Consider the following 115,343-nt stretch of genomic DNA (forward strand, 5'->3'; position numbering starts at 1 on the left):
GTCACATTCACTGATCGCCATATTCGCTGTGTACGTTCCGTGCATACCTGCCATACCGAGGAACAATTCATGATTTCCAGCAATACTGCCGAGACCTAGCAGTGTATTCGTCACAGGAATCTTTTTCGTTTCAACGAGTTCTTTTAACTCTTCCATCGCCTGGCCATGTAACACACCGGCACCTGCTAAGATTAGCGGCTTTTTTGCATTGGCAAGTGCCTCTGCGGCTTTCTGTATTTGTAAATAGTTAGGACTTGTCGTCGGCTGATAGCCCGGCAAGTTCACTTCCGCGTAGCGTTCTTCTTCTGTCACAAAAATTTCTGTCGCAATATTTTTAGGAACATCGACGAGTACGGGGCCACGACGTCCGGTTGAAGCGATATGGAATGCTTCTTTAATGATGCGCGGTAGGTCTGCAACATCCTGGACTTGATAGTTATGCTTTGTAATCGGTGTAGTAATACCGATGATATCCGCTTCCTGGAAAGCATCCGTTCCGATGACTGTCGTTGCCACTTGCCCTGTGAAAACGACTAGCGGTAATGAATCCATCATCGCATCCGTTATACCTGTCACAAGATTCGTTGCCCCTGGACCAGATGTTGCAATGACAACACCAGGTTTCCCCGAAACACGTGCATACCCTTCCGCCGCATGGATCGCTCCTTGTTCATGACGTGCAAGTACATGTGGAATCGGATCCTTATACAACGCATCATAGATCGGTAAGACCGCCCCTCCTGGGTAACCGAACACGACTTCGACTCCTTGGTCCTTTAACCCTTGGATAAGAACGGCAGAACCGTCCATCTTCAGGTTACTTTCTTGCTTTTCCATCGGCTCTGGTGTTTGCTCCATAACTGCCTGCTTCGTTTGAACTTCCGCACTCATTTGCTGACTCCTCCTGACTATTCTAATTATCCGTTTATACAAAAAAGAAAAGCCTTTTCTCCCCACACAAAGAAATCCGATCTTCGTGTAAGGGATGAAAAAGCTTTTCATGGTACCACCCTTGTTTACGGCTTGCGCCGCCTCGTGAATGAGCATTCAATTCACTGCACATACGTGCAATCAATTAAATGTCCATTCTTTGCTAACGGGCTACAACAATCATATGCCCGGGACTGCCTACTCGGTTTCCCTTTCAGCAATCCCCTCCGGAGTGATATCGTGGATAGTTGCAATGCCGGCTTTCAGCGCTACCGGCTCTCTGTAAATGCAAGGATCTATCCCCTTTTGCCCCATCATCGGTTTATTATATTTTCATCACGCCGCCAGTGCTTGCCGACGTAACGAGTTTTGAGTATCTGGCTAAATAGCCTTTTTTAATTTTTGGTTCGAATGGTTGTAATTTCGATCTACGCGCTGCCAACTCTTCTTCAGAAACAAGTAATTCGATTGTCCGATTTGTCAAATTGATGTCGATAATATCTCCATCTTCTACCAATGCAATCGGACCACCTTCAGCCGCTTCAGGTGAAATGTGACCTATGGAAATACCACGGGATGCACCTGAGAACCTGCCATCTGTAATCAAAGCCACTTTTGTTCCTAAACCTCTGCCTTGAATAGCTGACGTCGGAGCGAGCATTTCCGGCATTCCCGGACCACCTTTTGGACCTTCATAACGGATGACAACGACGTGGCCTTCTTTGACAGTTCCATTATCAATATTCTCCTGTGCCGCTTCCTGTGATTCAAAAACAATTGCTTTACCTTTGAATTGTTTGATTGACGGATCGACTGCACCGACTTTAATGACGCCGCCTTCAGGAGCAATATTTCCGAATAAAACGGATAACCCTCCAACAGGACTGTACGGATTGTCTTTCGTACGAATGACTTCTTTGTTCGTAATATGATAATCTTGTACGTCTTCACCGATCGTTTTCCCTGTAATTGTTAAGCGATCCGGATGAATCGCACCTGGTATCTTTGTTAATTCATTAATAATCGAACTGACGCCACCTGCTTTGAAAATGTCATCCATCGAAATATCCGACGCCGGCATAATCTTCGCCAAATAAGGAACGCGCTCAGCGACGATATTAATATCTTGTACGCTATAGTCAATTTCAGCTTCATGCGCAATTGCTAATGTATGGAGGACAGTGTTAGTGGAACCACCCATTGCCATATCAAGTGCAAATGCATCATCGATCGCTTCTTTTGTTACGATGTCACGAGGTTTAACGTCTTCTTTGATCATACGAATTAAGTGTTTTGCAGCATCTTTAATGAGTTTGTGGCGCTCATCAGATGTGGCGACGATCGTACCATTTCCAGGTAGGGCCAATCCGAGCATTTCCATCAAACAGTTCATCGAGTTCGCAGTGAACATCCCTGAACATGATCCACATGTCGGACACGCGTTATTCTCGATATCGAGTAGTTCTTCAGCTGACATCTTGCCTGACTTGAAAGCGCCGACCCCTTCAAATACCGAAGTGAGTGAAAGTTGCTTTCCTGATGAAGAAACGCCGGCTTCCATCGGTCCGCCTGATACGAATACGGAAGGGACATTCGTCCTCACCGCCGCCATGAGCATCCCTGGTGTGATCTTGTCACAGTTCGGAATGTAAAACACGCCGTCGAACCAGTGGGCATTGATGACCGTTTCTGCAGAATCAGCAATAAGTTCGCGGCTCGGTAAGGAGTATCGCATACCGATATGCCCCATCGCGATTCCATCATCCACACCGATCGTGTTGAATTCAAATGGAACTCCGCCTGCTTCCCAAATTGCTTCTTTTACAATTTCAGCAAATACATTTAAATGTCTATGGCCTGGAATAATATCAATATACGAATTGCAGACACCGATGAAGGGCTTTTCCAGATCCTTCGTCTTAATACCGGTTGCATATAGTAAACTTCTGTGCGGTGCCCGATCGACACCTTTTTTAATCATGTCACTTCTCATCTGCAATCTCTCCTAATCAACTTATCCATCAGCTTTTAAACTGCTAGAAATATGTGAATCAACTCACATATCGAAATAGATTGTTGCTATCATATATCGTATAACGACCATAGTCAACCGCCTATTTCAAATTATCGCCCAATTTGGAATAGAAGATAATAATGTATCCGCTTACAAGTGCGATATATTGCATATTCAAAAGAAAAAGAAATAAAAAAATTATTTTTTATCGTTTTACGTTCTATTTGATTTTGACGCTCTTTCATTCGTTAAATTTGTCAATCCGCCATCCCGTCTTTTTCAGATAGATGTATTTGACAGTAATTTTTTCAGCTGTCCTCGTATCTCCGATTGGAACCGTAATTTCAAATACCATATAATCGTTTTTCACTTTCAACTCTTTTGCCGTAGCCATTTCCCATTGGAGCTGTGAGCTTATTTCTACTTCCGGTTGTGCAAGCTTGCCTTTATGTTTCAAGATTCCATGTTCTTTCATAAACCGTTTCGCTTTCTTTTTTGTAATGAATTTCTGCATTTCTGTTTTCAACTTCTTTTTTGAATCTAAATGAGCCGCCATGTAGCGGTATTCCATACCTTTATGAGTAAACGATACGTATTCACCTTCCTTATACAAGCCGCCTGCCATAATCACATTACTCGTTTCTGCCCATGCACTAGCGAGCTCCACAGCATTTTTCGGCGACAGCGCAACATAACCCGCGGGTGGGCTGCTGCATGCTGTTAGTAGAAGCAGGATTGAAAGCAACCACCCAATTGCCAGTTTTCTCCTCATCGATGAACCTCCTCATATAGCTCATACTTAAGCGTATGAATCGCCAAGAGTTCACATACACACTAGCGTATCGAAACGTAAACCGTTCGTAACGAAACGTAGGCGGCGTATCGAAACGTAACTCGCTCGTATCGAAACATAGACGCGGCGTATCGAAACGTAACTCGCTCGCATCGAAACGTAGACGCGGGGTATCGAAACGTAAACCGCTCGTAACGAAACGTAGGCGGCGTATCGAAACGTAAACCGCTCGTAACGAAACATAGACGCGGCGTATCGAAACGTAACTCGCTCGTAACGAAACGTAAGCGGCGTAACGAAACGTAACTCGCTCGCATCGAAACATAGACGCAGCGTATCGAAACGTAAACCGCTCGTATCGAAACGTAGACGACGTATCGAAACGTAAACCGTTCGCATCGAAACGTAGATGCGGCGTATCGAAACGTAACTCGCTCGCATCGAAACGTAGGCGGCGTATCGAAACGTAACTCGTTCGCATCGAAACGTAGATGCGGCGTATCGAAACATAAACCGTTCGTAACGAAACGTAGACGACGTATCGAAACGTAACTCGCTCGCATCGAAACATAGACGCGGCGTATCGAAACGTAACTCGTTCGTAACGAAACGTAGACGTTACAACACACCATCTTGTCAGTACTTGTCGAAAGTTGATTGACAATTGGTCTTTCAAAGAAGATCTATAGGAATATACACGTCTTCATGGAGAAACTTTCGACAAAGTTTGCATAATCCGCAACTGTGGATAACCTTGTCCACGTTGTCCACACCACCCTGTGGGCTTTATGACGCTTACAAACAAGTTAACCACATCTTATCCACGCTTATCTGTGGATAAAAGAACGGTTGTTCTATATACTATTATTTGATATTGTAAATATACAGAAATTAATACTTTATGCAGCCTAACGAGACTGTATGACAAGGAGGTGTAGAAATTGACTAGAATATCGGACGATTTGTTAATTGATTCTTATAGCAAAGCAGTGGAAATGAAGCTTTGTCCGAAATTCATCACATTATTAGAACAAGAAATCAGACTTCGTTCGTTGAAGTTAGCTTGCGAACTCCCCAACGACGTCAAAAAGAGCCCATCCACATTTTAATGGACAAGCCCTTTGAGACTATCTATTTTACTGTCACATTTAGATAAATGCCTGTTTTCACTTGTCGTCCTTTAGTATCCACCCAACGAGGATGGATGATCAGCATGTACGAGCGTCCCGCTACGAGAGGTTTCTCTGGAATCAGCTCAACAGTTTTGCTGTCTTTCACAACGACTTTCACAGGAATTCTCTGGCCACCAAGCTCCACGAGTTCAATTGCAGAATGGTCGATAGTAGAGAAGTCCATTGCTTTCGTCATCTGGACAGTAAATGTCTTCGTTGTTTTCACATTTTCCAAACTGGAGAGATGTGCATACCCCTTCACTTTCAACATGAGGTGGTCAAAATGAGCTGTTGTCAGTTCTTCACCTACGTTCGTCACCACGTCCGGATAAATACCGACTCCGTTTACAGCGATGCCTTTCGGCGAATAAAACCGTGCTGTCGTCAATTTCAATACGCTTCCGTCAGAAAATGCATACATCGTCTGCATTGTGCCCTTGCCGTACGTGTTTTGACCGTAAACCGTTGCTGCTCCTACTTCTTTCAAATTGACAGCCAACATTTCAGAAGCGCTTGCGCTAAATTCATTGACGAGTAATGACACTGGACCTTCGATTTGCTCCTTCTGGTTCACGGCAGGATAGATTGAAGGCTCTTTGTTTTTCTCTCGCAATTGAAATGCTTCTTTCACGTCCGGAAAAAAACCAGAAACTTCCTGAGCAGCGGTAATATAGCCGCCGCCGTTGTTACGGATGTCAAAAATATAACTATCCGCCTTCCCCAACTTACTTATGGCACGCGCAAGCTCTTTACTTGAATCCCCCGCAAAGCTGTTCAGTCGGATATAACCGATATTTCCGCCAAGCATTTCATATTCCACAGTCGGTAAATGAATTTCTGCACGCCGGATCGTTTTCGTCAGCTTGATGATTCGCCCTTCTTTCATTCGCTCAATAGCCAACACAACTTCCGTATTTTCTTCCCCGCTTATTAAAGGGATTGCAGCTTGGATAGATTTGCCTTTCAAAGAGACACCATCCGCATGTGTCAACAAATCACCAGCAACAATTCCAGCAGATGAAGCCGGTCCATCTTTAATGACTGATAACACTTTGACACCATTCAAATCTTCTTCCAATACAACACCAATACCGACAATCCGCTGTTCAATGCCGTTCATGAATGCTTCATACTCTGCTTTTGTCATGTATACAGAATGTACATCGAGGCCTTTCATAATCTCTTTGGACGTCCCCTTACTCAAGACGGATTCTGGCACTTCATCCACATAGTGCTTCTGCACAAGTTGACGGATCTCATCGAGCGGTTCTGTCGCTGCGGAAACAGTGAACGGCATTATGACTATCAATATGGCAGCTAACAGCAACAATGGTCGCAATGTTTTTCTAATCAAATCAAGATCCTCATTTCAAATTCGCTTTTCTATCAGTATACTTCTTTTCCTATAATTCTGTCAGTAGTAGCTTGGAAATAAAAAACAGAACATCTCCGATCACGACGATCAAAGATGTTCTGAATGACTAACATATCACTTCACTTGAGCAGTCTGTTGCTGCTCTTTACGATTTTGCGCATAATTCAATGCGAACATTGCAGCGACGACAATTATACCGGCTACATCTGTAATTGTTTCAGGGATGATCATCATAAGTGCACCTGCTGCAAGGACAATACGCCATAGTGGATTTAAATTCGTTTTAAAGTACCCTTCTATCGCGGCACTTAAAGCAATGATTCCAATGATTGCGGTTATCGTGATCATTGCAATATCAATCGTTGATGCTACAGGGAATTCACGTGCGTTCATTGCAACTCCTGTCGTATCAATCATGAGCATTGCAGGATTATAGACGAACATATAAGGAATGAGGAATCCAGCGGCTGATAGTTTCAGCGCTGTGAATCCGGTCTTCATCGGATCTCCTCCGGAAATTCCTGCCCCGGCAAATGCAGCAAGCGCTACTGGTGGCGTAATATTCGCGAAAATACCGAAGTAGAATACGAACATATGCGCAACGAGAATTGGAATGTCAAACGCAGCTAACGCAGGCGCCGCCATCGTAGCTGTAATAATATAAGCAGGAATCGATGGAAGTCCCATGCCAAGAACCATTGAAGCAATCATCGTAAAGAACAACGTCAGGAACAATGAACCCGCTCCAAGACTTGCAATGGAAGAAGTCATGACGTTCCCAAAGCTTGTCAAACTGACAACACCAATAATAATTCCGACAACTGCACACGCAACCATTACAGAAAGTGACTGGCGAGCACCGCTATCTAAAGCACCTAAAATATCTTTGAACGACATTCTAGTCGTCTTTCTAAGCATTGCTACAACGACTGTTGCAACGATTGTGTAAAATGCCGCATGACCGATCGGTACGTTGCGGTACAACAAGAAAATCAGATAGACGATTGGAATTAAAAGATGTCCTCGTTCCATCATAACTTCTTTCACTTTCGGCAGATCCGGTTTCGGAATGCCCTTCAAGTTGTCTTTACCTGCGCGGAAATGCACTTGCATTATAACCGCTAGGAAATAAAGGACAGCAGGTATTAATGCCGCCAAAGCAATTGTTCCGTATTTTACACCTGTCGTCTCCGCCATGATGAATGCACTTGCACCCATGATTGGCGGGAGAATTTGACCACCGACGGAAGCACTTGCTTCAACTGCTCCGGCAAAGTTCTTGGAATAACCGACACGTTTCATCATTGGAATTGTAAAAGCACCTGTTCCAACAACGTTCGCAACTGCAGCTCCGTTAATGCTTCCCATGAATCCACTGGAAATGACTGCTACTTTTGCAGGTCCGCCTTGCTTATGACCCGCAATTGCAAGCGCCAAATCATTGAAGAACTGACCCATTCCTGATTTCGCTAAAAACGCGCCAAATAGAATGAATAAGAAGATGAACGAGACGGACGCTCCAATCGCTGTCGAATATAGCCCTTCCGTCTTCAAGTACATCTGGCCGAAAATATCGCCTAAGTCATATTTACGTGTCGCCATAAGATTCGGTACCCAGCTCATATGACTGAAGAATGGGTAAGACAGAAACGCCAATGCCAAAATCGGAAGAATCCATCCTGTTACACGACGTGCAGCTTCTAAAATGAGCGCAACTGTTAAAATGGCCATTATAATGTCCATCGTATTCGGAATTCCGCCACGTGTCGTAACGATTGCCGTGTATTCCTTAATGAGATACCCGGCTGTCATTAGCCCTAAAATGAACAACAGCCAATCGTAAATCGCAACTCGGCTACGATCTTGTCTACTGTACGTAGGATAGATAAGGAAGATGAGTGAAATACCAATTGCTACGTGAACTGCTCGTTGCTGAAGCGCAGGCATTGGGTAAAATGTGATGTATAGATGAAAGAGGGAGTAAAGGATCGCAATAGCGGATACAAAGAAGGCCACTCTCTTTCCCGAAAATTTTCGTACTTTCGATTCGGTGTCAAACTTCTCGAGCAACTCAGCTTGCTGTTCTTCTGTAAGCGTCTCTGTATGTTCAATAGTTTCTTTATTATTCTCAAGCTTAGTCAATTTTTTCACCTCTTAATAAATTCCATAAGGATACTTGTTCAACACGAATGAAAACGGTGTCATAATCATCAACAAGTTCGTATAAAGCGATTTGTTTTTTTTCCGTGTACAAAGTGGTTTGAACATTATCAGATACAGCAAGTGCTAATTCTTCCATCGGTTCATTTACAATCATATGTACAAAACCATCAGTCGATTTAATCACTTTTGCGTCTGAAGGAACTCCAGCCCCAAATGTCTTGAACTTCGTACTCGTTAATAGTAATCCAGCGTCTTTCTTCTCGAATGATTCAAACCATGGCTCTTTCTCAACAGAGTGAATCCAACCGATGTCAAAAGCGTCTTCTTTCAAATAAAAACTACCATCCGGATAGTCTACTAGAATGGTAGGAATTCTTATAAAAAATAGAGAAAGCAGGAGCATGATGACCATGCCCCCACTTAGGTAAATCTTACTTCTGCTCATCGTAATACTTTTGAGCTCCAGGATGAACAGGCGCTACCATCCCTTTTTGTGCACCTTCAAGCGTAATGTCTGTTGCAGCTTGGTGAGAGTTTCCAAGATCCCCTAAGCTATCAAAGAACTTCTTCGTTAACTTGTACACATCATCTTCGCTTAAGTCACTGCTTACAACTAGCGCGTTCATGATCGCTGCTGTTGGCACGTCTTCAGCATTGCCATAAGTGTCTGCAGGTATATCCATGGCAACGAAGTACGGCTGCTCTTTAGAAATTTCTACAACTTTATCGTGATCGACTGCAACAATAGCAAGATCGATACTAGCTGCAAGTTCCATAACTGATGAGTTCGGAAGACCACTTGTAAGGAAAGCTGCGTCGATACTGCCGGATTTAAGACCGTCAGCCGCTTCAGCATACCCTAGATAATCCACTTTAAGATCATCATATGTAATTCCAAAACCTGATAGCAAGTTACGTGCGTTCACTTCAACACCAGAGTTCTGGTCGCCAACTGCTACGCGCTTACCTTTTAAATCTTCAATCGTTTTAATGCCCGATCCGACAGTCGTTACGATTTGAACGTAGTTCGGATAAAGAGCAGCAATTTGTTGCACTTTGTCAGTCGCTTCAGTGAAGTTGCCAGTACCTTCGACAGCTTCCGTCAACACGTCACTCATAACAAAAGCCATTTCAACTTTACCTTCTTTAATCAGGTTGATGTTCTCGACAGAAGCACCAGTTGACTGTGGCTTAGAGTTCACACCGAACTCCTTGGAATATTCGTTTGCCAGCGTTGTTCCGATAATGTTATATGGGCCAGATGATCCACCCGTCGCAATCGTTACAATTTTCGTTTCAAGGCCATCAGCGTCTTTATTACCGTCTGCACTGCCTTCGTCTTTCTTCGAATCTCCACAAGCTCCTAAAATCGCAGCACTCATTAAAGCGCTTGCAAAAACTAGTCCATACTTTCTAAGTTTCATATAAATCATCCTTCCTACAAGTGTCTAATAACGTGTTCAATCTTACAGTATTTGATTTTTGAAAGCAAGCTGATTTTTCTATCACTTTAAATGCAAACTAACGTCTAACAACAAGGAGTATTCTACCGATATAGTAAATAGACATAAAACGCATTTTTTGGAGGTGCCACGTTGTTAAAAAAGTACATAGTTCGATTAGCTCTTTTTCTACTGTTAATTTCTGCATTTTTACCGGGACAGACCGTGGAGGCAAGCGCACCTATAAAAGGGACGTTTGTTGGAGTCTCTTATGATGAAGTGCAAGTGGATAAAAATACGATTGAGAAAAGATTGAAAGACATTACAATCGAGAACTCGCAAGGAAGGACCATCACGTTAAACATTGACAACTATGCAAAGCTTTCCGTCGATGGACGCATTGTTAAGATCGATGGGTTCAAGCTGGGCATGGAAGTGGAAGCAGACGTCAATCTTCGTCGTGTGAGAGCTTTACGTGGAATATCCCATGATGTATCGCCTGGCACGATAAATGAACGGGAGAAAACCGTTTATGGATATGTGACTCAACTTGATCGTGGCGGTAAATTCCTGACAATTAAGATGGATGACGGTAAAGACAAGACATCGTTCATTACAAACGAAACAACATTCTTTAAAGGAAAGACCTATCGCGATTCGAGCATCATCTATGAAGGCGACCGGGTGAAACTTTCATATTCACAATACAATACGAATCGCATTGATAGCGTAGAGGTTATCGAACAAGGCGTCAAAGTGGAAGGTTTGTTCAAAGGAACGATTCTCCGTATCGACCAGTCCAACCATAAGCTTTCACTGAAAGATGAGAAAGTCTTTGAAAACTGGCATTGGCGCGCGAACACGTTTAACAGCACAAGCAGCTATACGTATTCAACGAAAACACCAATCTACGTCGGAAATGAAAAAATCTCGCCTGATCGGTTACGGTATTACGCTGGGAATGAAGTACATTTCGTCACTGTGAAGAAATTCGGTGTAAATACAATCGAAAAAATGGTCATTCAAAAAGAGAATGAACGAACATTCAATGAAGAGATGGCTTCTGTGAATACGAAGCGTAAGGAAGTCAATTTGCGTTCTGCAGGTACTTTCACTTACCATGACGGCACGATTTTAATCCGCAATGGCCGATTGGTGGAACCCGCTAGTCTTCAAGCAGCAGGAACAGCATTCATTCTTACAGACGGTTTGACGAAGAGCCGTTATGCGAATGTCATTCATATTGCAAATGACGGTTTCCGCAGTCCGAATCTTGACGGTTATGAAATCTACTTCGGCAAAATCAGTTCAGTCGGTACCTATGGATTGACGCTAGCTGACAGTTCTGAGCTCATTGACGGCAATTGGACGTACTCACCATCTAATTCGTACGCGTTTAGTAATGATACGATTGCTGTTGAAGATCGATATAATTATGTGTTGGATATCATTCCTCAACGGGATCTAAAACTGTACAAATATATGAATCGCTACGGCTATTTCTATATAAAAGACGGTCATATTGTCGCTATGCATTTATTGGATGGAACAAAAAGTTCCCACAATTATAAAGCCGCCGACCTCGTCTCCGTCGGTCGCCTTGCTACTGTCGATCCTTCATTCCCTGCACTAATCAGTGTTGAGAATGTTAGCCGCTGGTCGGGTGGATCTTGGAATGAAGCGGGCAAAATCCATCGGATGGATATCGAACAAGCGACGATTATCCGCCATGGCAAAGTTATTTCAGCCAAAGAACTTAAACCGAATGACAGACTGTATATTGTGCATGAATCCTCTGTCAAAGGCCGTTTCCTATTTGTCGATTAACTATAAGAAGAATCAAGCGGTAATCATACTACCGCTTGATTCTTTATAAAAAAGGATGGATTTAAACAATTATGATCAATTTCTTCAAAACAAGCGTATACAAGCACCTCAGTCTCCTAGGTATTCTATTCATTTCCCTACTACTTATAGCTCCTAAAGCAGAGGCAAAGCCCCCTGATTATAACGGCGGTGTTTCTAATGAATATACATATGAAGAATATTTCTTTTTAGCAGAGAGACCAATTCTGTTTAAAGGGAAAGCCACTATTTCAGAAAAAGAAAGCAAGGGTCAATTGACGTCTACGTACCGATTCACATTGGCAAGTGAAGGTGGAGACAAACTGACGAGAAGTGTGTCTTATATAGCAGATCTTGATAATCATCAAGATAAAAGCCAAACAACTTCAAATGCGGTTGTCAAGAGTTTCTCTGAAAAAGTGACACTTACTGACAAATCCACTTATACTTTGGACGATTACCAGTTCACGCACGGTACTGTCATTGATAACCTCCCTGCCTCAGATTACTATTCGGGAAATGCGCTTGGCAGAAAAATTTACAAAGTGAAATATGGTAGTTCTAAAGAAGAAAAACTACTAACCGTTCATTTTACAGTTCGAAATATGGGCTATGAAAACTTCTGGGGTGCTACTGAAACACAACTCATTGATTACGAAATCGTTTATCCTAAAGGTCCATACGGTAATTCTCATTCAGGATTTGTTACAAGCAGAACGTCTGACAGTAAAAGTCGTATTCTTCAATACGAACCGCATGACCCTTCCCTTTCAAGTTTCACAGGTGGACATGCAGTTATAAGTGAATCAAATATGATCAGCGAATACAAATACAACTTACCATCTCCTGCCGGTGCAGGAACTGTCAATTTGAATAAGAAGAATACGCCAAAAATTGAACGCCTTATCGTGCCTAAGTTCCGTGATTTGAATAGACATTGGGCGAAAGATCATATTGAAAAATTATATTCGTTAGGTGTTTTCGATGAATCCACACAGTTCTTCTCACCAAATACACCGATGAAACGTTATCAGTATACAGTTGGTATTTTAAAAGCGGTCGATATCCGTGTATTAGAAGATCCAAAGAAGAAAAAAGTTGTTAAGAAAGCCATTTTCAAAGACTTGAATGTGAAAGAGAAAGACTATGCGTATATTGAAAGTGCAGTGGAAAAAGGCATTATTACAGGAGTTACACCAGATATCTTCAATCCTGACGGTCCAATTACACGCGTACAAGCCGTTGCGATTTTAGTCCGTGCTCTCGGAATGGAAGGTCGTGCACCAAGCCCTGGATTCCGCACTCAATTTGTAGATGATCACAAGATTTCAGATTGGGCGAAAGACAGCGTTTATGTAGCTACTGAACTCGGTCTTGTGTCAGGTGACGAGTTCAACAGGTTTAATCCACAACAGCCGTTGACTCGTGCGCATGCTGCCGCACTGACAAGCCGGTTCCTAGAATTCCTGGAAAACGATTTAAAAAACAATTATAGAGATGACATCCTCTTCTTTGATTAAGAAAGGCGTGAAACGCAATGAAATCAACAAGTAAGTTTCTAAGCATGGTAGTGATGTTAGTTGTGTTACTAATTTCTTCATCAGCGTCGCCAGTTAATGCTGCTCGGCAGTTTAAAGATGTAAAGCCTGGACATTGGGCTTTTGAATCCGTGAACTGGGCATATGATCAAGGCTTGACGAAAGGCTATCCGGACGGCACATTTGCACCGGACAAGCCGATTACAGAAGCACAACTCGTGACGATGCTCGTCCGATTGGATTGCTCTTCACCTGACTCTTTCCCAAGTGAACCTGGACAGCATAAAGCTTCCGGAAACTACTGGTACTTGTCAGGGAAGAATATTCCGCTAGATGGACAAAACCGTACTTTTGCAAAAGATTGGCCTGTTAAACGGTCAACTGCCGCTCAAATCATCGCAGCGTATAACGGCTATGATTTAGATAAAAAGCAAGCTGTCCAATATTTGTATACGGAAGATTTAGCGACTGGACGTGCTGGCAAGAACACTTGGAAAGATTTCAGTCCTGATGATTCATTGACACGTGCGGAAGCTGTGGACTTGCTTCGCAAAGTATCGATGAATGGATCATGCGATATTGTCGGATTGAAAAAACGTGCATCTGGAAAAGACAATGGCACGTTCCCATTACCTTCAAGCTTTGATGACGATGGAACTGTGCACTTCCCGACGAATAATAAACCGTCGAAGCCACCTGTCGTTATTAACCCAGGGGCATCTAATGAAGTGGATATTGATAAAAGCGAATTGATTGCCAACGGAAACGATTCCACGTACGTCACGGTTTCATTCAAAGACTGCAATGGCAATACGATTCCCTATGATCGGTCACTGGCAGTACGAGTGACTTCCAGTGCTGGAGCGACGCTTGCAGGTGATACTGAAAAGTACGATTATGACTGGTCTAATAACCACTCGCGGCCATATAAAACATCAATAATGACTGGAACAGATGGACCCGATGCAACAGTCAAAGTGACAGCACCACTATCAAAAACATATTTGAAAGATACACTTACATTTGAACTGATACAGGGCAATGGCTCAAGCTATATAAACTGTGCTAATCAGATTGTCACTGTGAATTTGGATTACGTGCCGAAAGCGGAAGTTCGCCTCGAGATTGTTCCCGAACGCTATACACAAAACGGAACACTAATAGAGCGTGAAAAAGTTGTGACGACTATCGTTTTGCCTGGCGGAGAAGTTGTACGCAATTTCAGAGGTCATGTGAATCTTCGTTCAACTTCTGGTATTCAACTAACAACCTATTCCCCGTCCTTTGTATCCGGGGCAGCGACAGCGTATGTAATCCCTAACGAATCGCCCGAACCGATACGTGGCGAAATCATTGCAGAAGTCGTTCCATACAATTCGTTTTATCCTGTGGAGTTGACGGGAGTCATTAACGAAACGCATAGTGTGGATATTACGCACGATGGTTTCTTGAGCATAGATGCAATTTGTTCGAATGAAATTCCTGAGATGGCGTTTATTATTGATGCATCGGGGAGTATGATGCATAATGATCCTAAAAGTTTCAGAATTACTAAAACACAGGGACTCATTAACAATTTACAGGCGGAAAGAAATATTGCCATTAAATTCAATTCTTCTTCACAACATCTTATAACGGATCAATGGTTTGTTGTCCCTCCTCATCTAACAAGGATTGGACAATCCGGGGGGACTAATATAGGTGCAGGCATGAACAGTGCATTCGATAGAATGAGTAGTTCAGGTAGCAAAGTAGCTATTCTTTTAACCGATGGTAATTCAAGTGAATCGTCCATTCAATCGGCATTAGATAAAGCTGTAAAAGGTGGAATCGTTGTATACACAATCGGTCTCGGAAAAGAAAGGAACTTAAACAGTCCTCTTCTTAAAAAGATCGCAAAAGATACCGGCGGCACCTACTATCACATTACAGACAGTATCGACCTTGGTCTTGTCTATCAATCAATTATTAAAGAAATCACTTGTGGCGTGCCGGCTTTGACTTGTTCATCAGCGAGTATGTTGTTTGAGAATCCATCCGTCACGTTCGGAACTCCTAGAGTCGTCATGGAGACAGATCTACGCGAAGGTTGCGGACAAATTGCGAAAGTAGTCGTGCGTTTTAACTCTAGTAAAGGTAATATAGATTATGAACTAGTCCACCGCGGACATAATAATTATCGTTTCATCATCGACAAAGATGAAATCGCAAATTATCATTTATACACGTCAGCACAATTTATCGCATACGACAGAAGTAATAATCAAGTCGGAGCGATAAAAACGGTACCTATTAAGTAAAATAAAACAGAAAAACCTTTGAGGATGCATTTGTTCTCCTCAAAGGTTTTACGATGTCATCCAGTTAAATGCATAAAAGGGGAAATTGATTTGAAAAGGCTTTTCATCAGTATGTTACTACTAGTTTTACTATTCTCTCCGATACCAATGTCTACTGAAGCAGCAAGCCTCCCTACCGTAAAAATTACACAAGCGACGCCGGTTTTCTTTAATTCCGATAAAGTCGCCGTATTTTCCAAAGGGGCAACGGCTTCCATTACAAAAGAATCCGGGAAATTTTATCACACAGTGATTGCTGGCGAAGACGTGAAGTTTTCCAAGCAGCGTGCTAAGACAATTAAAAATAGCTTTGGATCTTTCAAAGGGGCCTATCCTGTTAAAGCGAAAACGAAAGGGCATGTCAAAATCTACAGCGCACCAAATGGTAAAGGAAAAGAAATAGGTCATATACAACCGGATCTAACAATCCATATGCAACGTGAGCAAAAGGGCTTTTATCCGATTAACTTCGGTGGCAAAACTGCGTACATTCAAAAAAAAGATATTGCTGTCGATCCAGGCATTCCCGTTCTCATGTACCATGACCTCGTCCAAACGAAAGTCGGTGATAATGTCTCTGTCCTAGAAGTAAACAAGTTCGCTGAGCAGATGGCTTATTTGAAAAAGAATGGCTGGACGACGATTAGCCCTCGTCAAATGGAGCTATGGCTTAAAGGCAAAATCAAGTTACCGAAAAAATCAGTATTAATTACGTTTGATGACGGATACGATTCAACAATTGATCTCGCTTATCCTATTTTGAAGAAACATGGTTTGCAAGCGACTTCCTTCCTTATTACAAGCAGGATTGATCGTCCAGGAATGGTTTCCGCAGAAAACATTGCAGAAACTGCCGATGTGTTCTCTTACCAAAATCACACGCATGCCTACCATATGTTTAACAGCATGACGGGGCTAAGCTATTTGCAGTCTGAATCGCGTTTTTCAATTGCTGCAGATTTAGAGGAAGCAAATGATCATATCGAACAAATTATCGGAGGCGGTCACAAAGTAACTGCACTTGCCTATCCGTATGGAAAGTATGGCCCCCAGACATTGTTGGCGTTGCACGATACGGATATCTCTATCGCATTCACGATTAATGAAGGCAATGTACATCAAGGAGATAACTTACTCGACTTGAACCGACAACGTGTTCATTCGGATATGACATTGAAAGACTTTGCCAATAAATTGAACGGTATGTAAGTAAGAAGCCCGATTTCGCGTGTCAATCGCGAATGCGGGCTTCTTTCATTCATCGTGCAACATTTGCGTGCGTCCGTAATGTCTGCTTCAACACTTTACCAGATGCGTTTCGCGGCAATTCATCCATGTATTCAATTTCCACCGGCACTTTGAATTTCGCTAGTTGCTTTGCACAGTAATTTAGGATTTCACTTTCGCTAACACTCTTCCCATCTTTCATGACGACGTACGCTTTCGGCACTTCACCAAGCACTTCATGCGGTATACCTAGAACTGCAGCTTCAAGCACTTCAGGAATTTGATAAAGCACTTCTTCCACTTCAACCGGATACACATTTTCACCACCACGGATGATCATGTCCTTTTTCCGATCGACGATATATAACAGACCATCTGCATCGAGCCTCCCTAAATCCCCCGAGTAAAGCCATCCATTACGAATCGCTCTCCTCGTTTCATCCTCATCTTTCAAATAGCCTTTCATTACTTGGGGACCGCTCATAACGATTTCACCTACTTGGCCAGTCGGCAACGACTCACCGAATTCATCCACGACAAGAATTTCCGTCCTAGGTAATGCTTCCCCGACAGAACCGATTTTTTCGAGCGCCAAATGATCTTTTAATGTTGTAGCTGCAGGAGTGTTTTCCGTCTGGCCATACAGATTCTGCACTTTCACATTCGGAAAGGCTTCTTTCAGTTTCTTCACCATTTCATATGGCATCGGTGCCGCACCATAGCAGAATAGACGCAACGAAGACAGATCATGCTCGTGTATATCGGGCATATTCAAGAGTATTGTATACATGGCAGGTACGCCGAAAAACATTGTAGGGGATGTATTTTGTAATAAAGCCACTGTCCCTTTCGGTGAAAATGCCTCTTCAATAATGACAGTGCCACCTTTATGCATAACGGGATTCATAAAGACGTGACAAGCTGCGCAATGGAATAGAGGTGTTGAAATAAGCATGCGGTCTTCGTCTGTGATACTCATCGACTCCGACCATATTTCTGCAGTAGCCATTAGATTAAAATGTGTTAGCATAACCCCTTTTGGCTTCCCGGTGGTTCCGGATGTATACATAACGACCGCGGTATCATTGGAATCCATTTTGACGGGTTGGAATGAGATCGCGGAATCTTGTAATATGTTATTGATTAAATAGTCCATCGACAGTTTCTCGGCGAAAGAATGTTTTGATTCAGAGATGACTTCACTTAACTTATTGTCATAGATGACCGCCTTCGCCTCCGAGTGGTTGAATATATATTCCACTTCGGGTGGTGCCAACTTCGTGTTGACAGGCATGACGGTGAACCCGCCAAGTTGAATACCGAAATAACAGACAAGGAATAGATCCGAATTCAAACTGTATAAAGCAATGATGTCCCCTTTTTCATACCCTTTAGCCTGAAAATGGCCAGCAACTTTTTGTGCCTTGTTGTAGAATTCTCCGTACGTCCATTCACGACCATTATACGAAGTGAACACTTTCTCCGGATTAGTTTCTGCATGTACTTTCAACTGCTCTGTTAAATTCAACGCATTCTCTCCTTCATTCATAGATTCCTATACTAATCATATCAACAGATATTTCAGATTACAATATTTATAATAAAAATTCTGTTATATGATATTAAATAAACAATGGAATTCTGTTGAAACAATCCGCTATGATCTTTCGTATCATTAATGAGAGAGTTATTCATTCAATAGAAAAGAGGGTTTATTCATGAATAAAAAAATTGCAACAGGTCTGTTTGCGCTTGCCTTGCTAGTAGGCGGATGTTCTGAAAAGACGACGGAAGAAGATATAACTGCAGAAAAGCCAATTGAAACACCGGAAGTAGAAGAAACGGATAGTACACAAGTTGAATACGCTGATTGGGAAGGTGATTATGTTTTCATTGACGATGAAATCGAAGGGACTTTGACGATTTCTGAGCAACAGGAAGCTGATTTCGACATTTCGCTTAGCGCAGTGAAGATAGATTGGGAGAATACATTGCTTGCTGAAGAAAAGTTTGAAGGAAAAGGTTCTGCTGACGATGATCAAGCAGAGATTTCGGTCACAGATAAGGATTGTTCCGCTGAGTTAAGTTTAAAAGACGCTGAACTGACTGTCGATATGAAAGGCGCAGAGTGCGATAAAAACCTTGATTTATCCGGACTATACAAAAAGGTTCCTACTGAGAAACCGGAACTGTTCAGTATGAAAGACGGAAAGATTCATTTGAACGGTTTGACGTTATCGGATACACCGGCTACGACAAAAACATTCTGGGGAAATCCTGATCCCGACAAATCCACTGCTGACGACATCCACTTGCAAGATGAAACAGTACACACATACGCAGATGACGGTATGCAAATCACTTACTATCAACTTAAATTATATGCAATGACTGTTGCTGCAGACAAAGAAAAGCTTGCTGAAATCGCGAAAGCATTCCCTGGGACGCACTATAAAGATGTTAACTCGGATAGCGAGCTGTTCCATATGGAGGACAACGGACACTTGCTCATATACCGAAATGAGGTCATTGGAGGCGATAGATCGGAGTTTTTACTCATACCCGCGGACGAGAATTTCACTTATGCAGTCGATAGTGGAATTTATGTGCCGGTTACAAAGTAAACAAGAAAGGACTATTCTTATTCAAGAAAAAGCAATCATACATAATCAGCGATTGGAAGGTTATTCCCCTAGCTGTTTATGCATGATTGCCTTCAGTCTTGCTTAAGCTCTTCGATTCGTTCCCCAGAGAGTGAAAAAGGGGTTGCAATGAAGATCGAGAATCCACCTAACAAAAATAAAAATACACTGAGCCCATCGTTAGGATGGGCTGGTGTAAAACGCAGCGCTGTCATGATGACGATACCGATGATGATAATAACGGCTAGCGCTTTTGGCCATTTGACGAGTTGCCCCTTCTTCTTTGGGTTCACAAACACAGAGGCAATTCGCTCCTTCCATAAATGGCTAAACAGAAATAAAAGTATCGCGATAGTCAGCATTGGCAAAAAAGCAAATGTGCCAAACGTTATTTTCACAAAAGGCATCATCATAAAAAACGAAAGTCCCGTGAGCATCCAATACAATTGGATCGAATTATATCGCCTCGGTTCATGTTTGCTGTAGCGCTTCCATAATAGGATAAGGCGGACAATAATGAGAACTTCAACTGTTAAATTGATGGGCAGCCAAAATAAAAAACGTCCTTCTGGTACGGCGCTAGCTCCTAGCAAGGATAGAAGATGTAAAAAAAATATAAAGACGATTAGATTATCTGCTTTCACTTGTTGGTCGATGTTTTGCTTTGAAGTCACATGGTAACCTCCCCTTTAAGAGAAATCTTCTTCTTCATTTCTTATTATCTAAATTTACGAAAACGAAAACAAAGATGAAAATCATTGCAATCGTTGTATCTCCTTTACCGTTAAATACTTTACTTTTGCAAATACCCTTTCCTTCGAGCGGGATTTATATGCTACAGATTATTCGGCACTGACAATTCCCTTCAAATAAATCAAAGATGGACCATAACCTATCTGAGGAATCTCTTTAGTCATTGACTCCATATAGGTTTGATTACTGTCAGTTATCGATTCAAATGTAACATCAGCCTTCACTTCCACTCTATAATCAGGCAATACTAATGTTACAGTACTCTGTTCAACATTTCCGCCATTTTTTTCAATCACATCGCGCACAGTAGCTGTAAATGTTGTGCCGATCCCATCGACTTGTATTGATATAAACTCATTCAACATACTATACTTACTCATTCTTTCGGGTAATATCTCATTCAAAGCATGAATATACGCACTGTTTTTTAATTCACCCGCTTGTATATTCTCATCTGTTTTTTCATCAATAAGCTGACTGATCGATTTACCGTCATCTTCTTCTCTTTGTTCCTCAGAATCTTCATGACCATCAAATTCAGCAATACCGAGTTGAGTAGCTTTCACCAATACAGAAGTACCCGCTAACGCAGCTTGCTGTGTCGCTGTGGCGGCTTGTTGTTTAACAACATACACCTTTCCTAGATTCACAATGATGACGACGATGACAATGGAAACGAGCATGATCCACAAACTATAGACCATGCCACTTCCCTTTTCATTTGTAAGTGCCTTCAATTTAGCATCACCTTACCTGCCACCTTTGAACTGATTGGTACGGACATTGTGGACTTCCACTTTTCGGGGATGAAAACAAGGGGATGTTGCGCTGTGATGTTCAATTCAAATAATCCATTTCCAGCTGAAGGTACAGAGACTGCTACATCATTGATTAAGCTACTGCTACCGATCGATTCATTTACAGCATCAACCGCATCATTATAATTACCAGACAATGCGTATACTTGTGCACCATCATTTGCTGCTGATTTTAAACTTAGAACCGCATACCCTGATGCAACAACTTGCCATAACAATAAAAAGAATAAAAAGTAAAAAGGAAGGACCCCCAAAAATTCAATACTCATAGACCCCTTTTCGTTCCGAATCAATTTGAACTTTTTCAGCGTAACCATTCCTTTCCTTCATTTCATTCGATTTATTTTATATTGCAAATACCAAATATGAAAAAGGATCAGCCAGACACGGTTGAAATCTAAATCTGCATCATTCTTTTCCATCGCTTCCGCCACACGAAAAACCGAGAAATATGTAATGCCAAGCCCGATGAATGTAATGATGATATTAATTGTATCAAAGAAGTCAATTCCCATCTCCGTTAGGAAAGCTCCGCCAAGTACAAAATAGAAGGCAAGGAATGCATAAATTACAAAAAGAAATTTCAGCCATCCAAAACTGATGGACGTTTTCCCAAGACGGTCTATCGAATTCCTTCTTGATATGAACCAATACGGTACATACACACCTAAGGTAACGTTCGTCAGCAAAACTGCAAGAGCGGTATTCGTTTTTTTAAATATCAATTCGCCCATTTTTCTTCCGCCTCTTCTTTCATGTTTAGAAGTTTTTCAGATATTGCAAATACTACGAAAGGAAAAACGACTATTGAAAATACTAGTCTTGCCACGAGGAATGCGACATAATTCATTTCCAAAAAGGAAGTAAGATATAGTACACCAAACCATAATAATGTTGTAAAGCATATCCAAAAAATGATTTGTATCCAAACTTGCATAAAATTATTTATGTAGAATTCAATGGAAGTTTTGACCCAATCACGTAATGTATTTTCGCTTTGATACGTAAAAGGCAATATGAATAGTAATGGTGCAATCACAAAGCCTGGAATGTAAAATATGAAAATGCCACCATAAATCAAAATAGAAATCAGTGTGCCCACCGCTAAAATTGGTCCGATTGACCAAATAAAGCCTTTCACCATTTCTTTAAATTCCATTTCCTCATCTACACTTACTCGTTTATATAATAAAAATAATGGATGAACAAAAATGACAAATAGCATCATATTCAACAATACATTGACGAGGCTTTCTCTTCCACCCCAATCGACTGACAACAAGGTTAAACTATAGTTGGAGAAAATCAGCCAGACAGGAACCATTATAACAATGCCGTACGCGATGATTTTCAGTAACTGTTCATTGTAATAAAAAGCTGCTTCTCTCAACTGTGAGCCCTCCTTGCTTCTAACTTCCTAAAAATATACACACCTACTATCGCTATCATGGTTGCAGTTACAAAACTGAAGAGCGCAATATCCGGTTCAAATAGCATTGGCAGTCCATAAAAGAATTGAGAGAATAAAATATTAAAAACGACCAACGCACATGCCAACATGTAAGCAGAGAAGTACGGAAAAAGGAACGACCTACTCAAATACCCTAATAATCCATAGGTGAAAATCATGACTATCGTAGAATGCAACAAAAAATTCGGGATGGCAAGAACCATGAGGAAGCTAAACCCAATCATTGCAAACATGACAATTCCAAGGACTTGTATATATTTCATTTTTCCAAATACCCCTCCTTTACATGGGACTTATAGGCAAGTGAGCTAAATAGGAACATAAGCCAACAACCAAACAGATAAATAATTGTAGAAAAATATGGCATCATTGTTGTTGTTCCAAAATAATCGAATAACACTCTAGTAGCCGAGATATTTCCTCCGACACCAAGAATCGCAAGTAAAAAAGGGATTACATAAAAAGGGAAGGCGATCCACTTCACTTTATCCGAATCAGGGAAGACGATTGGAATTTCCGTTCGCTGATCGATCCTTGCAAGGAAGTACATGCTGACGAATATGCCGATTAACAGTAATTGAATTCCCATATGCTCCTTGACTACTTTGAGCAAAGGAAAAGCGAAAAAGAAGACGAAAGCGTACATTTGAAACGTGAGTGTCAATATGTACGCTTTCTCTCGATTGTTAGGAAATCTGATTGATAATAGTATGGGCATCGTTAGCAATATTGCAAAGATCACTATAATCCAAAGAAGTGAAGTACTACTATATTCCGGGATAAACACTACCATTATTGCCGCGAGTAGTGGAAGAAAATATCCTATGATCATTGCCTTAAACGGACTTGCCATTTCCTATGACCCCCAACCGAACTTCTTAAACATACTCTTTCCGAGATTCACGGCACCGTCATATAGCTTTTTGGCTCCTGTTTCTATTGCACCGGTAATCTTTTTTCCTACACTCGTTTGTGTGAGTAATCCAAATGCAATTCCAGCACCGACTCCCACCACAGTACCTAAGCCAGGGACAACACTTCCAAACATTGCCCCCGTAGCAGCTGCTGTTCCTATTGCGGCGGCAGCACTGACAGCTGTAGTAGCTGCTCCTACAACGACATCAGTTGTAATACCTGCTGCCAAAGAGGTGCCTGTCTTACCTTGACCAATATTGCTAGAGACACTTAAAACAACATTTACAATCCCATTGCCTTTCATAATTGTCTTCAATTTAAAAAAATCTTTATTTGGTACCCAGTTGTTCTTTAGATAGGACTTCACATCTTTTCCAATCTTTTTTGGAGATGAGATTTCCTTCATGAAACCACTTATATGTTTCTTCTTGATTTGTTTACCGTCTCTCGGTTTATACTCGCCATTGCTATTTCCAATAATGACATCTCTTCTGTTGTCAAAAGAATTGAGATAGTTCGAGTAACGTTTATTTACCCATTTGCTAAAACGGTTGTCGCCTTTTAAAATCGTAGCTTTTCCGTGCACACTGTACAGATTTCTATTACCTTTTGCCGTCTTCATATCTGTAATCTTGAATCCGGCATACATGGATAATCCGCCATCTAATGCTGTGAAAAACCTTTTTTGATTCGTATTTAACGTTTTGGCTTGCTCTCCTAAACTTTTTTCCCCATCATCTGAAGGGGCATTTTCAATGGTAGGACCTCCTCCAGTTGCATTTCCTGAAGTTCCATTACCGGAATCTGTCGAACTGCCATTTGGACCATTGCCATCGGTTGAACCGTCGCCACCTGTTGAGCCTTCGCCCCCGGTCGGACCGTTACCGCCTGTTGAGCCATTGCCGCCGGTCGGACCGTTACCGCCTGTTGAGCCATTGCCGCCGGTCGGACCGTTACCACCCGTTGAGCCATTGCCGCCGGTCGGACCGTTGCCACCGGTGGAGCCATTGCCGCCTGGACCATTACCGCCAGTAATAGCTTGTCCACCCGTTATCGCTGCATTCTCTTTAAGAAACTCACCATACTCGGTTCCATTTAACGTGCTTGGTATTAAAAAGAGCCCATTATTGACTGCATATACAGGAACAATGATTGTTCCTGAAACGGGAGGAAAATTTCCTTCATAAGATGAACCGTAAGTAAATACCTCACCTGGCGTCATGAATTCACCTGAAAACGGTTGTCCGCCAGTAATCGGTTCGCCTCCGGTGATCGGATCTGTCACTTTGATTGGTTGTCCAGGTGTCAACCAGCCCGCCATTGCTATACTAGGCAATATTGTCCAGGATAAAATGATTGACAGCATGAAGATAGCGAATGTTTTTCTCATTTGTCTACTCTTCAATTTCTTGCTCCTTTCTTAGTCAGGAGTGTTTTTTAAATACTTTTCCTCTAACGCTTCAATTGCTTCTGTAAATTCCAGTTCATTCGCTTCACGTAAATTACGTTTTAGTTCCTCGTATTCATCTAGTATCCATTTATGGTAGTCGATGTGCCTGTCAGACAAATAATCGTAACTCTCTTTCGACATCTTTTCTTTCTTTTGGAACAAATACTGCAGAACAAATCCGACTTGTTGCCTTTCATCTACTAACTTTCCGAATTCATGCACATCATAACTGAAGATGTCGAGCTTATTATCCAAGCGTTTACTATTTAGACTAGCTTCCTTATTCTCTTTCCACTCAGTCCACTTTTTAGCAAGTTCATTCGCCTGATTCAATTCATCTTGCAAAGTCTTTGAATCCTGGACATTTTGGTATGTCCCTTCAACTGCTTTCGCTACTTCTTTCAACTGTTTTTGTCCTTCATTATCCACATTAAAACCAATAACATTGATGATTGGAGTAATATCCGACTCATAAAGGTCTTTTGCAGCTGCAACTGGATCATCATCACAAGTGGAGATACCGTCACTCACTAAGTAAACGATGTTCGTATTTGTAGCGCCGTCAAATGAAGCGAGATCTTCTTTTGCATCCCTAATTGCAAGTTCTGTCGGCGTCCATCCAGCAGGTTGAACTTGATCGAGAGACTTGTTGAAAGCAACTTTGTCATAAGCTTGAATCGGATAGATCAATTCACTGGAAGCGCAAGACATTTCCCTGTCTGCCGAACTCCCGCTACCCTTATGGCCATAAGTGCGTAAACCGACATTGGCATCATCAGGTAACGCGTCCATAAAGTTACGTATCGCTTCCTTTGCAGCCTCCATTTGGGTCTGACCACCAATATCGACTGCCATACTACCTGACCCATCTAGCAGGACAAGAACATTCATTTTTTCTTTGAATTGCATACGTGGATTCTCAATATCCGGATTTCCCATACTTTGAAACTTCATTTTTGCGATCAAATTCTCTGGACCAAGAAAGCTTTGCTGAAAAACAGCAAGCAGTTCATTATAGTAATGATCCAATTGGGTTTCCGTCGGCTCACCTGAAATATCAGGTAAATTCGCAGTCAACTCATCGATTTTAACCTGATCGTCTTTGTCAGAAATAGACAAACGCTCTGTGAATCCCGATGAAAGTTCTGCTAGTTCAGAAAGTGTCTTCGGAAGAGGATCGACGATGATCTCATCCTGCTCGTCATCCGGATTTTCCTCCAATTCCGATTCGCTTTCATCATCTTCCTTTGATGGTTCACTTGAAGAAACATCTTCATTCGGTTCAGTTTTTTCAACCGTTTCTTTATCGTCTGAGCAAGCTGCTAACATCGCAATCAGTACTAATAATAAAAACGTGAATAAAATCTTTTTCATGAGGACATCCCTTCCGCCTTAAATTAACCGACCATTCCACTGATTTTATCAATGATATTTTTCACTAAATCGCCAATTGAACCTTTTTGATCACTTAATGCAGTGGAAATGATTCCAAGCACCAAAATGAGTAAAGCAGCTATCCCAAGCCATTCAAGAGATTGCGCACCTCTTTCGTTCTTTACTGGAAACATCATTTTCGTCCAAGCTACCATTAATTTTTCTTTCATTCTGAATCTCTCCTCTGTTTTTTATATTTTAATTAAATAAATCAAAAATTCCTTTGTTCTCGTTGAATATATTAATAATCATCAAGCCTCCGATTAGGACGAGAGCAGAAGGTAAAATCAGGAAAGTTGTTACTAACGTCACTTTAGGTGAAGCTTTCGCAGCCTTTTCCTTAATGAGCTCTTTCTTTAACTTCCTCATCTCTTCGGCTTGTTGTTTAAACGTATCAGCAATTGGGACCCCTAGGCGTTCGCCTTGGATGAGTGACTTGATAAGCAATTGAAATTCTTTACTGTCATTTCGCTCAAGCAATGACTTATAAGCTTCTGCCCGTGGGACACCGACGCTCAGTTCTTGAATGAATCGACCAAATTCTTCTTTCACAGGGCCTTCAAAGTAATGGACAATATCTCTTAATGCTTGGTCCATCGCAACTCCTGCCTGGAGCGTGACGCTCATCGTATCCAGGAAGTCTGGCAACTGATAGGAAATTTCCTCTTGTCGCTTTTTCGCTTTCCCTTTCAACCAGAACACCGTTCCTACAAAACCGGCAACTGGTAATACGATGAGCATGAACTGTGAAAACGGAAATTGAAGGATGAAGAGAATACCGCCAAGGAAAAAACCGGCGACTAACATAAACATCTTCAAACCTTGGAATCTGGCAACCGTCAAACCATATGGATGACCAGCTTGCGTCAAATACATTTTCACTTCATCGTTTTCGCTAAAAAAGTTAATCCGTTGCCCTAAGTCGGTAAAATCATCCGCAAACTTGAAGATTTTCTCCAGACTTTTCTCTTTACGTGTTTTCTTTTTCTCAATCCAATGTTCATTGAAAACAGATTCATTGATTTCTTCTTGCAAACTTCTTTTTTCATTCAAATACACATAAAAAGACCGTAAAGAAATACCTATCGTCAATATGACTAGTACGATACATAAAGCAATGACACCATCCACACACTCACACCCTGATATTCGTAATTTTTCGTACGATGACAAAAGTTAACGTTGTCCCACATAAGAAAAATGCCAATAAAATCAACCCGACACCGCTAAATAATGGATCTAGGAATCCGTCAATAATGTTGTTCATCATGAGCACTAGAAAAATAGGAATGAGCGGAATAAGGGTGGATACATATTTTTGTTCAGCAGTCATCGTTTTCACTTCCTGCTTGAGCAACTTCCGTTCATCAAGTGTTTGGCTCATTTCATCCAACACAGCCGATAAATTCCCTCCGGCCTTTTTCTGAATAAGAAGGGTCGCCGTAAATAGTTGGAATTCCTTATGATCCACTCTTTTTTCCATAGCTCGGATGACAGTGGAGAATTCGATTCCTAATGACAACTCATGCGCCAGTCTTTTGAACTCACTTTTCGCCGGCTCATTAATTTCTTGTGTGATGAGTTGAATTCCCTGATTTAGCGTCATACCTGATCTAGTAGAATTTGCGAGCACTCTACAAATTTCCGGAAGTTGATCTATCAACATTTGCTTTTTCTTGTTTTTCCGTAGAATGAACAGAAGTCTTCTGGATCCTTCAATTAGTAATAGTCCGACTAGGAGCGCTGGAAGCAATGTCAGTTGGAAGAAGTTCACCAATCCGAAAACTATGCCCATATAGGCGACAATCATCGCTCCTAAAAATTCTGATGGAGTGAAAGAGATATTGGCATTCGATAACTTCGGTTCCATTTCCTTTGCTGTCTGTGTCTCGTCGAATTTGGTACCAATAACGACGATAATACTTTTTCGCTTTTCCCCATCTAAATAGAAATTTTGGACGTCTTTACGCCATTCTTTTTTTCTTTTCCGGTAATCCAATTGAAAATACAAGGCTATTAGAAATATAAATACGGCTAGCGCTGCTACAACTGCTTCTTTCATGCATGTACACCTTCATTCTTACGAAAGCTGTGTTCATCCATTTTGACACCAAAAGTGCGTAATTGTTCGAGACACGCAGGAACTTCTCCAGTCGGTGTAAAATGACCGACTACCGTTCCATCCTCAAGCATCTCTGTCCTTTTGAATTTGAAAATCTCAACAATCCGATGGGTGCCGTCATCACTTTTCTGGACTTCTGAAATTGAGATGATTTTCCTTGTTCCATCTGTTAATCGTGTTGCTTGTATGATAATATCAAGGGCTCCTGCTATATACTCACGTATAACACTTGAAGGTAAATCCATTCCAGCCATGATGACCATCGACTCAACACGACGCATAGCGTCTGCTGGTGAGTTGGCGTGGACTGTCGTCAAAGATCCTTCATGCCCCGTATTCATCGCCTGAAGCATATCGAATGCTTCCCCACTTCGGACTTCACCGACAATGATACGATCCGGACGCATACGAAGCGCGTTCCGTACGAGATTTCGAATTGTTACTTCTCCCCTGCCTTCGACGTTGGCGGGGCGGGCTTCCATACCTACCACATTGGGCCGATCTAAGCGCAATTCGGCAGAGTCTTCAATTGTGATGACACGTTCACCATGCGGGATTGAAGTCGCGACAACATTCAACAATGTCGTTTTACCAGAACCGGTTCCACCTGAAATAAGCACATTCATCTTGCCTTTGACGACTCCTTGGAGAAATTCAGCCATTGATTCACTTAAAGAATTAAGCTCCAATAAGTCATCGATTTTAAACGGATCTTCACGAAATTTCCTGATAGAGACAAGTGTTCCTGATAAGCTAACTGGTGCGATGACTGCGTTTACTCGGCTACCATCCGGTAATCTGGCATCCACCATAGGTGAACTTTCATCCACTCTTCGACCTAGCGGAGCAACAATCCGGTCGACAATATGGCGTACATGTTCATCATCTCTGAATGAGACATCTACCAATTCAAGCTTCCCTAATCTTTCTACATAAACTTCTTCGAAACCATTAATAAGGATTTCTGTAACGGATGAATCTTTAATCAGTGGCTCTAATGGTCCGTAACCTACTGCTTCATCCAAAATTCTCGTGATTAACAGTTCCTTATCATTTCTAGAGATGATCACTTTTTCTTCAGACATGAAGTGCGAGACATATTGCTCAATACGAAGTCTCATCTCGCCTTGAGATAACTGGGTTAACGCTTCGAGATTTGTATCACGGAGCAATCTGGCTTTATAGTGATCCACTAATTCATCGACAAGGTGATTTTCATATTGATAAGTTGTAGAATGCTTATTCGCTAATTTCTCTTTACGACGGTCGAATAATGAACTCACCATTCACCACCCCCCTACTGTTTTGCAACTTGACGTGCAAACTTTCGAATATCCTTTGCAAAAGGGATCATTTTCCGTTCATTTGTTTGCTTCCGTACCGGTTGGCCTTGGTTAATGTAAGATTGCAATCCTTTTGTATCTTGTCTGATGGAAGCAATAACCGGATAACGAAGTACATTCAGCAGGTCTTTTTGCTTCACTTCATAATCCTTTGATAATTTATTCAATGCGATTTCCATCCGACTTGTCAGCACTAATCCTAGTCTTTCGGAAAGTTCTTCATATTGTTTCATAATCTTTAACGATGGTGTATCTGGTGTCAGAACATAGTAGATTTTGTCGGACTCCTCCATAGCAGTCACTACGAGCTCGTTTATGGCAGTCGGCAAATCGACAACGACATAATCGAAACTCCGTCTGCATGTCCTCAACAATTTAGCAACGAATTCATCATTGAGCGTCTCCAAAATTTCAGGATCACAAGGGCTGATCAGCACTTCCATTTTTGAGTGTTCTTCGGTTTGAGCAACGTTTCGGATGTGACTTTCATTCAACTCTTCAATGACTGGCAACAAATCAGCCAACGACCGATTCGACTCTATGGAAAGTAATGTCTCCACCCCGCCGTATTGCCCATTAAGGTCAATAAGGATGACTTCAGCTGCAGATTCCAGTTTCATCGTCTGAGCAAATGAAGAAGCGAGTAACGAACACCCACTACCACCTTTTCCACTATAAAAAGTAACGATTTTACCTCTTCCGCGACCAAAAGTTGTGGCAACAGTCTCTTCGTTCGAAGCTTTTTTCACGGAATAACTTTTGACGATATTCGGGAAACGACTTGAAAACAAACTTGATTCATCCGGAAAAACAAAAAATTCATCGACTCCGGCGCGAGTCATATTGCGTAATAATGTAAAGTCCGTTTCATTCGCGATAAATAAAATAAGTGCATTCGAATTGATGATTTTCAACATCTGTACGACTTCAACAGATGTATCATTGTCCGTTTGAACGAAAATGACAATATGTGCCATTTCTCTATTCATTTCTCTTATTGCTTCGTTAGATTTAACATCTATTACATTTTTTGTTTTTGTTTCGGCTATCGTTTTCAATTGAGACATGAGTGTATCTTCGTCTGATACGATCATAATGTTTAAATTGTTCTCCACCGGCCTCACCCTTCAATAAGTGAATGATCACATTTATTTATTCGACGCATCCGTAGTCTCCTCAGACGATTTTTGTTCGGTTGCAGCTTCGTCCTTCTTCTTACCTTCTTCCGTTTTCGTTTCGTCTTCTATTTTGGAATCAGGTTTTTCAGCCGGTTCTTCTTTAGTTGCTTTTCCATCTACCGCTTCATTATCTACCTCATCACCAAATGAAGATGCTTGTCCGACATTCGCTTTCAAAATTCGAATATGATCGGCATAATGCTGCATGTGAATAAGATTTGGTGCATCCTCAGAAGTCACTTCTACTGCAACGCCAGAAAAGTTATCATTCGTCCCCTGTGCAAATGCTACGAGTACATCTGTCATGAACACTTCCGTTTTCTTCTTTCCATTGTTGCTCGTTGATACAATAATATCGACACGATCCAACGCTGTGAGCACTTGATCAAACTGGACTTTATCTGTTCGATACATCGTCACTAGTCGATTATTCGCATCCTGCAAGTTTGAAATCGGTTTGATCATATTTTTTGTGATGATATCACCAGGATTTAATGGAACGATTGATACTTGGTGTTCAAAATCCTTCTCAGATACGATATGGCTATCTGTCAAAAACTTATTCGGTATATCCATCTTCGTAACTTGCGATAACTCGATTGGAGAGCGGGAAGGTATGGAACCTTTTGCAATGTAGATGGATGTCATTCCACCAAGTTCTGCATTTAACTCTTTCACTTTTTCAAGTACAAGATAACCTGTTACTGCCGCTAAAATAAATGCTAATACTAAAAATATGGCAGCACGTCTTTTTGCCTCTAGCATCCCAAACCCTCTTTCGTCGAAAAAAATAAACTCTATTAATCTAGTCGTCTATTGTCTGACTATGCATAATTATTAACATCACTAATATAACGTGTCAAAGTTGTGACAAACCTTTTAAAAAGACTAAGAGACGATAGTCGCTAGTTCGAAAGTTTATTATAAACCAATATTTGTAAATAGACACCCGATTACTTAGTCGTCCTATTGTTAAATTGTAGTCCATTGGCTTATTACTATTTGTGATTCGTGACTTATGAATCAATTTATCTGATAAAATATCTTGAAATTGAGATGTTTGAATTCAAGATATTTGTTGGGCTACTAGATTAGTTGATAGAATTAAAAATAACCAGTGGCTCTTACGCCACTGGTCCGATTTATGATGCTTTTCTTACTTCATCTGTTTGTGTACTTTCCCATATGGAGTGAACCCATTCCGGATGATCTATGAATGGATTCCGGTTTCCTTGAATTTGTTCGATAACGTTATTTCGATTCATTTCAAATTCATCAACTGGATCTTGCTCGTGCCATTGCAATAGGATGGACAGCTTACCGTGGTAAGGGTTACTCCCGTTGTTGAGCAGTTCATTCAACTCGAGATCCACTCTGTCCCCTGCTTCATAACGCGTCGCCATATAAAACAGCATACGAGCTACGTCGCCTTTCACCCGATCGGGCGGTTCCCATGAATTCGCTGTTTTGTAGCAACCGTCGCATCCTTTAACAGCAGATCCTCCGTTATCAAAATCAAGGTTGCCACGCGAACTGTTCACTTGAACATCGGTTGGACGCAAATGATGGATATCCGTTCCCGGTCCAATACTTGTTCCAAAGTTCCCGTGTGACTTTGCCCATACGTGCTCCCGATTCCAATCTCCGACATTTCCACCGTTTCGATTTTTCGAACGGGATTCTCCTGAGTAGAACAAAATGACATTATCCGCATTACTCGGGTCGCTATCCGTTTCTTTAATAGCATTCCACACTTCACTGTATGATAGTTTACGATGCTCCGAAATGATCCCGTGAAGAGCTGTTTTCAACGCTTGCCCTTCTTTACCGATGGCATCTTTGTAATAACCATCAGTAGGAGCATCAATTTCTTCATCCGATACGATGACAGTGAAAGAAGCAGTAACGGATTTTTCTCCATCGCGGGCAGTCACGCCAACGATATGACTTCCTTCAGGTAGATGTAACGTGAGAATGTTCGTCTGTAAATCTACGATTCCTTTTGTTGATGAAAACGTTAGTGTATCACCGTCAGGATCACTGAAATGTTCAGCGAGATTTATAGAAACTTTTTCACCGATTTTTAGTTCTTTGTTTGGTATCGGTTTGCTGACGACCGGTGCTTTATTTAACGAAGGCAGTGAGATGCGTTTCCCATTGGAATTATAGAAAACCACTTTGGAAGCATCTGCGCCTTTTACGAAGGTGATCTTTTGAATGTTTTCAGCTCCTCTAATTTCTAGAGGGTGTGAGCCTTCCACGACAACATTGCCCATTTCAGTCCCTTTCATATGGACGATCATGCCTTTTTTCTTTGCTTGCAAAATGACTCGATTTGTCTTGAACCCTTCCCCTGTAAGTTCGGCATAATCCCCTTTCAGGTACAAACCATCTTTCAACGAAGAATTTCCATCCATGTACACGGAGACACTTGGCTCAGCAATCACCACTTGTTTCCTGAATGTACCAATCAGTTTATATTCTTTACCAATTGGCACAGGTTCCCAAATCACAGGCGGGTTAAATCCAATCTGCACCATGACAGGATCATGGTCACTTGCACGCCCTGCCATGTCGGTAAAGTCAGCATTAATGTGCAGAATGTCTACTTCAGTTTGTTCGACTAGATTATTTGATACGAGTATGTGGTCCAACACTTGTGAATTTCCTTGGAACACATACGAATAACGATCAGCTTCATCGACGCGGTTGATCATATTCGTCATTAGACTGCCTTCGTGAATTAACAAACTCTCTGCGAATTGGAAGTCATTGAAATCGCCAAGCGAGACGACATTCGCTTCTGGATTATCTTCTTTGATTTCCGTTACGAAATTATAAACAATTTCTGCAATCTTTTTACGTTGTATTTCACTGCCATTTACTGGAGGTTGAATGGAGCCGAATTGTGGCGTATCTCCATTTTTTGAATTCCAATGATTTGCGATAACAACAATGGACTCACCTTGGAATTCGAATTGTGCAGCTAACGGTTTTCGGCTACTGTCAAAAGCCGCATCATTCGGTTCAATCCGTCCAGGATTATGCGTCAACTTCCCGTTTGCATATCCGGCAGCAGTCGTTGCATCTCCATGCGGAATCCCTTCCGTCATTGAGACACGAGAAGGGTTATATAGGAAGCCGACACGAATATTCGCATTCGGTTGTCCTCCGTCTTCGTTGTTTACTGGGTCAATATTTACATATTCATACTGAGCACCACCTGCATCTGAAATCGCTTGAATGAGTCGCTCATAGCTTTGATTGGCCTTCGAGTCTCCAGCATCCGGACCATTATTATCTTGTACTTCTGTCACTCCGATAATATCAGGACTTTGCATATCGATTGCAAAAGCCCGTGCTAGTTTACGTGCTTTATCATCCGTCGTCGTCTTTTTGTTATTTGAGAAGTTCTCTAAATTGTAGGAAGCGATCGTCAGTTTGTCTTCAGATTTCACAATCGTTGTCGTTTCAGGTTGTGCGTTTCCAACTGTATGCGCACGTCTCATCTCATCCAAAGACGTATAGATTTTATAGTTTTGGAATGAATAGCCGACTACTCCTGTCAACGGTCCCGCAAAATAATCGCCAGTCGCTACTTTAAACTCTCTCGCTGGACCATTTGGTTCCAATCTGAATTGAATACGATTGGCATTTTGGTCGTTTTCTTTTAATAAAATCCCACCGTTACGTGTCTCTGTTTCAGAGTTTGCAAATACCGTAACCAAGTCACCATGTTGTTGCGGAGAAACCGCTTTTACATCACCAACTTGAACGAGCATTGCTTCACGGCTTTCCCAGAAATCAGCCGCATATATGGTCGGGTCAAATTCCGCGAATTGATGACTGGCAATTTTCTCTTTTGGTACGTTTTCTTCATTAATGATGAATGGTGTTGGAAGCGGTACATTTCGCTCAAGTATCTGCACGTTGCCGCCACGATCGTCACGCACATTAATTTGCGTTGTTTTTAAATCCGTTTCCTGTCGATCTGCATATCCGTCAATCGCATATTCACTTACCGTTCCTGTGACAGAAACTAAGTCGCTCACTGCCAGATTCCACGTATCCTTTCCACTGTAAAGGACAATGGCTTCAGACGTGTGCAGATTGCCGTCGCGTTTTTCGTCAGGCGTTTGGATGTGATAATACGTAGAACCGCTCAACACATATTTATACGTCACGATTCCTTCTATGCCTTCCACGACTTGATTTGTGAAGGGGGATGTATGTCCTTCGCCTTGGATGTCATGAATTTGGAGACTTTCTGTAATTGCATACGTAAATGTAGAAATGTCACTATAACGATCGTCATTCGTTTTTACAACCGCTTTGACAGTCGTATCTTCTTGTATGTCGATTGGCGTTGAATAAGATGCGCCGTGTTCAATGGGATCTAAACCGTCTACGGTATAAAGAATTGTTGAATTTGGTGTTCCAGTTGTTAATGAAACTTTGACATTTCCGATAAACGTACCGCTACTCGGATTTGCGGATACTGGTTGTACAACTGAACTATCTACGACAATATCGGATGTAGAACGAGGTATAACTTGGTAGTCGTTATCGAACTGCTGAACAATTCCAGTAATACTATCATATGTTGTCCCTACTACTAGCCCTAATGAAGCTCCTTCATCTCGGACAATGAACTCATGACCGTCTGTCGCTGCATAATTTGCCCAACCACTGCCAGCTTGGACATCTGTGAGAATAACATTATGCACGGTAACAAGCTGAGATTCATTAACTTCACCAACATCTGTTCCAGTAATTACTTTCGGCGCCGGTTCGCCTACGCCTTCAGTGCGCTCAATTACTTGTGCAGTATCCAATTGCAATAATCCACGATAGTCAACAAGTGTTCCTGTCAATGTCACTTCATCACCGACTGAGACAGCCAAACTTGTCGGCCGCACAGCAATTCCACCCGTGCTATCTTGAAGGGATATCGTATTTTTCAATTTGGCTGCTACTACACCTTTTATAGTAACCATTTCCCCTAAATTCACGGAGCGGGCTTCTTCAATAGAAATGATTGCTGGATCACCAGGTTCACCAGGGGCGGAACCAACCATTTCATGTACACCTAAATGATCAAATGTATCTTTCGGATAAACGATCCATTCACCATCCCGATTGAATGCATCATCCGCGATTGCATCACCATGCAAAACATCAGGTTTACGAACGAGTGTAACGTCTGTACCCCAATTACTGCGCGCGCCTACTTGTCCAAAGGAATCAATAATCGCATTCGAGTTTTTAAGGACGAACGCATCGTCACCATTGAAATTCGTAATTGTGCTATTTTCCAAATCCCCTTTCTGCTTAATGCCGGTTGCTGCATCACGATGGTAGATGACAAACGTATCACCTTGCGCTAACGAACCCGTCAAACTAAGTTTTGAAGTTGCAGTCGTTGCTCCATTTGCAAATAACTCCAGAGAATAATTTTGTAAATCAACTGATTGCCCAGTCCCGTTATATAACTCAATTGCTTTATTAAAGCTACTTCCTTCTACATATTCAGAAATGATCAAATCAGATGCTACAGTTTCCGCTTTCACCGTTGCTGGAATTGTCGGTATGCTCATACTTACAATTAAACCAATAGCTAGAATACTGTTCAAACGCTTTCTCCATCTCTTATTGCGCATGGTACCTATCTCCTCTCAGATTTGAAATATGGTGCAGTGCGTTCAAGATAGTATGAAAACCGCTCCTTTCTAGTAAACTACTAAATTAATAGGTTTCTTTTTAATCGTACCATTTGATTTATTTAATGACTATGAGACTTTTTGTAATAATTCGTAAATAAGTCATGTAGCTTTTGATGGATTTTATATTGCGAAAAGGGTGTGTTAAGTTGCATGGTGCGTTTTTAGGAGGTACATTTCGTTGCGACGCGGTTACGTTTCGATACGGCGCGGTTACGTTTCGTTGCGCCACCTACGTTTCGATACGAACGCTTTACGTTTCGTTGCGACACGGCTACGTTTCGATACGGCGCGGTTACGTTTCGTTGCGACGCCTACGTTTCGATACGAACGCTTTACGTTTCGTTGCGACACGGCTACATTTCGATACGGCGCGGTTACGTTTCATTACACAAAAAAGCACCCTCTCAACAAAACTTCATTGAAAGGATGCCCCAATTACTTTATTTTCAGCTAAAAATAGCTAACTTCTGATTTTCCACGCCGTCGCCATCGACAATTGCCTGGACTTCTGTGCCATCCAATGTCTCTTTTCTAAACAACACATTGACGAGTTCTTCAAACTGCGCTGCATTTTCTTTAATGAGCGTCTCCGTCTTGCGTAACGCGACACCGAAGATTGCCTGCATCTTCAATTCCTTTTCACTTTTATTAAACGTTAGTGAAAAGCTCTCTAGCAGCAACCCAGTATCAACCATCCGTTCAATAATTTCTTTCGCTTGCTGTACATCTCCACTCACGCCGATACTATGTTCACCAAGATACAGCCGTTCAGCAACGCCACCGGCAAGAATCATACTCACTTGATCCATTAATTCACTCGCAGTTTGCAAATGCATTTCTTTCTGAATCGGTGCAACATATCCTAATGCTTGTCCTCTTGGAATAATTGTCGCTTTTCTGACTGAACCAGGCTTTGTCAATGCGGCAATCAAAGCATGTCCTGATTCATGGATGGCTACACGACGTTTCGTATCCATATCATTGAGCGCTCTCGATGTGCTACCTAAAATCGTACGATCGATCGCAAAATCCAAGTCACTTTTACCGATCTTTTCACGTCCATCACGGATTGCCCGTTTACTTGCTGTCTCAAACAATGAACTTAATTCAGCACCTGAGAAGCCAGACGTACTTTCAGCCAAAACATCTAGTGATGCATACACTTCATCTGCCAACTTACGGCCTTTTGTATGAATATCGATGATTTCGCGACGTCCACCTGTATCAGGCAAAGGCACATTAAATGTATAATCGATCCGCCCTGGACGAAGGAATGCTTCATCGAGCATGTCTTTCCGGTTCGTTGCCGCAATGAACAAAATCCCTTCATTATCATTGCCACCATCTAACTGCACAAGCAGCTCCGTCAACGTTTTCTCAGACTCTTCGCCACCGTGCTCTTTACGTTTTCCTGCCAACGCATCGACTTCATCGATGAAAATGACCGCCGGACGTTGCTTACGTGCATTTTGGAATAAAGAACGAACTCGCGATGCTCCTACACCAACAAACAACTCCGTAAAAGCAGAACCGCTTGAAGAATAGAACGTCGCTCCAATTTCATGTGCAATCGCTTGGGCAAGTAACGTTTTCCCTGTTCCCGGTGGTCCGTACAATAAAATCCCTTTTGGCGCTTTAATACCGACTTGCGTAGCACGTTTCGGATCTTTAATAATCGATAGCGTCTGATGAATCTCTTCCTTCATTTCTTCAGGAAGTCCGCCAATATCATCGAGTGTAATATCAGGAAGTGCTGTCGCTTTTGAAGCTCCGTTCTTCATGGAAGAAACCCCTGCACCTAACTTCCCTTTTCGGTGTAATACGAAAAGAGTCAGTAAAGCAGCGATAAGAAATCCTATGAAGAGTAAACCGCTATATTTTCCGCTATCTGCATATTTGTAAGTTAAATTATATTTTTCAACGAGTTGTTCTGCCAGCTGACTTTGTGGGCGAACTTGCGTTACATAGAGACCTTCTTGCGTATTCAACGACAATGTCCCATCAGCCGATTCCTTCAAAGCTAACGTTTGATCCGCATTAGATTGAATCGTCTTTTCAAATTCAGAAAAAGACACATCCATTCCTTTTGGCGTACCTGAGATATACCATCCAATACTTGTTATTGCACCAATGACTACAGCGACTAGGACGACAATCTTCATTGTAAACTTTGAATTTGGCTTCAAGCCATCCCCAACTCCTTCGACTAGATAACACTATTATATAAGAGTTGATAACAAAAATGCACTATTAAAATAAAAACATTTTTGACAAATTAACAACGCTATCTATCTAACTTGACATTGATAAATAGATTATAAACCTGCTTTAATAAAGTTTATTTCAGAAGATATGTTCTAGCACTTCAAATGATTATTTCGCACTAACAAGAACAGCGATTGCTTTCTACTCCTCTTTATGCTATAATAAAATATTAGCACCACTCATAGTAACTTGCAATTTGACATATGGCATTCTACGTACTGTTTTTGAGGACACTTATTCACACTGGCGCGACTAAAGGGTCGCAAGGACGTAAGAGAAGGTAGGGCTTGCGTTGCTTAAGGATAGAAGACACCCAGTGGAAAAATGACCGCGGCATTGATCATTTTCGACAGCATCCGGATCACGGATCTATTAGATGAATACAACACTTCAATTTAAAAAGTTACTATACAAATCAAAGGGCCGCCCCATTCATGGGGTTGGCCCTTTTCCAATTCACCAATGAGCAATGAAATCTACCCTTATCTTTTGCGATAATTCTCGTTTTGAATTTCTTTTATTGCCTCACGTGAAGCATCCAAGTACTTTATAGTCGTGTCAAATTGCATGGATGCTACAGACATGAAAAGGATATCCATTACGTGTAGTTGCGCTAATCTAGAGGATGTCGCACCACTTCTGAGGTTGGCTTCTTTTGTTGGTGATGTATATAACTGTATTTGAGAGATTTTTGATATAGACGATTGCCCATATTTTGTTAAGCTAATAGTCTTTGCTCCATTTTCGTTTGCGAGTTCCAAAATCTTTCTCACTTCAAATGTTTCCCCAGAAAACGAAATACCGACAACTACATCGCGTTCTCCTACATTCGCCATAATTGTCGCGCCCAAATGCAAATCCGTACTTACAGTAGATGCTTTGTGTATTCGTAAAAACTTTTGTTGAGCATCAATTGCAGGTATTCCCGATGCACCAACACCAAAGAAGTGAATGTTTTCCGCTTGGACAATTGCTTCTACCGCTTGCTCCACTTGTTGTTCATCCATAAGTTCAGACGTTTCCAATAAAGTATGAACTGCGTGCTCTGTCACTTTTTGAACGATTGCCCCGACAGATTCGTTCGGCTGTATATCTCGGTTTGTAATTTCATAATTGCGTCCAAGATCTCCATTAATTCTTAACTTCAGCTCTTGGAAGCCTTTTAATTTCAATGACTTGCAAAGTCTTGTAACCGCAGCTCCACTCGTTTGACTAATTTCCCCTAAATCTGAAACAGTCATAGTTACGACGTCTTGTGGGTTGGACAATATATAATCTGCAATTTTTTGTTCTGAAGGAGGAAGCATATGTTTCATTTCTTTAAGTAAAACTAATCCACCGCTTGTAATTGCCATCTTCTGCCTCCTCTTCAGTCACTGCTTTTAAATTCACATCATTATTTTAGAGAAGCTAGTTTCACAGCTTTTCCTACAAATCCATCCGCTTCTTCCAACAACTGTTCAGCAACATCTTTAGTTATTTCAGCTAAGATCATCACTACAGTCAGTTTAACATTATAATCCGTTTCTTCTAGTAATTCTTCCGCCAATTCATAACTGATCCCTGTTATTGTACCTACCATTTTTTTCGCACGTTCACGCAGCTTGTAGTTGCTAGCATGCAAATCCACCATTAAGTTTTTATATACTTTTCCAGTCTTTATCATTGCAGTAGTAGTGATCATGTTAAGAATCATCTTATGGGCTGTCGCTGCACGCAAACGAGTTGAACCTGTTAAGACCTCAGCGCCTGTCAATACTTCAATTGGTATATCCGCATACTTGCTAATTATGGCATTCTTATTACTGGATAAACTTACAGTTGTAGCTCCACATGAATTTGCATACTGAAGAGCTCCCTTTACATAAGGAGTACGCCCACTCGCAGCAATTCCCATTATGACGTCATATTCGTTAATCGTTAGCTTTTTTAAATCTGAAGCGCCTAATGTTTCATCGTCTTCTGCACCTTCCACTGCAACATACATTGCTCCTTCTCCGCCTGCTAAAATTGCTTGGACTTGATTAGGAGATGTACTGAAAGTAGGGGGACATTCTACAGCATCCATTACGCCAATTCTGCCACTAGTTCCAGCACCTATATATAGTAGGCGTCCACCATTTTTAAAGGAGCTTGCAACTTTTTCTACGGCACTTTCAATTTGAGGGAGTACTTGTTTAACTGCATATGCAATGGATTGATCTTCTTCATTCATTAATGTCAAGATCTCACTAACACTCATCTCATCTAGCTTTGTTGATTTCGGGTTCGATTCTTCAGTCATCAATAAAGATAATTTGTCCATCGTACGCCTTCCTATCTGTATAACAAGTATTTTTGTCTCTGCTGCTTAAATCGTTTTGTATCCACTTCACTTTGAAGTTCATATTTTTCAATATTACCTTCTAGTATCCCTTTACGTAATAAATCATTCCCCGCCAGTAAATCAAACATGGGGTGTTTCAAATTTCCATACTTCAAGAAACAGAACTGTTTGGGATACAATTCATTTATCAACATTAGAATAGATATGACTGTTTTCACAGGTTGAAAAGATGCACGATTTGTTAGATGAAGTTGGATACCTTCGCAATATTCATCTTTATATTTTTGATAAGTTGGAGTAAAGGCGATAGAGCGGGCATAAACATTTTCTAATCCTAATGCATTCACCTTATCCTGCAACATCTCCCCATCAATAAAAGGTGCTCCAATAATTTCGAATGGTTGTGTCGTACCTCTGCCTTCCGATAAATTGGTTCCCTCTATTAAACAAGTACCAGGATACAGTAACATCATATCCTGGGTCGTTGTATTGGGGGAAGGGGGAATCCATGGAAGTTCTGTATCCCCGTGAAAATAGCTTCTCTTCCACCCTTCCATTTCTACAATTTCCAAGTCACAATGGATGTTGAACTGTTCGTTAAAGAAAAGAGCTAATTCACCGACCGTCATCCCATGTCTATTTGGAATCGGATATAGACCTACAAAAGATGTATAGTCCTTGTCTATTAAATTCCCTTCAACTACAGTTCCTCCGATAGGGTTCGGTCGATCAAGTACTATCATTTTCTTTCCAGTTCTAGCACACGCTTGCATCATATGTGCCATTGAATAGATATACGTATAGTATCTAGCGCCGATGTCTTGTATATCAAATACGATTACATCAACATCCTCCATCATTTGATCGGACGGTTTCTTTGTTTCTCCGTATAAGCTATAAATCGGAAGTTTTGTGGAACGGTGTACTGAATGAGAGAATCTCTCCCCTTCCTTACCGTTAGCTAGCAATCCGTGCTCAGGAGCATAAAGAGCAGTTAACCGTACCTCCGGGTGATCGTTAAATAACTTGATTGTAGATAAAAAATTGCTATTTGCACCTGTTTGATTTGTAAGCAACCCGATTTTCGAATTTTTCAAACCTTTCATATCTTGCTCAAAAAACCTATCTACACCTAGTTTTACCCGCTTGTGGTTATTCATTCTTTTACTCCACCAAGAGTTAACCCTTTTACAAAGTATCGCTGGAACAATATAAATACAACAATCATCGGAATGGCCGCTACAGCTGCTCCACTCATCAGTAATTTAAAACTAGCCAAGTTTGCATCTTGCAACGTCTTCAAACCGACAGGCAGTGTATATAATTCTGCTGTATTCAGAACGATAATTGGCCATAAGAAAGAGTTCCATACGTTCATGAACGTGAAAATCCCTAGTGCCGCCAAACCAGGTTTCGCGAGTGGCAGCACGACTGTCCAAAATGTTCTCCATTCACTCGCTCCGTCAATTTTAGCGGCTTCAAGTAACTCATCTGGAATGGAATACATGAACTGACGCATTAGGAATACCCCAAACACCATTGATAAATCCGGTAAGATTAACGCCCAGTGTGTATCCATCAAACCTAAATTACCAATCATAATAAATAAAGGTATTAGCGTTACTTGGCCAGGAATCATCATCGTTGAAATGATGATCCAAAATATCCAGTTCCGTCCAGGAAATTTCTTTTTAGCTAAAACATAGCCAGCCATTGAGTCGATTAATAATATACCGACTGTCACGACAACAGCTATATAAATGCTGTTAAAAAACCATTTACCTACATCATGCTTCTTAAACAATGTCTTAAAACTTCCAAACGTATTAGACACGATATGATTCATCATATCGCGATGATATGCTTCTTCTGTTGCATCACCGGCTTTTTCGGCCTTTCTAGCCTCTCCCCAGTGTTCAAAGTAAAGTGGAATTCCCATTGGGTACATTTTAGGTGGATTAGAGTCCACGTAAGATACAGGACGCTCCATATCTTGAGACTGGTAACTGCTCAATTGCAGTGACGTAGAGAAAACCCAATATAAAGGAAGCAATGAAACTACTGCAAACACTGATAGAAGCAAAAAGATAATCAGTTTATTAAAACGATCTAGTGGTCTTTTATTCATTTCTTCCCCTCCAATCACTCATCATGACGAAGCACCCGGAATTGGATGACGGAAAAGATGAGGATAATGACAAACAATACAACTGATTGAGCCCCGGCAAGACCAAACTCAAAGTCACGGAAACCTGTCTTATAAATTAGATGTACAAGCGTTTCGGTCGCATTTCCAGGTCCTCCGCCAGTCATCATGATGATTTGTGTAAACACTTGAAAAGAGCCTATCGTGCTTAATAACACAAGATATAATGTCGTTGGTTTCAACTGTGGAATTGTAATGTATAACCACTGCTTAAATTTACCTGCTCCATCCATTCTTGCGGCTTCGTACAATGATTGTGAAATTGCTCCCATGGAAGCTAAATATAATATGATCCCAACTCCAAACGGGATTAGACACTGCATAATAATTAAAGCCCACAAAGCCGTACTCGATTGACCAAGCCAATTAATCGGACCTGCTCCGAACCAACCCAATACGTAATTGAATAGACCAAAGTCATAGTTATACATCCATCTCCACACCATTGCGATAATGACCATTGAGGTGACTGTAGGCAAATAGAATGCAGATCTGAAAAGTGTTTGTGATATCTTCCCTAATTCAAATATGAGTGATGCCAAGACAAGTGCACTAATGACACCAAATGGAACTGTAACGATCGTAAATAATAATGTGTTTTTCAAGGCAATCCTAAATGCGTCACTTTGAAAAACTTCTATGTAATTATCTAATCCGACAAACTCGCTGCCGAAAATTTTATACTTTTGAAACGATATGAAAAATGCCCATACAACCGGAATGGCTATGAACAATGTGAAGAGAATGAGCTTCGGCAATAAAAACAGATATGCACTATAATTTTTCTTCATATCTTTGATGATGTTTTTATTCGGACGCTTCATGACTTTCAACTTTTCTTCTTCTTTTTTAGGTACTGCACCTATAGGCATTTGAGTCATCTGGACACCTCCTAAAAGTGAAGCAGGCATATGTGTGACATGCCTGCTTTCCTGTTCTTACTCTAGTATTTTATCTACTGCCTTTTTAGCGTCTGCCATTGCTTGTTCAGCAGTTTTTTCACCATTGAATACGAGTTGGAGCTCATTTTGGATAGCTTCGTCAATCTTTCTCCATTCAGTGTGGCGTGGTAACATCACAACTTGATCTGACATTTCCATAGCTCGTGCCATTTCCGGATTCTCTTTGAATGGTTCCATGTCCGCAGCACTAATACGAGCTGGGAAAACACCGTAGTTTTGAGACATTGTATACTGTTCTTCAGCCGATGAAATGTATTTCATGAAATCGGCAACAGCCGCTTTTTTATTCACATCTTTTTGGTGCATCATGATCCAGCCACCGACACCGCCGATTGTTACAGGCTTATCAGAATCACCTGAAGGATATTCTGCTACCATAAAGTTAGTAGGATAAGTGCTTTGCGCAGCACCGATTGCCCAAGTTGCCCATGGTTGCATTGCAACTGTACGTTGCTCTTCGTTCGCCCAAGATTGGAATGTTCCTCCGACATCATTACCGCCATGTGTTTCAGGAGCAACTTTATGTTTCAATTTCAAGTCGGCCAAGTCCTGTATCGCCTGGACTGTTTCCGGGGAGTCAAAAGTGAATTCCGTCATGTCTTCGTTAAGTGGTGATCCCCCATTTTTATAGAAGAATGGCCATGCTTCATAATAACCAGGCATAATATATGTCGAGAATCCATAAACGTCCGTTTTTCCATCGTCATCACGATCAAACGTCAACTTCTCAGCAGTATCCAAGAACTCATCATACGTCCACTTACCGTCTTTTGGTGGTTCAACTCCAGCCTCTTTGAATAGATCTAAGTTTAAGAGCATTGTGTGCAATGTAATACTACTAGGTATTCCATATAATTTGCCGTCATGCGTATATGCTTCTAATGCATTATCGTAAAAGTCCTTTTTTGCCTCTTTATCAAAAAACGGATCAAGAGATTCGATTACTCCTTGCTCAATATGATCAATATTCACTGAACTTCCACTAATGTCCACAGGAGCAATGTCCGGCCATGCCTTACCCGTAATGGATACCCCTAGTTTGTCGCCCATTTCAGCCCACGGAACTTGGACAAGATCGATTTTAATTCCATCATGCTTCGCTTCGTATTCTTTAATTTTCTCTTCCATCCAGTGGAACTTATTCTCATCTTCATCCGCCCATCTAGGACCATCCCAAATGGTGATCTTACCTTTAAACTCCTCAGCGTTCCCAGTTTCTTCTTTGTCACCGCATGCTGCAAGAACAGATGCAGCCAAGCCTAATGATAAAATCGACATCGTTGATTTTTTCCAAAACTTTTTCATCATTTTACCCCCCTATTTTTTTTAGTACTGTTTACAAACTAGCCACTATCCCAAATCTATTACCGTGATACCTCTAAATTGCCCCATGCAATTTTCCCCATTATTGTTTGCATGCTGGCACCGGTAGCTACCGGTAGAGAATTTGGTTGTTTTTGAACCCCTAAATAACCTAGTAATGCAAATACAAATGCCTCTTTTGCATCAGCATTTACGCCAATATCTTCTGAAGTTAGCAGAGATATTCTAGCAGGCAATTGCTCTGTTATATAGCTCATTAACGTTAAATTATGAACACCACCCCCACTAGCAATCACTTCTTTAATTTCGTGTGTGTTGCCATACTTTTGAATTTCTTTTGCTATCGATGTAGCAGTCAGCATTGTAGCCGTCGCTATTATATCTGCATGAGAGCAATTATATTTTTCTCCATCTCTCCATAATTTTTCGACATATGCAGTTCCAAATAACTCTCTGCCTGTTGTCTTTGGGATGTCCGCATGAAAATAATCATGCTTCATTAGATCATTCAGCCATTCTCTATTGACCTTACCGGTAGAGGCAATCATCCCACTCTCGTCATACGTTTTTTGACCATTTGTATATTTTGCCACGCAAGCATCAATAATCATATTGCCTGGTCCGGTATCGTAAGCTATGACTTCCTCTTCAGATTGAGCAGGTGCTAAAACAGTTATATTTGCAATACCACCGATATTTAAAAGAATTCGTCCTTTTTCTTCCGACTGGAATAAGAGTTGATCGGCAAATGGAACTAAAGGCGCTCCTTGCCCACCCGCGGCCATATCGCGCGTTCTAAAATCGCCAATCGTCGTCTTACCTGTTCTTTGTGCAATTACAGATATATCGCCTATTTGCATCGTATTAGGCCTTGTATAAACACTATCTTTTTCAGTAGATGGCTCATGCCATATTGTTTGACCATGAGAGCTAATTAAGTCAATTGATTCAAAGTCAATTGTGGATTCCTTAATTGTTGCTTGAAGTTCATCCGCAAAAAATTCTCCTAAATACATATTCATTGATGATACTGTACGTAAAGGTGTCATAGGATTCATGAGAGAATGTAACTCGCTTTTCAAACTCTCTTCATAAGAAACTGTCTTGAAATACAACAAATCGTGTTGAATTTGATTATTGGCAAACGAAAAGTCCACAATTGCTATATCCAAACCATCTAAGGAAGTGCCAGACATTAAACCACAAACTCGCATAGCATTCACTGACATTCTCCTTTCTGTATGAGTAAGATGAAAACGCTTACCTTTATCTTATATCTTAGCTGTCATAAAATTAAATATCAATACTAATTTACTTTTCTAAAAATATTTTTCAAACTTAGTAGACTGTAACAGGCAGTTTTCCACTAATGGATGATTTACCTACTAAGTAGGAAGACACTACCTCAAATGCTGTTTCTGTGAATTCATACGTACAAATCATTCGATTCATATTCGTGAAGCAAGCTGCATCATAAGGGGATCTAATTGCAATAATATCAACCGGCTTACCAACGTCTATAAGATCTTTCACTAGTTGCTGTTGAGTAGTATGTTGAACAGCATTTAACGTTAGAACAACGATATGATCGTATTGTTTAGCTTTTTCAATGAGCTCACCATTACCAGTTTCATGTTCTGATGTCTTAATTTCCACGGAAGTTACATTTGGATGTACTTTTTTTAGTTGTTCTTTCATCGTCAGCGTGGAGAAACGTTTGTCTTCGACTATCAATGCATACTCATTAGTCGGATAAATTAGTAAAACACGGCTTTCTGGAAGAATTGGTGTTCCAGGACCAACCACTTCCGTGATCCCTTTCTTGTAAATCTCTTTCATCTCATTTCGATGCTGTATAGAACCAATTTCCACAAGCGATGTATTCATCGATTCAATTTCTTTCCAAGAAGTGTATTTGTTCGCTAAACTTTCAATACGTTTAACAGATTCATCGATTTGGTCTTCACTTATACGTCCCTCCCTAACTGCCTGTTCTAATTGGATGATTGATTGTTCTTGTAAATTATGCAAATGAGAAACCATTACAAAATCCACACCGGCTTGTACGGCTTGAACGCAACCTTCGACTGTCCCAATTCCTTTTGCAATTGCATCCATTTCCATACAATCTGTTGTAATGATTCCATCAAATCCTAATTCTTTTCGAAGAAGTCCAGTAATAACGGAATGTGATAATGTCGAGGGGACATTATCAACTTTTTCTAATGTCGGAAAATATACATGTGCGCTCATTACCGCATCTGCACCTGCAGCAATACAAGTCTTGAAAGGGACTAACTCAACAGCGTGTAATCTTTTTAAATCGTGCTTGATGATCGGCAAGTCTAAATGCGAGTCGACGTTTGTATCTCCATGCCCAGGGAAATGCTTTAACGTTGTCATGACGCCTGATTGTTGAAGCCCTAACATCGAATTTTTTGCCATGTTGGATACTTCGGCAGTATTTTCCCCAAATGAGCGAACACCAATAACAGGGTTATCGGGATTATTATTAATATCTACCACAGGCGCCAAATTCCAATTAACACCTAATGCTTTCAACTCTTTTCCAGTCATCTTTCCAGCAAACATTGCATTGCTGGGATCATGGGTTGCTCCAAGTAACATTGCACCTGGAATAATTGTTGTTCCTTCTCCAAGACGTCTTACAACGCCATTTTCTTGGTCTATACAAATGAGTAGTGGTGCAGTATATCCTGCCTTTTTTGCTTCTAATTGAAGGCTAGTTGTCAATTTCAATATTTCTTCAGGTGTACCAATATTCCTGCCAAATAATATAATTCCTCCAATATGGTATGTATGTATCAATTGTTTAATTTCTTCGGACATTGTCGTCCCTTTAAATCCTGCAACCATCAATTTCCCTACTTTTTTCGTTAAGCTCATGCTGCTCCCCCTCAAGTCTGAATTCCAAGAATTTCACATACTAATTTCAGCATTCTATACTTGTACAGATGATATTATGTAACCGTGGTCGTAAACGAATCATCGACTGAGTGCGTCCAAAATACACTCTATTCGTGAGAAGCATTACCGTTATCTCTTTTACTGGATCGATGTAAAAGCTAGTTCCCGTAAAACCGGTATGTCCATAAGTTTGAGCTGACATTAAATCTCCTACTGGACTCGCACCGTTTCCTTTTAATTGCCAACCAAGTCCTCTACTCTCATCAGAATATGGAGTGAAATTCTTTCTAGCTAATGCTAACCAATTCGAATCCACAATTTTTCTCCCTTCGTATACTCCGTCGTGCTCCAGCATTTTTGTGAAAATCGATAAATCTTCCATAGTTGAAAACAACCCTGCATGCCCACTGATCCCACCCATAAATTCAGTATTATCATCATGGACAATGCCGTATTTATGACTTTGAAGATGGTCAAGATATTCAGTTGGTGCATACTGCGTTCGGTTGAAGTTTGGCAAATAGCCAGTCGTTTTCATGGATAGAGGTTTAAAAATATGTTCAGCTGCATAGACATCGAGAGATTGTTTTGTAATATGTTCAATAATATCCATTAGAATAATGAAACCTAAATCACTATAGATGACAGCTGTATCTGGTTTGTATACCAATTGCTCCTCATTGATTTCCGTTAACACTTCTTGCTTTGATAGCTTCCGTTCAAAATATGGCCTATGTGCGATAAGACCTGAAGAATGTGTTAATAGTTGCTGTATAGTTAAGTGTTCTTTTCCATGCGACTTGAATGCAGGCAAAAAAGTAGATACTTTATCATGTAGATAGAGCTCACCCAACTCACATAATTGCAAGATTGCGGGTAGTGTAACCATTATTTTTGTTAGAGACGCCATGTCAAAAACATGACGTGAAGTAATCGGTACTTGATCATTTTCTAAGCTATTTGTTCCGATAGATTCATCAAGGATAATCTCCCCTTTATGTCGAACTCGAATAACTGCCCCCGGTGTGACCCCTTGTTCAATCTCCTTTTGAATAAATGTTCTAATTGCTTCTTTCACGTATTTCACCTCCACTATTGTGATCATCGATTAAAACGTCATCAACAATTTGTGCATTGAATTTTTTTATAAAGTCAGGATTCATCTGTATATTCCCTTCAGCCAAAGCTGCAAGTACAGCTCCCCCAACAGGAGGTACTTGCGTCTGCACAAATACTCCAAGCGGAATAGAATCTTGAGCTAAGTGCGAAAATCTTTCTATAAACATTTCAGCATGCTTAAATACTCCACCAGATAAAACAATTTTTGTTTCATGATATTTATTAAACAAACGATTATGACATGCTTCTATTGAATGCATCATTTTTTCACACGCTTTGTCCACAATTTTTTTTGCTACAATGTCCCCTGCTTGCGCCTCTTCAATGACGTAACGTGCAAGAGGTGCGATGACTGAACGTGGATGTTCTTCACCATAAATCTTCGTAATTAGAGCGGGAACACAATCTACGTCCATATATGAAAGAATACGTAAAGTTAATGTGGTAGACGGTCCTCGATTATCATAGGCTTCAAACACTCTTTTCAAAGCTTGATTGCCTAAATAAAAACCACTTCCCTCATCATCGAATAAATATCCCCATCCACCTGAGCGAGCTGTTTCTCCGCTTTTATTAACGCCTAATGTAATAGCGCCTGTCCCTGCAATTTGGACAATTCCTTCTCTCCCTAAAGTGCCCGCGTACAAAGCATTCATAGCATCATTGTTAACTATCACTTTAGTATGCCTTGGTAGATTTCTTTGGAGAATAGCATTTACTTCTTTATCCTTCCCACTCTCTCCTACTCCTGCAATACCTGCATAGCATATGGATAGTTGATTAAAAATAAGTGGGTTTTGCGTCTTTAGTAGACGTAGCATGCTGTTGAACACACTTTCAAACTCTTCTTGAGTAAGTGTGTTTGGATTGCTTCTGCCTGTTACGCAGCGCATGTAAACGTTCCCACTTTCATCTGCGACGATGCCTGTTGTCTGTGTCCCGCCACCATCAATACCTAATACATACATTGCTGGATAACCATCCTTTTCAGTATTTTGTTTCTAGCTCTATGTTTTTAGATATAGCAATAACTAGTAAACACATCTCTCATAGTGTAAATTCGACGTCTTTTTGATATTTCCTTTTATTTTTTAAAAATAAAACTGATATAAATTTTCAATAACACTTAATAGAAGCTCCAAGGTTGTCCTGCATACCCATATCGTGGATATATTAAACCTCCGTAATACTATGTAACACGCTTGTAATATAAATGAGCCCTCTCTGTAATGTTTAGGCTTTAGTATAGGACAAGTGATCAGTAGACAACAGACAAAATTCAAAACCATGTCGATCAGTGGTAGATAGGGGATACGAATGAAGAAAGTTGCATTATCATTACTCGTAGCAGGCTCATTAGCATTCGGAATTACAACAGGAGAGACTGAAGCGAGCGCTAGTTCAGCTCAAACAGCATCTGTACATAATGGAAATTATACAACAGCACATAATGTCAACATCCGTTCCGGAGCAGGAACTGACCATAAGATTGTCACATTAGCTAAAAAAGGCACGAAAGTTTCTGTTACAGGAGAGAAAAAAGTAGGTAAAGAAGTTTGGTACAGTGTTAAGGTTAACGGAAAGTCTGGCTGGGCACTGAGCACTTTATTGACAAAGAAGTCTGTCTCCACGAACAATGTTGCAATGGCGGATAGCGTTGTCCATACAGCAAAAGGATTGACAGGTATTCCCTATCGCTTTGGTGGCACAACTACTAAAGGTTTTGACTGCAGCGGATTCGTGCAATATGCATTTAAGAAATCAGGCAAGACAGTTCCTCGTGATACACTAGGACAATATGCAAAATCAACAAAAGTGAGCGATCCACAACCTGGTGATCTTGTATTCTTCAAAAATACTTACCGTGCAGGCATCTCACATGTAGGCATCTATGTAGGAAACAACAAATTCGTTCACGCTGGTGGGAAGAAATCACAAGTAATCAGTTTGAACAATAGCTATTGGAAGAGCAAATTCCACAGCTTCAAGCGTCTTTAATCGTTAACAACTATAGAAGAGGATTGCACATTCATTCATGTGCAATCCTCTTTTCATTTAGACGATCCGATTGATTCTGTAATGAGTTCCTTCTATTGAATAGGGCCATGTCTGGAGGAACTGCATCGTTTTCAAACGACCGATTTGCATCATTTCCTCTTTCTGTTCATCTTCAAGCGCAAACTGGGTTGCACTATATTGTTCGACGGGGATGAAGATGATATCCTTTTCATCTTTTCTAGAGATGTAACGTTCATCATGCGCATTTTTCATCGTTGAAAACAGTCCTTCGAACAAATTCAGCGCATTGCTAATCTCCCTGCCACGCATTTCCTCTTTCCGATGACTTAACTTCATGCCAATTAACGGACGAATTCTATTACCATTCTCTTCGTCAAAAATCCACATTGGAAAATTGCTCAACACTCCTCCATCCACAACGATTGTTTCCCCTGTCGGCGCTTTAAAACGCACAGGTTCGAAGAAGAATGGAATCGTGCAACTCATGCGAAGTGCGCGTGCAATCGGAAACGTTCCCGGCTCTATCCCGTAATGGATAAGATCGTCAGGTAGTACAATCAGCTTACCATGCGTTAAATCAGAAGCAACAAGTTTCAAGGATCCTTCAGGCAAATCGGAAAACGTGTACAACCCTTTAGCTGACAACTTCTCAAACAACCAATCTTCCAACGCCTGCCCTTGATAAAGCCCCATCCTCCAATATAAGAAAAGCCACTTCATAAACGGAAAAGGCAATATTGTCTTACGTGGATCGAGTAAATTTTGCAGATCCTCATCTTGCATCATTACTTCGATTTCCTTTCCTGAATAACCAGCTGCAATAAAACAAGCAATGATCGCCCCTGCACTTGTACCTGCTACTCGTTTGAACTTGTAACCTTTCTCTTCGAGAGCCTGGTAAGCACCGACTAGCGCAAACCCTTTCAAGCCACCACCCGCAAACACTCCGTCAATGAACATAGCATCCCCCCTATGATGTTCCTATACTATAATCTTCATCTTTCATATATAGAACAACAGTAGTAGAACGATTTAAAAAAGCACTTTTCCATTTAACCGGAAAAGCGCTCATTGCTTTATTTTAAATATCTACGTGCACCTGCGTAATTCGTCTTGTATAGTCCTGATTCAATCGAGATGATCTCCACACTTCTTGATGAACTTGGAGCGTGAATCATCTTGCCATCTCCAATATACATCGAAACATGATACACTTTCCCTTTTCCACCTTTATAACCGAAGAACATTAAATCCCCAAGTTGCAGATCTTTTCGTTTCACTGCTGTCCCGTGTGTCGCTTGAACAAAGGAATCGCGTGGAATGATTATTCCATGATTTTTGTACACTGCATACATGAGACCAGAACAGTCAAATCCGTACGAAGAAACGCCAGCCCATAAGTATGGCAGACCTAAATATTGCTTCGCAGCATTAACAATATCGGCTTGTTTTGGTTTAGGCACTGAACTGTATTTATCGAACATCTTAACGTCTTGCTTACGGACATACTTCGCACCGTCCGTAGCTGTTTGTACTTGAAGCCAGTCCCCTTCGTCTTTCGTCACTTTAAGAATCGTAGAATAGCTTATGTCTGTGAACGCATATTTGTTATGCAATTTCGGTTCATTGTATAACGTAGCGATTTTAGATTCGACAATCGCAATGTCACAATTTTCATAGTTGGCATAATACGCTTTCACATGCGATTTCGGTACCCAGCCTTGATACCCTTTCGGATTACCCGTTTTCACTTGCTCTTTCACCGCAATATACATCCAGTTTCCACTCGTCTTCAACACTTCCACTTCATCACCATACGTCGCTTGAGTGTCTGTGCGCCCGACGAGCCAATTCTTCTGTGCAACTGTCATGCTCTTTGACCACTTTTTCATGTCCGGATTCGGGATAACTGAAATGGCATCGATTGGACGGATTTTGTTTGGAGAAGCCCAAACATTCGTCACTGGCACACGTATTGCATAGCGTACTGTATTATCAGGTTCGTAACATGCTACAGTCCGTTTGAAGTCTGGATTAAGGATTCGTGCAAGGAACGTCGAGAAATGCGCTTTCGTTAACGACGCGCCGGGTTTGTATGTATTATCTTCATAGCCCGTTGTAATTCCGTTAACATAAAACGTCTTAATAGCGTCGCCTGCCCAGTACGTTTCATTCACATCACGGAACTGATACGTCGTTGTTCCTTCCAATTGAAACGCTTTAACTAAAATGCCCGCCATCTGGCCTCTTGTCAAATGATCATCAGGCATGAAGTTCCCTTCACTGTTACCACCCATGATGCCAGCATGGACGATTGCTTGGATCGTTGCGTACCCAGGATGATCGGCGTCAACATCGGTAAACGTCATTTCAAACCCTTCTCCAACTTCCAGCCCTAATGCTTTTACAATCATTTCAGAAGCTTCTAATCTAGTAATCGAGTCGCCTACACCAAAAACAGCAGTCGAATCCGCTGTCAATATCCCTTGTTTCACAAGATAAGCGATCTCGTTTTTTGCAGAGTGCGTATCGTCCACATCTTTAAAAATCGATGCGGCAGATGCACTGTTGAAGACGATTAACAGACAAGTCATCGCCATGAATATACTTATGATTTTCTTCTGCATGTACCTTTTCCCTCCAACTCTAGTAGTTCACTTAACTATACAAGATTCATAACAAATCCGATAGGTCAATTAAATAAAAATATATCGCTTTTATTGCGACTATTTGCTTCATTTTCAAGCAAGCGAACTACCTTTGCGTTTTTTTAAACTGGATTATGGGTATTCATAGTATCAGCACCATCACAAAGAGGAGGGAACATTTATGGATAAAAAAGTATTTATCGGCATGTATCATAATGACTCGGAACTGATGGCCCAGATCGATGATTTGAAGACGCAAGGGATTGAAGGTGAAAATATTTACGTCATTGCAGAAGATAAAACGGATGTAGCGATGTTCCAAGGCATGAAATACGGAGATGTACAAACAGCTCCTGAATCTTGGTTTGATCGTTTTATGGATATACTGACCGGTAGCGATTATGTGCGCTCCATGTTAGAGGAAGTCGGTGTCCCTGAAGGAGATATGGACAATTATTATGAACAGATCCAAAATGGCGGCAAACTATTGTACGTGGACAGGGGTGAAATGAAGAACTTGCATGTGCAACGAGGAGATCGCTTTGGTATGACGAACAGCGGTACAGATCCGAATCTTGGTGCCAATGCTGTGAATGCGTACGACAATGTAGTGTACGATGATACGTCGCCACAAGCATCGTTTTCAAAAGACACCGCCTATACGGAAAGTCTTGTGGATGAAGTAACGCCAACTTATAGAGATGCGCCTAAAGCAGCAGGTATGTATGAGGAATTACCGCGTGATAACAAAAGAGACTTCACTGTACATGAGAACCCTGCCCCTATTCATGAAGACAACGCTCCATTAGGTAGTTTTAGTGGACAATCTTCTCCTGAACTGGACACCTTTGCAACGTTACCAGCTAATGACTTGGAGGATTTGAATACTGTGGACGATGTAAATCCTCCTCAAAAACGTTATCCAGAAGATGAAAATCCATATTAATTTTGCGTGAAAGGAATGAAAGAACATGAAAAAGACTTTCATCGGAATTTATCACACAAGAGATCAGTTGTATTCTAAAATCAAAGCATTGCAGACAGCTGGCGTGAACGATAAAGACATCTATATCGTCGCGCAAGACGAGCTGATCGTGGAGGATTTAAAGAGTTCCATTTCACAAGATTTACAATCGTCCCCTTCCTCCATGCTCAACCGTTTCTTCGGTTTTCTAACAGGTGAAGACAACGTCCGTAGCATGTTGTCTGATGTAGGATTTTCAAAAGAAGAAGCTGACATTTACTATCAACGCGTCATGAACGGCTCAATGATCATCTATACAGAAGGATATCCTGCAGATGATTCCATAATTGACACGATTCATGATGAATCAAGATTCGGTGGATACGACCCTCTTTCTGCAGAAGAGATGCAAGCAGCACGGATGAAACATGAGTAAATACGGGCACCCGCAATATAAATGTGGGTGCCTTTTTTCATGCCAAAAATGATAGTCAAATAATATTGATTTGTAAAACTACTCATGTTAACATATTTGAAAGCGCTTTATTTTTTTGTATACAGGTTGAACACAGTTCAACTTTGTTGAATGAAAATATTTTAATAGGAGTGGTACTATGCAAACTGGAAACTCAAGAATACCTCAATACTTTAAAATGTCAGTGGAAGAAAGACAATCTGCTTTGGCATTAGCACTGTCTGTCGATATGGACAAATTGGATTTGCTTGTGAACTACGAAAAAGCACTTCCGTTATCAACGGCAGACACAATGATTGAAAATGTCATCGGAACATTTCAATTGCCATTTGGACTTGCAACAAATTTCACAGTGAATGGCACGGACGTACTTATCCCAATGGCAGTTGAAGAGCCATCTGTCGTCGCTGCCGCTTCCAATATGGCACGTATTGTACGCAAATCAGGGGGCTTCACAACAATCTACAAGGATTCCATCATGATCGGCCAGATGCATGTCATCCATGTTGATAATATGGATGAGGCTCAAGTGAAAGTAGCACAGGCTAAAGATGAGTTGATAGCAAAAGCCAATTCATTCGACAAGACGCTCGTCGCTTTAGGTGGCGGTGTAAAAGATATTGAGTTGCGTACTCTTATCCTTGGAACGGGTGAAAAAGTGCTCACTATCCATCTGCATGTCGACGTCTTGGATGCAATGGGCGCAAATGCAGTGAATACGATGGCTGAAAGATTGACGCCTGATATCGAGAGATTGACGGGTGGAACTGTGCTATTACGGATTTTAAGTAATTTAGCCGATCAGCGACTGACAACTGCAAAAGTGGCCATTCCATTCAATGATTTGGATACAGATGATTTTAAAGGGAGTGAAGTGGCTAAACGGATGGTCCTTGCGAACGAAATCGCTTTAGCTGACCCATATCGTGCAGCTACGCATAATAAAGGAATTATGAATGGCATCGATCCTGTCTTGATTGCCACGGGCAATGATTGGCGCGCAATTGAAGCAGGTGCGCATGCATTTGCAGCAAGAGATGGTCAATACCGCGCACTCACAAAGTGGACGATTCAAGACGAAACGTTACATGGCGAATTGACTATGCCAATGGCAGTCGGTATCATCGGGGGAGCGACCAAAACACATCCAACCGCCCGATTATCTCTTGAAATGATGAATATCCAGTCAGCCGCAGATCTCGCACAACTTGTTGTAGCTGTAGGACTTGCGCAAAATATGGGTGCTATCCGTGCCCTTGCAACTGAAGGGATACAGCGTGGACATATGACACTTCACGCACGCAATATCGCTTCACAAGTAGGAAGAAATGCCGAAGAGATTAACTGGTTGGAAGCACAGATGATTGAGCATAACGATGTGAGAATGGACGCCGCTAAAGAATTTCTGAACAATAGAAAATAATACGCGGAGGAAATCGATGCAACCTAACTTGATCGGTAAGAAAATTAAAGAGCTTCGACGAAAAAAAGATATGACACAGCAGCAATTGGCAGAATTGACCGGATTCACAAAAAGTCTCATTTCAAAAATTGAAAATGGACAAACTGGATCTGCTGTCGCGACTCTGTCCAAAATTGCTTCTGTTCTTGGCGTCACGCTCTCCTGGCTGTTACAGGAAGAATCGGACGCCGAACTTATTATCATGAAAGCAGCACAACGTAAGACAATTGAGGCAGGAGAAGAAGCGAGCTATTTATATCAATCACTTGCAAATTTATCGACAAACAGTAAAATTGAGCCTGTTATCGTCACCGTCATTCCAGGAAAAGATAAAATACAGCCTTATACGCACGAGGAAGATGAGTTCATTTATATCCTGTCCGGTAAAATCAACTTTTCATATGACGGAAAAACAACTATACTTCAATCTGGGGATAGTGCGTTTTTCAAAGGCAAAACACCCCACGTGTTTTTACCTATAGACGCACTAGAAGCAAAAGTGTTGACGATATTCATCTCAAACGATTAAGGAGGGTTTACATGGAGAAGAAAAAAGGGGTATTCTACGATATTTGGGGAGATAACGTAAACTTACGTGATTTACTCATTTCTATCGGACTATCAATACTATTCACATTGGGCGGCTATATTATTGCGCCAAATGAGCCACCTATGCCACTTGTTTTCGGTCTGACGGGCGGTCTCATAGCATTCATCATAACAAGCATCGTCATTAAACCGAAACGTAAAATTGTAAAAGAAACAGAGGTGACGGACCGATGACGTTATCAATCGTACTGTTGATGATACTGGCGAGTATTGCAGCCGCTATTCTTTACACACTTATCGGGATTGCTCCAGGCACGGATGAAACCGCAGTATTGGCACCCGTCACACTGGCACTTGTGTTGTTGAACGTATCTCCTTATGTCGTTCTTGCGTTCTTCATGTCTGCAATTGTTGCAAAGAAACTGACGGATTCCATTCCTGTCGCAGTAGCCGGAATTCCAGGCGGTGTCATGGCAGCTCCGATGGTTGAGCATGCGATGGTGTTAAAAGAACATGGTCTGCCTGATGTCAGTATCCGTAAAATGGCTTCAGGATCTGTTATCGGTACTATCGTATCGATTCCATTGAGCTTGCTCGTAGCAAGTTTAATCATTCCTTATGCATCATCCATTAGTAAGTACGCTGGACTTATCTTTTTCTTAGGTGCCATTTTCCTTGCTTTATTATCAGCGAACAAAATTCTTTCTTTGCTAATGATCGTCCCGTTTGCGTTACTCATTCAAGGTTTACGGACGTTGTACGGGGATATCGGCATTGTTCCTGAAGGTAAGACGGTATTCGTTTCCTTCTTCCTCGGAATTACGATCGGTCCTATTGTGTTCAAACTGTTTGAACTGATGAGCAAAGAATATCGGGACCGTGAAGAAATACACGGTGAAAAAGAAATTTCATTCAAACCGCAACCAAAAGTGAAGGGATTCCCAAATCCTTTTAAAATATTAACAAAACAAGAAGTTGCAACATCTGCTCTCGGCAGTTCTCTCGGTACATTCACATTCTTCCTGACACCTGTCGGAATGACGATTTTCCTTGGTGAATTCTTGACGAGACACATTAAAGATCCTGTCCAACGTGCGTCACGCGCGATTTCAACAATGGACGGGCTGACAAATGCTTCGTACATTTCAGGGACACTGATTCCGTTAATCGCGATCGGATTGCCGCTATCACCAATGGCAATCGGTCCCGCGAACGCGTTATTCAATGCACCACCCGTATTCACACCTGAAAATAACATTCATCACATTATGTCTATGGGAGAAATCGCGATTGCCACTTTGATCGGTGCTTCGATTGCAATCGTTATGACGTTCTATGCAACGATTAAATATTCGAATCAGATTTGTGCATTTGTTTTTAAGTGGGTGCCACATGAAGCATTGATCGGCCTATTTGCCGGACTTGTTGTCATGCTTGCTTTCATGGAAGCTGGCTGGGTGAACATTTTCGGGGTCATGCTTGTAGCGCTTGTCGCAGGCTTCCTCCACCGCCACGGCGTCAACTATGGTGTCATGTTCATGATTTTGTACGCTGCCCCTTGGTTGATGGGCTTGATTTGATTAAACATTAACTGCTCGATCCGGTATGTTCGCACATGCTGGGTCGGGGAGTTTTTTTATTGAGCGTTTAGGGCGATATTGAGCGGTTTTCTGCTGTGGTTGAGCGGTTCTTGGGCGATGTTGAGCGGTACCATGGTAACATTGAGCGGTTGCCGCACGACATTGAGTAGGTCCACGGTGACCTGGATATGAGCGCGAATACGACATTTACGGGCGCGGACATCGCTTTTATGAGCGCACGCATGCCATTTACGGGCGCGGATAACGCTTTTACGAGCGCGCGTATGCCATTTACGGGCGTGGACATCGCTTTTACGAGCGCACGGACGGCTTTTATGAGCGCGAACACTATTTTCACGCCTCCGTTACACCAACAAAATCCCATTACCAAACACATAAAACCACACAAATCCTACTCCCATTAATTCGCAATGGGTTTCCGACCGTAAAAACAAGGGTATCTTCTTTGGACAAGCGCGTTTTAGGAGGTAGGAACATGGAAAAGACGTTTATCGGCAGTTTCCCGACCCACGAGCGATTGGCCGCAAAAATTCAAGATTTGAAGCTTAACGGAGTAAAGGAGTACGAAATGTATATAGTTATGAAAGATGAAATTGCTGTAGAACAATTAAAAACGCATGCAACGAAAGAGGGACTCGACTCCCCGTTTAACTTATTTAATCGCTTCCTCGGTTTTCTCGTAGGTGAGAATAACGTGCGCAGAATGTTACGAGACTCAGGCTTTACGAACAACGAAGCAAAACAATATTTTGATGCCATTCAAGAAGGCGCTCTATTGCTTTACATTAAAGGTGAGCTCGACAAAATTCGTAATTCCGAATCCGAACAAAATAAGCCAGACTCCTCGAACTATCAACCTATCCCGCTCGATGACCTGGAAGCTAAATATGAAGGATAAAACATAGAAAAACCGATGGATACCATTCACCTCCATCGGTTTTTTGATTACGTCATGTCATTTTTAGGATTTGTAAATTCATTTTAATTATACGTCCTCTGAAGAAAACTTCTTCCGCCAAGCCACAAGTTCTTTCTGCATAACTTTATCCTCAAGTACTTCATCCCACCGTCCTGTCATCGCATTCCATATCCGCACAAAATAACGATCCTCTTCCACTTGATGCAGCTGAAATTCGATACAAGATGCAAACACGCTATCCAATTCAGTCACTGCAGAAATTGACTGAATGGTTGTCTGTCCGGTTTCATCGTGAATAAGAACATCCAATTGCTCCAATGCGAGACGCCAATCATCATCGCTAAAAGTGGTCAACTTCCGATTATCTGGTGCATAACGGTACGTATCCTTTACAGCTTCCTCTACTTCACCTGTTAAAAACGCTTCATGAGCAGGGCTATAATGGACCGTCGCCTCATCTTTTTCAGGAGGCTGAACGTAAATTCCACTTTCCAGTTGCCGCTTGCCCGTATCAGTTAACACAATCGTATCAGCAGTTTGCCGTATCATCCCCGTCATTGTCATCTTTTCAATCATATCTTCAATGAATAACGGTTCGACAACTAACATATTGCTCACTTCTTCTGCGGACGAAAACGCGGCTGTACGGAATGCCGTCAATAGCATCTTCATTAAAATATCCATCTTCGTCCGTTTTACGGTGTCATAGGAAATATCGATTGTCTGGATCGGCACGGACCATTTTGCCGTCTCCAATAGTTTTACATTGGGATTCCGTAACAGTTCATCCCGCAACTTCTTTTCTATTGAATCCATTTACTCTTCCCCTCCGACACTTATCGCTGCCAAATCCATGAATCCGCCTTGCGCTTTCACACGTTCTACCAATTGTCCGTACATCTCGCGTGTTGCAATCCTTTTCGGTCTCTTCATGAACATATCGGCACTTCCAACGATAATGAGCAATTCCCGTGCTCGTGACAACGCCACATTCAAACGGCGATAATCCTCAGCAAACCCGATTGTTCCGCTTGGTTGGTCGTGGTTACGGACAAAACTTAAAATGATAATATCCATTTCCATCCCTTGGAATTTATCGACAGAACCTGTCCGGCAATGCAAATGGTTCGGCATCACTTCCTGCTCGATCAGTCTGTCAATACGTTTAACTTGTTCACCGTAAAAACTAATGACACCGACACTTTTCTTCTTATCGGCACCAAGTCGACCATCCTGTTTTGCTTCATCCACTGCACAATCGAGTTCAGTAAGCAATTCACTGATCCGGTTCAATTCCGCCTCATTGTACAAACTCGTACCGCCTTTAACTTGTGCCTCGAAATATGCAGGTTCGTTCGGCATATCAAACCACAGCAGATGGTTATCGCGGCGAATGTGCGCAGATGAAAGCAAATGATCACGCGCCGCGTCCGAGTCCGGAAGACCACATTGCAGGCGGTAGTCGCCTTCTGTATAAAACGGTGCAATTGTAGACATGATTTTCTCGTGCATCCGATATTGGATACCGAGCATCATCTTATTTTGCTTCGGTAAACTTCTGAATAACCGCTCAAATAGCGACTCTTTTAGCATACCGCGCAATACTTCTTTCTCGGCGGGATCCTTTATTTCTTCGATAAATTCCTCCATCGTTTCCCTTCCGACAAGTGGTGGCAATTGATGATGATCACCGACCAAAATAATTTTCTTCCCTTTAAGCATTGGCAATAAAAGCTCCGGCGGCGTCGCTTTTGACACTTCATCGATTATGACGACGTCAAACGATGGATACTCTTCCATAAAGTCTTTGCGTGCGGAAGCGACACACGTTGTACCAATAACGTTTGCGTGTTTTACATATAATTTACGGATTTCATCCAAGTCGAAATCACTCGCACTAGCTAACATTTCGCTCCATTCATCTTGCAATGCTTGCGCAATTGGCAGTTGGCTAATTTCCTTCTGGATCGTTTCTTCTTTTTCAGAAGCAACAGTAATGAGCTTTGTAATTTCTTCTAAACGTTTCTTAGGTTCAGATTGAACGATTACGAGCAACTTTTCCTGTTCACCGTCAAGCACTCCAATGTCACTAGAAATCACGTTTTCTTTATCTATTTCAACGAGTAGGGACTGCTCTACTAATTCAAGTTGAGTCGATATTCCAGTCGCCTGCTCTTTGCACACATTCATTGCTTCCTCCAAAACTTCAGCAGCTTTTACCCTCTTGTCAAAGGTAGCTTTTACATGCTCAAGTTGTACAATTCGCGTTTCAACTTCCACCTGATCCGTATGCTCATCGACCAATTCAGCAAGTGTATCACTTTCGTCCTTCAGTCTCCGCAATTCTTCTTGGTGTCCATCAATAATCGATTGGACAGCCGCTTGCTTGCTTTCGAACTGTAGAATGTCCAATTCCATTTCTTCTTTAATTTCATTTTTCAATGAAGAAAAACGAGCGGCCGCTTCCCGGTCTGACGCAGTCTTAATAATGGTCGATTGGGCAGCTACTTCAGACGCTTTTCCGTTTAAGTACGCAAGGTTTTCAGCCAATCGATCTAACAATCTTGATTTCTCCGGCCCTTGCGGCATTGCTAATGTAGTTTTTGTTGCAGGTAAGATGAAGAATTTGCCGATTTTATCAAGCATCTCATGCATTTCTTCAGGTGTTTTATATTTATCTTCTTTTTTACTGCCTACTTTTTCAATTGCATATTGATTGGTGCGAAGGAGTGTTTCTGCATGTCTAATCCCTTTTTCAAGACGATCTGCGACCTCGCGCCACTCCAACAATTCGTATGGATACGTACCGTCTTTTATTTCAACCCGTAGACGTCGCAACGCATTCATTTCGAGCGTCGCCGTCAATGAGGGTTCCAGCTGACTCGCCTCGAACAACTCTTCTAATTCCTGCAGTTTTCGAATGGATGGTAACTGTTCTAGAAAACGTGGATATTGGTCATAAGCGGATGGTTTTTCGTTCGTTTCTTCCATTAGCCTTCGGATCTCCATTTCTGCATAGCCGATTGCTTCTACTGTCTGGAAATAACGGATTCTATTACGTTGTGTTAAAAGTTCATGCTCATTCGCATCCATTTCGACACGTTCATTAGGAAGGATACGTGTCGACTCAAGTTCCGATTCTAATCGATTTATCTTATTTGTAGCTTGTTCAAAATCATCGTTTAGTCTTTGTTGGCTTGTTCGTAATTCCTTTAAACTTTCTTGTAGATCTGTCTGTTGCTGTTTTAACAATTTCAGCTTTTGACTGTTCTCCCTATGTTGCTTTTGCGCTTCGTGCTTATTGGCAATTTGCTGTTCAACAACTGTGATTTCTGCCGCCAACTGTGTCTTTTGCGTTTCCAGTTGCGCAAGTTCCAATTTCAAAACGTTTTCTCGATCAGCTCGCTGTTCCCGCTGTTCATTTACAGCTGCCAGCGTCTCGTCCCGCCAATGAAGGGCAACGTTTTCTTCGATGAACCGTTTGCCTTCTTCTTCGATACTTTCCGTTCTGCCGTAGCGCAATATCCGGATGCCTGGATCGGCGAGCAGACGTCCGAGTGCATTATCCACTGCTAAATTAGACTGCGAAGCGACGAGAGTCCGTTGTCCAGCTTTCATGAGCTGATGGCAAAGCTCGGAAATGACTGTCGTTTTCCCAGTTCCAGGCGGTCCTTGGATGACATACAGATCATTCGCTGACATCGCACCTGTCACCGCCGCCTGTTGGTACTCATTCAATGGATGGTGAAAATCGAGCTCGAGTTTCTTGTTTGTAATTTGTACGACGGGCCGTTCTTCGAAAAGCACTTTTTCCAAATTAGCGTTTGCGGCGAATCCATCTTGCAAATCCTTGAAACCTTTGCGTAATCGACGGATCTGGCTAAGTTCAGCAAAATTGCTGAATGTCATTTCCCCCGTCTGTTTTGGCAATAAACTTCCTTGTCGCGCCAGCAATTGTGACTTCCTGCTTAACTCAATTTTCACATTCCGTTTGTTACGGTTCGTATCTGCAACGTGTCCGATATCACTATTTGAGCCATTAATTTTCGCGCTGAACCCTTGTATTGACCGCCACTGTTTTCCTTCTAACCCGTGACAAGTAATTGTTAGGACACTGAATGATTCATTAAGAACGGGATTGGAAAATTGGATGGTAACATCTGCAACATCAGCGTTTTTCTCTTCAATGCGCAAATAGCCTTCCCAGCTTGCAATCCGTTTTTCAACATATTCGGAACGCTCCTGTGCGATTGGTAATTCCCGTAGGCTCGTATACAGTTGAATCGGCATCGGTGTACCTGTTCGCCGATTCACTGCGAGAGCCAAGCGGACACCGAGTCGGCGATTAGTTCGAACAGGCTCTTTACGCCCTTTCACTCGGAAGCTTGTCGCAAGGAACCCTTCGTTTTTGTAGACGCATTCAAGCACGGCGACGCGTTCATTCAATAGTGTCGCCAGTTGCGGATTTCCCTGTGGATCAAAGTAGAAGGAGAATGTCATGTTGTCTTGTTTTGCCGGCAGTTTTTCGATATATACCGCGAAGCTATCTTGCTTTGAAAATAGGGCATATTCGTCTGTCACCCAGTTGCCGATTTCCTTTTTGGCGCGTGTTGTCAGATCGAGTCTGCAGTGCATTATTTCCATTTTTTCCACAGTGACATCCTCCTTCCATCTTTCTTTTCGTAATGAAGCCATGAGTTCTATCATACAACAAAATGTAGTTCGGATTAGTCCGAAAAGTTACCGATTCAGCCTCAAATTTAGATGGGTAATTGGTGTACCGTAAAATGGCGTTAATTTCAAGTAAAAAGTTATTTTTCTGTAAAAACGGGTATAGTTGCTGTACGTTATAGTTGAGAAAATAAGGAAAGAAGGGTTGATATATATGATTCAAAGAACCTATATTGGTTTGTATGATACTCAAGCGTCATTAATTGGTGCAATAGAGGAGTTGGATCGTAAAGGCATCACTCCAGAAAATATGTATGTAATTGCAAAAAACGAAGAAGATGTCGAAATGGTGCGTCGGAAGACTTATGACGATATCCAGTCTGTGCCGTCAAATTGGCTCGATCGTTTCATCGGCTATATATCAGGAGAGAATCATGTGCGCAGCATGTTAGTGGATGTCGGTTTTGATGAAGCGGATTTGCGGAAATATGAGGCAGAAATACAGGCAGGAAAATGGCTGCTGTATGTTGAAGGCGAACCTGAAAAAACGGCTTATGAAATCAACGCTGAACGTCAAAAAGCGGAAACAAATCCGTTCGACCATAGTGCTTCAGAGGCGGAGCGACTGAACGAACAGCATGACGAGTCTCCAACATCTATCGGGAACGATGGTTTTCCAAAAAACGAATATAGGGACAGTGTTATGGAAGTAAAGGACGAAGCGCAGTTCACTTCCCAAGAGGGACGTTTTTTAGGGAAGGCGGGTGGCGAAGCGTTGTACGATACAACAAATTACGAGTCCACTGCTGCTCCCAGACCGCGGCCTTCACTCGTACGCGGCACTCCAACACCTGAACGGAAACATCTTCATATGCTCGCAAAACAAGAGCGTCGACAGGACAATCCAACTAACCATTCAATAAATTATATCCCTACACAATCTACGTTTGAATTTGATGAAGATGTAGCTTCGAAAGATCCGATAATCATTGATTTGAGAGGCATTAGTAAGGACAAAGATGAAGCGAGTCTTTGGCTCATTCAAGATGAAGACGATTTGAAGGATTGAGGAAGTAGACAACTGACACGAGCTGTAATGTGTCAGTTGTCTTTTTTTATGTTTTTTATCCTTCTGAAGTCACGCAAAGTAATTTCACTTCACTGTCTGTGTAGTTGTACCAATAGTGCGGTTTTGTGGAATCGATCATAAATGAATCGCTCGGTCCGAGTTCGATAAGTTGTTCTTCAAGTTGGACAGTTAGCTTCCCTTCAATGACGTAAAGAAATTCTTGCCCCCGATGGGTAATTAGATTCCCTTCCGTCTGCCCTGGCTTTAACATGACTAATAGTGGGACGAAATCACGTTGCGTAACCATCGTTCCGAGATCTTTGTAATAGATGTTGTGCTGATCTGCGCGTTTATTGATCATAAGTATTCCATTTTCATCGCGATGTTCGTCCTCAAAAAAGATGCTCGGATTTACACCGAATGCAATGGAGATTTTTTTTAATGATTCCAATGTCGTTGATGATTTCCCTCTTTCAAGCTGTGATAAGAAGCTAATTGAAAACCCAGTTTTTTCTGCAAGCGTTTTCAATGTCATCCGTTGCTGTTGTCGCGTTTGTTTAATTTTTTCTCCAATATGGTTTTCACTCATTTTTCATTCTCCTAAATAATTATGTTGACAGAATATTAGTATATATTTATGATAGGCATAATGCAATTGAAGTGGTACTTCAATTTTTTACTAGGGGGAATGGATAATGGAAAAGAAACAGCTGAACAGAGTATTGATCGCAAGTCTCGTCGGCAGCTCGATTGAGTGGTTTGACTACTTCTTGTATGGAACTGTCGCTGCGCTCGTCTTCAACCAGGTCTTTTTTGTCAATGAAGATCCGACTGTTGGACTTATGCTTGCGTATGCATCATTTGCACTCGCCTTCTTCATCCGGCCGTTTGGGGGAATTATTTTCAGTCATATTGGGGATAGGATTGGAAGAAAGAAAACGCTCATTATCACACTAAGTCTTATGGGTGTTGCAACATTTGGAATGGGGTTACTTCCTACATATCAAGCAATCGGTATTTGGGCGCCGATTCTCTTAATTACACTTCGTCTAATCCAAGGGTTAGGTATTGGGGGCGAATGGGGTGGTGCGCTATTGCTTGCGGTTGAGTATGCACCTCCTGAAAAACGCGGATTCTTCGGATCTGTTCCGCAGATGGGAATTACAATCGGGATGATGCTTGGTACGTTCGCGTTGTCGATCATGACAATGCTTCCTGAAGATTCATTCATGACGTGGGGCTGGCGTGTACCGTTCATCTTGAGCGCATTGCTCGTCGTATTCGGTTTATGGATCCGTAAAGGGATCGATGAAACACCGTCATTCAAAGCGGTTCAGGAACGCGGGGAAATTCCAAAGCTCCCAATCGTTACGACATTGAAAACGCATTGGCGTGAAGTTTTGATAGCCATCGGGGCAAAAGTTGTTGAGACGGCTCCTTTCTATATTTTCAGTACGTTCATCGTTTCGTATGCAACGACGTATCTAGACTATTCAAGAACAGCGACATTAAATTCAGTCATGGTTGCGACAATCGTAACGACGATTCTTATTCCGATTATGGGTAAACTGTCTGACAAAGTTGGCCGGAAACCTTTATACGTATGGGGTGCTGTCGGAATGATTATCTTCGCATTCCCGTACTTCTGGATGATTCACCAAGGTTCAGTTACATTGCTTGTCATTGCCACTGTCATTGGACTTGGCGTCATCTGGGCACCAATTACGGCAGTTCTCGGGACGATGTTCTCTGAGATTTTCTCAGCTGAAGTTCGTTATACAGGTATTTCACTCGGTTATCAGATCGGTGCAGCAGTTGCTGGGGGTACAGCACCTTTAGTTGCCACTGCATTACTAGCAAACTTTAATAATTCTTATATACCGGTTGCGCTTTACATCATTTTCACCGCGGTTGTTTCACTACTTGCTATCTGGGCAGTGAAAGACCGGAAAAATCAAGCGCTCGATCAATAATTTTGAAGGAGCGGATTAGATGTTAATTATTAATGAAAAAGAAATTCAACAGCATTATTTTATGGCAGATGCATTAGTGGATGTCGAACATATATTGCGAGCGAAAGCGGAAGAGCAAATTGCTAATCCGCATCGCACAGTCATCGAGTTTCCGCAGCATAGCGCTTCCGTTTTATATATGCCGAGTTCAGACTTGGAGAATGAAATGACGACTGTTAAAACGGTGACGATTTTCCCGGATAATCCAGCTGTCGGGAAACCGACGACGCAAGGAGTCATCCTTGTATCAGATGCGAAAAATGGCGAACATCTCGCAATGATGAACGCTTCGTATTTGACGAGACTGCGGACAGGGGCGTTAAGCGGACTCGCGACTGATAAACTTGCACGTGAAGATTCAAAAGTATTGGTCGTCATCGGAACAGGTGCAATGGCGTTCGAGCAAGTGCTTGGCGTGCTTGCGGTACGGAAAATCGAGAAGATGTTGCTTGTTAATCCAACGACTGAGAAAGCTGTGAAGTTCAAAGACCGCTTAGTCAGTTTCGGCGTTGACAGTTCCATTGAATTCGAAATTATTGAAGATGTAGCTAAGGCAGTGCGGCAGGCGGATATTATTTGTTGCAGTACGCGTTCGAAAACGCCTGTCTTTGATGGTGTAGATGTACAGCCGGGCACACATGTAAATGGGGTCGGGTCATATTTACCAACTATGCGTGAAGTGGATCATACATTCATTAAACGATGCGACAAGATTGTGACGGATGATGAAGGCGGCGTGAAAGAGGAAGCCGGTGAAATCATTTATGCGAATGAACAGGATGATTGGTCATATGATGAGCTGCACGGGGAACTGATGGATCTTGTCACAGATAAAGTTATATCTAGAGAGAACACTGAAGAGATTACGTTCTTCAAATGTGTTGGCGCTGCGTATTTCGACTTGGCCGTTGCGCAAGGGGTTTATCGGAAAGCAGTGCAAAATGGATATGGTGTGGAAGTTGAGGTATAAGTCTTTCATTGACATACGGAAGCTAAAGTAAGACTAAAAAAGCGGTGCTATTGATTTTACTGATAGCACCGCTTTTCTATTTTTTTCAAACAACAGTACGACGTCGTTTTTGTATCAGTTTCAACACAAATGGTGAAAGCAACGCAAGGATAATCAAGATCATGAAGACGACACTAATCGGTCTAGAGAAGAAGAACTCCACCAAATGTCCTTGTCCCATTACCAATGATTGCCCAAGTCCCTTTTCAGCAATTGGCCCTAGTATCATTCCTAGAATGACAGGTGCTGTACTGAAACCTGTTTTACGCATCAAATATCCTAATACGCCAAAGAACAACATCATATACACATCGAACATACTATTATTAATAGCGTAAGAACCTAAGACGCATAAAATGATAATGACTGTAATGAGTATATTCGGGGGCACTTTTAATGCTTTGATGAAATACTTTGCACCAAAAAGCCCGACAATCCCCATTAATATATTTGCTACGATGAACCCGATAATTACCGCATAGCTAATCGTGGCATTCGCTGTGAATAATTCATTACCTGGCACAAGTCCTTGAATCATTAATCCACCAAGTAAAACTGCAGTTGTTGAACTACCAGGAATACCAAGTGTCATTAACGGAATGAGCGCTCCACCCGTAACTGCATTATTTGCAGCTTCAGAGCCCGCGATTCCTTCAATGCTTCCTTTACCAAATTCCTCTTTGTTTTTCGAGAAACGCTTTGCTTCATTATATCCGACCCACGAACCGACATCCCCGCCGGCTCCCGGTAAAATCCCAACAAGAACACCAAGTCCAGAAGATCTTAGTATCGTCGGAAGTGTTTTCTTCATGTCTGCCCGGTTAGGTAATAATTTAGTTAGCTTTTGCTTAACTACTTCCTTCTTCGCTCCATCTTTCTTTTCAAGCATGATGAACACTTGCGATAAAGAAAATAGACCGATCAAAGCCGGAACTAGAGATATACCAGACTCCAATGATACATTGCCAAACGTATAACGTGGAAATCCAGTAATAATGTCAATGCCAATTGTTCCAATTAATAAACCGAGAACTCCTGATGCCAGTCCCTTAACCATAGATGCACCAGATAAGGATCCGATAATTGTTAAACCAAAAATGGCAAGCAGGAAGTATTCAGGTGCACTAAACATCAATGATAACTTGGCAAGCGGTGGAGCTAAGAACAATAATGCAACTCCACTAATAAAACCACCGATCATCGAAGATACAGTACTAATCCCAATCGCTCTTGCGGCCATACCTTTTTGTGTTAATTGATAACCATCCAACGCTGTGGCTGCTGAGGCAGGAGTACCTGGTGTATGAAGCAGTATTGACGCAAGAGAACCCCCATATGTTGCAGAAGTATAGATTGCTGTCAACATGACAAGGCCTGCAACCGGCTCCATACCAAACGTAATTGGCACTAACAACGCAACCGCCATCGTCGAGCTTAGTCCTGGAAGAGCTCCGATGACAATTCCACCGACCACACCTACGAAAAGGGCGATGAGCGTTTGGACAGTGAAGAGGTTTGCTACTATTTGTAGAATTATAGAAGTATCCATTTCAAGCACCCTTTCTTAAAAAAGTAATCCAGTCGGTAGAAATACATGCAGTAACTTTACGAATAGAAGATAAATGAAAAGTAGTGTAAATACAATCGTCAAAATATACGCTTTAAGTGATTTCATGCCCAATGCAAATAGAATTCCAATCATGAATATTGCAGTGGAAACAAAAAATCCTAAAACATTAATAAGGATGACATAGATTGTTACAGTCACTAAAATGAGAACAGGCATTTTAATCATGCTGAATGATAGCTGTTCTTCATCATCTGCGGCAGGTACGTCTATCGCTTTTGCACGCATTGTAGTTTTTCGAAATCCATTAAAGAGCAATAGTATCGAGAAAAAGATGAACAATCCTAATATTAAATATGGAAATAAAGCGGCACGTTCAGGAAACCCCTTTGCTTGCACTATAAAAAACATTGAAGTCACTAAAATAATAAAACCTGCATACACGTCATGGTGTAATTGTTTCAGCATTTAAGCTCACACCCTTCTACTACTTAGAATAAAGAACTATCGTAATAACCAGTCCATCACTAGTTATAGTGGTGGACTGGATCTATCCAAAACTCAGTTACACTTCACCATTACCAACCTAAAAGGTCTTTTAAATCTATTACTGCTTCTTCATCCTTTTTCAAGATATCCATATAATCTTCACCGTTCTCGTAGTTCACACCATAACCGAGATCCGCCATTTTTTGAATATGCTCCTCATTCGTAACTGCCTTTTCAAGCGCAGATTGCAACTTAGCTAAAACTTCTGGATCCAACCCTTTAGGTGCAATCAGTCCACGTGAAGATTCTTGATAAATCTCGAATCCGCTTTCTTCAAATGTCGGTACATCCTCCATGAACTCAGAACGTTTAGATGCAGCTACTCCAAGTACTTTAATCTCTTTGTCTTTATATAAACTTAATACTTCTCCAGCATTAGCAACTAACAAATCGACATGTCCACCTAGTACAGCAGCACGACTCTCCGCTGCACCGTCAAAGTGCACAGCTTCCAGTTGCGTACCATACTTTTTGTTAAAACTTAAAATCACTAAATGTTCATCTGTACCTTCGCCTGTTGCAGTAACTGTCAATTTGTTATCTTTTGCATAAGCGACCAACTCTTCTATTGTTGAAAAACGGTTTTCATCTTTACGGATTGCAATTATATCCGGATCGATTACGTGCATGCCTAAACCGACAAAGTCATCTAAACTTTTATCCCGTTTCAATGTAGGATTCATATAGCCTGTAATGATATGTGGTGAATTTGCTAGTCCAATTGTGTAGCCGTCAGATTTTGCATTTGCTAGTTCATTCCAGCCAACCCAGCCGCCACCGCCTGTTTTGTTCACAACATTCACAGTCACGCCAAGCTCATCTTCCAAATACGGCTGAAGAAGTCGTGCACCTGTATCCGTTCCTCCACCAGCTGACCACGGAACAATTAATGTAATCGGCTTTTTAGGGAAATCTGCATCTGCTTTTCCCGCTTGATCTGAATCTTTCCCACATGCCGCCATTGCGACAGACAAAACAACCATAAATGCTAACAATATAAATTTTTTCATTTTTTTCTCCCCCTTATACATTAATGGAAAACGGATCTCTTGCTTCACTTGATAAATCTATCATGACATTTTTGACCCGTGTGTAGTCTAACATCGAATGCCAGCCACGTTCGCGACCATAGCCGCTTTGTTTCACGCCGCCAAATGGTGCTTGTACAGCACTCGTCCGATACGTATTCACCCAAACCGTTCCTGCTTCCAACTCTCTTGCAACACGGTGCGCTCGAGAAAGATCAGACGTCCAAATCCCTGATGCAAGTCCGTATTTGGAATCATTCGCTATGCGGATTGCATCTTCTTCATCTTTAAATGGAATGATGCTCAATACAGGGCCGAAAACTTCTTCCTTGGCGATGGTCATCGAATTGTCAACATGTACGAGAACCATTGGGCGAATGAAGTAGCCTTCCCCCGGTAATTCAGCATCTTTACCGATTAGAATCTTCGCACCTTCAGCTTCGACATTTTCAATCATCTTAGATATCGATCGGTACTGATTTTCATTTGCTACAGGTCCCATTTCCGTCGACTCATCCATTGGATCTCCGAGTTTGATGTGACTTACTTTTTCCGCGAGCCGCATCGCAACTTCATCATAGATGGATTCTTGCACTAACAACCTTGAGCCGGCAATGCAAGTTTGTCCACTAGAAGCGAAGATCCCTGCCATTGCACCTGGCACCGCTTTCAATAAGTCCGCATCCTCAAAGATGATATTCGGTGATTTACCACCTAGTTCCAGCGTTAAAGGAGTAAAATTGTCCGCTGCACTTTTGCTAATCAAACGACCTGCGAATGAACCTCCTGTAAAGCTGATTTTATTAACACGATCTGAACTCGTGAGCATGTCACCCACTTTACCGTCGCCTGTAACGATATTAATAACGCCTGGCGGGAAGCCTGCCTGCTCCACTAACTCTCCAAACAACAATGTAGATACAGAAGCATGTTCGGAAGGTTTTACAATGACACAGTTTCCAGCAGCCAATGCTGGGGCCAACTTATTCATGAGCAATTGCATCGGCGAATTCCAAGCAGTAATTAAAACTGCTACACCAACAGGCTCGCGCATTGTGTAATCGAATAAATTCATATTATCGAGTGGAATCGTTTCTCCGTAAATCTTATCCGCATACCCAGCAAAAAATCGAAGTGCTCTTGCTGTGAATGGAACTTGTTTTTTTGTCTCACGAATGACTTTACCATTATCTTTTGTTTCGTGTATAGCTAATTTTTCTGTATTCTCCTCAATTAAGTCTGCCAATTTCAACATACACTTAGCTCGGGAGAACCCATTCATCTTTTTCCAAGTATTGTTGAAAGCATGTTGAGCCGCGTCGATTGCCAGCTCCACATCTTCTTTTGAGGCAAGTGGAATCGTCCCCCACTGCTGTTTGTCATACGGATTGATGACTGGCAATGACTCTTCAGTAGAAGCCTGTTTCCATTCACCGTTAATGAGCATTTTATAGTGTTCCATGCAAATCACTCCTTTATTTTGTAAAGTCGATGTCAGACCAACGTTCCCAAAGCTTTGCAATCGCAGCATAGTCTTCGTCGCCGAAACCTTCTTGCGCTGCCATCTCGTATACTGAATGCGCAGCTTGAACCGAGAATAATGGCACGCCTTTTTCTTGGGCAAGTTGTAAAAACAGAGTAGAGTCCTTTCTTGCATTGACTGTAGACATCCCGCCCGCGTATTGGCCATTTTGGATCCGTTCATGATAACGATGCGTCAACGGTCTTAGCAATGCCGTTTCACCTCTTAATAGCTCATACACTTTCTCCGGTTGGATACCGAGCTTGAGTGCAAGTGCCGATGATTCTACAATGACACTCATAACGGCATGAGCAACACCATTATTAATAATTTTGGCAGCCATACCTGCACCAATTTCACCCATCATTTGCACTTCTGATGAAATCGCTTGCAAAACTTCCATGATTCGATCTGCCGCATTGTCCGAGTCGCCGACAAGCAGTGCTGCCGTTTGAGTTCTCATATGACCAACTCCACCTAAAATAGCAGCATCAATAAGTTGGACGCCATACTCACGGCTGATTTCCCGCAACTCCGCCACTTCTGCAGGCAAGATTGTGCTCGTCTCAACAATGATTGCATCCTTTTCCATCATTGGACTGATTTGCTGAACGATGCCTTTTGAAATAGACGCTTTCGGCATGGATAGAAAAACAACATCCGTTTGTTTAACTACCGCTTCCATCGAAGCTTCCACTTCTACTCCAAATTCTTTCATTGCTTCACGTTTTGTTTCATCAATATCAAAACCGATTACTTGAAATTGGGTTGCAAGCTTTTCTGCAATAGCACTTCCCATGTTTCCAAGACCAATTATTCCAACTTTTCTCTTCATCTGTCATACCTCCAACACCATTTGAATCGGCTAATCTCAAGCGATTACAAAAATAATTTTCTGACTTCTTACTTTACTAGTATAAATGCTTTCGGTTATAATTAAAATTAAGCGATTTTTATATGTACCTATAAAATATTTTTATACCGGGGTGTTAACCGTGGAAGAACGTGATTGGATCATGTTAACAAAAATAGGAGAAGGGAAAAATATATCACAGGTTTCTGAGGAACTTTTCATTACACAGCCTGCGTTGACTTACCGCATTAATAAAATCGAAAATGAATTCGGGACTAAGCTATTCATTCGCGGAAATAAGGGACTTAAACCAAATCACCAAGGGGAATATGTCATTCAATACGCTGAAAAGATGCTGAAGGAACTTCAGAACACGAGGGAAGAAGTCCTCTCTATGTCGTCACTTGTAAAAGGGAAGATATACATCGGAGCTTCAAATGCCATTGCACAATATATACTGCCTAATTTGTTATCTAAATTCCTGAAACTGTTTCCTGAAGTGGAGCCACATGTATTAACGGGGTTCAGTCCTTATTTGACCGACTTATTAATAAACGAGAAAATTCACGTCGCATTTTTACGTGAGGATTTGGAGTGGCTTCATTTCAAACAATTTCTTACTAAAGAAACCATTTACTTAGTTTCACATGAACAGGTGGAAATTGAAAACCTCCCTATGCTTCCTAGGATTAACTATAAGACCAATCAATCCCTAAAGTCGCTAATTGATGTTTGGTGGTCAAAAAGTTTTCAAAAGCCTCCTAATATTACTATGGAAGTCGATAATGGAGATGTTTGCCTTGAGATTGTTCGTGCTGGGCTTGGCTATGCTTTCCTTACCGAATTGGGATTATCAAAGGAAAAGTCGCTTTGGAGAGCCCCTCTTACCAACCATTTAGGCGAACCTTTACAGCGTGAAACTTGGCTTTATGGGTCAAAAGAATCTGAGAATTACTACACTGTAAAGGCTTTTTTGAATTTCATACAAGAAGAAGGCGTGTTTCGCATGTGACGTAAAGTCTCCTTTAGTTAATGGCCTTTTTTCATAATTCAAAACAAAAAACGACCCTATCTATTGTGATAGGCTCGTTTTTTTGTAATTCGTTCATTCCATCAAGCTTCTTATCAATGTTTCAAGCAACACAGGCATTTCCTTAAAAGCACTGTCCACATGCAGTCGCTCCGTTTTCTGATGCGCATCCTTACCGAAAGGACCAACGTTCAGCACCGGCGCCTGAAGGCTTTGCATATCCTCAAACGGAATCCAATACGTGTCGCCATACACAGGCGTGTTCCGTTCAAATGCTGTCCAACTATTTGTATAATCACTGTAATTCACATAACTCAAATCGCAGATTCCGTTGAAATAATGGATATGATCTAGCGTGACGTCAAACTGTTGTTTTGCAGTTTGCTGCATTAATTCAATCGATTTGATGACTAACGGATCATCTGAAGAATTGACGGCGGGATAATAAGGTGGTGCATACAAGACGACGGTTGCAGGCGCCAGCTCCTGACATTGGATGAGCAGATTATCCACAATTCGCAGAGACTTTTCCCGATCATCCCAGACGTCATTTAAAAGTACATCCTGTCTCAGCCGCCACACTTCATTCTTGCCGAGCTTTTGTATCGCATATGTCAATAGCTCATCATACTGCAGAACCCGAACTTCGCCTACCCCTTCGATATTTTCACGCTCGCAAATTTCTTTGTACCGCTTATTGCACTTATCGATCGCTGTCTGCGTCACTTCAGTGAACAGTTCCATCACTTCCGCAGCGGTCCGTTTGAATAGAAAGACATTATAAAGTGCCGAAGCCCGATAAGGAGTCTGTGTTGAATACTCCATTTTCAGATCTTTTTGTTGCAATGAAACAGGGAGCGGGGTCGCTTCTCCACGGTCCGTTTCACATAACAGCGGATTCCACTCCAGTTCCTGTGTTACAAATGACGCGATATAATTGGCCGTCATCCCTTTAAGCGGTTCCCCTACATGCGTCTCTTTTCCGTAGAACAACGCAGCAGGCATTATTTTGCCGATTGTCCCGGAATAGATATATTCCTTCGTATCTGTTGGACCTTGAGAGAAAGACGGTTCGCCATTTAAAAACAATGTATAATCAAGCCCGAATTCTTCACGCAGCTGGACGAGTTCGGTCACGGCGGTCCGCATGCCCGCCGAATTCACCTCTTCATCAGGCACCGTCACGAGCAACAGATTAATCGGCCATTGCTCGACACTCGCTTTCTCAATCAATTGCATATGTAATGCCAGTCCCGCTTTCATATCCATCGTCCCGCGGCCGAACAGATAGTTTCCGGATTCCAAATCTGCCAATACGTCTTCTGACAACTCATCCTTATGTTCGTGCAGTCTTTTCGTCAATTCTTCCGGATAAAATGCCAACGGTTCAAGCGCACCGTATTCTTCCGTATACACTGTATCGAAATGGCTGATCAGAACGACCGTCTTCGTCGCTTTTGGATGCTTATAAAGCGCTGTCACAACTTGCCGACCTAGCCCAGCATCAAACAGATTAATATATTCAGGATGATTCCTGAAATAAGGAAGTTCTTCGAGTTTCATCATCAACTTCGATGAAAAGAACCGCTCCCCTTCCGTCAGTGTCCGACTATCCCAATTGACGAGCTCACATAAAAGGCTACGTAATTTCTCTGGCGTGTCCCAATGGTTTTTATTCATCTTCCACTCCCCCTTTTCCTCATTGTACAGAAGAGCGGTAATGAATGACAAACTTTGCAAATAAAAAAAGAAGAGGCTGTCGAACGCGCCATCTTCTCTCATCCCATTACACAAATCCGGTCTTTGCCATTTCGCTTCGCCTCATAAAGTGCCATATCCGCTTCATGGAAAAGGTCTTTGAATGTCGTAATTGTCCCGTTGCCATTGTCCGCAATCCCAAGACTCGCAGACACAGGAATAATGACGCCATTCTTCTCAATTTTCAATTTCCGTACGGCTTCAACGAGCTGTTCCGCTTTGATTCGAGCTTGTTCATGTGACACACCTTTTAAAATGATCGCGAACTCATCTCCCCCGAAGCGTCCCATCAAATCATCACTCCGGATTTTACCACTACATACTTTTGCAATTTCTTGAATGATTCGGTCCCCAAACATATGGCCAAACGTGTCATTCATCACTTTCAAGTTATCGAGGTCAAGCGCGATACAGCTAATTTGCTCACCTGCAATCGAAGCTTTTTCAAGCATTTCATCTGTCGCGATTTCCATATAGCTTCTATTATATAGCCCTGTCAGGTAATCACGGTTTGCACGCCGCTCGATTGCAGCAAGATCATGCTTCACTTCCAACCGCATCGCCGTCATGACAAGTTCCTGTTCCCTCAATTTGTGCAACACATCGATATATTCCTGTTGTGCTTTGAATCCTAGTTCTATATTCCCCATTAATTCACATACTGTACAACGTTTTTCGAGCAACTCACTAAGCAAGTTCAGGTCATTCACACGTTCCGCCAACTCTTTCGCTTTTGTGAATGAATCAAATGCTTCCTCATACTGATTTTCTTTCATCAATAAACGACCATACAAATCATCTAGTTGGATTTGTTCACGTATAAATGTAGCCAAAGCCGGTTCTTGACGCATTTCTTCTATTAAGGTTGCTGCACGATTAAGGTTTCCAAGTCCGATAATCGCATTAACCATATTCAATTTCACACGGAATTCCAAAATCGGTGTGGGAGGATCATGCATTTTAGCCGCTTCCAAACCTTTACAGCTGTATTCATAAGCTTTGTCGTAAGCCTTTTCTTCACTATAGAGATGACTAAGATTGCTGTACGCATTGCTGACGATATTAAAGTGGTTCAGTTTTCCGCCTAAATCAATTGCTTTATTGAGCGTCGCTTTCGCTTTTTGATAATCTTTATTATGCTCATGAATAATAAAGAGGATATTGTAGCCATTCAGCCTGTCTGTATCATCACCATGATCAATGCAATATTCCAAGTACGTATCGATGCAATTAAACGATTCTTGCAATTCACCTATACAATAGTAGGAAGCTGCTTGATTAATAAGCGCAGTCAAAATCGATTTATAATCTTTATTGACGTAACCAGACTCAAACAATCGCATAGACACTTCAATGGTCTCTTTATACTTTCCTTCAGCACGTAACTCGGTCACTTTTTTCTGCAACGCAATCAAGTCTTCTGTCTCCATAACTCCACTCCTGTTACTCAATAGTAGGTCAAAAGATTATATCAGCTAGTTATTAGGACTATATATGTCTTCTAATAGTAGCATATAAATCTTATTTTGCGAGCAGATAATGGAATTTTCTTTATTTACCTCCACGCAACACTATTTCTTTGCCTTCCACTTTTCCGATTTCAAATGATGTTGCATCAAAAAACATTTTCGATCGTTCGTAATCCGATTCATATTTCGCCAGCATACTTACCGCAGGACCTACACTCCAAACAATCGCCAAACTGCATAGGACAACAACGACCGCTAACACTAAAGCTGCTATCTTCCCCAACGCTCATCCCCTCCCAATTAATTAACTTCCTACTCTGACTATACAAGCCTTATGTGTAGATGCCTATCAAATTCTTTCGATGGAAATTGATGAAATCAACGGAGAAAATACATATTTAAAAAGATTGTAACGTCCATCGACAGCTTATCTTGTCAGATGCTGCGTAAAGATATCGAAACATTCATGATTCGCATGGGAGGGTGTGACATACGCGAAATGTAGCGGGGCTGTATTGAAACGTAGCAGGCGCAACGAAACGTAGAACGCGCGTATCGAAATGTAGAGGCGTCGTATCGAAACGTAACCTCTTCGTATCGAAATGTAGCGAGCGCAACGAAACGTAAACGGCGCGTATCGAAACATAGAGGCGCCGTATCGAAACGTAACCTCTTCGTATCGAAATGCAGCAAGCGCAACAAAAAGTAAACGGCGCGTATCGAAATGTAGAGGCGTCGTAACGAAACGTAACCTCGTCGTATCGAAATGTAGCGAGCGCAACGAAACGTAAACAGCCCGTATCGAAACATAGAGGCGCCGTATCGAAACGTAGCCTATTAATACTAAAATCTAATTATCGACCTACTTTTGACCCCATAATTCATCTTTCCGAATATACTTGTCTAAAAGCTGAGAGTTTGTTAATCTGTTGTTGATTGAATAGTCTATCGAAAGGGTTTGATAACAATATTTATGAAAAGGCACCCGCCTGAAGAATTGATTCAGTTGGAAAGACTGGCGGTCAGACTTCCAACTAGTCATCACAAGTATGCGTATATCCAAACAAAGTACCATCAGTTGAAAGCGGGACTCGCAGGCGAAATTTATGTTGATCGTGTACTACAAGAAATCTCCTACCCCCGAGGAGTAAAAGTTTTAACGGACATCCGTCTGGAAATCAATCCCCATTTCCAGATACAGATTGACACCCTAATCGTTTCTCCACACTCCATTATCCTTTTAGAAGTAAAATATTATGCCGGTACAGTGAATTTCAATGAAGATAGCGGTAAAACGACTAAAATCACTTCAAATGGTGAAACCGATAAATACGATTGCATCATTCACCAACTAGATCGTGCAACAGTCGGGCTGAAGACTTGGTTAGAAAAGCGCAATATCTCAATTCCCATCATACCTATACTTGTAATGGCTAATGGACAGACTGAAATCCCTGTATTTCCAGATTCTCTCACACTTAAATACGCAAAACAACTACCAAGATATATCCGAAGATTACTAACGGAGACAGAGTCACTTCAAGCATATCCAAGCACTTCCATAGCAGAAATGATTATAGCCAATCAAGTGGATTGGCGCATGACGCCCGCCTGTGAGCGATATGAAATCACTCCAGCACATCTGATCAGAGGTGTACTTTGTTCTTCTTGTCATAATCCGATGGATCGGAAACGTGGCCATTCATGGATTTGTCCCGTGTGTAAAAAAAAGGATCCTCGTGCTTTGGAAACGTCTGTTAAAGATTGGTTCTTGCTTATTGGGCATACTATTTCGAATAAGCAACTACGATTTTTTCTGGATTTAAAATCGAGTGCTGCCGCAAGCATAATTTTTAGCCAATCAGGCATGCGTCGTCTTGGTAATGCTCCTCAAACTTTTTATACAATGAATAAAACCGAAGTAAATTCAGTCGTTAAAAGTCGCTAAAGCGACTTTTTTCTTTTGAGATACATCATTCTTGGAGCATAACATTCGCAACACCATGTAAACCAACGTGTGTATTGGAACCTAGTACGCGCAACAAAACGTAAACAGTGCGTATCGAAACGTAGAGGCGTCGTATCGAAACGTAATCCATGCAACGAACGGATACGGCTCGTATCAAAACGTAGCATACTCGCAATTAACACTCTTGCTTGACAAAATTAGCAGCACCCTAACAAGCAACTCTTAGAAAATATCCCATTCTAGTACATGATTCTATTGAGAGTCTTTTAATTAAAATAAGTGTTCACCTGGTAACTGTTGACATTTTTTTTGCATATAGTACAATTATTTTATATTATTAGATAATAGAGCGGTATGATAATAGTTGGATTGCAATAACAAGGAGGCGTGCTAACTGGATATCATTCGTTTTGAACTCAAAAAGATGCTGCGTCAAAAGAAATTACTCGTACTAATCGTCCTCACTCTTTTCATCACCGCAGGTTTGTACATCCAAAACGTTTCCCCACCATCCAAGTTTCAAGAAAGAGCATTAGAGAAAATTGAACCTTTTATCTCAGAGTCGGATCAAGTGTATCAAATCTTGACTAATCTAAAGCGGTCTGTCGGCTTAGATGAAAATCAGAAGATGCAACTCGAACAGGCAAACTTGATGGCTACAGATCTTTTTCAGTGGAAAAGCGCAATTTACAATGAAGAATGGGAAACCATTCCTGAAATTGAACAGAAATTTCTAGCGAATATGCAACTGTTTGAAAGCTATGAGAATAGTTTCCTGGCTTTGCGCGACATTGAACGGGAGATGACGATGCAGAGAAATGAATGGATGCTAAGTCACAATCTTGCTTACGAGGATGAAGACTTTCCCACTTCCCCAGCTTTGTTTCTGAAGGAGAATGCGAAAATATTATTTGGAGTTGTCGGAGTAGGGCTGATCATACTTCTTTTCGGAAACCTTGTTGTGACAGAAAAGGAACAGCAAACTTGGCTGACTGTCAGGACACAACCGATTGCGAAATGGCGTTTGATTGCAGGAAAATACATAAGTGTATGTTTAATGACCCTCTTGTATATTGGCATAGGCATTCTTACGAGTATTGTCATTCCCATCGTCCACAATGGCTTGCCCGTACTCCTTGAATATCCGGCAGTTGTCACTTCAGGCGATACGGTTTCAATTATCTCAACAGGACATTATCTGATGAGGGCAATCTTATTATTCATCATAGCAAGCTTATTTACCTTGAGTCTTACTATTTTCATAGGATTATTCGTTAGAAATTCATTTACCCAATACATGTTAACAGGATTTGTCTTGCTTATTGGAGTATTTTCGACATTATCTTTAGACAGTATTAATGCAATATGGAATCCATTCCGTCTGTTTCTTTTTCCTCAATTACTAGAGAAAGCGCCGAATACTTCCGATTGGTGGATGCTAATCTTCGTTGCAAGCTGGAGTCTCCTCTTGCTGGTCGGAGCAGTCGTCATGCCCGAAAGAACATCGGCTTTGTTTCAAGCTTCTTCAAACAAAAGACCTTTTGCTAATGGAAAGGTTAAGAGGAAGCTGCCTCCTGTGTTGCAAGTAAGTTTATTTGAGTGGCGAAAAATGAGACGCAACCCGCTATTTGTCCCTGTAGCGACTGTGTTAGCACTTCTATTAGCCATGGATTATATTTTTATTACACATCAGACAGGGCTTAAAGAAAATGAGTACTTCGAATCCATACAAGAATTCGTGGAAGATGCTAATGTTAACAGGATCTACCGTTCTGAGCAATCGATTGCCTCCTTCGATGAGGAAAAGAAAAAGGCAGAGGAGAAAGGTGATGAAAGCTGGATTGCTTATTATAATGATCCAGAGTCTCTGCAGATCTTAGAAGAGCGCTTAGAGGGTTACAGAGATGCAAATGCTAAGCGCTTAGAGGCGATTGACAATTATCAACAGAAGCAATGGATCTCTTTTTATGAATACCAGCTTGCGCTCAATGAGGAATGGCGTGATCGGGAAACTGTCTCCGATTATTTCAGCCCCTTTACATATGCAGTCAGCATTGCGGAAAAGAAATGGCTGTTGGAGCGTAATCTTCGGCCTGTTTTATCAGGGGATTTTACACCGACGATTTTTGATAGTTATGATGGAGACAAGGAATTCGAGAAATATATACATGACTTATATAAAAAAGTGGAGAATAGTGGCCTGTTTTCTCTCTACCTGAACTTGACAGATAAATTTTATATAATTCCCGGTATTATCATCCTCTTTCTGGTCGGAATAGGTTTTGCAAGTGAAAGAGGAAAAAGGCCAACGTTACAATTACTTCTGACACAGCCAGTCAGGAAACGCGACCTGTTTCTTGGAAAAGTGTTCACGAATTCTATTATTGGGATTGGCGGTTTTGGCGGTTTCTTCGGATTATTAGTTTTCATCGGTACGTTGGCAAATCGATTTGGCGACTGGGCTCACCCAGTCCTGCATTATGATCAGAAATGGATAGATGATCCTTTTTCTATCGTCGATGGCGAGTCGTCTATTCTTGAAGGATTCCATCTTATGCCGCTAGGAAATTATCTACTTGAAACGGTAGCATTGCTATTGCTGGTCTTTTGGTTTTCTATCGTGTTATCCATCTTCCTTTCTCAATTCATCCGGAGCAAAGTGGGCGTCATCGGTACTTTGGCCGCAACGATAGTAGCCGGTTATATAGGTAGCCACAAATTGCTCGGTGATTTTCTTCATCTTTCGCCATTCACATATTTTGACGTCGCCCGTATTACAAACGGTGAAATTGCAGTGCTAGCGGAGAATTATCAGATTACTGTAATGACTGGTAGCCTTGTGCTTTTTGCGTCGATTATCGGGCTGATTGCTATCGGATGGTGGATGGGGAGCAGGAAAGATCGAGTGCCCGCGGAGTAATGAATTAGAATTTGTGCCTGCCAATCATGCAATCTATTATTGCTTGATTGGCAGGCACTTTTTTGTTTATGAGACGATGGAATTAATGGAGCGCAACGAAACGTAGACGCCGCGTATCGAAATGTAGAGGTGTCGTAACGAAACGTAAACTCGTCGTATCGAAACATAGCAGGCGCAACGAAATGTAGACGGCGCGTATCGAAACGTAGAGGCGTTGTATCGAAAAGTAACCTCATCGTATCGAAACATAGCACGCGCAACGAAACGTAAACAGCGCGTATCGAAACGTAGAGGCGCCGTATCTAAACGTAACCTCATCGTATCGAAACGTAGCGAGGCGCACCACACCAAAAAGCAGCCAACAAAAGTTGGCTGCCCCCATTCAGAACGCTCCTGATCCACCTCCGCCGCCACCGGTTCCCCCGCCGCCACCAGAAGCAGAGTAACTGCTGGAACTTGCCGATGCGGTAGTTGTTGCGGATGCGAAAACGGTTGTCAGTAAAACGGGATTCACATACATGTAGTTGAATCCGTAGCTTGACGCAGATTCTGTTGATCGTGCATTCGCCTGCTCGAATTTGTCCAATTCAGATTGGATGTGGATGTCCTGTACTCCAACGCCAAACGTATAGGCACGCAACCGTTCATCGGTCGGCAATGAACGCCATTTCTCTGCATTAAAATCGCCAAACGATTCGAATGCATTCCTGAAATGCTGCCACTCTTCATACAGCACATGCCCTTCGTTAGTCCGCGGGCGATATACAAGTCCGACCACGAGCGTAATGACTGTCGCCGCGATTGCCAATAGCATTGAAATGAAATGCGAGAAGATGCCGAAAAGGATCGCAACGACAACAAAGCCGATACTTGCCAAGATGAAATTCATACGGAGCTTCGGCTTTTTCTCGATCAAATCCTCTTCTTTCACTTCATCACGCACACCTTTTTGCCAAGCGGCGAATCCTTCGTTATAAGCAGGGTGGTTCAACTCATTTTTCGTATAGCTGACCAAATCGTCCATATTGAAATTCGTACCGTCACCGGCTTTACGGAACAGCAAATCGATCAAAGCTCGTTCATGTTCAAATTCCACTTCCTCGTCAACCAATCTGAAATCTTTCTCCGACAGTTGTTCTACATACCCTTTACGGATTAGATCCAACAGGGCGGCAACCATCATTTCAGACGAAAACAGACCGCCTTTAACGTATAGAATCGTCGCCGGCATGCTCAATTTCTCGCTCGGTACGAAGAAACCTTCCGGAAATTGCGCCCGTGCTTCCCGCTGGCTGCGCTGTTTCACAATACGCATTTTCAACATTCCCCATGCAACCAATAATGCAAGCAAGCCGAACAATAGCCAGCCCCATAGTCCTGCAGTATCCCTGTTGTCATACAGAAACGCTTGCATGTTACGGTCTTTTTCCATTTCCTTCAGCGCACTGCCTTGCACCAATGTCACGTGCGGGAATAGAGCATTGTCATACACAACGCGGATATCGCCGTTCGTTCCCGAAGGCACTTTCCCCATCGCAAACGTGACAATGCCATCTTTATCCACAGAGCCAGATCGCTCTGCAGCGCCATAACCTAGGAACTCTGCCGTCTCCACCCGTTTCGGCGGATGAATACGGACAGTCATATTCCCATAATCCGTTTCATTCCGATCATCGAAAAAAGGCCAGTAAAACTCAGTGCCATCTTCGAATTTCTTTACTGCATTCTCGATTGTATACGTTATCTCAACGTTAACAATCTCTTTTTTCCCTTTTCGATGGATTCGATACTCTCCGTCAATTTTCTCAACTTCCAATAGAGTTCCTTTTTCAGAAGCTTTAAAATCAGTAATTTTCGAACCTTTCTTCGGAATCAATCCACGGATCAATCCGTTGAACTTCCCAGGAAAGTCATATGTGTGGTGTTCCACTACTTCTGCGTTTCCATCCGCCTGCAAGTACGCATCAATCGTCACTTCAGGGATGGAAAAATCGACAGCATGCGCTTGATTTGGTAAGAACAGAAATATGGCAATTAGTAGTGTCAAAATCCCTTTCATCATTTTCATCGAATCACCCCTTCTATACTTTACGGGATACCCTTTAAATAGTTTCAATTAACGTAAAAACCCACGCAGTAAATATCCGCGTGGGCAATTGTTATTTGATGTCGTTATGGACGAGCCCCGTCGCAATCTCCGGGAAGAATGAGAGAATGATCATGAATACGACCATGATGGCTGCGTAAGGTATGACCCCTTTGACGATTTCACTGATCGTATTCTCTTTATTCAACCCTTTCAACACGAAGAGGTTTAGACCGACTGGTGGTGAAATCAGTGCCAATTCCATATTAATGACCATAATGATGGCGAACCAGATCGGATCGAATCCGAGTGCCATGATGATCGGATAAAGAATTGGAAGCGTGATAACAAGAATTGAAACTGTTTCCAGGAACATTCCAAGAATCAATAATACAATATTGATCAGGATGAAGATGATCCATGGTGAAATATCCTGTGATGTCGCAAAGTTGACGATTGTTTGTGGAATTTGAAGGATTGTCAGGATATAGCCTAACAACATCGCACCAACAATGATGAATAAAATCATCGCATTTGTTTTAACCGTCGATACAAGAATTTCCCTTAATACGCCCATCGTCATGTTTTTATAGATGAATATCGCTATTAGGAAACTAAGCACAACCCCTACAGCCGCTGCTTCAGTTGGTGTGAAAACCCCTTTGTAAATTCCACCGATAATGATGATTGGCAATAGTAAACCCCAAATCGCCTTTTTAGAGGCCTCTAACCGTTCAGCCCATGTCGCAGGTACATCTTTAATGTGACGCGTTTGGTAAGATGAGAAAATCATAAAGGCCAATGTCAGAACAATACCTGGTACGATCCCCGCTACAAATAGCTTCCCGACAGATTCTCCTGTAACTGAACCATAGATGATCATCGGGATACTTGGAGGAATCAAGATCCCTAATGTCCCTCCAGCTGCAAGCAATCCAAGTACATGTCGCTTGTTGTAGCCTCTGCGTACCATTTCAGGAAGAGCAACTGCCCCTACAGTAACTGCAGTCGCGACACTTGAGCCCGAAATTGCAGAGAAAATCGTACAACAGAATAATGTGGCAATCGCAAGTCCACCAGGCAAATGCCTGAACCATCTGCTTGCCATTTCATACAAATCACGACCGACACCACTGACGACGAGCACTTGGCTCATTAATACGTACATCGGCAGTGCCGTGAGTGAGAAATCATCCAACGACTTATAGGAGATAATCGGAATTTGCGCAAACGCGAACGTCCCGCCGTTAAAGAAATACATTCCCGCAACTGCGAGCAAGCTCAATGTAAATGCAACCGGTAGTCCAATGACAAGAAGAAGTCCTAATCCACCTGTAAAGAATATGTTCATAGGTTTTCTCCTCCCCTATGTATGCCGCCGTCGATAATTTGCATAATGAACGCAATACACATGAGTACTCCACCGATCACGAGTAGGGATTCCGGGATATACATCGGAATCCGGAGCAGTGATGCGGAAGTGACTTGCAAATTGAACGTCTTTACGACATGCAAATAGCTGTAAACTGTGAAGATGATGCTGAAAACGAGGCCGAGTGAATTCGTCAAATAGGCAAGCAACGTTTTCATTCGATCATTGACATTGTTAATTAATAAATCAACTGTAATATGCGAATAGGTACGAACCGCATAGGCGCTGCCAAGGAAGCAGCTGCCAATGATCGCATAGATGGATAACTCCGTCGCCCATGAAGTCGGTTTATGGAAAAACGACCTTGAAATTACTTCATAGAACGTCATGACAGTCGTGATCAAGATAAGCACGCCTGCAATATAAGCGCCCCATCGTATGAGCAGATCCATGAATGTATAGACCTTTTTCATAAGCGGTCCCCCCTAGCTTCTTTTATTTCTTATCTACTAAATCCAGTAATTCTTGACCAAGATCGCCGGCATTTTCAATGAATACGTCACGAACAGGCGCTGCCGCGTCTTTCCAAATATCCAACTCATCTTCAGGAACGTAGTACACTTCCATTCCTTTTTCTTCTAGCGCTTTCGCAGATTCAGTGTCTTCTTTTTCAGCTTGCTCGCGGATCCACGTTTCTGTTTCAGCTGCAACTTCTGTTAACAACTCCTGTGTTTTCGCAGGAAGCTTGTCCCAGTAGTCTTTATTCACAGCTAATAGGAATTCAAGGTACGCATAGTTGTTAACCGTCAAATACTTTGTCACTTCATCATATTTACGTTGAAGCATCGCTGTTGTACCGGATGTTGCACCATCTACCGTATTACGTTGAAGTGCCATATACACTTCGCCGCCACCCATAAATACAGGTGAAGCACCATATGCTTGGATCAATTCAGAAGGCAAGTCACCGATACTTCTGATTTTCAAGCCTTTGAAGTCTTCCGGTTTCTTCAATTCGCGTTTGTTGTTAGCGAATTGCACATATCCATAGTCAGCGTACATTAACACTTTCGCGCCTTTTTCTTCCATAGCTCCACTCAGTTTTTCACCGAATTCGCCATTCACCGCTTCACCGACTGCAGCATAATCATTGAAGATGTAAGGGACATCAAAGATTCCCATTGCTGGAACTGTCGAAGACCATAGTGTTGAAGAGTTTACACCCATTTCAACGCCACCGGAAAGGATAGATTGGTTCATGTCTTTATCGCTTAATAATTGTCCTGCAGGAAAAACTTGTACTTTCACTTTGCCATCGGACTTCTCTGTAACTTCTTTCGCAAAGTTCTCGATGCCGATTGCGATATGGTGATCTTGTGGCAAGTTATACGCTAGACGGATTGTCGTTTCTTCATAGCCATCTCCGTCAGCCGGTTTCGCAGATGCTCCATCGTCTTTCTTATCTGTTGACCCGCACGCCGATAAAACGAGCAATCCTACTAATGAAATCAGTAATCCCAGTGTCCACTTTTTCATCCTTCATTCCCCTTTTCCTGTTTTCTTTCCACGTGACGGATTCGTCCGAGTGGCGTTTTTGTTGATAATAGCGCTGCATAATCTGCTGCATCCAACAACTTTTCAAAATCGATTCCTGTCGATATATTCATTCTTTCAAACAGATAAACAAGATCTTCGGTTGCCAAGTTCCCCGCTGCACCTGGCGCAAACGGACAACCTCCGATTCCACTGGCGGACGTTTCGAATATCCGTACACCCGCTTGATAGGCTGCATATGCGTTCGTCAGGCCGAGCCCTCTCGTATCATGCAAGTGAATCGTAACAGGCGTACCATTCGCAATCGCCAACACTTTTTTCATTAAACGTTCAACGTGATCTGGTGTTGCAATGCCTATCGTATCCGCAATGCCGATCCGGTCGACGCCTGCTTCTTTAACACGCTTGACGATGTTCAGTACGTCCTCTTCAGCAACTTCACCTTCGTATGGACAACCGAAACTGACCGCTACTGAGAAACACGTTTGAATGCCATCTTTCTTAGCCATCTGTAAAACGTCCAGAAACTGTTCCATGTTTTCATTGATGGACATGCCGATATTTTTCGCATTGAACGTTTCCGTCGCCGCACTGACCCAGTTCAGTTCAGTGAGCTGATGTACTCTTGCCCGCTCATATCCTTTCAGATTGGGGATTAAAGCAATCGCTTCTACGCCTTGAATTGAATCCATCGTATCCATTAACTGACTTGCATCTGCCATTTGAGGCACTTTTAACGGATGCACAAATGATGTCACTTCGACTTTAGAAATGCCTGCTTCAACCAACATCCTGATAAGCTGAAGCTTCTCTTCTGTAGATACTGGATTTGGGTCATTTTGCAAACCATCCCTTGGACTGACGTCGATAATCGTAACATCGGGCATTCAAACAACTCCTTTCGATCTTAATTGCGCAAATTCCTCATCGGATAAACCGAGCATTTCTTTATACACTTCTTCGTTATGGGATCCGAGTGACGGTCCTGTCCAACCAATATCTCCTGGAGTTCCTGACAATTTTGGTACAATTCCTGGCACCATCAACTTCTTCCCGTCCGGCAACTCAACTTCCTTCAACATATCGCGCGCTTCATAATGTTCATCTGCCATAATGTCCTGAATGCCGTAAATCGGTCCAACTGGAACAGAAACTTCATCAAGAATACGCTGTACTTCCTTTAACGGATGCTGCAATGTCCACTCTTCGATGAGTCCGTCAATCAGTTCGACATTATCTGCCCTGCCTTGGTTCGTTGAATAAAGCGGATCATTCGCAATATCTTCTCTGCCGATCGCAGTCATAAGACGTTGGAAAATCCTATCGCCATTCCCGCCGATAACAATGTGTTTGCCGTCTGCACATTTGTATGTGTTCGAAGGCGCAATTCCCGGCAGAGTACTGCCTGTCCGTTCTCTCACTTGTCCTGTCAAATCGTATTCTGGCAGAATCCCTTCAAGTAAACTGAAAACAGCTTCATAGAGCGCAACGTCTACCACTTGTCCTTCTTTATCCGCATCCGTGTCGCGTGCTCGTAATGACATTAATGTCCCGATGACCGCATATAAGCCCGCGATCATATCACCAATCGCAATGCCAACGCGTACTGGCGGACGATCGGGATACCCTGTCAAATAACGCAGGCCACCGATCGCTTCCGCAACACTTCCGAAACCAGGTTTCTCTTTATAAGGTCCCGTCTGTCCGTATCCAGAAATGCGTGTCAAAATGATTGATGGGTTGATCTTTTTCATCTCTTCATAACCGAGTCCCCATCTTTCAAGCGTTCCCGGCTTGAAGTTTTCAAGTACAACATCGACTTCAGCGACGAGCTTCTTGATGATTTCTTGACCTTCAGGTTCGCGCAAGTTGACTGTAATCGACTTCTTATTCCGACTTTGCACATACCACCAAACTGAAGTGTCTTCGTGCATGACACGCCAATTACGCAATGGATCGCCATTTTTCGGCTCTTCCACTTTAATGACTTCCGCTCCAAATTCAGAAAATAGTTTTCCCGCAAATGGTGCCGCCACCAAGTTTCCGAGTTCTAATATTTTAATTCCTTCTAAAGGCTTTCGTTGATTCAACAAATGATTCCCTCCTACTTATTTACCACTTTCATGAACGACTGATAATCCCGTTCAATATGGTGCCGCATCAGTTGGCGGGCATGATCTTGCTCTTGATTCTTTATTGCATGATAGATATCTTGATGATCTTTAAGCGCATCACGCATGTAAGCGGGGTTGCCTTCAAGAATGGCTTTCCGGTAAAAACTGTTCACACCACGGAGTTGTAATGTCATGGATGTGAGAAACGGGTTTTGACTCGCTCTTACGATTGCTTCATGGAATCCAAAATTCACTTGAAGCATTCCTTTCAAATCGTTATCCGCCACTTCCCTTTCCATTTCGTCAATGAACAACTTTATCTCTTCCAACTCTCTCGGCGTTCTGCGCTTCGCGGCATAGTACGCTGCAAGTGATTCCATTTCTACTCTGGCTTCATACAAATGCCGATAATCATCAATCGTCGGACTGACAACCGTAACTCCACCGGACGCATTCACATTGAGCAAACCATCCTTCTCCAGCATTCGCACCGCTTCACGGATAGGACTTCGACTGACGTTTAGTGTTTCAGAGACTTTCTCTTCTATTAACCTATCCCCGGGTGCAATTTCCCCGAGTGTGATCGCATTTTTCAAATAGTCGTAGACTTGCTCTTTTAGAGTCGTCTTCATTACAACGAAGTTCGACAATATGTTCCACCTCATTCCTGTCGACTGTATACAGTACACTGAATTCAGAATACAGAAACTGTTTGTTGTTGTCAATATTATTTTTGTATATTGAATTGCGCGTTTTGTGGGTTAGATGTTTATAGCATAAACCGCGCGTATCGAAACGTAACTGCTTCGTAACGAAACGTAGCGGGCGCAACGAAACGTAGACACCGCGTATCGAAATGTAACTGCTTCGTATCGAAACGTAGCACTCGCAACGAAACGTAGACACCGCGTATCGAAACGTAAGTGCGCCGTATCGAAATGTAATTGCTTCGTAACGAAACGTAGCACTCGCAACGAAACGTAGACACCGCGTATCGAAACGTAAGTGCGCCGTATCGAAATGTAACCGCTTCGTATCGAAACGTAGCGGGCGCAACGAAACGTAGACCCCGCGTATCGAAACGTAACGGCTTCGTAACGAAACGTAGCACGCGCAACGAAACGTAGACCCCGCGTATCGAAACGTAAGTGCGCCGTATCGAAATGTAACGGCTTCGTATCGAAACGTAGCATGCGCAACGAAACGTAGACACCGCGTATCGAAACGTAAGTGCGCCGTATCGAAATGTAACTGCTTCGTAACGAAACGTAGCGGGCGCAACGAAACGTAGACCCCGCGTATCGAAACGTAAAAGCGCCGTATCGAAATGTAACGGCTTCGTATCGAAACGTAGCGGGCGCAACGAAACGTAGACCCCGCGTATCGAAACGTAAAAGCGCCGTATCGAAATGTAACTGCTTCGTAACGAAACGTAGCACGCGCAACGAAACGTAGACAGCGTGTATCTGTGGTTTCCACAATACAAAAACCCACGCAGGATTATATCCCCGTGGGCTTTTGTCATTATTGGTTTGAATCTGAATGCTTACTTCAAATCTTCAATCGAATCAATGTCCATATACTCAGGCACGACGAGTCCGATTTTAACACCTTCCATATTAGCTCCTAAATCTTCAAACTTGCCTTCAAACTTATCTACATACGTTTTATGCGTGACTGGCAACCATGCTGCCAATGAAGCGTCGGCGCTGCCTTCCGCTACTGCAGTCCAAAGTGGGCCTGCTTCAACTTGTGTCAATGTTACATCGTAACCAACATTTTCAAGAACGAGTTTCATCACATTATGACTTGCAATTTCACTATCCCATGCAACGTAAGCAAGTTTGATCTTATCGCCGTCTACTTTCTCGACGCCGTCTGTCCACTCTGCAAGTTTGTCCGCATTTTTATCAAGCCAGTTTTGGGCAGCAACTTCCTCTTTTTCCCCTTCTTGAATCGCTACCATCACTTCTCCCATATCCTCTTCTGTCCAATGGAAATTGGAAAGGACTTGATGGGCTTCTGGCATATCTTCAGCAAGACCTATTCTAGCAATCGTCTTAATTTGTTCTTCTCCACCGTAAACACCTTTTGGATCGTCCAAGTATTTCAAATCGAATTTCGCGAATTTCCAGTGTGGAGTCCATCCAGTCACGATAATCGGCTTCTCTTTGTCGTATGCTTTTTTCAAGGATGCAGTCATTGCAGCTCCGGATCCTGTTGTAACATCCCATTTGTCTAGATCGTACTCTTTAATCGCTTTTTCAGTCGCTTCCATAATACCTGCGCCTGGATCGATGCCAGTAATTTTATAATCGACAGATTTCCCGACAGATGTCGAGTCGCCACCGTCTGCTGAAGTGTTGTCGTCTTCATTTCCACAAGCCGCCAATCCTACTGCAAGTATTGCAACTGCTCCTAGTCCAAACATCTTTTTCTTCAAATTCATGTTAAAGTTCCCCCTTGTTTTTTCTTTCCTGCGTGTTGTGTAATTCGGTCAAGTATGATTGCGACAATAACAATGGAAACACCGGTTTCAACACCGATGCCCGTTTTCAATTGTGTCACTGCCCTATACACTTCTTCACCGAGTCCTGGTGCACCGACCATGGATGCAATGACGACCATGGATAGTGAAAGCATGATGCTTTGATTAACTCCCGCCATAATTGTCTGTTTTGCTAACGGTATCTGTACTTTTGTCAGCCTTTGCCATGACGTTGAGCCAAATGCTTCAGTCGCTTCGATCAAATCTTTCGGAACTTGCTCAATTCCTAGCATAGTAAGCCGAATCGTTGGTGGCATCGAGAATATGACCGAAGCGACGACGCCTGGGACGACACCGATATCAAAGAAGAAAATGGCCGGTAACAGATATACAAATGCCGGCATCGTTTGCATCAAATCCAAAACAGGATTGATGATCTTCTTTACCGTCGAGTTCTGTGAACCCCAGATGCCAAGTGGAATCCCAATGACAAGTGCAATCGCTACTGATGTAATGACGAGTGAAAGCATCTGTAGCATGGAATACCAATAACCAAGATAATCAATGAACAGTAAACCGACCAATGTGAAGATCGCTATTCGCCGTGTCGAAATAAACCAAGCGAGTAAAGCGAACAACAAAGCCAAGACAATGGATGGCACTAGCGCCATTACGTCCACTGCCCCTTCGACAATACCTTTTAAGAAGGCGGAAATACCATCAAACACAGTACCAAAATGAGTAACAAGCCAATCGACACCTGTATCAATCCAATCTGCGAATGGTAATCGAGGTAACAAATCATTCATTATCTTTCACCTCGATTTCTTCTGTTTTTACGGTTTCAACCGTACGTTCACTACTATTAATAAACTGCCCGTCGCCTGCTAAAGCGCCGATCAGTGCACCACGAATAATAATGCCTTCCAAATGTTTTTGTTCATTTATAACTGCTACTGGAATAGTAGTCGTCGATACAACATCGAATAAGTCTGTCAAAACCGTATCTTTTGAAATTGTCGGAACATCTTTCAAAAGAACATCCTCTAATGACTTTCCGGTCTCAGAAGCTTGTACAGCATCTTGTGCCGTTACGGCTCCTAATAGCTGATTTCCCTTATCCACAATATATATTGAAGAGATATTCAAACGTTTCATGAGACGCAATGCTACACGAGCACCTCTGTCCACTTGAACTGAATCCGCTTTCTTCATAATATGACCCGCCGTCAATACTTTGGAGAGATCGACATCTTCCACAAATCGCTCTACGTACTTATTGGATGGATTCATCAAAATCTCCTCAGGTGTCCCGATTTGAACAATATCCCCATCTTTCATCAAAGCGATCCGATCACCGATGCGCAATGCTTCATCCAAATCGTGTGTTATGAAGATAATCGTTTTCCCCATATCATGATGTAATTGTAAAAGCTCATCTTGCATGTCTTTCCGAATTAACGGATCGAGTGCACTGAACGCTTCATCCATTAATAAGACATCTGGATCATTAGCAAGCGCACGCGCTAATCCTACACGCTGTTGCATACCTCCACTTAATTGGCTCGGATATTGTTCTTCATACCCTGATAGACCAACGAGTCTCAACGATTCTCTTGCCTTCTCTTGTCGCTCGGATTTCGTTATACCTTGGATTTCAAGCCCATATTCAGTATTTTCCTGAATTGTCTTATGAGGGAAGAGAGCAAAATTTTGAAAAACCATTCCGATTTTTTTGCGTCTCACATCTCGTAATTGCTCTTTGTTCATCCCGACAATATTTTCACCGTCAATAAGGATTTTCCCGATTGTCGGTTCAATGAGTCTGTTCAACATGCGGACTAACGTAGATTTACCACTTCCTGATAGTCCCATAATGACAAAAATCTCGCCATCATAAACATTAAAAGAAGCGTCTTTAACGCCCACTGTAGCACCAGTCATTTTCAAAATATCACTTTTCGTTTTTCCTTCGGCCAATAGTTGGGCAGCTCGCTTACTATGCTTCCCAAAGATTTTGGTCGTATTACTTACTTCAATTTTCTTTATCTGGTCATCCATGCCTACACTCCCTAAACATTGAGAATTAATATCTACTAGTATATGCATTAGAATTATCATTTACAACCGTTTTCACTAAATTAATTGTTTGTACAGTAAAAACTGTACAAAGAAATACTTATCATTGCAATTTAAAATTAGTTATAATACGCTTAAGTAAGAAAACGGAGATTTATTCTAACGACAGTTAGTGAGGGAGTTATTTTATGGACGGTAAAGAAGCACTTGATAAAGCACGCGAGCGGATTATTGAAACCATCGCACAAAACATACATCTATACGGTCTGACACCTTCTGCCGGTAGACAGTACGGCACGATGTTCTTTCATAACGAACCGCTTACATTGGACGATATGACTGAAGAGCTTGGAATGAGCAAAACAAGTATGAGCACTTCTGTTAGAGCATTATCGGACTTGAAATTGGTGGAACGTGCTTGGAAACGTGGAGTCCGTAAAGATCTTTACCAAGTCAAAGAAGATTGGTATCAAAGTTTTGTTGATTTGTTCTCTATTAAGTGGCGAAGATCTATATCTTTACACGCTGTTGCTGTCAAGAAATCCTTAAGTGAAATGAAGGATTTATACGAGAATAAGGATATAAGTGATGATTTGAAGGCTATGCTTGAAATAGATATTGAAAAACTCGAATACATGCGTGACTACTTTGAATGGCTTGATCGCCTAGTGGATGCGTTTGAAGAGCATGACATCTTCAATCTCGTCCCACCAAAAGATTATCCGAGAAATAAGTAGTAAGCGATGTGAATAATTTTTAATAGCCTTATGGATAACCGCTCCCCATAAGGCTTCTACATAGTTATCATCATTATTATGTACGTATAATACTGGAGGCAAATCCTTTGTTAAATAAAATCCCCAATCTGATCGTATTACTAATTTTCGGAACCCTTTCATTAGTCCTGGCGCTCACCTTACCCATCCCTAAAACACCCCAGTGGATTTTGCTCGGCATTGCGCTCATTCTGAACTTGACGAGCGCTATCAGCTTGATGGTTATAGGTGTCAAGCGCACAAGAGGAACAGCGTAAGCGTCACTCAAAATACGAATAAAATGCGAAAAAGGATGCTATCCGCGAAGATAGCATCCTTTTCTTATTGTTTTCAGTCTACAAATTGAACATCTTTCAACTGGTAGATACCTGAAGTATCGATGGAGAATCCTTTGATTTTATTACTTACGCCAGTCAGGTACTCCGTGTGGATCAAGTACGCCATTGGTGCATCTTCGATCAGATGCTCCTGGACTTTATTGTAGATTTCAATGCGCTTTTCAGGATCCGATTCACGGCGTCCCTGATTCAGCAGTTCGTCGACCTCAGCGTTTTCATAGAACGAACGGTTACCCGGGTCGCCTTTTTGTGAGGAGTGGAACAGCGCATATAGACCGTAGTCTGCGTCACCTGTAGAGTTCGACCAACCAAGGATGAACATGTCATGCTCACCAGCGGCAGTCTTGTCGAGATACGCACCGAATTCCATGACGTTTATGTCAACGTCGATGTTGACTTTTTTCAATTCAGCCTGGACAAGAACAGCAATCTGTTGACGTTGTGGGTTGTCGTTTGTCCAAATAGATGATTTGAATCCATCTGCATATCCAGCTTCTTCAAGAAGTTTCTTTGCTTCTTCAACGTTATAAGCAGTTGGTTCAGCGTCTTCATTGTATCCGAAGATACCAGGAGCAAGAGGTCCTTTTGCAAGTGTTCCGAAACCTTCGTAAACCCCTTCACTAATGTCTTCTTTGTTTACGAGCATGGAAATAGCTTTACGTACTTTCGGGTCATCAAAAGGTGCTTTTTCCGTATTGAATCCTAGGTATGCAAGGCTTGATGATGTTTGACGATTGACCGTTGCAAAGCTGCTGTTTTCGATACCGGCAACTTCGTTCGGCTGCAATGGATCAGCGATATGAACGTGACCCGTTTCAAGATCAGCGTTACGTACAGCACTTTCAGGGATTACTTTGAATGTGACAGAATCGACGTGAACTTTGTCACCCCAATAGTCATCATTGCGGACAAGTTTGATTTGATCGCCAGGTGTCCAGCTATCGAATTTGAAATACCCTGTTCCAACTGGATCTAAAGAAACAACAGAACCTGCATCTTTTCCGCCTTTCATCGCTTCATAATCAGCTTCAATCGATTTCGGGCTGACCATGCTACCTCCGTTATGAGATAAGTGCGCTAGAAGTGGTGAGAATGGATAATCTGTTTTGATTTGTACTGTATACTCATCTACTACATTTACTTCAGTTACCATTTCGTAAAGGAAGAAACGTGGTGATGCAACATCAGGGTCAAGAATACGCTCAAGGTTCATCTTCACGACTTCAGCATTAAAATCTTCACCGTCGTGGAACTTGACACCTTGTTGCAGTTTGAATTCATATGTTGTGTCATCAATAGCGTCCCAGCTTTCAGCAAGGCCTGGAATAATTTCGTTATTATCATTTCGGTTTACAAGTGTTTCATAAATATTCGCTTGAACTACGGAAGATGGCACATCGTTCGATCCAGCTGGATCCAATGAAGATGCATCGGATAATACTGCAAGAATCAGATCTCCGCCTTCTTTCGCTTCTCCTTTATCCTCTTCTTTGCTACCATCAGTTCCGCCGCTGGACGAGTCTCCGTTACCTGATGACGATGATGAATCTCCCCCACCGCCGGCACATGCCGCGAGAATCATCGAAAAGGCAAGAATTAGCATTAATAGCCACTTCAGATTACCATTTCTCTTCATATTTGTTACCCCCCATTTTGTTTTTGCCTATTGCACTGCCGTTTGACCCGGACAATACGCTAGTAAAATGAAATATAGCATACAAGCAAAAAAGAAACAATCCTTTTCAGAATAATTCGCATTGAATAAAATTTAATTCACAAAATAATATAACTTCATATCAACTCCCCTAACACTTATAATATCTGCCTATTAGATGAAGCTTCTTTTAATCCAATACAAAGAATTCACATTCAAATCCAAATTTATAAAAAATGATATACCTAAATTCGTCCATTCATGTTATGCTACTGTCAATCTATAAAGATACTAATTAATGTGTGATTTATGAAAATTACTAGGGGGAAGGTGTTCTACTATGGTCCAACAAAGTCCTGTTGCGGGTACGATCAGAAAGCCAGTTAACCCGCGTGTCGAATCTTATAAAAATCTTTGGCGCAGATTACGGAAAAACAAAGCGGCTGTTGTCGGCGGACTTCTCATTCTCGTATTCCTCGTTGCTGGAATCATCGGTCCTTATTTGACGACCCAAGATCCAAACCTGCCGCAAATTTCCATCAAACTTCAAGGGCCGTCAGCTGAACACTGGTTCGGTACGGATAACTACGGCCGCGACATCTTCACGCGGATTATCCACGGTATGGGCATTACAATGACCGTTGGATTCTTTTCGGTCGCTCTCGGTGGCATCATCGGAGTTTTCCTCGGTATCGTCTCGGGTTACTACGGCGGGAAACTCGACACCGTCATCATGAGGATCATGGACATCCTGCTTGCGTTCCCTGGAATTCTCCTTGCACTCGCAATCGTTTCTGTGCTTGGCGGAAGTTTGACAAATCTCATTATAGCCGTCGGGGTCTTCTCGGTACCGGCATTCGCCAGAATCGTACGCGGTTCGACATTGTCCGTTCGCAGACTTGAATACATAGATGCAGTGAAAGCGCTCGGTGCTTCAGATGCCCGCATCATCTTCAAGCATATTCTGCCGAATGTCATGTCACCGATCATTGTTCAACTGACATTGAGAATCGCAACTGCCGTTCTAACTGCCAGTGGCCTGTCGTTCCTCGGACTTGGCGCACCGCCTCCGACACCTGAATGGGGTGCGATGCTCAGTGAAGGGCGGGCTTATATGCAACAGGCACCGCATCTCGTTTTATTCCCTGGACTGATGATTGTCCTTTTCGTGTTAGCTTTCAATATTTTCGGTGACGGTCTGCGTGATGCACTGGATCCGAAGATGAATAAATGAAGGAGGAGGCACTTACATGACAAAATTTATTATAAGGCGCCTGCTCCAGACAATCCCTGTGCTGATCGGCGTATCAATTCTCGTGTTTTCGCTGATGTACCTCATTCCGGGTGATCCGGCACAGATGATCGCAGGCGAAGCCGCTTCCCCGCAGACGGTGGAACAGATCAGGGAAAAACTCGGTCTGAATGAACCGCCGCCGAAGCAGTATCTCAAATATATGAGCAATATCATCCAAGGTGATCTTGGCAACTCCATCCGTAGTGGACGTCCTGTAGCGGATGAAATAAAAGCACGGTTCTGGGTAACCGTAGAGTTATCCTTCTATGCAACCATACTAGCCGTTTTCATAGGTCTCATAGCTGGGATCGTTTCAGCAGTAAAGCACTACACTTGGTCTGACGTTACAATCATGATTGTCGCCTTATTCGGCTTATCCATGCCGAACTTCTGGTTTGGTCTTATGCTTATCCAGTGGTTTGCTATCGGTAGCTGGATGCCGGATTGGATGCCTCAAATGCGTGCCTCCGGTTGGGGCGATGATTGGAAACAAGTAATCTTGCCTGTTGTTACACTTGGTACAGGTGGAGCAGCAATCATTGCGAGGATGACACGAGCATCCATGCTAGAAGTGGTTGGACAGGATTACATCCGTACTGCACGGGCAAAAGGGATGGGTGAACGTGTTGTCATTTACCGTCACGCGTTGAAGAATGCTTTAATTCCTGTTATTACAGTTGTTGGTCTTGAGTTCGGTGGTTTCCTCGGAGGAGCAGTTCTAACTGAAACAATCTTTGCCATTAACGGCATGGGTCGTCTGACGATCGATGCAATACGGACACGTGACTTCCCGATTGTTCAAGGGACGGTACTTATCATTTCGTTCCTGTTCGTGTTTGTCAACTTACTCGTCGATATCTCGTACCGCTTACTGAATAAACGAATTGACCTTAATTGATAAAAGTGTGAAAAGAGGTGTGTCACGATGGAAACGGATTTGTTAAAAGTGGAGGATCTCCGCACATCCTTTTATACAGATGAAGGAGAAGTGAAGGCCGTCGACGGTGTTAGTTTCATCCTACCTAAAGGGAAGACGCTCGGGATCGTCGGCGAATCGGGATCTGGTAAAAGTATTACGGCGCTTTCCATTTTGAACCTTCTCGCTTCAAACGGCAAAATTGTCGGTGGAGAAATCAATTTCAAAGGGAAGAACCTTCTTTCATTTTCAGATAAAGAAATGCGGGAAATCCGTGGGAACGCCATCTCGATGATTTTCCAGGAGCCTATGACATCATTGAATCCTGTCTTTACAGTCGGCCAGCAAATTAGTGAGTCCATTATAAAACATCAGAAACTATCAAAAAAAGAAGCAAATATACGATCCATCGAATTATTAAAACTGGTAGGTATCCCTTCCCCTGACAAGCGAGTGAAACAATATCCGTATGAGCTGTCCGGAGGCATGCGGCAGCGGGTCATGATTGCAATTGCACTTGCATGCAATCCTGAAATGCTTATCGCAGATGAACCGACAACTGCCCTTGACGTAACAATCCAAGCACAGATCCTCGGTTTGATTCGTGGCTTGCAGACACGTTTCGGCATGTCCGTCATTATGATTACGCATGACCTCGGCGTTGTCGCGGAAACATGTGATTTTGTTGCGGTCATGTATGCTGGACAGGTTGTCGAATACTCGGATATCTTCACATTATTTGAAGAGCCGAAGCATCCGTATACAATCGGACTTATGAACTCACTCCCTCGTCATGACGTAGAAATCGAAAAGCTTGAACCGATACGCGGGAACGTTCCGAATCCAAAGGAAATGCCTACAGGTTGCAGGTTTTCTCCACGCTGTCCGGCTGCTACAGATCTTTGCAGACGGGAAATGCCGGAACTGCTGAAAGATGATGATGGAAATGATGTACGTTGCTGGATTTATTCTGAAAAATGGGAAGGCGAAGCGGAGGTGACTGTCTATGGTGAAAAAAGAATTGCTAAAGGTCACGGGTCTGAAACAATACTTTCCGATTAAAGGCGGATTGATGGGTAGGACCGTGAATCATGTCAAAGCAGTTGATGACATTAGCTTTACGATTCACGAAGGTGAAACGGTAAGTATCGTAGGTGAATCCGGTTGCGGTAAGTCGACTACAGGACGCGCCATCCTTAGACTGGAGGAACCGACTGAAGGATCCGTCGTCTTCAACGGCGACGAGCTGACAACATTGTCTAAACGGGAAATGCGGACGCACCGGAAAGATTTACAGATCATTTTCCAGGATCCATACGCGTCCATCAATCCTAGACAGACCGTAGCAGATGTACTTGATGAAGCGATGACCATTCAAAAAATACTCCCTGCCAAACAGCGCAGGAAGCGGATTATTGAATTGCTTGAAACTGTAGGGTTGAATGAATACCAGGCGGATCGTTATCCCCATGAGTTTTCAGGTGGGCAACGACAACGGATTGGAATTGCGCGGGCTTTGTCTGTAGATCCAAAGCTGATCATCTGTGATGAAGCGGTGTCGGCACTAGACGTATCCATCCAGGCACAAGTGTTGAATCTGCTTGAGGAACTGCAAGAGGAATTCAATCTGACATATTTGTTCATCTCACATGACTTAGGTGTCGTCCGGCATATTTCTGACCGCGTCATCGTCATGTATCTCGGAAAAATTGTCGAGATCGGGGACAAATACTCTATTTTCGAGAATGCAAAACATCCATACACGAAAGCATTGTTATCTGCAATTCCTGTACCGGATCCTAAGGCCGTGAAGAAGCATATCGTCCTTAAAGGCGACGTCCCTTCTCCAATTGATCCGCCAGCAGGTTGCCGTTTCCATACAAGATGTCCATTCGCTCAAGATAAATGCAAAGTGGACGTGCCTGAATTGATTGTCCATGAAGGGATGAGAGAAGGCCATCAAGCCGCCTGTCACTTCGTCGAGGAAATTGAAAACGGCACCTTGCAAGCAGCGGAATTTGAAGAGACATTTTTCGGATAAAAAAATTGAACGTGAAGCATGATCGGTTTTTTCACCCGGTCATGCTTTTTAGTGTGGCGGGCTGACTTCAGGTCTTTCTTTCGGTGCATGTGCTTCCATATTTCCTGTAGAAATAACTGCAAGCAAGCTGAAACAGAGTAACAACTTCATCCATTTCCTTTTCAAATCTTTTCACCACCTTTCAATTCTTTCATCATATGACGATAAGAGCGCGTAGAATATTCTTGATAAGTATAAGCACTTTTATATTTCTTCTGATCAGCGTAATATGCGGAGAATTCACGGGAAACGTCTTTTAAACTCATCCAATCTTCATTCTCTAAGAACAGATCTATACACCGGATCATATGCCGTTCGTACTGCTCGTATTCTCGCATGGAAAAGTACATATTCGCTTCTATTCTAAGGAGATGGGCTTCTTCTAATTCGTTTGACACTTCCTCTCTCAATTGTCTCAAACAAATTTGTAGCGTCTCAAAATCTTTAAGTTCAAATAGCATATCGATTTTCAGCTTTTTCGAAGAAAATTGATTACTAGAACGGATAGCCTTTTTCACTTCAAGACTCCGGTTGACCATTTCCAAAGCCTGTACATATTCTTTCTTTACATTGTGGATGACTGCCAGATTATGATAGAGATTCCCGTAAGTGTTCGTTACCTCTTCTGCAAGTATGCTGAATCCTTTGTTGATATACTTTTCAGCTTCATTCAATTCATGCAGGTCGATATAGAGCGCGGCTACAAGATTATAGCAATCTCCACACTCTTTCCAACAATGCATGTCCATATATAATCGTAGTGCTTGCTTCGCATAAACGAGCGTACATCCGTAATCTGACTCATGGTAATAAGCCAACGCGAGATTGTAATTGATCTTCGCAGACATTAATTCATCTGTACTTAGATGAAGGGATTCTTTGAAATGCCCAATACTTGCTGCATATTTCCTTTCATAATAAAAATACAGTCCTGTTACGTACTGGTATTTCTCAAGTATAGAGAGATTAGCATCAGCAATGTAGCCTTTCGGTATACAAGCAATTACTTCACGATAGTGCTTTTGCGCATCGGATATTCTGCCTAGTTTCAGATGTTCCAAATACTTTAATACGTTGTACATTATTTCTTGTTTCAATGAAGCGATATAGAGGAAATTGCTATCATTCTTTATTAAAAAAGAATCAATTCCCCCTTTTTCTTCAGCAATCAACCGTTCATATTCCATCAACAGCTTCTGCAATTTGAAATTTTCTTCATGTATTCTATGAAGATACGAAGAAGGAACATTTAGGCGTTCCGCAAGCAAGAAAAGGACTTCACTTGATGGTTCAAAACGTCCACTTTCGATATTGCTGTAGTGTGAAGTCGAAACAATACCTGCACTGATAGATTTTTGAGATAGATTTTTCTCTTCACGCAACCTTTTCAGCCTGCTTCCGATATGCATGGAGACTTCTCCCCTTCTAACATCATTGTTATTTTCATTGTAGGGTTTTCAGCCGTCTTGGACAACCAACTTTCGGTTTATTCTAATTATTCATTCTTAAGTACTTGTTTTGTGTTTCTACAAATGATTTATTAATCAATATGCATCGTTCACTGTAAAAGAATTTTGTATGAAGATTTTCGCCAATGCCTCTATTAATTTTCATTTAAAAACCTTTTTTTCTTATTACTATTGTAATATGGCAAAAGTTTAAAGCTTTAAGGTCCATTCACTCCTACTCGAATACATACAAAATAAGTATTTTCCCAAAATTCGATTATTAATAGATTGTTGGTATAATAGAATTATGTTGGACAACATACATTTTGAAGGTGGCTCGGCCGGTTGCCTTCCCAAGGAGAGAGACGGATGAAAAAGTATTCAGCAATGTTCATCGCATTCATTCTTGTCAGCAGTGTCCAGTTCAATGCACAGGCAGCTTCCTTCAACAAAGATTTCGGTAACAACTTTGATAAGAAATTCGAAAACACCGTCGACAAGATTCTTGTCATGCAGCCTGGCGTTTCAGCTGAAGAACTCGAACTGGAAGTGGAAGAACTCTCATTGACAATGGGCATGAGCAAAGAGGAAATCTACAACCAGATGTACAGTGAAATCGAAGAGCAGAACAGAATGGCAGAAGAAGAAGCAGCTCAATTAGCAGAAGAATTAGCGGCTTCAGGTGAAATGGATGCGCTTGGTGGAGGAAGCACATCACTACTTATCGTCGGCCCTAGCGCACAAGGCGATTTCTATTACACACCTTCCTCAACTGCATACGTGAACCACGGGCATGTCGGTCTCTATTACACGAGCAATACAATTGTAGAATCGATATATCCTTCAGGGGTACGCAGCATTTCTGCCAATGTGCGAAAAGTGGACAGAGGAGCAGTCGTCAGATCCGTTTCCGCTTCCAGTACAGTGAAAAAGAATGCCGCTGTATGGGCATTCGGCGAAATAGGACAGAAGTATTCCTTGAACTTTGCAAATAACCGCAACACTAGTCACTACGGAGACAAAAACTGTTCTAAACTGATCTGGTCAGCGTATAAGGTGAAGGGAAATATGGACCTTGATGTCAATAAAGGGCTTGGCGTCTATCCACGAGATGTCCGAGATGCTAGTCAGACAGCTCATAAACGCACAGTGAGGTAAGTCAATTGGAGCAAGCATAATCATTTTGCTTGCTCTACTACATATGACAGGGAGTGTGAAATGAAATGGAGAGAAAATGGATTTTCATTATAGCGGCATTGGCACTATTCTTTGTAATTGGTGCGACTTCTTTCTACGTGTTCGGTAAAAAAGCGGACACGGTTTCTTCTGATGAATTGCCGGCAATTATGTCAGATTCCATCGCATCCCTTTACTTTTCCACGACTGCTGATCAAGATATGAATCGGGACGGACTAAGCTACGTTGCATTCATCGACAAAAAAGGAAATACAAAACTTTGGGAGATGGATGGCTTGGAACTCGGAACAATCCACCAGGAGGGCGACTCGTTTTTCATGGAAGACAGAAACAATGTGTATATTATTGATGACAACGAAACAAAGCAATTCAAAGCTGACATCGAAGAGCATACCGGCGAAGTTACTGGTTACAAAGACGGCAAATTCTTCAGTGTTTATAATTCGGGTTTTACAGACAAAAACGACTATGCATCGAATATAAGAATCGGAGACAGTTCAGGATTTGAAACGGCTCATATTCCATATTATATGCATATGTCCGGCATGTCTGAAGACGAAATTACGTTCATTGCGGGTGATGAAGAAACGATCTCTTTATACAAGACTCCACTTCAAAAAGACATCCACATCGAAGAAATCGTCTCGTTAGGCGAAATTGGCGACCGTTTAGGACTCTCTCCAATTCTCATCGAAGATGGTCATTATTATATGTTAATTAGCGACACGCAAAAATTGACAAGCGACTTGTACAGAATAAATGGCGAGACAAAAAAGACTGATGTATACCCTTTTCTCACATATAAAGACGCTGATGATTACCGTGTTCGCGTTCCTTATAATTTGAGGAATGCAGCAACCATCTCTAACGGTGTATTCCATTATGTGGATGGAGCAGGCGATGTGCATGGATTTGATTTCACGACAGAACAGATTCTACCAGTCATTGCTCTTGAAGGAGCAAGTAAGGGGAGTATGAAATTGAATGAACAGACCTACTTCAAAGGTGGGAACCTCCATTTCTTCCGTTATAACAAATCAATCGAAGCCTATTCAATCGACACGTACGATCTTCTATCCGGTGAGCTCATTGATGAACTGCCCGTACATGGGCTGGGTCAGATGTTCAATTATGTCAACAGTAAGAAAAAGCGCGTCGCATCGTATGATTTCCTTGTTAAATGAACTAAAAAGAAGTCAGCCAATAGATATGTTGGCTGACTTCTTTCTGTCTTATCCTAATTTGTCTTCTTCGAGTATATCAGTAGGTTCGCTAACTAAATAATACTTCCCTTTTGTAATCACTGCGATAAGTACAGTTAATACGGCTGCAAGTATGGCTGCAAAAAATGCTGCAGTCGACTCGAGGAACACACCCATGTAGCCGAGTGCTGCGACAGTGCCAAGCAGACTTGCTACAATTAAAGACACTGTGCCGACAGGATTCCACTTATATAAGAATTTCTGTCGTGCAACATAATAATTCGGGCCGATTTTCAACATTTTTTTCACGACAAGTGCATCCGTTACAAGGACCGCTGCCCAAGCCAATAGGAAAACACCTTGAAATGTCATCAATGTATCAACATGTTCAGTTATATTCAACAGCATGAGAACAATCGCTGTAATGCCGGATACAACTACCCAAAAACGTCGACCCGGTTCGAATTTAAACATATTTTCAAAGAAATTGGACAGCGATAACGAACTGCTATAAATATTCGTGACGTTAATCCTTAATTGCGTCAGCATCGTGAATAATGCACCACCGATACCTAACAATAAGACGATATAGACACCTGGATCCGCTTCAAGGAATCGGACACCGAACCAGATGCCAAGTCCCCCCATTACTCCGAAACAGAAAACTTGTGGAATGAACCCGATCATGACAGATCCCAGTTTAATGTCTGCCGGTTTTAAAAAACGGGCATAATCGGAAGCAAGCAATGCTGTCAAACCCATAATTCCGTGGTGCATTCCAATACATAACAACAAGGCCTCTCCACCAATCGTAACACCTTCAGGCATATACGTGAAAACGGATCCTTCGTAAATCGGGATTTTGTAGAAAGAGACGACAACTGCTGTAATTAAAAACACTATAAATACCGGCATGGACCATTTTTGTAATTTGTCCAATTGCTCTATGCCAAACCAATTCAGAGGGATAACGATGGAACCGAATACGATAATTAGTACCCATTTAGGAAGTGTAGGAAAGAAGTGGTGAACAGCGGAAACTAAGATGAGTCCCTCAAAGGCACAGTACATAATGAAATTGGACGCATATATTAATGACGTCAGAGATGATCCTATATAGCCAAATCCCCCACCGCGTGACAGTAGATTGACGTTCATGCCGGATTTTGCAGACAAGTAAGCAATGACTGTCCCAAGCATCCCTGCGACGATAATCGCATATGCGGAAGAAATCATTGCGTTAATAGCACCGAATTTCAGTGCCATGACACTTCCCATTTGGAAATAAAAGATAGCTGTCGCAATCCCAAATGTGATATTGGTGATGCTTAACCAGCTTTTGTTCCGTTCATTGAGCGGAACCCGATCTAACGAATAATCGTCTGATGAAACTTCTTCAGTTGGCTGTAAGTTTTCAGTTGACTGGATAAACGTCAACCCCTTTCTGTGTAATTTCGCATGATTTTTGTGACTCCGTGGACAGACAGTTTGCAGATCGAATATCCCGATTTAGTCACTTTCTTAGCATATCAAGGAATTTCAAGCGATTCAAACAATCGATACAAATACATAAAGCGCACAAACGGCTAAGTTGTCGAATTCCGTGCAGTAAAGCCAGTCATTCCCCGGGAAATAACGACAAAACAATTGAGAATAATCCACGATAGTACACTTAGTAAGATCATTGCACGAATAGAGTTCGAATTCCCGAGATAAATGCAATATTTCCTACATCATTCCCTTGATACCCTCTAAGAAAACCTTATAATGCGACTCATTCATCAGGCTGAATATAGGTCATTATGGTAATATTAACTTATATTTTATTTCTACGTAGAAAGGAGACTAGTAATCTGTGACCATTAACTTAACTGATCTCTTTCCATCTTTCCGCTTTGTCATCGAGGAACCACTTTCACTTCCTAACGACGTATATATTTATGAAGATTTATCACAAAAAGGCTGGATCGTGATCGACCAACACGAAGTTTCAACACGAGATCACAAATTGCTGTGCAGCCTCTTCAACTATGTAACAAATGATTCTTTCTCTCTTAAAAATTCTGAATCTACGCATTGGATGCGTTACTTGGCCGGCACTGGACCTTCGATGTTACTTACTAGTGAAGAGATGCGTATTATCCAATTGACTTTCTCTACAGAAGGCATGGATAGTGCAAGCATGAAGGAAGCAGTACAAGCTTTCTTCGGAGATGAAATGATACTGTTGCACCCTTCTCCCCATACAGCATTTCTTATTGAAAAAAAAGCGCATTATACATACTCAGCAGATGATTTCAGCTCATTTGCAGCTGTCTTGGAAAACGACTTTTTCAGTAAACCAAGACTATATATCGGCAAGTTCCATAAAGCCGATTCAGACTTCCCTATTAAATTCCAAACAGAAAAAGACTTGTTCTCAAATTCGATTTCCCGTTTACCAAGTGAGCGTATTTTTACGATGGAAAAGATTTTCCCGTCCTTACTTACAGATTCATTATCGGCTGATCTACAGGCAATCCTTCAGAACGAAGTGCTCATACCACTACTCGAGGAAGATGAATTATTGAAAACGGTTCGTTACTTTTTCGAAAATGGATTTAATGGCTCTGTCACTGCTGAGAAGTTGCACATTCATCGAAATACGCTCAATTATAGGCTAACAAAATTCCAAGAGATTACCGGCTTATCTGTCAGGAATTTTGAAGGGGCACTCGTCGCTTACTTTGCGAGTTTACTCGCTTCAAAGCAATAATTCAATGTGCACTATGCACTCGGCTTAAACGTTGTGCACTATGTCCATACATCATTTTCTGTACATTCAGTATGATGAAGTTACATACAAAATTAGGGGTGAGGTAAATGGGAGAAGTAGTTCTCGATGGTATTTATAAAAAGTATGGGGATGACGCGGTAGCCGTGTCTGATTTCAATTTACAAGTGGAAGATAAGGAATTCATCGTACTCGTAGGACCTTCAGGCTGCGGGAAATCAACGACGTTGCGTATGATTGCAGGGCTTGAGGAAATTACAGAAGGCGAGCTTCGCATTAATGGAAAAGTGATGAATGACGTGTCACCAAAAGACCGTGACATTGCGATGGTGTTCCAAAACTATGCACTTTATCCCCATATGTCCGTTTATGATAATATGGCATTCGGGTTAAAGCTGCGGAAGTTTTCAAAAGCGGAAATCGACAAGCGTGTAAAGAACGCATCGAATATTCTCGGCTTGGACGATTATTTAACGAGAAAGCCAAAAGCGTTGTCTGGGGGACAACGTCAGCGTGTTGCACTCGGACGAGCGATTGTCAGAGATGCAGGGCTATTCCTAATGGATGAGCCTTTATCGAACTTGGATGCGAAACTGAGAGTTCAGATGCGAGCTGAAATTACAAAACTGCATGCTCGTCTAGAAACGACAACAGTATACGTAACGCACGACCAAACGGAAGCGATGACAATGGCGACACGTCTTGTCGTTATGAAAGACGGCCTCATTCAACAAATCGGCACACCAAAAGAAGTATACGAAAATCCGGAAAACGTTTTTGTTGGCGGATTCATCGGCTCCCCTGCTATGAACTTTTTCGAAGGTGAAGTAATCGATGGACATTTTGTAGTCGGGGATACTTCACTCCGCGTTCCAGATGACAAACTACTGCTATTAAAAGAGCAAGGTGAGTTGAACAAACCGATAACGCTTGGGATCCGTCCTGAACATATATATGATAACCCGGAAATGCTTAGCAACTTGTCGACTGCCCATTTGCATGTACTCGTCGATGTAGCAGAATTGACTGGTGCTGAACTCATGGTCTATTCGTCAATTGGTTCTCACCCGTTCGTTGCCCGCTTAGGGGCAGATACGGATATGACGCCTGGGCAGCAAGTGACACTTGCCGTTGACATGGACCGCGTACATTTCTTCAATAAGGAAACAGAAATGCGTATTCGATAACACGCAAGAACCCCCTCATTCGACTAGGAATGAGGGGGTTCTTCTTCATTTTACACAACGGGCCAACGCACCTTGCAAACCAGCCTCGCCTTTATGAATACTACCTTCGATCCGGTTTTCTTTCCCCTTGAACAGTTCGTGTACCAAAAGCTTACTGAACTTTTTGCGCACAGCTTCGACGAGTGCAGGATGTTTATTGAAGATGCCGCCACCGAGGACAATGCAAGACGGATCGACAAACAGCAAAATTTGATGAAGTTCGTTCGCAATCGCATGTACCGCTTTATCCACAATACTGACTGCCCGTTGATCCTCTTTATAATAATAATCCATCATCTCTTTAAGCGTCAGTTGAGGATCACCAAAAACGATACGCCCGAAGCGTTCCATACTATTGCCAGAAACAGTATTCTCCAATGTCGCTCCGTCTTCATCTACTAATGCAAAACCGACTTCACCAGCCATTCCGGCACCGCGCAAAAAGCGCCCCTCACTAATCGTGCAACAGGAAATCCCTGTACTGAGCGTCAAATAGACAAACGACTCATGCGTGGAACCTCGAGCCGCAAACTCGCCCCACGCCGCCATATACACATCATTATCGACAATAATTTCAGCATTCGTAAACAGTTCCGACAATCTTTCTTTCAGGGGAAAATCGCGCCATGGCAAGTTATTTTGGAAAATGGCAATCCCCGCATCCACATCTACGATACCGGGTATACCGAGCGACACTCCAGCAATCTCGCTCAACGAGATCTCCTGATGTTTACAAAGTTTCTCAAACGACTCGACAAGTGAAAAATAAAGCTTTTCTCCATCTTCGTTTTCACTCCGAATTTCATGGCGCTCAACTAGTGCGCCTGCTTCATCAAACAAAGCTGTCGCAAGTTTCGTGCCGCCGATATCAGCTGTCAGAATATAGTTCATAGCTCAAACCTCCGTTTACAATTTTACAACTTGCGTCAAGTTGCGCGGCTTATCCGGATCAAATCCAAGACGGATCGCGCGGTGATACGCGAGTAACTGTAATGCAGGCATATACACCGCATGACGGTTCCTGTCAGCGATTTCGTCTGTCAGTATAATTTGTTCATCCGCTTGGAAACCTTCAGCGAGAGGACCCATTGCCAGTATATGTCCACCAAGACGCTGAATATCTTTTACCAGTTCCTGATCATATGCAGCCGTTTCATTTTGTGCAAGCAGGATGACTGCCGTTGACTCATCGACGATTGAGATTGGCCCGTGACGGAATTCAAGGCTTGAATAGCTTTCACATTCTGTTTGGGTCATTTCTTTTAATTTCAACGTAGCTTCTTTTGCCAAGCCGTTGTAGGAACCTGAACCGAGGAATATGAATCTTGTTTTCGTCAAATCATCTGCGAGGGATTTTGTCGCATTCTCATCCATTATAGTAGATTTGACAATTCCAGGCACTTGTTTGAGTTGTGCCAAGTCCTGTTCGGAATTATTCTGTTTTGCCGCATAGAGTTGCAATGCATATAACATGTTCGTGAATGACTGTGTCATAACTACACTTTTCTCTGAAATATGGTCAAGCGCAATGACTTGATCGGCCGCTTCAGCCATCGGTGTATTGGAATTGCATGTAAGTGCGAGCGTACGCAAGTTGTCGTTGCCTTTTAGATGATCGAGCGCAAGAATGATTTCAGATGTTGTGCCTGATCTTGAAATGCCGACAATCAGGTACTTTTTATCCGGCACGATGAGTGTGGACGTGTGTAGGAATAGCTCCGATGCCGGTACGGCTGCGGCGAACTGCCCTGTGACGGATTGGTAGATTTTTGCGGCTGATGATGCAAGGTAAAATGACGTGCCGCAACCGGTGAAGAGGATTTGGTCTACGCTGTTTTGGTCGAAATCCATGTTTTTTAGTATGTCGTATGTTCGTTGTAGCTGGTCTGCCTGATTGATGATTTCGTTATGTGTATGCATGGTGATTCTCCTATTCCAATTGTATTATTAACACGATAATTTGCGCTTCAGGCGGACGCTTTTCGGGGGGGCGTACGGTGAGCCTCCTCGTTCGCTACGCGACCTTGCGGGGCCTCACCTGACACGCACATCCCCAGAAGTCGCCGCCTTCCGCTCCAATCATCTAGATGCCACTTTATAAAATGCTATCTCTATTCTTCAACCCTAACAATACTAATCTCGTCCATAAAAGCTTCTACATCATTAATTTCAATGTAACCGATAGCTTTATGCATGGCGTTGGATGTGCCGCTTGCTACTGCGCGTTTATAGGTTGCTTCGATGTCTTCGCCTGTAGCGAATCCGTATAGGAGGCCTCCGACGAATGAATCGCCACTGCCTACTGTGTTGACGACGTCTATTTTAGGAGCTGTGATTTTGTATGCCCCTAATTCATTGATGATAAGGGCTCCGTTTCCGCCTAGTGAGAAGCAGACATGTTCGATTCCTGTTGCGACAAACTGTTTTCCTGCTTCAATTAAATCGGTTTCTGACAAGTCGTTTTTCCCAAGTATAGCTGCGATTTCTTCTTCATTCGGCTTGATGGCGAATGGTTTCGCTTCGATGCCGAGTTTCAATGCATGTCCGCTACTATCTAGAACAGCTTTTGCTCCGTTTAAATGGATGATGTTGATCATTTGCTTGTAGGCATCAGATGGAACCCCTTCAGGAAGGCTTCCGGATAATGCAAACCATTTTGTTGTTTTGGATTTCTTGTCGAGCCATTTCAACATGTCTGACCATTCGTCACGCGAGATGACTGGACCGCTTTCAAGTAGTTCAGTTCCCCGACCGTCCGAGCCGTCGAGAATAGTGAGGCATACTCGGTTTTCATCAGCAATGCTGATCATTTCATTTGGCAATGCACGTGCAGTAAGCAATTGGCAAATCTTTTCCCCGTTAGCACCGCCTGCAAACCCGCCGACGTCGACTGTAGCGCCGGATGCTTGAAGCACTTTGGCAACATTCATTCCTTTTCCGCCTGCATCTTTCGTTACGGTAGAAATGCGATTTACCCCACCGATTTCTAGTGAATTCACTTCATAGATTTGATCGATTGCCGCATTCAATGTAATGGCAGTGATCATCGTTGCAGCATCCTGATTTTCTGTTCAACTAGTTCCGTTAATGCAGCGCGTGCCGGAAGGAAATATTTACGTGGGTCATTTTCAGTTGGATTGTCGATGAAAAACGAACGGATTTCATTTGCGAACAAATCCTTTAATTCAGTAGAGAAATTCACTTTACTTACGCCTAAACCAATTGCCTTCTTCACACTTGCATCCGGTACCCCTGAAGCACCGTGCATAACGAGCGGAATATTCGTCGCTTGGCGAATTTGATCGAGCAAGTCGAATTGTAATTCCGGTTCTATTTTATAAGCACCGTGCGCTGTACCGAAGGCAGGGGCGAATGAATCGATACCTGTTTCCTGTACAAATCGTCCGGCCATCTCTGGATTTGTGAATAAAGCACTTGCTTCATCGACTTTCAGATCATCTTCTACTCCACCGATTGTTCCTAGTTCAGCTTCTACAGGAACGTTTACAGCTTTCGAGACTTCAACAACTCGCTTTACTAGAGCGATATTGTCTTCAAAGGGCAATGATGAACCATCGATCATAACTGATGTATAACCGCTTCTCAAGCATTCCATCACATTTTCGAGCGATTCCCCGTGGTCGAGATGCAAGGCAACAGGAACTTTCGCTTGTGCAGCTGCAGCCTTTGCAAGTGCAACCATATAAGGCATGCCGATGTACTTGTATGTACTGGAAGTCGTCTGCAAAATGACAGGGGCATTCGCCTTTTCTGCTCCCGCTATGATTGCTTTCATAATTTCAAGGTTGTGCACGCCGAATGCGCCAATTGCGTATCCATTTGCATAAGCATCTTCCATTAAATGTTTCGTAGTGACTAATGTCATTTGAAAACCTCATTTCTATTAGTGGGTTGTTGGTACAAGTGGTTGCAAAAGCTTGGACACATAAACGAATTTATGTGCCCTATACTAAATCCGTATAAAATCTGCATCGATCCCCTCTGACGATGGAAATGCAAAATTCAACGGGCGTATCGTTTGTATCGTAAGCTGTTCTTTCAAGCAGTAAAGCTGGTTTACCAACTTCTGTCTTCAAGTGGATACTTTCATGTTCACGTATTAAAACCGGTTCGAATGCTTCTTTGGCACGGACGACAGTAACACCGTATTTTGCGGCCAACAAATCGTACAAAGAAGTCCCTCCGACTTGTTGTAAATCGTCTTTATTCATTACGATCGATTTTGGCATATACGATGATTCCAAAATGATTGGTTCACCATCAGCGCAACGAATCCGTTTCATCATAATAACTGTTTCATCCGTCTGTAGTTGTAAGCCTGCTTGAACCGCTGCTGATGGTACAACTTCTTCCACTTTCAGCACAATATCACTAGGTTTGAATCCTTTTTCCTTTAACACTTGACTGAAACTGTAAAACCCGCCGAGTGATTGTTCGAATTTCGGGTGCGCAACGAATGTCCCTTTCCCTTGGATCCGGTAAAGCGTCCCTTCTTGCACCATTTCTTCTATCGCCTTTTTTGCTGTATTGCGACTCACGTTGAAAACGGTCATAAGTTGGTTTTCGGAGTCAATTTTATCGCCAGGTTTCCAGTCACCCGCTTTAATGCGCGCATCTAAACGTTCTTTCACTTGATAATAGAGCGGAATGATGCTGCCTTGATCTAGAGGTTTCATTGTGTTTCATCCTTTTTGAGTAGTTCTACTCTCCCAATATATCATCACTTCGCTTAAATTAACATAATTTAACGATTTTTCATATGTGAAGTCGATAGGTTAATCACTGAACGCGATATCGTTCATATATGCAATACGCCCTTTACAAATTGTTAGTGCGACGTCTCCTA

The 115,343-nt window shown here is 42.1% G+C and carries 97 protein-coding genes (2 of these 97 cut by a window edge); 30 read left to right on the top strand and 67 right to left on the bottom strand.

Annotation, left to right across the window (positions count from 1 at the left end; translation table 11 throughout):
• The 3 genes from ilvB to H9649_RS09115 form a co-directional block, all read right to left on the bottom strand.
• Nucleotides 1-858 carry the beginning of an acetolactate synthase large subunit gene (ilvB, locus tag H9649_RS09105; protein WP_225229793.1) on the bottom strand. 870 nt of this gene lie to the left of the window's left edge, so the window shows 858 of its 1,728 coding nt (coding positions 1-858); it begins with the start codon at nt 856-858; the stop codon falls past the left edge of the window.
• A gap of 397 nt (nt 859-1,255) precedes the next feature.
• A complete protein-coding gene (ilvD, locus tag H9649_RS09110; RefSeq protein WP_191694437.1) occupies nt 1,256-2,923 on the bottom strand; it encodes a dihydroxy-acid dehydratase in 1,668 nt (555 codons plus the stop codon).
• A 262-nt stretch (nt 2,924-3,185) separates the two neighbouring features.
• Entirely contained in the window at nt 3,186-3,716 is a 531-nt protein-coding gene (locus H9649_RS09115; RefSeq protein ID WP_191694438.1) for a DL-endopeptidase inhibitor IseA family protein, read from the bottom strand.
• 962 nt (nt 3,717-4,678) lie between these two features.
• On the opposite strand from H9649_RS09115, the gene sda reads away from it, so the two are divergent.
• A complete protein-coding gene (gene sda / locus H9649_RS09120) occupies nt 4,679-4,846 on the top strand; it encodes a sporulation histidine kinase inhibitor Sda (protein WP_191694439.1) in 168 nt (55 codons plus the stop codon).
• Between the two features lie 22 nt (nt 4,847-4,868).
• On the opposite strand, the gene H9649_RS09125 is transcribed toward sda, so the two are convergent.
• From H9649_RS09125 to H9649_RS09140, 4 genes are all read right to left on the bottom strand, one after another.
• Nucleotides 4,869-6,263, bottom strand: coding sequence for a S41 family peptidase (locus tag H9649_RS09125; RefSeq protein ID WP_191694440.1), 1,395 nt, complete (start codon nt 6,261-6,263; stop codon nt 4,869-4,871).
• A 135-nt stretch (nt 6,264-6,398) separates the two neighbouring features.
• A complete protein-coding gene (locus H9649_RS09130) occupies nt 6,399-8,426 on the bottom strand; it encodes a TRAP transporter permease (RefSeq protein WP_191694441.1) in 2,028 nt (675 codons plus the stop codon).
• Nucleotides 8,419-8,892, bottom strand: coding sequence for a DUF1850 domain-containing protein (locus tag H9649_RS09135; protein WP_225229777.1), 474 nt, complete (start codon nt 8,890-8,892; stop codon nt 8,419-8,421). The genes H9649_RS09130 and H9649_RS09135 overlap by 8 nt, the downstream gene beginning before the upstream one ends.
• On the bottom strand, nt 8,879-9,871 hold the full coding sequence (locus H9649_RS09140) for a TAXI family TRAP transporter solute-binding subunit (protein WP_191694442.1): 993 nt from the start codon (nt 9,869-9,871) through the stop codon (nt 8,879-8,881). The genes H9649_RS09135 and H9649_RS09140 overlap by 14 nt, the downstream gene beginning before the upstream one ends.
• A gap of 171 nt (nt 9,872-10,042) precedes the next feature.
• Here H9649_RS09140 and H9649_RS09145 point away from each other — a divergent pair, with 171 nt between their 5' ends.
• The 4 genes from H9649_RS09145 to H9649_RS09160 all read left to right on the top strand — a co-directional run bounded on the left by H9649_RS09145 (nt 10,043) and on the right by H9649_RS09160 (nt 16,820).
• On the top strand, nt 10,043-11,716 hold the full coding sequence (locus H9649_RS09145; protein WP_191694443.1) for a hypothetical protein: 1,674 nt from the start codon (nt 10,043-10,045) through the stop codon (nt 11,714-11,716).
• Between the two features lie 71 nt (nt 11,717-11,787).
• Nucleotides 11,788-13,254: an S-layer homology domain-containing protein gene (locus H9649_RS09150; protein WP_191694444.1), complete on the top strand. Its 1,467-nt coding sequence runs from the start codon at nt 11,788-11,790 to the stop codon at nt 13,252-13,254.
• Nucleotides 13,255-13,271: 17 nt separating this feature from the next.
• The gene (locus H9649_RS09155) at nt 13,272-15,572 is read left to right on the top strand and encodes an S-layer homology domain-containing protein (RefSeq protein ID WP_191694445.1); all 2,301 of its coding nucleotides are present in this window, start codon (nt 13,272-13,274) and stop codon (nt 15,570-15,572) included.
• 90 nt (nt 15,573-15,662) lie between these two features.
• Nucleotides 15,663-16,820, top strand: coding sequence for a polysaccharide deacetylase family protein (locus tag H9649_RS09160; RefSeq protein WP_191694446.1), 1,158 nt, complete (start codon nt 15,663-15,665; stop codon nt 16,818-16,820).
• Nucleotides 16,821-16,869: 49 nt separating this feature from the next.
• Here H9649_RS09160 and H9649_RS09165 read toward each other — a convergent pair whose 3' ends face one another.
• Complete coding sequence (locus H9649_RS09165) at nt 16,870-18,366, bottom strand: class I adenylate-forming enzyme family protein (RefSeq protein WP_263614002.1); 1,497 nt, start codon at nt 18,364-18,366, stop codon at nt 16,870-16,872.
• Between the two features lie 190 nt (nt 18,367-18,556).
• Here H9649_RS09165 and H9649_RS09170 point away from each other — a divergent pair, with 190 nt between their 5' ends.
• A complete protein-coding gene (locus tag H9649_RS09170) occupies nt 18,557-19,462 on the top strand; it encodes a hypothetical protein (protein ID WP_191694448.1) in 906 nt (301 codons plus the stop codon).
• A gap of 92 nt (nt 19,463-19,554) precedes the next feature.
• Here H9649_RS09170 and H9649_RS09175 read toward each other — a convergent pair whose 3' ends face one another.
• From H9649_RS09175 to H9649_RS09305, 27 genes are all read right to left on the bottom strand, one after another.
• Nucleotides 19,555-20,154 carry a hypothetical protein gene (locus H9649_RS09175; RefSeq protein ID WP_191694449.1) on the bottom strand — a complete coding sequence of 200 codons (600 nt, stop codon included), beginning with the start codon at nt 20,152-20,154 and terminating at the stop codon, nt 19,555-19,557.
• Between the two features lie 168 nt (nt 20,155-20,322).
• Complete coding sequence (locus tag H9649_RS09180; protein WP_191694450.1) at nt 20,323-20,970, bottom strand: pilus assembly protein TadG-related protein; 648 nt, start codon at nt 20,968-20,970, stop codon at nt 20,323-20,325.
• Complete coding sequence (locus H9649_RS09185; RefSeq protein ID WP_225229778.1) at nt 20,967-21,320, bottom strand: pilus assembly protein; 354 nt, start codon at nt 21,318-21,320, stop codon at nt 20,967-20,969. The genes H9649_RS09180 and H9649_RS09185 overlap by 4 nt, the downstream gene beginning before the upstream one ends.
• Nucleotides 21,321-21,377: 57 nt before the next feature.
• Nucleotides 21,378-21,785 carry a hypothetical protein gene (locus H9649_RS09190; protein WP_191694452.1) on the bottom strand — a complete coding sequence of 136 codons (408 nt, stop codon included), beginning with the start codon at nt 21,783-21,785 and terminating at the stop codon, nt 21,378-21,380.
• The gene (locus H9649_RS09195; protein WP_191694453.1) at nt 21,773-22,441 is read right to left on the bottom strand and encodes a hypothetical protein; all 669 of its coding nucleotides are present in this window, start codon (nt 22,439-22,441) and stop codon (nt 21,773-21,775) included. The genes H9649_RS09190 and H9649_RS09195 overlap by 13 nt, the downstream gene beginning before the upstream one ends.
• Nucleotides 22,438-22,785 (bottom strand): hypothetical protein, encoded by a 348-nt coding sequence (locus H9649_RS09200; protein ID WP_191694454.1) that lies wholly within the window; start codon nt 22,783-22,785, stop codon nt 22,438-22,440. The genes H9649_RS09195 and H9649_RS09200 overlap by 4 nt, the downstream gene beginning before the upstream one ends.
• Entirely contained in the window at nt 22,782-23,375 is a 594-nt protein-coding gene (locus tag H9649_RS09205) for a hypothetical protein (protein ID WP_191694455.1), read from the bottom strand. The genes H9649_RS09200 and H9649_RS09205 overlap by 4 nt, the downstream gene beginning before the upstream one ends.
• A 3-nt stretch (nt 23,376-23,378) precedes the next feature.
• Nucleotides 23,379-24,827 (bottom strand): hypothetical protein, encoded by a 1,449-nt coding sequence (locus H9649_RS09210; protein WP_191694456.1) that lies wholly within the window; start codon nt 24,825-24,827, stop codon nt 23,379-23,381.
• Between the two features lie 30 nt (nt 24,828-24,857).
• Nucleotides 24,858-26,261 (bottom strand): VWA domain-containing protein, encoded by a 1,404-nt coding sequence (locus H9649_RS09215; protein WP_191694457.1) that lies wholly within the window; start codon nt 26,259-26,261, stop codon nt 24,858-24,860.
• 23 nt (nt 26,262-26,284) lie between these two features.
• Entirely contained in the window at nt 26,285-26,491 is a 207-nt protein-coding gene (locus tag H9649_RS09220) for a hypothetical protein (protein WP_191694458.1), read from the bottom strand.
• A 28-nt stretch (nt 26,492-26,519) separates the two neighbouring features.
• Nucleotides 26,520-27,452, bottom strand: a complete 933-nt coding sequence (locus H9649_RS09225) for a type II secretion system F family protein (RefSeq protein ID WP_191694459.1) — start codon at nt 27,450-27,452, stop codon at nt 26,520-26,522.
• Nucleotides 27,453-27,456: 4 nt separating this feature from the next.
• Nucleotides 27,457-28,383, bottom strand: coding sequence for a type II secretion system F family protein (locus H9649_RS09230; protein WP_191694460.1), 927 nt, complete (start codon nt 28,381-28,383; stop codon nt 27,457-27,459).
• A complete protein-coding gene (locus tag H9649_RS09235; protein ID WP_191694461.1) occupies nt 28,380-29,729 on the bottom strand; it encodes a CpaF family protein in 1,350 nt (449 codons plus the stop codon). The genes H9649_RS09230 and H9649_RS09235 overlap by 4 nt, the downstream gene beginning before the upstream one ends.
• Nucleotides 29,730-29,740: 11 nt before the next feature.
• Nucleotides 29,741-30,901, bottom strand: coding sequence for an AAA family ATPase (locus H9649_RS09240; protein ID WP_191694462.1), 1,161 nt, complete (start codon nt 30,899-30,901; stop codon nt 29,741-29,743).
• A gap of 33 nt (nt 30,902-30,934) precedes the next feature.
• Nucleotides 30,935-31,729, bottom strand: coding sequence for a CpaB family protein (locus H9649_RS09245; protein WP_191694463.1), 795 nt, complete (start codon nt 31,727-31,729; stop codon nt 30,935-30,937).
• A gap of 377 nt (nt 31,730-32,106) precedes the next feature.
• A complete protein-coding gene (locus H9649_RS09250) occupies nt 32,107-36,624 on the bottom strand; it encodes an endonuclease (protein WP_191694464.1) in 4,518 nt (1,505 codons plus the stop codon).
• A gap of 509 nt (nt 36,625-37,133) precedes the next feature.
• Nucleotides 37,134-38,873: an AAA family ATPase gene (locus H9649_RS09255; RefSeq protein WP_225229780.1), complete on the bottom strand. Its 1,740-nt coding sequence runs from the start codon at nt 38,871-38,873 to the stop codon at nt 37,134-37,136.
• Nucleotides 38,874-39,434: 561 nt separating this feature from the next.
• The gene (locus H9649_RS09260) at nt 39,435-40,307 is read right to left on the bottom strand and encodes a MurR/RpiR family transcriptional regulator (protein ID WP_191694465.1); all 873 of its coding nucleotides are present in this window, start codon (nt 40,305-40,307) and stop codon (nt 39,435-39,437) included.
• 41 nt (nt 40,308-40,348) lie between these two features.
• A complete protein-coding gene (gene murQ, locus H9649_RS09265; protein WP_191694466.1) occupies nt 40,349-41,257 on the bottom strand; it encodes an N-acetylmuramic acid 6-phosphate etherase in 909 nt (302 codons plus the stop codon).
• Nucleotides 41,258-41,268: 11 nt separating this feature from the next.
• On the bottom strand, nt 41,269-42,438 hold the full coding sequence (locus H9649_RS09270) for an exo-beta-N-acetylmuramidase NamZ family protein (RefSeq protein ID WP_191694467.1): 1,170 nt from the start codon (nt 42,436-42,438) through the stop codon (nt 41,269-41,271).
• Nucleotides 42,435-43,406 carry a carbohydrate ABC transporter permease gene (locus tag H9649_RS09275; RefSeq protein WP_191694468.1) on the bottom strand — a complete coding sequence of 324 codons (972 nt, stop codon included), beginning with the start codon at nt 43,404-43,406 and terminating at the stop codon, nt 42,435-42,437. The genes H9649_RS09270 and H9649_RS09275 overlap by 4 nt, the downstream gene beginning before the upstream one ends.
• Nucleotides 43,407-43,420: 14 nt before the next feature.
• On the bottom strand, nt 43,421-44,365 hold the full coding sequence (locus H9649_RS09280) for a carbohydrate ABC transporter permease (protein WP_225229781.1): 945 nt from the start codon (nt 44,363-44,365) through the stop codon (nt 43,421-43,423).
• 57 nt (nt 44,366-44,422) lie between these two features.
• Nucleotides 44,423-45,751, bottom strand: a complete 1,329-nt coding sequence (locus H9649_RS09285) for an ABC transporter substrate-binding protein (RefSeq protein WP_191694469.1) — start codon at nt 45,749-45,751, stop codon at nt 44,423-44,425.
• A gap of 59 nt (nt 45,752-45,810) precedes the next feature.
• Nucleotides 45,811-46,983 (bottom strand): anhydro-N-acetylmuramic acid kinase, encoded by a 1,173-nt coding sequence (locus tag H9649_RS09290; protein WP_263614050.1) that lies wholly within the window; start codon nt 46,981-46,983, stop codon nt 45,811-45,813.
• A 124-nt stretch (nt 46,984-47,107) separates the two neighbouring features.
• Nucleotides 47,108-48,676: a beta-N-acetylhexosaminidase gene (gene nagZ / locus H9649_RS09295; RefSeq protein ID WP_191694471.1), complete on the bottom strand. Its 1,569-nt coding sequence runs from the start codon at nt 48,674-48,676 to the stop codon at nt 47,108-47,110.
• A 46-nt stretch (nt 48,677-48,722) separates the two neighbouring features.
• The gene (locus tag H9649_RS09300; protein ID WP_191694472.1) at nt 48,723-49,775 is read right to left on the bottom strand and encodes a serine hydrolase domain-containing protein; all 1,053 of its coding nucleotides are present in this window, start codon (nt 49,773-49,775) and stop codon (nt 48,723-48,725) included.
• Nucleotides 49,759-50,784 carry an N-acetylglucosamine kinase gene (locus H9649_RS09305; RefSeq protein ID WP_191694473.1) on the bottom strand — a complete coding sequence of 342 codons (1,026 nt, stop codon included), beginning with the start codon at nt 50,782-50,784 and terminating at the stop codon, nt 49,759-49,761. The genes H9649_RS09300 and H9649_RS09305 overlap by 17 nt, the downstream gene beginning before the upstream one ends.
• A 349-nt stretch (nt 50,785-51,133) precedes the next feature.
• Between H9649_RS09305 and H9649_RS09310 the strand changes: the two genes are divergently transcribed.
• On the top strand, nt 51,134-51,814 hold the full coding sequence (locus H9649_RS09310) for a C40 family peptidase (RefSeq protein ID WP_191694474.1): 681 nt from the start codon (nt 51,134-51,136) through the stop codon (nt 51,812-51,814).
• Between the two features lie 57 nt (nt 51,815-51,871).
• Here H9649_RS09310 and H9649_RS09315 read toward each other — a convergent pair whose 3' ends face one another.
• Nucleotides 51,872-52,795, bottom strand: a complete 924-nt coding sequence (locus H9649_RS09315; RefSeq protein ID WP_191694475.1) for a patatin-like phospholipase family protein — start codon at nt 52,793-52,795, stop codon at nt 51,872-51,874.
• A gap of 116 nt (nt 52,796-52,911) precedes the next feature.
• A complete protein-coding gene (locus H9649_RS09320; protein ID WP_191694476.1) occupies nt 52,912-54,462 on the bottom strand; it encodes an S-layer homology domain-containing protein in 1,551 nt (516 codons plus the stop codon).
• A 202-nt stretch (nt 54,463-54,664) separates the two neighbouring features.
• On the opposite strand from H9649_RS09320, the gene H9649_RS09325 reads away from it, so the two are divergent.
• The 7 genes from H9649_RS09325 to H9649_RS09355 all read left to right on the top strand — a co-directional run bounded on the left by H9649_RS09325 (nt 54,665) and on the right by H9649_RS09355 (nt 60,432).
• Entirely contained in the window at nt 54,665-55,429 is a 765-nt protein-coding gene (locus H9649_RS09325) for a general stress protein (protein WP_191694477.1), read from the top strand.
• Between the two features lie 25 nt (nt 55,430-55,454).
• Complete coding sequence (locus tag H9649_RS09330; RefSeq protein ID WP_191694478.1) at nt 55,455-55,883, top strand: general stress protein; 429 nt, start codon at nt 55,455-55,457, stop codon at nt 55,881-55,883.
• Between the two features lie 178 nt (nt 55,884-56,061).
• The gene (locus H9649_RS09335) at nt 56,062-57,345 is read left to right on the top strand and encodes a hydroxymethylglutaryl-CoA reductase, degradative (protein WP_191694479.1); all 1,284 of its coding nucleotides are present in this window, start codon (nt 56,062-56,064) and stop codon (nt 57,343-57,345) included.
• A gap of 16 nt (nt 57,346-57,361) precedes the next feature.
• Complete coding sequence (locus tag H9649_RS09340; RefSeq protein WP_191694480.1) at nt 57,362-57,913, top strand: helix-turn-helix domain-containing protein; 552 nt, start codon at nt 57,362-57,364, stop codon at nt 57,911-57,913.
• Nucleotides 57,914-57,924: 11 nt separating this feature from the next.
• Nucleotides 57,925-58,167: a hypothetical protein gene (locus tag H9649_RS09345; protein ID WP_191694481.1), complete on the top strand. Its 243-nt coding sequence runs from the start codon at nt 57,925-57,927 to the stop codon at nt 58,165-58,167.
• The gene (locus H9649_RS09350; protein ID WP_191694482.1) at nt 58,164-59,513 is read left to right on the top strand and encodes a tripartite tricarboxylate transporter permease; all 1,350 of its coding nucleotides are present in this window, start codon (nt 58,164-58,166) and stop codon (nt 59,511-59,513) included. The genes H9649_RS09345 and H9649_RS09350 overlap by 4 nt, the downstream gene beginning before the upstream one ends.
• A 496-nt stretch (nt 59,514-60,009) precedes the next feature.
• The gene (locus H9649_RS09355; RefSeq protein ID WP_191694483.1) at nt 60,010-60,432 is read left to right on the top strand and encodes a general stress protein; all 423 of its coding nucleotides are present in this window, start codon (nt 60,010-60,012) and stop codon (nt 60,430-60,432) included.
• 87 nt (nt 60,433-60,519) lie between these two features.
• On the opposite strand, the gene H9649_RS09360 is transcribed toward H9649_RS09355, so the two are convergent.
• Nucleotides 60,520-61,269 carry a hypothetical protein gene (locus tag H9649_RS09360; protein WP_191694484.1) on the bottom strand — a complete coding sequence of 250 codons (750 nt, stop codon included), beginning with the start codon at nt 61,267-61,269 and terminating at the stop codon, nt 60,520-60,522.
• Nucleotides 61,270-65,097 (bottom strand): DEAD/DEAH box helicase, encoded by a 3,828-nt coding sequence (locus H9649_RS09365; RefSeq protein ID WP_225229795.1) that lies wholly within the window; start codon nt 65,095-65,097, stop codon nt 61,270-61,272.
• Nucleotides 65,098-65,338: 241 nt separating this feature from the next.
• Between H9649_RS09365 and H9649_RS09370 the strand changes: the two genes are divergently transcribed.
• Nucleotides 65,339-66,193, top strand: a complete 855-nt coding sequence (locus tag H9649_RS09370; protein WP_191694486.1) for a general stress protein — start codon at nt 65,339-65,341, stop codon at nt 66,191-66,193.
• A 55-nt stretch (nt 66,194-66,248) separates the two neighbouring features.
• Here the strand turns inward: H9649_RS09370 and H9649_RS09375 are convergent, their stop codons facing one another.
• Nucleotides 66,249-66,782, bottom strand: a complete 534-nt coding sequence (locus H9649_RS09375) for a cupin domain-containing protein (RefSeq protein WP_191694487.1) — start codon at nt 66,780-66,782, stop codon at nt 66,249-66,251.
• 106 nt (nt 66,783-66,888) lie between these two features.
• Here H9649_RS09375 and H9649_RS09380 point away from each other — a divergent pair, with 106 nt between their 5' ends.
• Nucleotides 66,889-68,166 (top strand): MFS transporter, encoded by a 1,278-nt coding sequence (locus tag H9649_RS09380; protein WP_191694488.1) that lies wholly within the window; start codon nt 66,889-66,891, stop codon nt 68,164-68,166.
• Between the two features lie 19 nt (nt 68,167-68,185).
• Nucleotides 68,186-69,175 carry an ornithine cyclodeaminase family protein gene (locus H9649_RS09385; protein WP_191694489.1) on the top strand — a complete coding sequence of 330 codons (990 nt, stop codon included), beginning with the start codon at nt 68,186-68,188 and terminating at the stop codon, nt 69,173-69,175.
• 85 nt (nt 69,176-69,260) lie between these two features.
• Here H9649_RS09385 and H9649_RS09390 read toward each other — a convergent pair whose 3' ends face one another.
• The 5 genes from H9649_RS09390 to H9649_RS09410 all read right to left on the bottom strand — a co-directional run bounded on the left by H9649_RS09390 (nt 69,261) and on the right by H9649_RS09410 (nt 74,715).
• Nucleotides 69,261-70,763 carry a tripartite tricarboxylate transporter permease gene (locus H9649_RS09390; RefSeq protein WP_191694490.1) on the bottom strand — a complete coding sequence of 501 codons (1,503 nt, stop codon included), beginning with the start codon at nt 70,761-70,763 and terminating at the stop codon, nt 69,261-69,263.
• Nucleotides 70,764-70,778: 15 nt separating this feature from the next.
• Complete coding sequence (locus H9649_RS09395) at nt 70,779-71,249, bottom strand: tripartite tricarboxylate transporter TctB family protein (protein WP_191694491.1); 471 nt, start codon at nt 71,247-71,249, stop codon at nt 70,779-70,781.
• Between the two features lie 110 nt (nt 71,250-71,359).
• Nucleotides 71,360-72,340 (bottom strand): tripartite tricarboxylate transporter substrate binding protein, encoded by a 981-nt coding sequence (locus H9649_RS09400; protein WP_191694492.1) that lies wholly within the window; start codon nt 72,338-72,340, stop codon nt 71,360-71,362.
• A gap of 13 nt (nt 72,341-72,353) precedes the next feature.
• Nucleotides 72,354-73,820: an aldehyde dehydrogenase gene (locus H9649_RS09405; protein ID WP_225229784.1), complete on the bottom strand. Its 1,467-nt coding sequence runs from the start codon at nt 73,818-73,820 to the stop codon at nt 72,354-72,356.
• A gap of 13 nt (nt 73,821-73,833) precedes the next feature.
• A complete protein-coding gene (locus H9649_RS09410) occupies nt 73,834-74,715 on the bottom strand; it encodes an NAD(P)-dependent oxidoreductase (RefSeq protein ID WP_191694493.1) in 882 nt (293 codons plus the stop codon).
• A 160-nt stretch (nt 74,716-74,875) separates the two neighbouring features.
• On the opposite strand from H9649_RS09410, the gene H9649_RS09415 reads away from it, so the two are divergent.
• Entirely contained in the window at nt 74,876-75,745 is an 870-nt protein-coding gene (locus tag H9649_RS09415; protein WP_191694494.1) for a LysR family transcriptional regulator, read from the top strand.
• A gap of 93 nt (nt 75,746-75,838) precedes the next feature.
• Here H9649_RS09415 and H9649_RS09420 read toward each other — a convergent pair whose 3' ends face one another.
• From H9649_RS09420 to H9649_RS09430, 3 genes are all read right to left on the bottom strand, one after another.
• Nucleotides 75,839-77,443 (bottom strand): M20/M25/M40 family metallo-hydrolase, encoded by a 1,605-nt coding sequence (locus H9649_RS09420; RefSeq protein ID WP_191694495.1) that lies wholly within the window; start codon nt 77,441-77,443, stop codon nt 75,839-75,841.
• Between the two features lie 98 nt (nt 77,444-77,541).
• Nucleotides 77,542-78,951, bottom strand: a complete 1,410-nt coding sequence (locus H9649_RS09425; protein WP_191694496.1) for a tetratricopeptide repeat-containing diguanylate cyclase — start codon at nt 78,949-78,951, stop codon at nt 77,542-77,544.
• A gap of 121 nt (nt 78,952-79,072) precedes the next feature.
• Entirely contained in the window at nt 79,073-79,273 is a 201-nt protein-coding gene (locus H9649_RS09430) for a hypothetical protein (protein WP_191694497.1), read from the bottom strand.
• Nucleotides 79,274-79,948: 675 nt separating this feature from the next.
• On the opposite strand from H9649_RS09430, the gene H9649_RS09435 reads away from it, so the two are divergent.
• Together H9649_RS09435 and H9649_RS09440 are read left to right on the top strand one after the other, a co-directional pair.
• Nucleotides 79,949-80,938, top strand: coding sequence for a nuclease-related domain-containing protein (locus H9649_RS09435; protein WP_191694498.1), 990 nt, complete (start codon nt 79,949-79,951; stop codon nt 80,936-80,938).
• A 424-nt stretch (nt 80,939-81,362) separates the two neighbouring features.
• Complete coding sequence (locus tag H9649_RS09440) at nt 81,363-83,879, top strand: ABC transporter permease (RefSeq protein ID WP_318241678.1); 2,517 nt, start codon at nt 81,363-81,365, stop codon at nt 83,877-83,879.
• Between the two features lie 382 nt (nt 83,880-84,261).
• Here the strand turns inward: H9649_RS09440 and H9649_RS09445 are convergent, their stop codons facing one another.
• From H9649_RS09445 to H9649_RS09490, 10 genes are all read right to left on the bottom strand, one after another.
• Complete coding sequence (locus H9649_RS09445; RefSeq protein WP_191694500.1) at nt 84,262-85,947, bottom strand: DUF2207 domain-containing protein; 1,686 nt, start codon at nt 85,945-85,947, stop codon at nt 84,262-84,264.
• A gap of 91 nt (nt 85,948-86,038) precedes the next feature.
• Entirely contained in the window at nt 86,039-87,316 is a 1,278-nt protein-coding gene (locus H9649_RS09450) for a TRAP transporter large permease (protein ID WP_191694501.1), read from the bottom strand.
• The gene (locus H9649_RS09455) at nt 87,313-87,810 is read right to left on the bottom strand and encodes a TRAP transporter small permease (RefSeq protein ID WP_191694502.1); all 498 of its coding nucleotides are present in this window, start codon (nt 87,808-87,810) and stop codon (nt 87,313-87,315) included. Before H9649_RS09455 ends, H9649_RS09450 begins: the two co-directional genes overlap by 4 nt.
• Before the next feature lie 22 nt (nt 87,811-87,832).
• On the bottom strand, nt 87,833-88,873 hold the full coding sequence (locus H9649_RS09460; RefSeq protein ID WP_191694503.1) for a TRAP transporter substrate-binding protein: 1,041 nt from the start codon (nt 88,871-88,873) through the stop codon (nt 87,833-87,835).
• Complete coding sequence (locus H9649_RS09465; RefSeq protein WP_191694504.1) at nt 88,870-89,778, bottom strand: hydroxymethylglutaryl-CoA lyase; 909 nt, start codon at nt 89,776-89,778, stop codon at nt 88,870-88,872. The genes H9649_RS09460 and H9649_RS09465 overlap by 4 nt, the downstream gene beginning before the upstream one ends.
• Nucleotides 89,779-90,981 carry a CaiB/BaiF CoA transferase family protein gene (locus tag H9649_RS09470; protein WP_191694573.1) on the bottom strand — a complete coding sequence of 401 codons (1,203 nt, stop codon included), beginning with the start codon at nt 90,979-90,981 and terminating at the stop codon, nt 89,779-89,781.
• Nucleotides 90,982-90,995: 14 nt separating this feature from the next.
• On the bottom strand, nt 90,996-91,655 hold the full coding sequence (locus H9649_RS09475) for a GntR family transcriptional regulator (RefSeq protein ID WP_225229785.1): 660 nt from the start codon (nt 91,653-91,655) through the stop codon (nt 90,996-90,998).
• An 896-nt stretch (nt 91,656-92,551) separates the two neighbouring features.
• The gene (locus tag H9649_RS09480) at nt 92,552-93,448 is read right to left on the bottom strand and encodes a glycine betaine ABC transporter substrate-binding protein (protein ID WP_191694574.1); all 897 of its coding nucleotides are present in this window, start codon (nt 93,446-93,448) and stop codon (nt 92,552-92,554) included.
• 2 nt (nt 93,449-93,450) lie between these two features.
• Nucleotides 93,451-94,302 (bottom strand): ABC transporter permease, encoded by an 852-nt coding sequence (locus H9649_RS09485; RefSeq protein ID WP_191694506.1) that lies wholly within the window; start codon nt 94,300-94,302, stop codon nt 93,451-93,453.
• Nucleotides 94,295-95,554 carry a quaternary amine ABC transporter ATP-binding protein gene (locus H9649_RS09490; protein ID WP_191694507.1) on the bottom strand — a complete coding sequence of 420 codons (1,260 nt, stop codon included), beginning with the start codon at nt 95,552-95,554 and terminating at the stop codon, nt 94,295-94,297. Before H9649_RS09490 ends, H9649_RS09485 begins: the two co-directional genes overlap by 8 nt.
• A gap of 206 nt (nt 95,555-95,760) precedes the next feature.
• Between H9649_RS09490 and H9649_RS09495 the strand changes: the two genes are divergently transcribed.
• Nucleotides 95,761-96,309, top strand: coding sequence for a GbsR/MarR family transcriptional regulator (locus H9649_RS09495; protein WP_191694508.1), 549 nt, complete (start codon nt 95,761-95,763; stop codon nt 96,307-96,309).
• 107 nt (nt 96,310-96,416) lie between these two features.
• Nucleotides 96,417-96,605 (top strand): hypothetical protein, encoded by a 189-nt coding sequence (locus tag H9649_RS09500; protein ID WP_191694509.1) that lies wholly within the window; start codon nt 96,417-96,419, stop codon nt 96,603-96,605.
• A gap of 73 nt (nt 96,606-96,678) precedes the next feature.
• On the opposite strand, the gene H9649_RS09505 is transcribed toward H9649_RS09500, so the two are convergent.
• Complete coding sequence (locus H9649_RS09505; protein WP_191694510.1) at nt 96,679-98,322, bottom strand: glutathione ABC transporter substrate-binding protein; 1,644 nt, start codon at nt 98,320-98,322, stop codon at nt 96,679-96,681.
• A 358-nt stretch (nt 98,323-98,680) separates the two neighbouring features.
• Here H9649_RS09505 and H9649_RS09510 point away from each other — a divergent pair, with 358 nt between their 5' ends.
• The 4 genes from H9649_RS09510 to H9649_RS09525 are packed head-to-tail and all read left to right on the top strand — an operon-like array spanning nt 98,681 to nt 102,591.
• Nucleotides 98,681-99,574: an ABC transporter permease gene (locus H9649_RS09510; RefSeq protein ID WP_191694511.1), complete on the top strand. Its 894-nt coding sequence runs from the start codon at nt 98,681-98,683 to the stop codon at nt 99,572-99,574.
• 16 nt (nt 99,575-99,590) lie between these two features.
• Entirely contained in the window at nt 99,591-100,532 is a 942-nt protein-coding gene (locus H9649_RS09515) for an ABC transporter permease (protein ID WP_191694512.1), read from the top strand.
• Between the two features lie 27 nt (nt 100,533-100,559).
• On the top strand, nt 100,560-101,612 hold the full coding sequence (locus H9649_RS09520; protein WP_191694513.1) for an ABC transporter ATP-binding protein: 1,053 nt from the start codon (nt 100,560-100,562) through the stop codon (nt 101,610-101,612).
• Nucleotides 101,557-102,591, top strand: a complete 1,035-nt coding sequence (locus H9649_RS09525) for an ABC transporter ATP-binding protein (protein WP_225229786.1) — start codon at nt 101,557-101,559, stop codon at nt 102,589-102,591. The genes H9649_RS09520 and H9649_RS09525 overlap by 56 nt, the downstream gene beginning before the upstream one ends.
• 161 nt (nt 102,592-102,752) lie before the next feature.
• Here the strand turns inward: H9649_RS09525 and H9649_RS09530 are convergent, their stop codons facing one another.
• A complete protein-coding gene (locus tag H9649_RS09530) occupies nt 102,753-104,039 on the bottom strand; it encodes a helix-turn-helix domain-containing protein (RefSeq protein ID WP_191694514.1) in 1,287 nt (428 codons plus the stop codon).
• Between the two features lie 408 nt (nt 104,040-104,447).
• Between H9649_RS09530 and H9649_RS09535 the strand changes: the two genes are divergently transcribed.
• A complete protein-coding gene (locus H9649_RS09535; RefSeq protein WP_191694515.1) occupies nt 104,448-105,236 on the top strand; it encodes a YiiX/YebB-like N1pC/P60 family cysteine hydrolase in 789 nt (262 codons plus the stop codon).
• A 65-nt stretch (nt 105,237-105,301) separates the two neighbouring features.
• Nucleotides 105,302-106,459, top strand: a complete 1,158-nt coding sequence (locus tag H9649_RS09540; RefSeq protein ID WP_191694516.1) for a hypothetical protein — start codon at nt 105,302-105,304, stop codon at nt 106,457-106,459.
• A 48-nt stretch (nt 106,460-106,507) separates the two neighbouring features.
• Here H9649_RS09540 and H9649_RS09545 read toward each other — a convergent pair whose 3' ends face one another.
• A complete protein-coding gene (locus H9649_RS09545) occupies nt 106,508-107,914 on the bottom strand; it encodes a purine-cytosine permease family protein (RefSeq protein ID WP_225229787.1) in 1,407 nt (468 codons plus the stop codon).
• 418 nt (nt 107,915-108,332) lie between these two features.
• On the opposite strand from H9649_RS09545, the gene H9649_RS18040 reads away from it, so the two are divergent.
• A complete protein-coding gene (locus tag H9649_RS18040; protein ID WP_191694517.1) occupies nt 108,333-109,232 on the top strand; it encodes a PucR family transcriptional regulator in 900 nt (299 codons plus the stop codon).
• Between the two features lie 107 nt (nt 109,233-109,339).
• Nucleotides 109,340-110,437: an ABC transporter ATP-binding protein gene (locus tag H9649_RS09555; protein WP_191694518.1), complete on the top strand. Its 1,098-nt coding sequence runs from the start codon at nt 109,340-109,342 to the stop codon at nt 110,435-110,437.
• 45 nt (nt 110,438-110,482) lie between these two features.
• Here H9649_RS09555 and H9649_RS09560 read toward each other — a convergent pair whose 3' ends face one another.
• The 6 genes from H9649_RS09560 to nagA form a co-directional block, all read right to left on the bottom strand.
• Nucleotides 110,483-111,367 (bottom strand): ROK family protein, encoded by an 885-nt coding sequence (locus H9649_RS09560; RefSeq protein WP_191694519.1) that lies wholly within the window; start codon nt 111,365-111,367, stop codon nt 110,483-110,485.
• 15 nt (nt 111,368-111,382) lie between these two features.
• A complete protein-coding gene (locus H9649_RS09565) occupies nt 111,383-112,396 on the bottom strand; it encodes an SIS domain-containing protein (protein ID WP_225229788.1) in 1,014 nt (337 codons plus the stop codon).
• A 191-nt stretch (nt 112,397-112,587) separates the two neighbouring features.
• A complete protein-coding gene (gene pfkB, locus H9649_RS09570) occupies nt 112,588-113,523 on the bottom strand; it encodes a 1-phosphofructokinase (RefSeq protein WP_191694520.1) in 936 nt (311 codons plus the stop codon).
• The gene (locus H9649_RS09575) at nt 113,520-114,362 is read right to left on the bottom strand and encodes a class II fructose-bisphosphate aldolase (RefSeq protein ID WP_191694521.1); all 843 of its coding nucleotides are present in this window, start codon (nt 114,360-114,362) and stop codon (nt 113,520-113,522) included. Before H9649_RS09575 ends, pfkB begins: the two co-directional genes overlap by 4 nt.
• A 79-nt stretch (nt 114,363-114,441) precedes the next feature.
• On the bottom strand, nt 114,442-115,173 hold the full coding sequence (locus H9649_RS09580; RefSeq protein ID WP_191694522.1) for a GntR family transcriptional regulator: 732 nt from the start codon (nt 115,171-115,173) through the stop codon (nt 114,442-114,444).
• Between the two features lie 99 nt (nt 115,174-115,272).
• On the bottom strand, nt 115,273-115,343 hold the final stretch of the coding sequence (gene nagA / locus H9649_RS09585; RefSeq protein ID WP_225229789.1) for an N-acetylglucosamine-6-phosphate deacetylase. 1,126 nt of this gene lie beyond the right edge of the window; only the last 71 of its 1,197 coding nucleotides appear in the window; its start codon lies beyond the right edge, outside the window; the stop codon is at nt 115,273-115,275.

The organism is Sporosarcina quadrami (genome assembly GCF_014836615.1).
Classification (GTDB): Bacteria; Bacillota; Bacilli; order Bacillales_A; family Planococcaceae; genus Sporosarcina; species Sporosarcina quadrami.

What these genes read in the sequence shown, in the direction of transcription:
- ilvD (WP_191694437.1), bottom strand. Translation starts at nt 2,923, where the DNA reads ATGAGAAGTGACATGATTAAAAAAGGTGTCGATCGGGCACCGCACAGA.
- H9649_RS09115 (WP_191694438.1), bottom strand. Translation starts at nt 3,716, where the DNA reads ATGAGGAGAAAACTGGCAATTGGGTGGTTGCTTTCAATCCTGCTTCTA.
- H9649_RS09135 (WP_225229777.1), bottom strand. Translation starts at nt 8,892, where the DNA reads ATGAGCAGAAGTAAGATTTACCTAAGTGGGGGCATGGTCATCATGCTC.
- H9649_RS09140 (WP_191694442.1), bottom strand. Translation starts at nt 9,871, where the DNA reads ATGAAACTTAGAAAGTATGGACTAGTTTTTGCAAGCGCTTTAATGAGT.
- H9649_RS09150 (WP_191694444.1), top strand. Translation starts at nt 11,788, where the DNA reads ATGATCAATTTCTTCAAAACAAGCGTATACAAGCACCTCAGTCTCCTA.
- H9649_RS09155 (WP_191694445.1), top strand. Translation starts at nt 13,272, where the DNA reads ATGAAATCAACAAGTAAGTTTCTAAGCATGGTAGTGATGTTAGTTGTG.
- H9649_RS09170 (WP_191694448.1), top strand. Translation starts at nt 18,557, where the DNA reads ATGAATAAAAAAATTGCAACAGGTCTGTTTGCGCTTGCCTTGCTAGTA.
- H9649_RS09185 (WP_225229778.1), bottom strand. Translation starts at nt 21,320, where the DNA reads ATGAGTATTGAATTTTTGGGGGTCCTTCCTTTTTACTTTTTATTCTTT.
- H9649_RS09190 (WP_191694452.1), bottom strand. Translation starts at nt 21,785, where the DNA reads ATGGGCGAATTGATATTTAAAAAAACGAATACCGCTCTTGCAGTTTTG.
- H9649_RS09200 (WP_191694454.1), bottom strand. Translation starts at nt 22,785, where the DNA reads ATGAAATATATACAAGTCCTTGGAATTGTCATGTTTGCAATGATTGGG.
- H9649_RS09205 (WP_191694455.1), bottom strand. Translation starts at nt 23,375, where the DNA reads ATGGCAAGTCCGTTTAAGGCAATGATCATAGGATATTTTCTTCCACTA.
- H9649_RS09210 (WP_191694456.1), bottom strand. Translation starts at nt 24,827, where the DNA reads ATGAGAAAAACATTCGCTATCTTCATGCTGTCAATCATTTTATCCTGG.
- H9649_RS09215 (WP_191694457.1), bottom strand. Translation starts at nt 26,261, where the DNA reads ATGAAAAAGATTTTATTCACGTTTTTATTATTAGTACTGATTGCGATG.
- H9649_RS09220 (WP_191694458.1), bottom strand. Translation starts at nt 26,491, where the DNA reads ATGAAAGAAAAATTAATGGTAGCTTGGACGAAAATGATGTTTCCAGTA.
- H9649_RS09230 (WP_191694460.1), bottom strand. Translation starts at nt 28,383, where the DNA reads ATGAAAGAAGCAGTTGTAGCAGCGCTAGCCGTATTTATATTTCTAATA.
- H9649_RS09235 (WP_191694461.1), bottom strand. Translation starts at nt 29,729, where the DNA reads ATGGTGAGTTCATTATTCGACCGTCGTAAAGAGAAATTAGCGAATAAG.
- H9649_RS09245 (WP_191694463.1), bottom strand. Translation starts at nt 31,729, where the DNA reads ATGCTAGAGGCAAAAAGACGTGCTGCCATATTTTTAGTATTAGCATTT.
- H9649_RS09250 (WP_191694464.1), bottom strand. Translation starts at nt 36,624, where the DNA reads ATGCGCAATAAGAGATGGAGAAAGCGTTTGAACAGTATTCTAGCTATT.
- H9649_RS09260 (WP_191694465.1), bottom strand. Translation starts at nt 40,307, where the DNA reads ATGGCAATTACAAGCGGTGGATTAGTTTTACTTAAAGAAATGAAACAT.
- murQ (WP_191694466.1), bottom strand. Translation starts at nt 41,257, where the DNA reads ATGGACAAATTATCTTTATTGATGACTGAAGAATCGAACCCGAAATCA.
- H9649_RS09270 (WP_191694467.1), bottom strand. Translation starts at nt 42,438, where the DNA reads ATGAATAACCACAAGCGGGTAAAACTAGGTGTAGATAGGTTTTTTGAG.
- H9649_RS09275 (WP_191694468.1), bottom strand. Translation starts at nt 43,406, where the DNA reads ATGAATAAAAGACCACTAGATCGTTTTAATAAACTGATTATCTTTTTG.
- H9649_RS09280 (WP_225229781.1), bottom strand. Translation starts at nt 44,365, where the DNA reads ATGACTCAAATGCCTATAGGTGCAGTACCTAAAAAAGAAGAAGAAAAG.
- H9649_RS09285 (WP_191694469.1), bottom strand. Translation starts at nt 45,751, where the DNA reads ATGAAAAAGTTTTGGAAAAAATCAACGATGTCGATTTTATCATTAGGC.
- H9649_RS09290 (WP_263614050.1), bottom strand. Translation starts at nt 46,983, where the DNA reads ATGCGAGTTTGTGGTTTAATGTCTGGCACTTCCTTAGATGGTTTGGAT.
- nagZ (WP_191694471.1), bottom strand. Translation starts at nt 48,676, where the DNA reads ATGAGCTTAACGAAAAAAGTAGGGAAATTGATGGTTGCAGGATTTAAA.
- H9649_RS09305 (WP_191694473.1), bottom strand. Translation starts at nt 50,784, where the DNA reads ATGTATGTATTAGGTATTGATGGTGGCGGGACACAGACAACAGGCATC.
- H9649_RS09310 (WP_191694474.1), top strand. Translation starts at nt 51,134, where the DNA reads ATGAAGAAAGTTGCATTATCATTACTCGTAGCAGGCTCATTAGCATTC.
- H9649_RS09315 (WP_191694475.1), bottom strand. Translation starts at nt 52,795, where the DNA reads ATGTTCATTGACGGAGTGTTTGCGGGTGGTGGCTTGAAAGGGTTTGCG.
- H9649_RS09320 (WP_191694476.1), bottom strand. Translation starts at nt 54,462, where the DNA reads ATGCAGAAGAAAATCATAAGTATATTCATGGCGATGACTTGTCTGTTA.
- H9649_RS09325 (WP_191694477.1), top strand. Translation starts at nt 54,665, where the DNA reads ATGGATAAAAAAGTATTTATCGGCATGTATCATAATGACTCGGAACTG.
- H9649_RS09330 (WP_191694478.1), top strand. Translation starts at nt 55,455, where the DNA reads ATGAAAAAGACTTTCATCGGAATTTATCACACAAGAGATCAGTTGTAT.
- H9649_RS09335 (WP_191694479.1), top strand. Translation starts at nt 56,062, where the DNA reads ATGCAAACTGGAAACTCAAGAATACCTCAATACTTTAAAATGTCAGTG.
- H9649_RS09340 (WP_191694480.1), top strand. Translation starts at nt 57,362, where the DNA reads ATGCAACCTAACTTGATCGGTAAGAAAATTAAAGAGCTTCGACGAAAA.
- H9649_RS09345 (WP_191694481.1), top strand. Translation starts at nt 57,925, where the DNA reads ATGGAGAAGAAAAAAGGGGTATTCTACGATATTTGGGGAGATAACGTA.
- H9649_RS09350 (WP_191694482.1), top strand. Translation starts at nt 58,164, where the DNA reads ATGACGTTATCAATCGTACTGTTGATGATACTGGCGAGTATTGCAGCC.
- H9649_RS09355 (WP_191694483.1), top strand. Translation starts at nt 60,010, where the DNA reads ATGGAAAAGACGTTTATCGGCAGTTTCCCGACCCACGAGCGATTGGCC.
- H9649_RS09360 (WP_191694484.1), bottom strand. Translation starts at nt 61,269, where the DNA reads ATGGATTCAATAGAAAAGAAGTTGCGGGATGAACTGTTACGGAATCCC.
- H9649_RS09365 (WP_225229795.1), bottom strand. Translation starts at nt 65,097, where the DNA reads ATGGAAATAATGCACTGCAGACTCGATCTGACAACACGCGCCAAAAAG.
- H9649_RS09370 (WP_191694486.1), top strand. Translation starts at nt 65,339, where the DNA reads ATGATTCAAAGAACCTATATTGGTTTGTATGATACTCAAGCGTCATTA.
- H9649_RS09375 (WP_191694487.1), bottom strand. Translation starts at nt 66,782, where the DNA reads ATGAGTGAAAACCATATTGGAGAAAAAATTAAACAAACGCGACAACAG.
- H9649_RS09380 (WP_191694488.1), top strand. Translation starts at nt 66,889, where the DNA reads ATGGAAAAGAAACAGCTGAACAGAGTATTGATCGCAAGTCTCGTCGGC.
- H9649_RS09385 (WP_191694489.1), top strand. Translation starts at nt 68,186, where the DNA reads ATGTTAATTATTAATGAAAAAGAAATTCAACAGCATTATTTTATGGCA.
- H9649_RS09390 (WP_191694490.1), bottom strand. Translation starts at nt 70,763, where the DNA reads ATGGATACTTCTATAATTCTACAAATAGTAGCAAACCTCTTCACTGTC.
- H9649_RS09395 (WP_191694491.1), bottom strand. Translation starts at nt 71,249, where the DNA reads ATGCTGAAACAATTACACCATGACGTGTATGCAGGTTTTATTATTTTA.
- H9649_RS09400 (WP_191694492.1), bottom strand. Translation starts at nt 72,340, where the DNA reads ATGAAAAAATTTATATTGTTAGCATTTATGGTTGTTTTGTCTGTCGCA.
- H9649_RS09405 (WP_225229784.1), bottom strand. Translation starts at nt 73,820, where the DNA reads ATGGAACACTATAAAATGCTCATTAACGGTGAATGGAAACAGGCTTCT.
- H9649_RS09410 (WP_191694493.1), bottom strand. Translation starts at nt 74,715, where the DNA reads ATGAAGAGAAAAGTTGGAATAATTGGTCTTGGAAACATGGGAAGTGCT.
- H9649_RS09420 (WP_191694495.1), bottom strand. Translation starts at nt 77,443, where the DNA reads ATGAATAAAAACCATTGGGACACGCCAGAGAAATTACGTAGCCTTTTA.
- H9649_RS09425 (WP_191694496.1), bottom strand. Translation starts at nt 78,951, where the DNA reads ATGGAGACAGAAGACTTGATTGCGTTGCAGAAAAAAGTGACCGAGTTA.
- H9649_RS09445 (WP_191694500.1), bottom strand. Translation starts at nt 85,947, where the DNA reads ATGAAAATGATGAAAGGGATTTTGACACTACTAATTGCCATATTTCTG.
- H9649_RS09450 (WP_191694501.1), bottom strand. Translation starts at nt 87,316, where the DNA reads ATGAACATATTCTTTACAGGTGGATTAGGACTTCTTCTTGTCATTGGA.
- H9649_RS09455 (WP_191694502.1), bottom strand. Translation starts at nt 87,810, where the DNA reads ATGAAAAAGGTCTATACATTCATGGATCTGCTCATACGATGGGGCGCT.
- H9649_RS09460 (WP_191694503.1), bottom strand. Translation starts at nt 88,873, where the DNA reads ATGAAAAAGTGGACACTGGGATTACTGATTTCATTAGTAGGATTGCTC.
- H9649_RS09465 (WP_191694504.1), bottom strand. Translation starts at nt 89,778, where the DNA reads ATGCCCGATGTTACGATTATCGACGTCAGTCCAAGGGATGGTTTGCAA.
- H9649_RS09485 (WP_191694506.1), bottom strand. Translation starts at nt 94,302, where the DNA reads ATGAATGATTTGTTACCTCGATTACCATTCGCAGATTGGATTGATACA.
- H9649_RS09490 (WP_191694507.1), bottom strand. Translation starts at nt 95,554, where the DNA reads ATGGATGACCAGATAAAGAAAATTGAAGTAAGTAATACGACCAAAATC.
- H9649_RS09495 (WP_191694508.1), top strand. Translation starts at nt 95,761, where the DNA reads ATGGACGGTAAAGAAGCACTTGATAAAGCACGCGAGCGGATTATTGAA.
- H9649_RS09505 (WP_191694510.1), bottom strand. Translation starts at nt 98,322, where the DNA reads ATGAAGAGAAATGGTAATCTGAAGTGGCTATTAATGCTAATTCTTGCC.
- H9649_RS09510 (WP_191694511.1), top strand. Translation starts at nt 98,681, where the DNA reads ATGGTCCAACAAAGTCCTGTTGCGGGTACGATCAGAAAGCCAGTTAAC.
- H9649_RS09515 (WP_191694512.1), top strand. Translation starts at nt 99,591, where the DNA reads ATGACAAAATTTATTATAAGGCGCCTGCTCCAGACAATCCCTGTGCTG.
- H9649_RS09520 (WP_191694513.1), top strand. Translation starts at nt 100,560, where the DNA reads ATGGAAACGGATTTGTTAAAAGTGGAGGATCTCCGCACATCCTTTTAT.
- H9649_RS09525 (WP_225229786.1), top strand. Translation starts at nt 101,557, where the DNA reads ATGGTGAAAAAAGAATTGCTAAAGGTCACGGGTCTGAAACAATACTTT.
- H9649_RS09530 (WP_191694514.1), bottom strand. Translation starts at nt 104,039, where the DNA reads ATGCATATCGGAAGCAGGCTGAAAAGGTTGCGTGAAGAGAAAAATCTA.
- H9649_RS09535 (WP_191694515.1), top strand. Translation starts at nt 104,448, where the DNA reads ATGAAAAAGTATTCAGCAATGTTCATCGCATTCATTCTTGTCAGCAGT.
- H9649_RS09540 (WP_191694516.1), top strand. Translation starts at nt 105,302, where the DNA reads ATGGAGAGAAAATGGATTTTCATTATAGCGGCATTGGCACTATTCTTT.
- H9649_RS09555 (WP_191694518.1), top strand. Translation starts at nt 109,340, where the DNA reads ATGGGAGAAGTAGTTCTCGATGGTATTTATAAAAAGTATGGGGATGAC.
- H9649_RS09560 (WP_191694519.1), bottom strand. Translation starts at nt 111,367, where the DNA reads ATGAACTATATTCTGACAGCTGATATCGGCGGCACGAAACTTGCGACA.
- H9649_RS09565 (WP_225229788.1), bottom strand. Translation starts at nt 112,396, where the DNA reads ATGCATACACATAACGAAATCATCAATCAGGCAGACCAGCTACAACGA.
- pfkB (WP_191694520.1), bottom strand. Translation starts at nt 113,523, where the DNA reads ATGATCACTGCCATTACATTGAATGCGGCAATCGATCAAATCTATGAA.
- H9649_RS09575 (WP_191694521.1), bottom strand. Translation starts at nt 114,362, where the DNA reads ATGACATTAGTCACTACGAAACATTTAATGGAAGATGCTTATGCAAAT.
- H9649_RS09580 (WP_191694522.1), bottom strand. Translation starts at nt 115,173, where the DNA reads ATGAAACCTCTAGATCAAGGCAGCATCATTCCGCTCTATTATCAAGTG.